This window comes from Pseudomonas putida (assembly GCF_050990305.1).
In the GTDB taxonomy this organism is placed as follows: Bacteria; Pseudomonadota; Gammaproteobacteria; order Pseudomonadales; family Pseudomonadaceae; genus Aquipseudomonas; species Aquipseudomonas putida_AH.
In genome coordinates this window covers 978120-1092134 of the sequence record NZ_CP158817.1, presented here as the reverse complement: position 1 = coordinate 1092134, position 114015 = coordinate 978120, and the positions used below count along the sequence as shown (strand labels likewise).

111 protein-coding genes, 1 tRNA gene and 1 pseudogene (2 of these 113 running past the window's edge) are annotated in these 114015 nt (G+C 59.2%); 45 read left to right on the top strand and 68 right to left on the bottom strand.

From position 1 onward, the window contains the following. The 11 genes from ndk to trmJ all read right to left on the bottom strand — a co-directional run. A protein-coding gene (ndk, locus tag ABTV22_RS04960; protein WP_217833938.1) for a nucleoside-diphosphate kinase crosses the window boundary here: on the bottom strand, positions 1–33 show its 5' end (the start). 393 nt of this gene lie to the left of the window's left edge; only the first 33 of its 426 coding nucleotides appear in the window; its start codon is at positions 31–33; its stop codon lies off the left edge, out of view. A gap of 88 nt (positions 34–121) precedes the next feature. Further along, positions 122–322, bottom strand: coding sequence for a Fe-S cluster assembly protein IscX (iscX, locus tag ABTV22_RS04955; RefSeq protein WP_433738825.1), 201 nt, complete (start codon positions 320–322; stop codon positions 122–124). A gap of 14 nt (positions 323–336) precedes the next feature. Next, positions 337–678 carry an ISC system 2Fe-2S type ferredoxin gene (fdx, locus tag ABTV22_RS04950; protein WP_433738824.1) on the bottom strand — a complete coding sequence of 114 codons (342 nt, stop codon included), beginning with the start codon at positions 676–678 and terminating at the stop codon, positions 337–339. A 2-nt stretch (positions 679–680) separates the two neighbouring features. Continuing rightward, complete coding sequence (hscA, locus tag ABTV22_RS04945; protein WP_433738823.1) at positions 681–2543, bottom strand: Fe-S protein assembly chaperone HscA; 1863 nt, start codon at positions 2541–2543, stop codon at positions 681–683. 51 nt (positions 2544–2594) lie between these two features. After that, positions 2595–3116, bottom strand: coding sequence for a co-chaperone HscB (gene hscB, locus ABTV22_RS04940; protein ID WP_433738822.1), 522 nt, complete (start codon positions 3114–3116; stop codon positions 2595–2597). Positions 3117–3124: 8 nt separating this feature from the next. Next, a complete protein-coding gene (iscA, locus tag ABTV22_RS04935) occupies positions 3125–3448 on the bottom strand; it encodes an iron-sulfur cluster assembly protein IscA (RefSeq protein ID WP_003227904.1) in 324 nt (107 codons plus the stop codon). 34 nt (positions 3449–3482) lie between these two features. Beyond that, a complete protein-coding gene (iscU, locus tag ABTV22_RS04930; RefSeq protein ID WP_007974006.1) occupies positions 3483–3869 on the bottom strand; it encodes a Fe-S cluster assembly scaffold IscU in 387 nt (128 codons plus the stop codon). Between the two features lie 83 nt (positions 3870–3952). Continuing rightward, entirely contained in the window at positions 3953–5167 is a 1215-nt protein-coding gene (locus tag ABTV22_RS04925; protein ID WP_433738821.1) for an IscS subfamily cysteine desulfurase, read from the bottom strand. Positions 5168–5217: 50 nt separating this feature from the next. Beyond that, on the bottom strand, positions 5218–5709 hold the full coding sequence (gene iscR, locus ABTV22_RS04920) for a Fe-S cluster assembly transcriptional regulator IscR (protein ID WP_007903581.1): 492 nt from the start codon (positions 5707–5709) through the stop codon (positions 5218–5220). A 263-nt stretch (positions 5710–5972) separates the two neighbouring features. Continuing rightward, the gene (cysE, locus tag ABTV22_RS04915; protein ID WP_433738820.1) at positions 5973–6749 is read right to left on the bottom strand and encodes a serine O-acetyltransferase; all 777 of its coding nucleotides are present in this window, start codon (positions 6747–6749) and stop codon (positions 5973–5975) included. 2 nt (positions 6750–6751) lie between these two features. Next, entirely contained in the window at positions 6752–7522 is a 771-nt protein-coding gene (gene trmJ / locus ABTV22_RS04910) for a tRNA (cytosine(32)/uridine(32)-2'-O)-methyltransferase TrmJ (protein ID WP_433738819.1), read from the bottom strand. A 146-nt stretch (positions 7523–7668) separates the two neighbouring features. Between trmJ and suhB the strand changes: the two genes are divergently transcribed. Then, on the top strand, positions 7669–8487 hold the full coding sequence (suhB, locus tag ABTV22_RS04905; protein ID WP_085724358.1) for a type III secretion system regulator SuhB: 819 nt from the start codon (positions 7669–7671) through the stop codon (positions 8485–8487). 223 nt (positions 8488–8710) lie between these two features. On the opposite strand, the gene ABTV22_RS04900 is transcribed toward suhB, so the two are convergent. The 6 genes from ABTV22_RS04900 to queA all read right to left on the bottom strand — a co-directional run bounded on the left by ABTV22_RS04900 (position 8711) and on the right by queA (position 14813). Then, positions 8711–9262 (bottom strand): glycine zipper 2TM domain-containing protein, encoded by a 552-nt coding sequence (locus ABTV22_RS04900; RefSeq protein WP_433738818.1) that lies wholly within the window; start codon positions 9260–9262, stop codon positions 8711–8713. A 133-nt stretch (positions 9263–9395) separates the two neighbouring features. Further along, on the bottom strand, positions 9396–10310 hold the full coding sequence (gene secF, locus ABTV22_RS04895; protein ID WP_433738817.1) for a protein translocase subunit SecF: 915 nt from the start codon (positions 10308–10310) through the stop codon (positions 9396–9398). A gap of 9 nt (positions 10311–10319) precedes the next feature. Then, positions 10320–12188 (bottom strand): protein translocase subunit SecD, encoded by a 1869-nt coding sequence (gene secD / locus ABTV22_RS04890; protein WP_433738816.1) that lies wholly within the window; start codon positions 12186–12188, stop codon positions 10320–10322. Between the two features lie 63 nt (positions 12189–12251). Further along, on the bottom strand, positions 12252–12590 hold the full coding sequence (yajC, locus tag ABTV22_RS04885) for a preprotein translocase subunit YajC (protein ID WP_222834343.1): 339 nt from the start codon (positions 12588–12590) through the stop codon (positions 12252–12254). 43 nt (positions 12591–12633) lie between these two features. Beyond that, entirely contained in the window at positions 12634–13749 is a 1116-nt protein-coding gene (tgt, locus tag ABTV22_RS04880) for a tRNA guanosine(34) transglycosylase Tgt (RefSeq protein WP_433741300.1), read from the bottom strand. A 14-nt stretch (positions 13750–13763) separates the two neighbouring features. After that, positions 13764–14813: a tRNA preQ1(34) S-adenosylmethionine ribosyltransferase-isomerase QueA gene (gene queA / locus ABTV22_RS04875; protein ID WP_433738815.1), complete on the bottom strand. Its 1050-nt coding sequence runs from the start codon at positions 14811–14813 to the stop codon at positions 13764–13766. Positions 14814–14918: 105 nt separating this feature from the next. Here queA and ABTV22_RS04870 point away from each other — a divergent pair. The 4 genes from ABTV22_RS04870 to ABTV22_RS04855 all read left to right on the top strand — a co-directional run bounded on the left by ABTV22_RS04870 (position 14919) and on the right by ABTV22_RS04855 (position 17408). Beyond that, positions 14919–15003 (top strand) — tRNA-Leu (locus ABTV22_RS04870). A gap of 157 nt (positions 15004–15160) precedes the next feature. Beyond that, entirely contained in the window at positions 15161–15490 is a 330-nt protein-coding gene (locus tag ABTV22_RS04865) for a hypothetical protein (protein ID WP_433738814.1), read from the top strand. 87 nt (positions 15491–15577) lie between these two features. Next, complete coding sequence (locus ABTV22_RS04860; RefSeq protein ID WP_433738813.1) at positions 15578–16078, top strand: DUF3916 domain-containing protein; 501 nt, start codon at positions 15578–15580, stop codon at positions 16076–16078. 167 nt (positions 16079–16245) lie between these two features. Further along, positions 16246–17408 (top strand): IS3 family transposase gene (locus tag ABTV22_RS04855; protein WP_433738812.1). Its coding sequence is split into 2 segments (ribosomal slippage): positions 16246–16501 and positions 16501–17408, totalling 1164 coding nucleotides; the frame shifts between segments, so codons are not numbered across the junction. 21 nt (positions 17409–17429) lie between these two features. Here ABTV22_RS04855 and ABTV22_RS04850 read toward each other — a convergent pair. After that, positions 17430–18143, bottom strand: a complete 714-nt coding sequence (locus ABTV22_RS04850; protein ID WP_433738811.1) for a hypothetical protein — start codon at positions 18141–18143, stop codon at positions 17430–17432. A gap of 523 nt (positions 18144–18666) precedes the next feature. On the opposite strand from ABTV22_RS04850, the gene ABTV22_RS04845 reads away from it, so the two are divergent. Further along, positions 18667–18975, top strand: a complete 309-nt coding sequence (locus ABTV22_RS04845) for a DUF3077 domain-containing protein (protein ID WP_433738810.1) — start codon at positions 18667–18669, stop codon at positions 18973–18975. Positions 18976–19413: 438 nt separating this feature from the next. Continuing rightward, positions 19414–20151 (top strand): hypothetical protein, encoded by a 738-nt coding sequence (locus ABTV22_RS04840; RefSeq protein ID WP_433738809.1) that lies wholly within the window; start codon positions 19414–19416, stop codon positions 20149–20151. Here the strand turns inward: ABTV22_RS04840 and ABTV22_RS04835 are convergent. Both ABTV22_RS04835 and ABTV22_RS04830 read right to left on the bottom strand, forming a co-directional pair. Next, positions 20108–20584 carry a DUF488 domain-containing protein gene (locus ABTV22_RS04835; RefSeq protein WP_433738808.1) on the bottom strand — a complete coding sequence of 159 codons (477 nt, stop codon included), beginning with the start codon at positions 20582–20584 and terminating at the stop codon, positions 20108–20110. The genes ABTV22_RS04840 and ABTV22_RS04835 overlap by 44 nt on opposite strands. A gap of 320 nt (positions 20585–20904) precedes the next feature. Then, positions 20905–21273: a PH domain-containing protein gene (locus tag ABTV22_RS04830; protein ID WP_433738807.1), complete on the bottom strand. Its 369-nt coding sequence runs from the start codon at positions 21271–21273 to the stop codon at positions 20905–20907. 240 nt (positions 21274–21513) lie between these two features. Between ABTV22_RS04830 and ABTV22_RS04825 the strand changes: the two genes are divergently transcribed. The 5 genes from ABTV22_RS04825 to ABTV22_RS04805 all read left to right on the top strand — a co-directional run bounded on the left by ABTV22_RS04825 (position 21514) and on the right by ABTV22_RS04805 (position 27357). After that, positions 21514–21987 (top strand): sn-glycerol-3-phosphate transporter, encoded by a 474-nt coding sequence (locus tag ABTV22_RS04825; protein WP_433738806.1) that lies wholly within the window; start codon positions 21514–21516, stop codon positions 21985–21987. A gap of 243 nt (positions 21988–22230) precedes the next feature. Further along, positions 22231–22707: a formate dehydrogenase subunit gamma gene (locus ABTV22_RS04820; RefSeq protein ID WP_433738805.1), complete on the top strand. Its 477-nt coding sequence runs from the start codon at positions 22231–22233 to the stop codon at positions 22705–22707. Further along, a complete protein-coding gene (locus ABTV22_RS04815; RefSeq protein ID WP_433738804.1) occupies positions 22704–24263 on the top strand; it encodes a formate dehydrogenase beta subunit in 1560 nt (519 codons plus the stop codon). The genes ABTV22_RS04820 and ABTV22_RS04815 overlap by 4 nt, the downstream gene beginning before the upstream one ends. After that, positions 24263–27139 (top strand): formate dehydrogenase subunit alpha, encoded by a 2877-nt coding sequence (gene fdhF, locus ABTV22_RS04810; protein WP_433738803.1) that lies wholly within the window; start codon positions 24263–24265, stop codon positions 27137–27139. The genes ABTV22_RS04815 and fdhF overlap by 1 nt, the downstream gene beginning before the upstream one ends. After that, the gene (locus ABTV22_RS04805) at positions 27136–27357 is read left to right on the top strand and encodes a formate dehydrogenase subunit delta (protein WP_433738802.1); all 222 of its coding nucleotides are present in this window, start codon (positions 27136–27138) and stop codon (positions 27355–27357) included. Before fdhF ends, ABTV22_RS04805 begins: the two co-directional genes overlap by 4 nt. Before the next feature lie 101 nt (positions 27358–27458). On the opposite strand, the gene ABTV22_RS04800 is transcribed toward ABTV22_RS04805, so the two are convergent. From ABTV22_RS04800 to ABTV22_RS04790, 3 genes are all read right to left on the bottom strand, one after another. Continuing rightward, positions 27459–27800, bottom strand: coding sequence for a potassium channel family protein (locus tag ABTV22_RS04800; protein WP_433738801.1), 342 nt, complete (start codon positions 27798–27800; stop codon positions 27459–27461). Positions 27801–28118: 318 nt separating this feature from the next. Beyond that, positions 28119–28571 carry a hypothetical protein gene (locus tag ABTV22_RS04795; protein ID WP_433738800.1) on the bottom strand — a complete coding sequence of 151 codons (453 nt, stop codon included), beginning with the start codon at positions 28569–28571 and terminating at the stop codon, positions 28119–28121. 234 nt (positions 28572–28805) lie between these two features. After that, the gene (locus ABTV22_RS04790; RefSeq protein ID WP_433738799.1) at positions 28806–29288 is read right to left on the bottom strand and encodes a hypothetical protein; all 483 of its coding nucleotides are present in this window, start codon (positions 29286–29288) and stop codon (positions 28806–28808) included. Between the two features lie 269 nt (positions 29289–29557). Here ABTV22_RS04790 and ABTV22_RS04785 point away from each other — a divergent pair, with 269 nt between their 5' ends. Beyond that, on the top strand, positions 29558–31486 hold the full coding sequence (locus tag ABTV22_RS04785; protein ID WP_433738798.1) for an alkaline phosphatase D family protein: 1929 nt from the start codon (positions 29558–29560) through the stop codon (positions 31484–31486). 112 nt (positions 31487–31598) lie between these two features. Further along, complete coding sequence (locus tag ABTV22_RS04780; RefSeq protein WP_433738797.1) at positions 31599–32081, top strand: adenylate kinase; 483 nt, start codon at positions 31599–31601, stop codon at positions 32079–32081. Positions 32082–32150: 69 nt separating this feature from the next. Here the strand turns inward: ABTV22_RS04780 and ABTV22_RS04775 are convergent, their stop codons facing one another. Further along, positions 32151–33341 (bottom strand): aspartate aminotransferase family protein, encoded by a 1191-nt coding sequence (locus ABTV22_RS04775; RefSeq protein WP_433738796.1) that lies wholly within the window; start codon positions 33339–33341, stop codon positions 32151–32153. 103 nt (positions 33342–33444) lie between these two features. On the opposite strand from ABTV22_RS04775, the gene ABTV22_RS04770 reads away from it, so the two are divergent. Together ABTV22_RS04770 and ABTV22_RS04765 are read left to right on the top strand one after the other, a co-directional pair. Further along, complete coding sequence (locus ABTV22_RS04770) at positions 33445–34350, top strand: LysR family transcriptional regulator (RefSeq protein ID WP_433738795.1); 906 nt, start codon at positions 33445–33447, stop codon at positions 34348–34350. 75 nt (positions 34351–34425) lie between these two features. After that, positions 34426–35439 carry a sensor domain-containing diguanylate cyclase gene (locus ABTV22_RS04765; protein WP_433738794.1) on the top strand — a complete coding sequence of 338 codons (1014 nt, stop codon included), beginning with the start codon at positions 34426–34428 and terminating at the stop codon, positions 35437–35439. Positions 35440–35443: 4 nt separating this feature from the next. Here ABTV22_RS04765 and msrA read toward each other — a convergent pair whose 3' ends face one another. The 3 genes from msrA to msrB are packed head-to-tail and all read right to left on the bottom strand — an operon-like array spanning position 35444 to position 38503. Further along, positions 35444–36151, bottom strand: coding sequence for a peptide-methionine (S)-S-oxide reductase MsrA (gene msrA, locus ABTV22_RS04760; protein ID WP_433738793.1), 708 nt, complete (start codon positions 36149–36151; stop codon positions 35444–35446). A gap of 30 nt (positions 36152–36181) precedes the next feature. Further along, positions 36182–37957 carry a cytochrome c biogenesis protein DipZ gene (locus ABTV22_RS04755; RefSeq protein WP_433738792.1) on the bottom strand — a complete coding sequence of 592 codons (1776 nt, stop codon included), beginning with the start codon at positions 37955–37957 and terminating at the stop codon, positions 36182–36184. Between the two features lie 27 nt (positions 37958–37984). Continuing rightward, positions 37985–38503 (bottom strand): peptide-methionine (R)-S-oxide reductase MsrB, encoded by a 519-nt coding sequence (gene msrB, locus ABTV22_RS04750; protein WP_433738791.1) that lies wholly within the window; start codon positions 38501–38503, stop codon positions 37985–37987. Positions 38504–38779: 276 nt separating this feature from the next. On the opposite strand from msrB, the gene ABTV22_RS04745 reads away from it, so the two are divergent. Then, entirely contained in the window at positions 38780–39499 is a 720-nt protein-coding gene (locus ABTV22_RS04745; RefSeq protein ID WP_433738790.1) for a response regulator transcription factor, read from the top strand. Further along, on the top strand, positions 39496–41016 hold the full coding sequence (locus ABTV22_RS04740) for a HAMP domain-containing sensor histidine kinase (RefSeq protein WP_433738789.1): 1521 nt from the start codon (positions 39496–39498) through the stop codon (positions 41014–41016). The genes ABTV22_RS04745 and ABTV22_RS04740 overlap by 4 nt, the downstream gene beginning before the upstream one ends. Positions 41017–41144: 128 nt before the next feature. On the opposite strand, the gene ABTV22_RS04735 is transcribed toward ABTV22_RS04740, so the two are convergent. From ABTV22_RS04735 to ABTV22_RS04720, 4 genes are all read right to left on the bottom strand, one after another. Further along, entirely contained in the window at positions 41145–41900 is a 756-nt protein-coding gene (locus ABTV22_RS04735; protein ID WP_433738788.1) for a class II aldolase/adducin family protein, read from the bottom strand. Beyond that, the gene (locus tag ABTV22_RS04730; protein ID WP_433738787.1) at positions 41897–42847 is read right to left on the bottom strand and encodes a CobW family GTP-binding protein; all 951 of its coding nucleotides are present in this window, start codon (positions 42845–42847) and stop codon (positions 41897–41899) included. The genes ABTV22_RS04735 and ABTV22_RS04730 overlap by 4 nt, the downstream gene beginning before the upstream one ends. Then, complete coding sequence (locus ABTV22_RS04725; protein ID WP_433738786.1) at positions 42844–44592, bottom strand: amidohydrolase; 1749 nt, start codon at positions 44590–44592, stop codon at positions 42844–42846. The genes ABTV22_RS04730 and ABTV22_RS04725 overlap by 4 nt, the downstream gene beginning before the upstream one ends. 93 nt (positions 44593–44685) lie before the next feature. Beyond that, positions 44686–46290 (bottom strand): 5-guanidino-2-oxopentanoate decarboxylase, encoded by a 1605-nt coding sequence (locus ABTV22_RS04720; protein ID WP_433738785.1) that lies wholly within the window; start codon positions 46288–46290, stop codon positions 44686–44688. Positions 46291–46568: 278 nt separating this feature from the next. On the opposite strand from ABTV22_RS04720, the gene ABTV22_RS04715 reads away from it, so the two are divergent. The 7 genes from ABTV22_RS04715 (at position 46569) to ABTV22_RS04685 (ending at position 54818) form a co-directional block, all read left to right on the top strand. Continuing rightward, a complete protein-coding gene (locus ABTV22_RS04715) occupies positions 46569–47474 on the top strand; it encodes a LysR substrate-binding domain-containing protein (protein ID WP_433738784.1) in 906 nt (301 codons plus the stop codon). 259 nt (positions 47475–47733) lie between these two features. Continuing rightward, positions 47734–48825, top strand: a complete 1092-nt coding sequence (locus ABTV22_RS04710; protein WP_433738783.1) for an ABC transporter ATP-binding protein — start codon at positions 47734–47736, stop codon at positions 48823–48825. Between the two features lie 93 nt (positions 48826–48918). Beyond that, the gene (locus ABTV22_RS04705) at positions 48919–50031 is read left to right on the top strand and encodes an ABC transporter substrate-binding protein (RefSeq protein ID WP_433738782.1); all 1113 of its coding nucleotides are present in this window, start codon (positions 48919–48921) and stop codon (positions 50029–50031) included. A gap of 10 nt (positions 50032–50041) precedes the next feature. Continuing rightward, on the top strand, positions 50042–50914 hold the full coding sequence (locus tag ABTV22_RS04700) for an ABC transporter permease (RefSeq protein ID WP_433738781.1): 873 nt from the start codon (positions 50042–50044) through the stop codon (positions 50912–50914). 7 nt (positions 50915–50921) lie between these two features. Beyond that, on the top strand, positions 50922–51749 hold the full coding sequence (locus ABTV22_RS04695; RefSeq protein WP_433738780.1) for an ABC transporter permease: 828 nt from the start codon (positions 50922–50924) through the stop codon (positions 51747–51749). A gap of 625 nt (positions 51750–52374) precedes the next feature. Beyond that, on the top strand, positions 52375–53079 hold the full coding sequence (locus ABTV22_RS04690) for a hypothetical protein (RefSeq protein WP_433738779.1): 705 nt from the start codon (positions 52375–52377) through the stop codon (positions 53077–53079). Positions 53080–53387: 308 nt separating this feature from the next. After that, positions 53388–54818: a PLP-dependent aminotransferase family protein gene (locus ABTV22_RS04685; RefSeq protein WP_433738778.1), complete on the top strand. Its 1431-nt coding sequence runs from the start codon at positions 53388–53390 to the stop codon at positions 54816–54818. Positions 54819–54912: 94 nt separating this feature from the next. Here the strand turns inward: ABTV22_RS04685 and ABTV22_RS04680 are convergent, their stop codons facing one another. The 10 genes from ABTV22_RS04680 to ABTV22_RS04635 all read right to left on the bottom strand — a co-directional run bounded on the left by ABTV22_RS04680 (position 54913) and on the right by ABTV22_RS04635 (position 64185). Continuing rightward, positions 54913–55713 carry an N-acyl homoserine lactonase family protein gene (locus ABTV22_RS04680; protein ID WP_433738777.1) on the bottom strand — a complete coding sequence of 267 codons (801 nt, stop codon included), beginning with the start codon at positions 55711–55713 and terminating at the stop codon, positions 54913–54915. Between the two features lie 14 nt (positions 55714–55727). Continuing rightward, positions 55728–56687: a diiron oxygenase gene (locus ABTV22_RS04675; protein WP_433738776.1), complete on the bottom strand. Its 960-nt coding sequence runs from the start codon at positions 56685–56687 to the stop codon at positions 55728–55730. A gap of 63 nt (positions 56688–56750) precedes the next feature. Continuing rightward, positions 56751–57509 (bottom strand): TauD/TfdA family dioxygenase, encoded by a 759-nt coding sequence (locus ABTV22_RS04670; protein ID WP_433738775.1) that lies wholly within the window; start codon positions 57507–57509, stop codon positions 56751–56753. Positions 57510–57531: 22 nt separating this feature from the next. Continuing rightward, positions 57532–58404, bottom strand: a complete 873-nt coding sequence (locus tag ABTV22_RS04665) for a branched-chain amino acid aminotransferase (protein WP_433738774.1) — start codon at positions 58402–58404, stop codon at positions 57532–57534. A 24-nt stretch (positions 58405–58428) separates the two neighbouring features. After that, positions 58429–59781 (bottom strand): KamA family radical SAM protein, encoded by a 1353-nt coding sequence (locus tag ABTV22_RS04660; RefSeq protein WP_433738773.1) that lies wholly within the window; start codon positions 59779–59781, stop codon positions 58429–58431. 30 nt (positions 59782–59811) lie between these two features. Beyond that, positions 59812–60456, bottom strand: coding sequence for a glutathione transferase (gene yfcF / locus ABTV22_RS04655; RefSeq protein ID WP_433738772.1), 645 nt, complete (start codon positions 60454–60456; stop codon positions 59812–59814). Positions 60457–60661: 205 nt separating this feature from the next. Then, positions 60662–61126, bottom strand: a complete 465-nt coding sequence (locus ABTV22_RS04650; RefSeq protein WP_433738771.1) for a cupin domain-containing protein — start codon at positions 61124–61126, stop codon at positions 60662–60664. A gap of 82 nt (positions 61127–61208) precedes the next feature. After that, the gene (locus tag ABTV22_RS04645; RefSeq protein ID WP_433738770.1) at positions 61209–61703 is read right to left on the bottom strand and encodes a RidA family protein; all 495 of its coding nucleotides are present in this window, start codon (positions 61701–61703) and stop codon (positions 61209–61211) included. Between the two features lie 61 nt (positions 61704–61764). Then, positions 61765–63045, bottom strand: a complete 1281-nt coding sequence (locus ABTV22_RS04640) for a biotin carboxylase (protein ID WP_433738769.1) — start codon at positions 63043–63045, stop codon at positions 61765–61767. Positions 63046–63084: 39 nt separating this feature from the next. Beyond that, positions 63085–64185, bottom strand: a complete 1101-nt coding sequence (locus ABTV22_RS04635; protein WP_433738768.1) for a hypothetical protein — start codon at positions 64183–64185, stop codon at positions 63085–63087. Between the two features lie 148 nt (positions 64186–64333). Between ABTV22_RS04635 and ABTV22_RS04630 the strand changes: the two genes are divergently transcribed. Then, the gene (locus ABTV22_RS04630; protein WP_433738767.1) at positions 64334–65746 is read left to right on the top strand and encodes a PLP-dependent aminotransferase family protein; all 1413 of its coding nucleotides are present in this window, start codon (positions 64334–64336) and stop codon (positions 65744–65746) included. A gap of 507 nt (positions 65747–66253) precedes the next feature. Here the strand turns inward: ABTV22_RS04630 and cyoE are convergent. The 7 genes from cyoE to hmpA all read right to left on the bottom strand — a co-directional run bounded on the left by cyoE (position 66254) and on the right by hmpA (position 73879). After that, the gene (gene cyoE, locus ABTV22_RS04625; RefSeq protein ID WP_433738766.1) at positions 66254–67141 is read right to left on the bottom strand and encodes a heme o synthase; all 888 of its coding nucleotides are present in this window, start codon (positions 67139–67141) and stop codon (positions 66254–66256) included. Positions 67142–67152: 11 nt separating this feature from the next. After that, a complete protein-coding gene (cyoD, locus tag ABTV22_RS04620; RefSeq protein ID WP_110966435.1) occupies positions 67153–67491 on the bottom strand; it encodes a cytochrome o ubiquinol oxidase subunit IV in 339 nt (112 codons plus the stop codon). Further along, positions 67492–68118, bottom strand: a complete 627-nt coding sequence (locus ABTV22_RS04615) for a cytochrome o ubiquinol oxidase subunit III (protein ID WP_110966434.1) — start codon at positions 68116–68118, stop codon at positions 67492–67494. A 3-nt stretch (positions 68119–68121) separates the two neighbouring features. Beyond that, positions 68122–70152, bottom strand: a complete 2031-nt coding sequence (gene cyoB, locus ABTV22_RS04610; RefSeq protein WP_433738765.1) for a cytochrome o ubiquinol oxidase subunit I — start codon at positions 70150–70152, stop codon at positions 68122–68124. Between the two features lie 3 nt (positions 70153–70155). Next, on the bottom strand, positions 70156–71091 hold the full coding sequence (gene cyoA / locus ABTV22_RS04605) for a ubiquinol oxidase subunit II (protein ID WP_433738764.1): 936 nt from the start codon (positions 71089–71091) through the stop codon (positions 70156–70158). A gap of 827 nt (positions 71092–71918) precedes the next feature. Then, entirely contained in the window at positions 71919–72428 is a 510-nt protein-coding gene (locus ABTV22_RS04600; RefSeq protein ID WP_433738763.1) for a disulfide bond formation protein B, read from the bottom strand. Between the two features lie 269 nt (positions 72429–72697). Continuing rightward, positions 72698–73879: an NO-inducible flavohemoprotein gene (gene hmpA / locus ABTV22_RS04595; RefSeq protein WP_433738762.1), complete on the bottom strand. Its 1182-nt coding sequence runs from the start codon at positions 73877–73879 to the stop codon at positions 72698–72700. 155 nt (positions 73880–74034) lie between these two features. On the opposite strand from hmpA, the gene norR reads away from it, so the two are divergent. The 5 genes from norR to ABTV22_RS04570 all read left to right on the top strand — a co-directional run bounded on the left by norR (position 74035) and on the right by ABTV22_RS04570 (position 78459). Then, positions 74035–75585, top strand: a complete 1551-nt coding sequence (gene norR, locus ABTV22_RS04590; protein ID WP_433738761.1) for a nitric oxide reductase transcriptional regulator NorR — start codon at positions 74035–74037, stop codon at positions 75583–75585. Between the two features lie 178 nt (positions 75586–75763). Then, positions 75764–76666, top strand: a complete 903-nt coding sequence (locus ABTV22_RS04585; protein ID WP_433738760.1) for a chemotaxis protein CheV — start codon at positions 75764–75766, stop codon at positions 76664–76666. Positions 76667–76693: 27 nt separating this feature from the next. Then, positions 76694–77152: a GNAT family N-acetyltransferase gene (locus ABTV22_RS04580; RefSeq protein WP_433738759.1), complete on the top strand. Its 459-nt coding sequence runs from the start codon at positions 76694–76696 to the stop codon at positions 77150–77152. A 147-nt stretch (positions 77153–77299) separates the two neighbouring features. Beyond that, complete coding sequence (locus tag ABTV22_RS04575; protein WP_433738758.1) at positions 77300–77626, top strand: hypothetical protein; 327 nt, start codon at positions 77300–77302, stop codon at positions 77624–77626. A gap of 83 nt (positions 77627–77709) precedes the next feature. Continuing rightward, positions 77710–78459, top strand: a complete 750-nt coding sequence (locus tag ABTV22_RS04570; RefSeq protein ID WP_433738757.1) for a YkgJ family cysteine cluster protein — start codon at positions 77710–77712, stop codon at positions 78457–78459. Between the two features lie 65 nt (positions 78460–78524). On the opposite strand, the gene ABTV22_RS04565 is transcribed toward ABTV22_RS04570, so the two are convergent. Then, positions 78525–78782 (bottom strand): hypothetical protein, encoded by a 258-nt coding sequence (locus ABTV22_RS04565; protein ID WP_433738756.1) that lies wholly within the window; start codon positions 78780–78782, stop codon positions 78525–78527. 165 nt (positions 78783–78947) lie between these two features. Between ABTV22_RS04565 and ABTV22_RS04560 the strand changes: the two genes are divergently transcribed. Both ABTV22_RS04560 and ABTV22_RS04555 read left to right on the top strand, forming a co-directional pair. Further along, positions 78948–79922, top strand: coding sequence for a 2-hydroxyacid dehydrogenase (locus tag ABTV22_RS04560; RefSeq protein ID WP_433738755.1), 975 nt, complete (start codon positions 78948–78950; stop codon positions 79920–79922). A gap of 200 nt (positions 79923–80122) precedes the next feature. Then, positions 80123–80632, top strand: a complete 510-nt coding sequence (locus tag ABTV22_RS04555; RefSeq protein WP_433738754.1) for a DUF2165 family protein — start codon at positions 80123–80125, stop codon at positions 80630–80632. Positions 80633–80644: 12 nt separating this feature from the next. Here ABTV22_RS04555 and ABTV22_RS04550 read toward each other — a convergent pair whose 3' ends face one another. Further along, on the bottom strand, positions 80645–81547 hold the full coding sequence (locus ABTV22_RS04550) for a DMT family transporter (RefSeq protein ID WP_433738753.1): 903 nt from the start codon (positions 81545–81547) through the stop codon (positions 80645–80647). A gap of 137 nt (positions 81548–81684) precedes the next feature. On the opposite strand from ABTV22_RS04550, the gene ABTV22_RS04545 reads away from it, so the two are divergent. Further along, positions 81685–82560 carry a helix-turn-helix domain-containing protein gene (locus tag ABTV22_RS04545; protein ID WP_433738752.1) on the top strand — a complete coding sequence of 292 codons (876 nt, stop codon included), beginning with the start codon at positions 81685–81687 and terminating at the stop codon, positions 82558–82560. Positions 82561–82693: 133 nt separating this feature from the next. Here ABTV22_RS04545 and ABTV22_RS04540 read toward each other — a convergent pair whose 3' ends face one another. From ABTV22_RS04540 to ABTV22_RS04520, 5 genes are all read right to left on the bottom strand, one after another. Next, positions 82694–85135, bottom strand: a complete 2442-nt coding sequence (locus tag ABTV22_RS04540) for a TonB-dependent siderophore receptor (protein ID WP_433738751.1) — start codon at positions 85133–85135, stop codon at positions 82694–82696. A gap of 236 nt (positions 85136–85371) precedes the next feature. Next, entirely contained in the window at positions 85372–86361 is a 990-nt protein-coding gene (locus tag ABTV22_RS04535) for a FecR family protein (RefSeq protein ID WP_433738750.1), read from the bottom strand. Next, on the bottom strand, positions 86358–86930 hold the full coding sequence (locus tag ABTV22_RS04530; protein ID WP_433738749.1) for an RNA polymerase sigma factor: 573 nt from the start codon (positions 86928–86930) through the stop codon (positions 86358–86360). Before ABTV22_RS04530 ends, ABTV22_RS04535 begins: the two co-directional genes overlap by 4 nt. Before the next feature lie 200 nt (positions 86931–87130). Beyond that, a complete protein-coding gene (locus ABTV22_RS04525) occupies positions 87131–87541 on the bottom strand; it encodes an HPF/RaiA family ribosome-associated protein (RefSeq protein WP_137806263.1) in 411 nt (136 codons plus the stop codon). 213 nt (positions 87542–87754) lie between these two features. Continuing rightward, the gene (locus ABTV22_RS04520; RefSeq protein WP_160109106.1) at positions 87755–88702 is read right to left on the bottom strand and encodes a LysR substrate-binding domain-containing protein; all 948 of its coding nucleotides are present in this window, start codon (positions 88700–88702) and stop codon (positions 87755–87757) included. Positions 88703–88837: 135 nt separating this feature from the next. On the opposite strand from ABTV22_RS04520, the gene ABTV22_RS04515 reads away from it, so the two are divergent. The 3 genes from ABTV22_RS04515 (at position 88838) to ABTV22_RS04505 (ending at position 90928) form a co-directional block, all read left to right on the top strand. Beyond that, complete coding sequence (locus ABTV22_RS04515; protein WP_433738748.1) at positions 88838–90214, top strand: L-serine ammonia-lyase; 1377 nt, start codon at positions 88838–88840, stop codon at positions 90212–90214. A gap of 159 nt (positions 90215–90373) precedes the next feature. Beyond that, positions 90374–90604, top strand: a complete 231-nt coding sequence (locus ABTV22_RS04510) for a hypothetical protein (protein WP_433738747.1) — start codon at positions 90374–90376, stop codon at positions 90602–90604. A 6-nt stretch (positions 90605–90610) separates the two neighbouring features. Then, on the top strand, positions 90611–90928 hold the full coding sequence (locus tag ABTV22_RS04505; protein WP_433738746.1) for a DUF3509 domain-containing protein: 318 nt from the start codon (positions 90611–90613) through the stop codon (positions 90926–90928). Here ABTV22_RS04505 and ABTV22_RS04500 read toward each other — a convergent pair. Continuing rightward, positions 90925–91425: a phosphate-starvation-inducible protein PsiE gene (locus ABTV22_RS04500; protein ID WP_433738745.1), complete on the bottom strand. Its 501-nt coding sequence runs from the start codon at positions 91423–91425 to the stop codon at positions 90925–90927. The genes ABTV22_RS04505 and ABTV22_RS04500 overlap by 4 nt on opposite strands. Before the next feature lie 338 nt (positions 91426–91763). On the opposite strand from ABTV22_RS04500, the pseudogene ABTV22_RS04495 reads away from it, so the two are divergent. Further along, positions 91764–92003, top strand: a pseudogene (locus tag ABTV22_RS04495) (YebG family protein); the annotation flags it as partial. Positions 92004–92258: 255 nt separating this feature from the next. On the opposite strand, the gene ABTV22_RS04490 reads toward ABTV22_RS04495, so the two are convergent. Next, on the bottom strand, positions 92259–93278 hold the full coding sequence (locus tag ABTV22_RS04490; RefSeq protein ID WP_433738744.1) for a Glu/Leu/Phe/Val dehydrogenase dimerization domain-containing protein: 1020 nt from the start codon (positions 93276–93278) through the stop codon (positions 92259–92261). Between the two features lie 182 nt (positions 93279–93460). On the opposite strand from ABTV22_RS04490, the gene ABTV22_RS04485 reads away from it, so the two are divergent. After that, positions 93461–94264 carry a SirB1 family protein gene (locus ABTV22_RS04485; RefSeq protein WP_433738743.1) on the top strand — a complete coding sequence of 268 codons (804 nt, stop codon included), beginning with the start codon at positions 93461–93463 and terminating at the stop codon, positions 94262–94264. A gap of 92 nt (positions 94265–94356) precedes the next feature. Here the strand turns inward: ABTV22_RS04485 and maiA are convergent, their stop codons facing one another. Genes maiA through hmgA form a run of 3 tightly spaced genes read right to left on the bottom strand, consistent with a single transcriptional unit; the run spans position 94357 to position 97617 of the window. Next, on the bottom strand, positions 94357–94992 hold the full coding sequence (gene maiA, locus ABTV22_RS04480; protein ID WP_433738742.1) for a maleylacetoacetate isomerase: 636 nt from the start codon (positions 94990–94992) through the stop codon (positions 94357–94359). Between the two features lie 12 nt (positions 94993–95004). Then, the gene (gene fahA, locus ABTV22_RS04475; protein WP_433738741.1) at positions 95005–96309 is read right to left on the bottom strand and encodes a fumarylacetoacetase; all 1305 of its coding nucleotides are present in this window, start codon (positions 96307–96309) and stop codon (positions 95005–95007) included. A gap of 3 nt (positions 96310–96312) precedes the next feature. Further along, positions 96313–97617, bottom strand: coding sequence for a homogentisate 1,2-dioxygenase (hmgA, locus tag ABTV22_RS04470; protein WP_433738740.1), 1305 nt, complete (start codon positions 97615–97617; stop codon positions 96313–96315). Between the two features lie 179 nt (positions 97618–97796). Between hmgA and ABTV22_RS04465 the strand changes: the two genes are divergently transcribed. Next, positions 97797–98597 carry an IclR family transcriptional regulator gene (locus ABTV22_RS04465; protein WP_433738739.1) on the top strand — a complete coding sequence of 267 codons (801 nt, stop codon included), beginning with the start codon at positions 97797–97799 and terminating at the stop codon, positions 98595–98597. Positions 98598–98693: 96 nt separating this feature from the next. Here ABTV22_RS04465 and ABTV22_RS04460 read toward each other — a convergent pair whose 3' ends face one another. From ABTV22_RS04460 to ABTV22_RS04450, 3 genes are all read right to left on the bottom strand, one after another. Continuing rightward, positions 98694–101243, bottom strand: a complete 2550-nt coding sequence (locus ABTV22_RS04460) for a LuxR C-terminal-related transcriptional regulator (protein ID WP_433738738.1) — start codon at positions 101241–101243, stop codon at positions 98694–98696. Between the two features lie 140 nt (positions 101244–101383). Beyond that, positions 101384–102751 carry a DUF1329 domain-containing protein gene (locus tag ABTV22_RS04455; RefSeq protein WP_433738737.1) on the bottom strand — a complete coding sequence of 456 codons (1368 nt, stop codon included), beginning with the start codon at positions 102749–102751 and terminating at the stop codon, positions 101384–101386. Between the two features lie 23 nt (positions 102752–102774). After that, a complete protein-coding gene (locus ABTV22_RS04450; protein WP_433738736.1) occupies positions 102775–104568 on the bottom strand; it encodes a DUF1302 domain-containing protein in 1794 nt (597 codons plus the stop codon). A 1064-nt stretch (positions 104569–105632) separates the two neighbouring features. Here ABTV22_RS04450 and ABTV22_RS04445 point away from each other — a divergent pair. Together ABTV22_RS04445 and ABTV22_RS04440 are read left to right on the top strand one after the other, a co-directional pair. Then, positions 105633–107675 carry an S-type pyocin domain-containing protein gene (locus ABTV22_RS04445; protein ID WP_433738735.1) on the top strand — a complete coding sequence of 681 codons (2043 nt, stop codon included), beginning with the start codon at positions 105633–105635 and terminating at the stop codon, positions 107673–107675. A 2-nt stretch (positions 107676–107677) separates the two neighbouring features. After that, positions 107678–107938 carry a bacteriocin immunity protein gene (locus tag ABTV22_RS04440; RefSeq protein ID WP_433738734.1) on the top strand — a complete coding sequence of 87 codons (261 nt, stop codon included), beginning with the start codon at positions 107678–107680 and terminating at the stop codon, positions 107936–107938. Between the two features lie 59 nt (positions 107939–107997). Here ABTV22_RS04440 and ABTV22_RS04435 read toward each other — a convergent pair whose 3' ends face one another. From ABTV22_RS04435 to ABTV22_RS04420, 4 genes are all read right to left on the bottom strand, one after another. Then, entirely contained in the window at positions 107998–108909 is a 912-nt protein-coding gene (locus ABTV22_RS04435) for an SDR family oxidoreductase (RefSeq protein ID WP_433738733.1), read from the bottom strand. 209 nt (positions 108910–109118) lie between these two features. Continuing rightward, positions 109119–110021, bottom strand: coding sequence for an alpha/beta fold hydrolase (locus ABTV22_RS04430; protein ID WP_433738732.1), 903 nt, complete (start codon positions 110019–110021; stop codon positions 109119–109121). Then, the gene (locus ABTV22_RS04425) at positions 110021–110803 is read right to left on the bottom strand and encodes a class II aldolase/adducin family protein (protein WP_433738731.1); all 783 of its coding nucleotides are present in this window, start codon (positions 110801–110803) and stop codon (positions 110021–110023) included. The genes ABTV22_RS04430 and ABTV22_RS04425 overlap by 1 nt, the downstream gene beginning before the upstream one ends. A 208-nt stretch (positions 110804–111011) precedes the next feature. Further along, entirely contained in the window at positions 111012–111467 is a 456-nt protein-coding gene (locus ABTV22_RS04420; protein WP_433738730.1) for a flavodoxin, read from the bottom strand. Between the two features lie 102 nt (positions 111468–111569). Between ABTV22_RS04420 and ABTV22_RS04415 the strand changes: the two genes are divergently transcribed. Together ABTV22_RS04415 and ABTV22_RS04410 are read left to right on the top strand one after the other, a co-directional pair. Continuing rightward, the gene (locus ABTV22_RS04415; RefSeq protein WP_433738729.1) at positions 111570–112034 is read left to right on the top strand and encodes a PAS domain-containing protein; all 465 of its coding nucleotides are present in this window, start codon (positions 111570–111572) and stop codon (positions 112032–112034) included. A gap of 66 nt (positions 112035–112100) precedes the next feature. After that, complete coding sequence (locus ABTV22_RS04410; RefSeq protein ID WP_433738728.1) at positions 112101–112706, top strand: hypothetical protein; 606 nt, start codon at positions 112101–112103, stop codon at positions 112704–112706. Positions 112707–112708: 2 nt separating this feature from the next. Here the strand turns inward: ABTV22_RS04410 and ABTV22_RS04405 are convergent, their stop codons facing one another. Continuing rightward, a complete protein-coding gene (locus ABTV22_RS04405; RefSeq protein WP_433738727.1) occupies positions 112709–113668 on the bottom strand; it encodes a MerR family transcriptional regulator in 960 nt (319 codons plus the stop codon). Between the two features lie 222 nt (positions 113669–113890). On the opposite strand from ABTV22_RS04405, the gene ABTV22_RS04400 reads away from it, so the two are divergent. After that, positions 113891–114015, top strand: the 5' end (the start) of a protein-coding gene (locus tag ABTV22_RS04400) for an antibiotic biosynthesis monooxygenase (RefSeq protein ID WP_433738726.1). Its footprint extends 445 nt past the window's final position; 125 of the gene's 570 nt are visible here — the first part of the coding sequence; it begins with the start codon at positions 113891–113893; its stop codon lies beyond the right edge, outside the window.

Genomic DNA, 114015 nt, shown 5'->3' with positions numbered 1-114015 from the left:
CTTGATGATGGAGAAAGTACGTTGAACAGCCATGGTGTAACTCCAGAAACGGTAATTTGCGAAAAATTAAACCCGCGAATTATACGCGGGTTCTTGGGTATTGCCTAACCTGCGGCGTGGCTCAGTCGCGTTCTTCGATCCAGTGGGCCTGAATGGCCTCCAGGATCTTTTCGCCACAGTGCTCAGGCTTGTCGTCGAACTCGGGCAATTCCATCACCCATTTGCGCAGATCGACGAAGTTGACCGACATAGGGTCTACATCGGGCTTGCTTTCAGCCAGCTGGATCGCGATTTCCAGCACATCAGTCCACTTGAGTTTCATGACAATTCCTTGAATCAGTGCGGTGCTTCAGCTGCGTGGTTGAGCGAGTATTTCGGAATTTCGACGGTCAGGTCTTCCGTCCCGACCTTGGCCTGACAGCCCAGACGCGACTGCGCTTCCAGCCCCCAAGCCTTGTCAAGATAGTCCTCTTCCAGCTCGTCGGCCTCTTCCAGCGAGTCAAAACCCTCACGGATGATGCAGTGACAGGTGGTGCAGGCACAGACGCCGCCACAGGCACTTTCCATCTCAATATGGTGCTCGTGAGCCAGTTCGAGGATGGACGTACCGGTCTCAGCCTCCACGACCATGCCGTCCGGGCAAAACTTTTCGTGTGGCAGAAAAATGACCTGCGGCATCGTTATTCCTCAATCTCATTCAGGTTGCGCCCCGCCAGCGCGGCTTTCACCGTCGAGTCCAGGCGGCGGGCAGCAAAGGCATCGGTCACTTGCGACAGACGCTTGGTCTGCTGCTCGATGGCGTAACCATCGGTACCTTTCATCAGTTCGGTCAGTTCCTGCACCTGCAGTTCGATAACCATGCGCTCATCGGCATCGAGCAGACGCTCGCCGTCGGCTTCCAAGGCTGCCTGCACTGCTTCGATCAGACGCTGGGCATCGACCTGCTGCTCACGCAGCACACGAGCCACCTTGTCATCATTGGCGTGCTGGAACGAATCCTTGAGCATCTTGGCGATTTCGCCGTCGGTCAGGCCGTAGGATGGCTTGACCTGGATGCTGGCTTCGACGCCCGAGCCCAGCTCACGGGCAGAGACACTCAACAGACCGTCGGCATCGACCTGGAAGGTCACGCGAATCTTCGCCGCACCGGCCACCATCGCCGGAATGCCACGCAATTCGAAGCGCGCCAGGGAACGGCAGTCACTGATCAGTTCGCGCTCCCCCTGCAACACATGGATCGCCATGGCCGACTGACCATCTTTGTAGGTGGTGAAATCCTGGGCACGAGCGACGGGAATGGTGGTGTTGCGCGGAATCACCTTCTCCATCAGGCCGCCCATGGTTTCCAGCCCCAGGGACAACGGAATCACGTCAAGCAACAGCAACTCACTGCCGTCACGCTTGTTGCCAGCCAGGGTATCGGCCTGGATCGCGGCACCAATGGCCACCACTTGATCCGGGTCGATTTCGGTCAACGGTTGACGACCGAAAGCTTCGGCAACGGCTTCGCGAACACGCGGCACGCGAGTCGAACCACCAACCATGACCACAGCGTGCACGTCTTCGAGCTCGATACCGGAATCACGCACTGCACGACGGCAAGCTTTCAGGCTGCGGGCAACCATTGGCTCGATCAGCGCGTTGAAGGCTTCACGGGTCAAATCAGCCTTCCAGTCACCATAAGCAACTTCAACCGACGCAGTGTTGGTCAGCGCCTCTTTCGCCGCGCAAGCGGTTTGCAGCAAGTTGCGCTGCGCACCCGGATCGAGATCGGCGGACAAGCCAGCGCTCTCAATGATCCAGCCTGCAATCGCGTGGTCAAAGTCATCGCCACCCAGGGCGCTGTCGCCGCCGGTAGCCAGGACTTCGAAGACACCGCCGGTCAGGCGCAGAATCGAAATATCGAAGGTGCCGCCGCCCAGATCATAAATCGCCACCAGGCCTTCGGCATGCTGATCCAGACCGTAAGCCACGGCGGCCGCGGTCGGCTCGTTGAGCAAACGCAGCACGTTGAGACCCGCCAGCTTGGCGGCGTCCTTGGTGGCTTGACGCTGAGCGTCGTCGAAATAGGCAGGAACCGTGATCACCGCGCCCACCAATTCTCCACCCAGGGTGGCTTCAGCACGCTGACGCAAGACCTTGAGGATATCGGCGGAGACTTCGACCGGGCTTTTCGGGCCCTGGATCGTGTCGATGAACGGCATGTGCGACTCGCCACCGACGAAGCGATACGGCAGTTGCTCGCCCAATTGCTTGACGTCGGACAGACCACGACCCATCAAGCGCTTGACCGACAGCACGGTGTTCAAAGGGTCGGTAGCGGCAGCCAGTTTGGCGGATTCGCCCACCTCGACGCGATCGGCGTGATAGCGCACGGCAGACGGCAGGATGACCCGCCCTTCTGCGTCGGCCAGAGGCTCGGAAAGACCACTGCGCAATGCAGCGACCAGCGAATTGGTAGTGCCCAAGTCAATCCCCACAGCCAGGCGACGCTGGTGCGGTTGAGGACTTTGGCCGGGTTCGGCGATCTGCAGTAGGGCCATCGTTATCAGGACTTATCTGTATATCAGGCGTGCGACCGGAGCGGCACTGGGTTAATCGTCGAGGCGCTCTTCTAACTGGCGCACTTCGTAGGTGAGCTTGTCGAGGAACTGCATGCGCCGCATCAGGCGTTCAGCCCGCTCACGGTGCGCAGCGTCGTTCCAGCAGGCTGCGAAGCTTTGGTTCAGTTCATCCTGGGCTGCCTTCAGGCGACGCTTGAATGCGGCAACGCCCGATAGGTCGGCGCTGTCCTGCAGATCCTCGAGCTCTTCACGCAATTCCATTTGTTGCAACAGGAATTCCGGGTCATGCACCGTGACCTCCAGCGGCAGCTCGCCACCGCTCAAGGCGAGCAGGTAACGCGCGCGCTTGGGAGGACTCTTGAGCGTCTGGTAGGCCTCGTTGAGGCTAGCGGATTGCTCTAGCGCCAGCCGCTGCTCACGCTCGGAAGCGTCGGCAAAGCGGTCCGGATGAACGCTGCGCGCCAGCTCGCGGTAGCGCGAAGCCAGCTGATCGAGGTCCAGATTGAAGCTCGGTTGCAGCTCGAATAAAGCGAAATGACAAGGAGTACCCACAAGCAGCCTCAGATGTTGAAGCTTTCGCCGCAGCCACATTCACCGCGCACGTTGGGGTTGTTGAACTTGAAGCCTTCGTTCAACCCTTCCTTGACGAAATCGAGCTCGGTGCCGTCCAGGTAGGCCAGGCTTTTCGGGTCGATGATCACTTTTTCGCCGTGACTTTCGAACACTTGGTCCTCTGCAACCACCTCGTCGACAAACTCCAGCACGTAGGCAAGACCGGAACAGCCTGTGGTGCGAACACCCAGACGAATCCCCTCACCTTTGCCGCGCCCGTCGAGGGAGCGTCGCACGTGTCGAGCAGCCGCTTCTGTCATGCTGATAGCCATCGGTGACTCCTTACTCGTCGCCAAATCCTGAAAGTCAGATCAAGCCTTTCTTCTGCTTGTAGTCGCGAACGGCCGCCTTGATGGCGTCTTCAGCGAGCACGGAGCAGTGAATTTTCACTGGCGGCAGGGCCAGTTCTTCAGCCAGCTGGGTATTCTTGATGGTTTCCGCTTCGTCCAGGGTCTTGCCCTTCATCCACTCGGTAGCGAGGGAGCTGGAAGCGATAGCCGAACCGCAGCCGTAGGTCTTGAACTTGGCGTCTTCGATGATGCCAGCGTCATTGACCTTGATCTGCAGGCGCATAACGTCACCGCAAGCCGGCGCGCCGACCATGCCGGTGCCGACATCAGGGTCTTCCGCGTCCATCTTGCCGACGTTGCGCGGGTTTTCGTAGTGGTCGATGACCTTTTCGCTGTAAGCCATGATTCTTAATCCTCACTCATCAGAGAGTCGCTCTTTGGGCCCCGAAAACTGAGTCCTCGGGGCTGGTTCGCGGCGACTTGAAATCAGTGTGCCGCCCACTCGATTTTCGAAATGTCGACACCGTCTTTGTACATGTCCCACAGCGGCGACAGAGCGCGCAGCTTGGTAACGGCCTCGCAGACTTTCTGCGCGGCGTAGTCGATTTCTTCTTCGGTGGTGAAACGGCCGAAGGTGAAGCGGATCGAGCTGTGTGCCAGTTCGTCGTTGCGGCCCAGGGCGCGCAGTACGTACGAAGGCTCCAGCGATGCCGAAGTGCAGGCCGAACCGGACGAAACCGCCAGATCCTTGAGCGCCATGATCAGCGACTCGCCTTCAACGTAGTTGAAGCTCAGGTTCAGGTTGTGCGGAACGCGGGCGGTCAGGCTGCCGTTGACGTACAGCTCTTCCAGGTGCTCGACCTGTTTGTAGAAACGGTCGCTCAGGGCCTTGATGCGAGTGTTTTCGGCTGCCATGTCTTCCTTGGCCACGCGGAAAGCTTCGCCCATGCCGACGATCTGGTGAGTCGCCAGGGTACCGGAACGCATGCCGCGCTCGTGACCGCCGCCGTGCATGGTCGCCTCGATGCGAACACGCGGCTTGCGGCTGACGTACAGGGCGCCAATGCCTTTAGGGCCGTAGGTTTTGTGAGCCGAGAACGACATCAGGTCGACTTTCAGCTTCTGCAGGTCGATGTCGACCTTACCAGTGGACTGAGCAGCGTCGACGTGGAGCAGGATGCCCTTGGAACGCGTCAGCTCGCCGATGGCGGCGATGTCGTTGATGGTGCCGATTTCGTTGTTCACGTGCATGACCGAAACCAGGATGGTGTCGTCGCGCAGGGCGGCTTCGACCATCTCTGGGGTCACCAGACCGTCTTCACGAGGCTCGATGTAAGTCACTTCGAAACCTTCACGCTCCAGTTGGCGCATGGTGTCCAGGACAGCCTTGTGCTCGATCTTGGTGGTGATCAGGTGCTTGCCTTTGGTGGCGTAGAAATGTGCCGCACCCTTGATTGCCAGGTTGTCGGATTCAGTGGCACCGGAGGTCCAGACAATTTCACGCGGATCGGCGTTGACCAGGTCGGCCACCTGACGACGGGCGTTTTCGACGGACTCTTCAGCTTTCCAGCCAAACACGTGGGAACGGGACGCCGGGTTACCGAAGTTTCCGTCAACCAGCAGGCATTCACTCATTTTTTGCGCGACACGCGGATCAACCGGGGTAGTCGCAGAGTAATCAAGGTAAATCGGCAATTTCATGGACTATCTCCTAAATCAGGCTGGCTGGCGCGCCGTTAGCTCTATGGCTGTCATTCGACGGCGGACGCTTCAATCTTGTCCAGGCGTGGCGCCTTGCTGTTGCAACGGCGTTGATCCTGACGCTGGGCTACTTCTTGCACCTCACGGCGAGTCACAAGGTCAGCCAAGCTGATACCGCTCAGAAATTCGTGAATCTGCAGGCTCAGATCACACCACAAGTGGTGAGTCAGACAAGTGTCGCCTTGATGGCAATCACCCTGGCCCTGGCATTTGGTGGCATCGACCGATTCGTTCACCGCATCGATCACCTGGGCAACCTGGATACCCTGCATGTCACGCGACAGCTGGTAACCGCCACCTGGACCGCGAACGCTGGACACCAGATTGCTGCGGCGCAGCTTGGCAAACAGCTGCTCGAGGTAGGACAGGGAGATGCCTTGGCGCTCGGAGATATCGGCCAGGGACACGGGCCCGTGCTGCGCGTGCAACGCCAGATCGAGCATGGCGGTCACGGCGTATCGGCCTTTTGTAGTCAGTCGCATGGACAATTACCACGGAGTTCGGAATGGGGCGAGTATGCAATTCCTGAGTATTTAAGTCAACTATAAGACCTAGTACTTTAGTCAGGTTTACCCGCAAAAGAGCGGGCGCATGATATCAGGGTCTGCGGCTTAATGGCACACCGCTTAGCGCTGCGCCATTGCCTGAAAGCGACCTTGTGTAGGAGCTGCCAAAGGCTGCGATCTTTGGATCTTGTCTTTTAAAAGCAAAAGATCGCAGCCTGCGGCAGCTCCTACGTTAGGCATCAGCTGGCCTTGCTTTCGTCTTTGCCTTTCACACAGGCGAAGTCTTCTTCGCGCAGTTCAGGCAGATCTTTCGCACAGTAATTACTGCCCAGATCCTTCAACGCCCCGCACATACCCTCCAAACGCCCATCGACCGCCTGCAGGTGATCGAGCAATTGCCCGATGGCCCGCGCCACCGGATCCGGCATGTCTTCGCTGACGCCATAGGCATCGAAACCGATCTTCTCGGCCATGGCCTTGCGCTTGGCATCCTGCTCCTCGTCGGACTTGACGATGATCCGCCCAGGAATCCCGACCACCGTCGCACCCGCCGGAACCGCCTTGGTCACCACCGCATTGGAGCCGACCTTGGCCCCGGCACCGACCGTGAACGGGCCGAGCACCTTGGCGCCAGCCCCGACCACGACGCCATCCTCAAGGGTCGGGTGACGCTTACCCTTGTTCCAACTGGTACCACCCAGGGTCACGCCCTGATAAAGGGTGACATCATTGCCGATTTCGGCAGTCTCACCGATGACGATGCCCATGCCATGATCAATAAAGAATCGACGACCCACTTTGGCACCCGGATGAATCTCGATCCCGGTCAGCCAGCGACCGAAGTTCGACACCAGACGCGCCAACCATTTCAGATCCGCCCGCCACAACATCGCTGATAAACGGTGAATCCAGATGGCGTGCATGCCCGGGTAGCACGTCAGGACTTCAAAGGCATTGCGCGCCGCCGGATCACGATGGAAAACGCTCTGGATATCTTCACGCAAACGCTCGAACATCTTTAATCCTTCCGCTTCAGGAGCTCACCACGGGCCGCTTTTTGGGTTTCCGTGAGGATGCCACGCAAAATATTCATTTCCGCCCGGCTGACCGAGCTGCGTCCGTACAACCGGCGCAGGCGCGCCATCAAGTGCCGTGGCTTTTCCGGATCGAGGAACTCAATGGCCACCAGGGTTTGCTCCAGGTGCTCATAGAATCGCTCCAGCTCATCCATGGTCGCCAGCTCCATGCTTTTGACCGACGCCACTTCATCCTTCTCGACCTTGCTCGGCTGACCTTGGGCCGCGAGCCAGGCCATACGCACTTCATAGCTCAACACCTGCACCGCCGCCCCCAGGTTCAGCGAGCTGAACTCAGGGTCGGATGGGATGTGTACGTGATAATGACATCGCTGCAGCTCGTCATTGGTCAGGCCGGAATCTTCACGACCGAACACCAAGGCAATCTCGGCTCCCTGCGCAGCCTCCTCGACCACTTTCGTACCGCATTCACGGGGATCGAGCAGCGGCCAGGGAATCCTGCGATCACGAGCACTGGTGCCGAGCACCAGATTGCAGCCGACCAAGGCATCTTCCAAGGTGGCGACGACTTGCGCTTTTTCAAGGATGTCACCGGCGCCGGACGCACGGGCATCAGCCTCGTGGTGCGGGAACAAGCGTGGCTCGACCAGCACCAACCGCGACAGACCCATGTTTTTCATGGCGCGCGCAGTCCCGCCGATATTGCCCGGATGGCTGGTATTGACCAGGACGACACGAATGTTTTGCAGCAAGGGAGGCGCTCTCGAACATATATAGGGGGAGCAGAATCTTACAGCTCAAACTACCGTTAAGCCATGAAAGCGAACGTCGTCCTTCTCCTGTAGAAACTTTCTGATAGAATGCTCGGCTTTCTTTAACAACCTTAGGTGACACATCCATGCAGCCCATGCTGAATATCGCGCTGCGCGCCGCCCGCGCCGCCAGTGAATTGATCTTCCGCTCCATCGAGCGCCTGGATACCATCAAGGTCGACGAAAAAGACGCCAAGGATTACGTATCCGAGGTGGATCGCGCCGCCGAACAGAAAATCATCGACGCCCTGCGCAAGGCATACCCGAACCACTCGATCATGGGTGAAGAGACTGGCCTGCACGCCGGCACCGGCATCGAAGGCGAAGAGTACCTGTGGATCATCGACCCACTGGACGGCACCACCAACTTCCTGCGCGGCATCCCTCACTTCGCTGTCAGCATCGCCTGCAAATACCGTGGTCGCCTGGAACACGCCGTTGTTCTGGATCCGGTTCGCCAGGAAGAATTCACCGCCAGCCGTGGTCGCGGCGCTCAACTGAACGGTCGCCGCCTGCGCGTCAGCGGTCGCACCAGCCTGGACGGCGCCCTGCTGGGTACCGGTTTCCCGTTCCGTGACGACCAGATGGATAACCTCGACAACTACCTGGGCATGTTCCGCGCCCTGGTTGGCCAGACCGCCGGCATCCGCCGTGCAGGTTCGGCGAGCCTGGACCTGGCCTACGTGGCCGCCGGCCGCTTCGACGCCTTCTGGGAGTCAGGCCTGTCCGAGTGGGACATGGCTGCTGGCGCCCTGCTGATTCAGGAAGCTGGCGGTTTGGTGAGCGACTTCACCGGTGGCCACGACTTCCTCGAAAAAGGCCACGTCGTTGCCGGCAACACCAAATGCTTCAAGGCAGTATTGACGGCAATCCAGCCGCACCTGCCGGCCTCGCTGAAGCGCTAAGCTTCCAGCGACAAAAAAGCACCCCTCAGGGTGCTTTTTTTATGCCTGGAGTTTGATCTCCCAAAACACCACAAATCCAAATGTGGGAGATTCTATGTTGCAGGTAAATCCTGCAGCCTTCGTGAGCAAGCCCGCTCCCACAAGGGATTAGCGACGGCACTTAAATCCCGAACACAAAAAAAGCACCCCGCAGGGTGCTTCTTTTTGAACCAGCTTCAGCGTCTCAATGAGCCTGCTCATTATTCGACAGGATCAACTGACCGTTTTTATCCACCGGAATCTGGTTACCGGGATCGCGATCCATTCGCACTTTCCCCTCTTTACCATCCAGCGAATACCGCACGTCGTAACCCACGACCTTGTCACTGATGTCATTCACCGTATTACAACGGGTTTGCGTCGTGGTGTAGGTGTCACGCTCCTGCATGCCCTCCTGAACCTTGTTACCGGCATAACCGCCGCCGACCGCACCCGCCACCGTGGCAAGCTTCTTGCCGTTGCCGCCGCCGATCTGGTTACCCAGAAGACCACCAGCCAGCGCACCGACCACCGTACCGGCGATCTGATGTTGATCTTTCACCGGCGCTTGCCGGGTGACCGTGACATCCTTGCACACTTCACGTGGAGTCTTGATTTGTGTCTTGACCGGCTCAACGGCGAGCACTTGTGCGTACTCAGGGCCGCTTTTTTTAACCAGGCTGTAGGTGGCCAAAGCGCCTCCGGCAGTCACACCGACAGCACCCAGTACAGCACCAACCAACATCGACTTGTTCACATGAACCTCCTGACCATCTCATGCGGGATAAACCCGCGCTTCTCCCAGCCTTGGAGCATAAAAAAAGGCGCGAGTTCAACTCGCGCCTTTTTGGACTACGTCGGTAGGGGAACTGCTCTGGGTTAGAGACCTCTCAAGGACGGTCGTCGACTTCCTTCTCGGTATTCGCCGGCGGAATCAGGTCTTCCGAACTCAGGTTCAACCAGATCAGCACCACGTTGGCGATGTAGATCGACGAGTAAGTACCCGCCAGAACACCAATGAACAGGGCGATGGAGAAGCCAAACAGGTTATCGCCACCGAAGAACAGCAGCGCCGCGATTGCCAGCAACGTGGAGATCGAGGTCGCCATGGTCCGCAGCAGGGTCTGCGTTGTCGAGATGTTGATGTTCTCGATCAGGCTGGCCTTGCGCAGTACACGGAAGTTCTCGCGAACCCGGTCGAATACCACGATGGTGTCGTTGAGCGAGTAACCGATGATCGCCAGTACCGCCGCCAGCACCGTCAAGTCGAAGGTGATCTGGAAGAACGACAGAATACCGATGGTCACGATCACGTCATGGATCAGGGAAACGATCGCACCGACGGCGAATTTCCACTGAAAGCGGAACGCCAGGTAGATCAGGATGCCGCCCAGCGCCATCAGCATGCCGAGGCCGCCCTGGTCGCGCAGTTCCTCACCCACCTGCGGCCCCACGAACTCGACGCGCTTGACCGACGCCGGGTTCTCGCCACCGATCTTCTGCAATGCTTCAGCGACCTGGTGACCCAGCTGCGGGTCTTCGCCCGGCATACGCACCAGCAGGTCGGTAGTTGCACCGAAGTTCTGCACGATGGCTTCGTGATAACCGGCCGTAACCAGTTGCTCACGCACCTTGGTGACGTCGGCCGGATGTTCGTAGGTCAGCTCGATGAGCGTACCGCCGGTGAAATCCAGGCCCCAGTTCATGCCCTTGTGGAAAACACTGAAGATTGCCAGTGCAGTCAGGAACAATGTGACGCCGAACGCGAAGTTGCGAACGCCCATGAAGTTGATTGTACGTAACATGGCAGCCCCTTAAATCCACAACTTCTTGAAGTCACGACCGCCGAAGATCAGGTTGACCATTGCGCGGGTCACCATGATGGCCGTGAACATCGAGGTAAAGATCCCGAGGGACATGGTTACTGCGAAGCCTTTGACCGGACCTGTGCCCATGGCAAACAGGATCCCGCCCACCAGCAAGGTGGTCAGGTTGGCGTCGAGAATCGCAGTGAACGCCCGGCCGAAGCCTTCGTTGATTGCACGCTGCACGCTCATGCCAGCGGCGATCTCTTCACGAATCCGCGAGAAGATCAGTACGTTGGCGTCGACCGCCATACCCATGGTCAATACGATACCGGCGATACCCGGCAGGGTCAGGGTTGCACCCAGCAGCGACATCAGGGCCAGCAGCATCACCATGTTCACCGCCAGGGCGACGGTGGCGATGACGCCGAAGAAGCGGTAGATGGCGATGATGAACAGCGAGACGAACAACATGCCCCACAGCGATGCATCGATACCCTTGGTGATGTTGTCCGCACCCAGGCTCGGGCCGATGGTGCGCTCTTCAGCGAAGTACATCGGCGCCGCCAGACCACCGGCACGCAGCAGCAGTGCCAGCTCGGACGACTCACCCTGGCCGTTCAGGCCAGTGATACGGAACTGAGCACCCAGCGGCGACTGAATGGTCGCCAGACTGATGATCTTCTTCTCTTCCTTGAACGACTGCACCGCCACGTCTTTCTCGACGCCGTCGACCATTTGCTTGGTGTAAGTGGTGACAGGGCGCTGCTCGATGAAGATCACCGCCATGCTGCGACCGACGTTCGAACGGGTCGCACGACTCATCAGCTCGCCGCCGTGACCATCCAGACGAATGTTCACTTCAGGCGTGCCGTGCTCGCCGAAGCCAGCCTTGGCGTCAGTCACCTGGTCACCGGTGATGATCAGGCCACGCTCGATCAGAGCCGGAGGACGCTTGCCTTCACGGAACTCGAACTCCTCGGAAGTGGCTTTCGAAGCACCAGGCTCGGCGGCCAGACGGAACTCCAGGTTGGCCGTCTTGCCCAGAATACGCTTGGCTTCTGCGGTGTCCTGCACGCCCGGCAGCTCAACCACGATGCGGTTGGCGCCCTGACGCTGGACGATCGGTTCGGCAACACCCAGCTCGTTGACGCGGTTACGTACCGTGGTCAAGTTCTGCTTGATGGAGTATTCGCGGATTTCCGCCAGCTTGGCCGGGGTCATCGCCAGACGCAGCACCGGCTGACCATTGAGGTCGGCCGGAACAATGTCGAAATCATTGAAGTTCTTGCGTACCAGCGCACGAGCCTCTTCGCGGATCGCTTCATCGGTGAAGCCCAGCTGAATGGCACCGCCCAGTTGCGGCAGGCTGCGATAACGCACTTTCTCTTTGCGCAACAAGCTCTTGACGTCGCCTTCGTAGACTTTCAGGCGGGCATCCAGGGCTTTTTCCATGTCCACTTCCAACAGGAAGTGCACACCACCGGACAAGTCCAGACCCAGCTTCATCGGGTGCGCAGCGAGGTTGCGCAGCCATTGCGGGGTGGTTTGTGCCAGGTTCAGCGCGACGACGTAGTCATCACCCAGGGCCTTGCGCACAACGTCCTTGGCAGGCAACTGGTCTTCAGCCTTGACCAGGCGAACCAGACCGCCCTTGCCACCGGCCGTCAGCGAAGTCGCCTTGACGTTGATCCCGGATTCCTTGAGCGCAGCGCTCACGCGATCCAAATCGGCCTGAGTGACCTGCAGCGCAGTACTTGCGCCGCTGACTTGAATAGCCGGGTCATCGGGATAGAGATTGGGAGCGGAATAAATCAGACCGATCGCCAGCACCGCCAGGATCAGAATGTATTTCCACAGAGGATATTTGTTCAGCATCACGCCGCCCGTTTATGACGCGGGGCGCCTTGCGCGCCCCGTCGATTGAGTAGAAGTTGAAACTTAGATCGCTTTCAGCGTGCCTTTAGGCAGGGTGGCGGCGATAGCGCCTTTCTGGAACTTCATTTCGACGGTGTCGGAAACTTCCAGAACGACGAAATCGTCAGCAACCTTGGTGATCTTGCCAGCGATGCCGCCGGTGGTCACAACTTCGTCGCCTTTCTGCAGGCTGCTCAGCAGGTTCTTCTGCTCTTTGGCGCGCTTGGCCTGTGGACGCCAGATCATCAGGTAGAAGATGACCAGGAAGCCGACCAGGAAAATCCACTCAAAGCCGCCGCCCATTGGGGCTGCAGCTGCCGGTGCAGCAGCGTCAGCCATGGCATTAGAGATAAAAAAGCTCATTTAGCACTCCAGTTGCAAATGTTGAATCTTGGGGTCAGAAAACTCAGTCCAAAGGCGGCACGGGAAGCCCGCGTTTGGCGTAGAAGGCATCGACAAAGGCGGCCAATGTACCCTGTTGAATTGCCTCGCGCAAACCGGCCATAAGCACTTGATAATGGCGCAAGTTATGGATGGTATTGAGCATGCTCCCCAGCATTTCGCCGCACTTGTCCAGGTGATGCAGATAAGCGCGGGAGAAGTTCTGGCAGGTATAGCAATCGCAGGTCGGATCCAGCGGCGAATCATCATGGCGATGGAACGCGTTACGGATCTTGATCACGCCTGTATCAATGAACAGATGCCCATTGCGGGCATTACGGGTTGGCATCACGCAATCGAACATGTCCACACCGCGGCGCACACCCTCCACCAGATCTTCCGGTTTGCCAACGCCCATAAGGTAACGAGGTTTGTCAGCGGGCATCTGGGCCGGCAAATAATCCAGCACCTTGATCATTTCATGCTTGGGCTCGCCTACCGACAGGCCACCAATGGCCAGGCCATCGAAACCGATCTTGTCCAGGCCTTCCAGGGAGCGCATGCGCAGGTCCTGGTGCATGCCGCCCTGAACGATGCCAAACAGCGCCGCCGTGTTGTCGGCATGGGCGTTTTTCGAGCGCTGGGCCCAACGCAGGGACAATTCCATGGACACGCGTGCCACGTCTTCGTCGGCCGGATACGGCGTGCATTCGTCGAAAATCATCACGATGTCGGAGCCCAGGTCACGCTGAACCTGCATCGACTCTTCCGGGCCCATGAACACCTTGGCGCCGTCGACCGGGGAGGCGAAGGTCACGCCCTCCTCCTTGATCTTGCGCATGGCGCCCAGACTGAACACCTGGAAACCGCCGGAGTCAGTCAGGATCGGGCCTTTCCACTTCATGAAATCGTGCAGATCGCCGTGCTTCTTGATCACTTCCATGCCCGGGCGCAGCCACAGGTGGAAGGTGTTGCCCAGAATGATTTCAGCGCCAATCGCCTCGATATCCCGTGGCAGCATGCCCTTGACCGTGCCATAGGTGCCCACCGGCATGAAGGCCGGGGTCTCGACGGTGCCACGGGGAAAGGTCAGGCGACCACGACGAGCCTTGCCATCGGTGGCAAGCAGCTCAAACGACATACGACATTGGCGACTCATTCTTTGTCCTCAGGGCCACGTGGTGCGGGGTTACGGGTGATAAACATCGCATCACCGTAGCTGAAAAAGCGGTATTCGTTGTCGACCGCGGCTTTATAGGCGGCCATCGTTTCCGGATAACCGGCGAACGCCGAAACCAGCATCAACAGCGTGGATTCGGGCAAATGGAAGTTGGTGACCAGGGCATCGACCACATGAAACGGCCGGCCGGGGAAGATAAAGATGTCGGTATCGCCACTGAACGGCTTGAGCACGCCATCGCGCGCGGCGCTTTCCAGGGAACGCACGCTGGTGGTCCCCACTGCAATCACTCGACCGCCGCGCGCGCGACAGGCGGCAACGGCATCGACCACGTCCTGGCCGACTTCCAGCCATTCGCTGTGCATGTGGTGGTCTTCGATCTTCTCCACACGCACTGGCTGGAAAGTACCGGCGCCAACGTGCAAGGTCACGAACGCGGTCTCGACGCCCTTGGCGGCAATCGCCTCCATCAACACCTGATCGAAATGCAGCCCCGCCGTCGGCGCCGCCACCGCGCCCAAACGCTGGGCGTAGACGGTCTGGTAACGCTCACGGTCCGCGCCTTCGTCCGGGCGGTCTATATAAGGAGGCAGCGGCATGTGCCCGACGCGGTCGAGCAGCGGCAACACTTCTTCGGCAAACCCCAGCTCGAATAGCGCATCGTGACGCGCCAGCATCTCGGCCTCGCCACCGCCATCGATCAGGATCTTCGACCCAGGCTTAGGCGACTTGCTGGACCGCACATGGGCCAGCACGCGATGACTGTCGAGCACCCGCTCCACCAGGATTTCCAGCTTGCCGCCGGAAGCCTTCTGGCCAAACAGCCGCGCCGGAATCACCCGGGTATTGTTGAACACCATCAAATCGCCCGGGCGCAAATGCTCAAGCAAATCAGTGAATTGACGGTGTGCCAGGGCGCCACTGACCCCATCCAGGGTCAACAGGCGACTACCGCGACGCTCGGCCAAAGGGTGGCGGGCGATCAGCGAATCAGGAAGCTCGAAAGTAAAGTCAGCAACGCGCATGATGGGGTTCGTCTAGCAGGGCCGGGAAGTCTAGCGGAAATATCAAAAATTCTCCATGTACCTGATTGACCGACGGTTATCTCATCTTTATACTCCGCGGCCATTGCCCTGATGGCGGAATTGGTAGACGCGGCGGATTCAAAATCCGTTTTCGAAAGGAGTGGGAGTTCGAGTCTCCCTCGGGGCACCAAATTAAGAAAGGTCTTGCTTAGCAAGGCCTTTTTTTTCGCCTACAGAAAACTGGTCACCACGCCTTCGATCCGTAGGAGCCGGCTTGCTGGCGATGCTCTTGACCTTGCTCCCCCGCTTCTCTTGTTCCGGACTTGACCCTTTCACAAGGACTCCCCATGGAATCGCACCTGGAAACCATCGCCCTCTACTCCCTCAAACTGGCCTACGAAACTGAAGACCAAAGCCCGATCTTGCGTGACGATTTGGTGATGGGTGATTACCAGCGGGATGTGTTTGAGCTGTTGGTGCGCAGAGATGATGTAGCGACTATCAAGGGCAAAGTGGCTGAATGCGTGGAGCTGGCGCTTGAGGCGATAGGTGGGGCTGGTACGCCACTGGGTCGAGAGCTGAATAGATTGTCAGTTGATTTCAGCACTGCGCAGACGCTGGAGCAGCTTGATACCCCGCTCATCGCGCTTAAAGATTACTTGAAAGATATTCAGTGATTTTTTGGGTTGAGAGCAAGATGAGTGCCTCGTTACTCTGACTGATCAGACACGCCGAAAAATTTTCGGTATCACAAGGACGTTTCAATGCGACGCATTGCTGTCAACAACAAGCCACTCAAAGGCATTCACCGTCGCCTTCGCGCTCTGGAACATTGGGCCTCCACTTTTCGCGACGAATTTCACCCGCGATCCGAGCACATGGAGCGCTACACACACTGGAAGATCCCGGTGCACGCGGCTTTAGTCGAGGGCCCTCACGCCAGGATCGAAGATCAGGCCTTTTGCATTCAGCAACTACTCGAAGCTGCCTGCCACCTGTCCAACGCAGCTGACCGCACACAGGGTTACTACCGGGTCGCTTGCCTTCTGACATGGCCATGGGTTCATCAGAGCGAAATCGCCATTTTCTATGATCAGGACTACTACCTACGCTTTCTCGGTGAGAGCAACACGCTCAAGCCAAAGCGGATCAGTCATACGCTTGCATTGCGCACGCCAACGCATTTCATCGAGCATGGGAATGACGTCACTCAAGCTGATGATGAGGTCGCTGTTCAATGGTGGTGCATTGGGGAACCGGCCTGACATAGATTTCTCTACGCTAGGATAAGGCAGTTTGAGTTGCTGGTGCGTCAGCAAAAAAGTAATTCCACCCCCCCTTTTGGTCCGCCCCTGATTGGCCCATGAGTGTAGTGGTCTAATGAAACCGGACACCCATTTAGGCGAGAATGCTCGCCAGATAGAGGTGTCTGATGACCAAGCAACGTCGTTCCTTTTCCGCTGAGTTCAAACGCGAGGCCGCAGGCCTCGTGCTCGATCAAGGCTATAGCCATACCGAAGCCAGCCGCTCGCTTGGGGTGGTCGAGTCCGCGTTGCGCCGCTGGGTTAACCAACTCCAGCAGGAGCGCAACGGCGTGACTCCGCAGAGCAAAGCGCTGACGCCTGAGCAGCAGAAAATCCAAGAACTGGAAGCGCGCATTGCTCGCCTTGAGCGGGAGAAATCCATTTTAAAAAAGGCTACCGCGCTCTTGATGTCGGAAGAGCACGAGCGCACACGCTGATTGATCAGTTAAGCGCCCAGGAGCCAGTCGATTGGCTTTGCGCAGTCTTTGACATCACTCGCTCGTGTTACTACGCCCACCGCCTCAGACGCCGAACTCCGGACGTTGAGCGGCTTCGGTTGCGCAGTCGGGTCAATGAACTGTTTACGCAAAGCCGAAGCGCCGCCGGTAGCCGCAGCATCGTGTCGATGATGCAGGAAGACGGCGAGCAAATCGGGCGATTCAAGGTGCGTGGTCTGATGCGGGAACTGAAGTTAGTCAGCAAACAACCTGGATCACATGCCTACAAACAAGCGACGGTCGAGCGGCCTGACATTCCGAACATTTTGAATCGAGAGTTTGAAGTGCCGGCACCCAATCAGGTCTGGTGTGGCGATATCACCTACGTCTGGGCTCAAGGGAAATGGCATTACCTGGCGGTTGTTCTGGATCTCTACGCGCGCCGAATTGTGGGCTGGGCGCTGTCGAATAAACCAGACGCTGAGTTGGTGATCAAGGCGTTGGACATGGCTTATGAACAGCGTGGCAGGCCTCAAGGGCTGCTGTTTCACTCAGATCAGGGTTCGCAATATGGCAGCCGTCAGTTTCGCCAACGGCTCTGGCGCTACCGCATTCGCCAGAGCATGAGCCGTCGTGGAAACTGTTGGGATAATGCGCCGATGGAGCGTGTATTTCGCAGCTTGAAAACTGAATGGATACCGACCGTGGGCTACATGACAGCTCAAGAAGCGCACCGCGACATCAGTCATTACCTGATGCATCGATACAACTGGATTAGACCGCACCAATTCAACAACGGACTGGCCCCAGCTCAGGCCGAGAAAAAACTTAACGTCGTGTCCGGGATTAGTTGACCACTACAGAGCGTGCCCCTCTCAAAGCTGTGCGTAAGCCTTCTCAAAATTATCGAAAGTTTGGTCAACCTTGTATCGAAGCATCAAAGACGCGGAGAGTTTTACCATCGCCTCGAACAAAATATGCCCCGATGGAATCTCGCATTGTCCAACGCATCGACCGTAAGACTCATTGGGCTCATATGCATAGACGGTGTAAAAAACACCACGAGACTCTCGGTGCAATCCAGCTGTTATGTGCGTAACCGAGTTATCCCTAGCACTTGACTCTGGCAGTGAAAATTCCAGTACATCATCGAACGGAATGAACATAGCAGAAGCTGACATCACAAAGAGACTCGCGACATCCAGCGACTCCTCTACAGCTTGAAGATCAGGAGCTTCATATTCATGCTCAAGAACATTTCGCATCTTAACTACTTTCCGCAGAAGGCTTGGTGCTAATAAGCCTAGCGCCCGTAATTGCTCAATTTTTTTCGGTACATTCCATTCGAAAGACGGATAACCAAAAGAAATCAACAACTGATCAAGCTGACAAACAATCGCCCGCTTTGCATTAGTCGTTGCATTGATAAGTGCAGGCAGGCCGCCTCGCTCAAAATCCTCTTCTGCCAAACTCAAGAAATCGACAGGCGATGTTTTTAGCTCCGTCAACGTGAAGCTGCCACCACCTAAATTTACTGCACATTTACTCATATCGAATTCATGAACGTGGCAAAACTCTTTGATATTCATCTCACGACCGGGCTAATGAGCAGCCCAAGTGGCTGCGGAAAATTCAGTCTATCAGCGACTCAACTAAGATGATCTATTTCACCCAACGTTGATTAACGTTCAATAGAACATACCGAACGACTGTCGATGGAAAACCGCATTATCGTCGAGGTTGCAGGTACAAGGCCTACACGTTAACCTCCCACCCGTCGCTGCCAATTCAGCGACCGGGTGTGGAAACCCGTGTAATTCAAGGCGCAACAGCGCCCCCATCACGTCTGCCGGCGCTTTTTTTATGCCTGCGGCGTGAGTTATGGCGGCTGTGCGTGGGACGCCCTCGGGCGTGCCGGTTTCCTTGATTCCCGGTTTTCCACCCTGCGCACAGCTGTCACCCATTCGTGTGGAAACGAACGTGACAGCTCCTCATATCAAGGAGTTGGATAATGCGCAGTATCAATCCGTTTGAAATTTGGCTTTCCTCTCTACGCAATTCCCAATCGCGCAACACCCTCCCCCATCGCCTCTCCATCCTCGGAGGTGGCCAATGACCAACCAACCCGAACTCAAAACCATCGGCCTGACACCTGCGATCTATTGCACGGATCAACCGCTATTCCACGTCACCCGCGATGTCCCGCTCGGCGATGCGTTGGCCATGGCTTCTGATTTTCTGTTTCTCGCCAAGGCGCTGACCAAGGATGCGGCTTATGCCAGGGACACGGATTACCACGCCTGGGCTGCGCATTATTTGACGGCGATGAGTAAGGCGGTGGTGGATGATGCGGTGAAGGTGCTGACTCGGGATCGGGAGTTTGTGCCAGTGCCTAAGCGGGCGGCGAAGGCTGAGGGGTAGTGGCTGGAGCCTGTGGATAAACGGTTTGCATGTGGGGTGGGTTGCTTGCGGTTGCGGTAGTGCATTTGGCATTGGTGTTGGATGGGCTGGCGCTATCGCGAGCAGGCTCGCTCCCACAGGGGTTATGTTGAGTTGGCAGGCAAAATACTGACCCATTGCAGGGTGGAGACAGTTGCTCCAAAGGGAATAGGGTGGACTGTGTGCTGAAGCACGATTGAAAAACCAAACAATTAAATCGATACATATGGAGCAACAGAAAGACCCGCCTACTCCGGCTGCAAGGTATTGCTGACAACTGTTCATCGCCCCGATGCTAGGCGGTGTTCAAAAAGCCAAATGGACCTGGTCAGAATGCGACGGAAAGCTCGAATACTTGTTCTCTGCAAGACATATCCCTCCCCCAGCGCTACATATGCCGAAACGTCCTGCGTCGCAGGTATGGACGAACAAGGCAATCTCATACGTCTCTATCCCGTTCCATTTCGCCTGGTCACCGAAGATCAGCAGTTCGCGAAGTGGCAATGGATTGAGGCCTTTATTGAAAGAAGCCCGGCAGACAGACGACCAGAAAGCCACAAAATTGGAGTGGACACTATTTCTGTGGGTACAAAGTTACCTGCGGGAGACTGGAAAGAACGACGCACGCTTTTGGATAAGCTGACCATCTACGATAGCTTTGACGAGCTAGAGAAGGCGCGACTGAATGACGGTGTCACCTTGGGCCTGCTCAGGCCTGCTCGCATAGTAGCTCTGCATATCCGTAAAGCAGCATCACAGGAATGGACACCTCAGGAAATCGAAAAGCTGGAGTTTCTACAGCGACAGCCCAACCTGTTCGATGAGCATCAGGAACGAGCGAGCATAAAACGGCTGGAGAAAGTGCCATTCGACTTTCACTACACCTACGAATGCTTAGTCGATGGAGAGATCAAATCCTATACCCACAAGATTGTGGACTGGGAAGCCAGCCAGCTTTACAGGAACGTTCGTCGTCAACATGGCGCAGAAGGCTGGGAAGCTCCGTTTAGAAAAAAGCTCGAAGTCGACCTCCCAAGTAAGGACCTTATGCTGCTGATGGGAACCATCCATCGATTCCCAGGGCAATGGCTGATTGTCAGCCTCGTCTATCCACCTAAGCTACAGCATCAAACAGATCCGCAACTTTCTCTATTTTGATTGGAAGGTGTTTGGCTTGCAGAGAACACTCAAGTTCTTGAGCGGCTTGCGCAATCAGGCTTCGATGACAGAAGCTTGAATCCGCCTCATAGCAGACCATGCAAATGCGCTGTTCTGCGACGCTGGAAACGAGGTTACTTAACACTGCGTCTTGAGTACGGATGTAGGCTCGAAAGTCGCGGGAGTACACTGACCAATCGCCATCTACTTTGTAACGATTTCGTATGGGTTTCGGGCATCCGAGCGGTGGACTGTGCTCATACGAAATGCCTGCTGCGGCCAGGCATTCAGCAAATGCTTTCTTGGAAAAACCCTTTTTTCGAGAGATCGGATACTCCCGGACATCAAGCACCTTGTCGATCTGGGCTTGTTTGAGCCTTGCGATGAACGCGTCGATGGTGAGCCCTTCGTAGCCTGCGGTGTAGATTGTCATGAGTATTCTCCCTTTGCTTCCGTGCTCTTTCGAAGCTTAAAAACGCGGCGGACTATAGCATTCGACGTAGGTAACCGACCGATGCTGTGATGGGCGGGGCAGTCCTACGATGCCAGAACATGGAGGCGAGGAAGCTAGTGCTTCACGTCTAAAATCTACATCTACATGTAACGGCCGACCTCTCTTCGGCAGCAGCCAATGACCGAAACCACGAATACAACCGACCCTGCATTTGTGCTGGATGGACTGGCGCCTTCGCGGGCAAGCCTCGCTCCTACAGGATTGTGGTTGGCTGAGCGGTGATGCGGCAGCCAATCAGGTCAAAGCAGATGCTCAGAAATCAGCTTCGAAATTTCCACCATCGATGTCTTGCCGGTGAATTCGAATTTCACTTTCCCCAATGACGAGAAGTAAATCTCCAGCTCGGAATCAAGGTCGAACGTGCCTGAGGTTTCTACCGAGTACGCCACAATGTTTTTGTACGGCAATGAGGTGAAGTCTTTTTTGCTGCCGGTAATGCCCTGCACGTTCACCGAGATGATGCGTTTGTTGGTAAATACCACGCCGTCGCGCATGGATTTGTAGGAATCGATGACGTGTTCGCCGTCGATCAGCAGGCCGGAAACGCGTTCGGCGTATTCGTCGTTCTGCTTGAGCTTGAAGAAGCCTTTGTTGTTGAAATCAATCATTTGTCTTTCCCTGTGTTTCAAATGAACAGCTTGAGCGTGACTTCATAGCGTATTTCGATCGATATTGCAGAGCCAGCCCCCACGCCGCATTCAGCATTGGTGTTGTCTGGGCTGGCGCTTTCGCGAGCAAGCTTTGCTCCTACAGGGGTTGTGGTGAGTGGTCGGGCAAGTCAGCCCGCACACACTGGCGCTTCTCTATACCTACCTAAGGTCATAAATTTATCTGACGAGGGATCGTAAATGATCAGGGCAGCACTCACCGGCATCACCTGCTTTACCGTCGGTTTTGCTGCGCTCGCGGCGGACGGTGAGGATCAGGACGGTTATTGGTATGTGCAAACCAGCGCCTATACCAAACACTGGACCCATGACCCCGAGCACAACAACCATCAGGAGCTGGTCGGTATCGAGCGCGTCTACGGCGATGGTTTGCTATGGGGGGCGGCCACGTTCAAGAACTCGTTCTACCAGCGCTCGTATTACGCCTATCTGGGCAAGGTCTGGGAGCATGAGCGCTATCCGGTTTACGCCAAGCTCAGCGGCGGCCTGATCGAGGGTTACAAGGGTCAGTACGACGACAAAATCCCCCTGAACCATTTTGGTGTCGCCCCCGTCATCATTCCCTCGTTCGGTGCCCACTGGGGACCGGTGGCGGCTGAATTCGTGGTGCTTGGCGGGGCTGCCGGGATGGTCAACGTCGGGCTACGGTTCTAAAGGCTAGACTTTAAGGACAGTCGTAGACAGAACCAAACACGTCGCTTTGGTACGGTTTAATAAAAGGCTCCGTGGCAATCTGCCTTTTATGCCCTTCAAGAGGCACAACAAGATGCCCACTCAGGGCACCCTGGCCACCGGCCTGAAATTGCCACGATACCGTGACGTGGTGTGAGTGCCGCAGCCGACACTTTCGGACAACCGACGACCTTCTGGATTGTCCGTGACCGTGAGGATTGCTGAATGCCTGATGTTGAGTTGCACCTGCCTGTGGTCAACACGCTGCTGGAGCGCCATAAGGGTACTCCCGGTGCGCTGTTGCCCATTCTTCATGATATTCAGGAGCGCATCGGCTACGTCCCCGATGCCGCCGTCCCCGAGATTGCCCATGCCCTGAACCTGAGTCAGGCCGAGGTGCGCGGGGTGATCAGTTTTTACCATGACTTCCGTACCTCCCCGCCGGCCCGCCATATTTTGCGCCTGTGCCGCGCCGAGTCGTGCCAGAGCCGTGGGGCCGAGCAGTTGGCGGCGCAGTTGCGCGATCGGCTGCAACTGGATGATCACGGTAGCAGCGCCGATGGCAGCATCAGTTTGCGCCCTGTTTATTGCCTCGGTGCCTGCGCCTGCTCGCCGGCGTTGGAGCTGGATGGCCGGGTGCATGCGCGGCTCAGTGCCGAGCGGCTGGATGCGTTGCTCGATGCTTGCAGGGAGGACGCATGATGCCCGCTTTCTATCTGTCTAGTGATTCAGTGGCCCGTGCCGTAGGTGCAGAAGATATTGCAGCAGCCCTTATTATCCACGGCCGGGGCCGATTTGTACCCCTGGTGCTGAATCGCACCAGCTCGCGTGGCCTGTACTGGCTGGAACCGTTGCTGGAAGTGGATACCCCGCAAGGTCGGATCGGCTTCGGCCCGCTGACCGAGGCCGATGTGCCATCCGTGCTCGATGCTTTAGAAAGCGATCCGTCTGCTCATCCGCTGGCCTTGGGCCTGGTGGAAGAATTGCCCTATCTGAAGACGCAACAACGCCTGCTGTTTGCCCGCGCCGGCATCACCCGGCCGTTGTACATCGACGATTACTTGGATCACGGCGGTTTCGAGGGCCTGAAACGGGCCATCGCCATTGGCGGCGAACAAACCGCGACCGCCGTATTCGATTCAGGCCTGCGCGGCCGTGGCGGCGCAGCCTTCCCCGCCGGGATCAAATGGCGGACGGTGCGCGGCACCCAAGCCGCCCAGAAATACATCGTCTGCAACGCCGACGAAGGCGACTCCGGCACCTTCGCCGACCGTATGTTGATGGAAGGCGACCCCTTCCTGCTGATCGAAGGCATGGCCATTGCCGGTCTCTGCACCGGCGCCACCTTCGGCTATATCTATGTTCGCTCTGAATACCCCGACGCCGTGGCCACCCTGCGCGCAGCGCTGAACATCGCCCGCGACGCCGGTTACCTCGGCGCCAATGTCGGCGGCAGCGGCCAGGCTTTCGACATGGAAGTACGCGTCGGTGCCGGCGCCTACATCTGCGGTGAAGAAACCGCGCTACTGGATTCGCTGGAAGGCAAACGCGGCATCGTCCGCGCCAAGCCGCCAATTCCCGCGCTGCAGGGCCTGTTCGGCCAGCCAACGCTGGTGCACAACGTGCTGACCCTGGCCTCGGTACCAATGATTCTGGCCAAGGGCGCGCAGTTCTACCGCGATTACGGCATGGGCCGCTCCCTGGGTACCATGCCGTTCCAACTGGCCGGCAATATTCGCCACGGCGGCCTGGTGGAACGGGCCTTTGGCCTGACCCTACGCGAACTGGTGGAAGACTACGGCGGCGGCACCGCCAGTGGCCGACCATTGAAAGCGGCACAAGTCGGCGGCCCCCTCGGCGCCTGGGTGCCACCCTCTCAATTCGACACGCCACTGGATTACGAGGCCTTCGCCGCCATGGGCGCGATGCTCGGTCACGGCGGTGTGGTGGTGGCGGACGACAGCCTCGACATGGCCCACATGGCCCGCTTTGCGATGCAGTTCTGCGCCGAGGAATCCTGTGGCAAATGCACGCCCTGCCGAATCGGCTCGACCCGTGGCGTGGAAGTGATCGATCGCCTGCTGGCCGCGCCCGACCAGAGTGCTCGCGATGAGCAGGTGATCATCCTCAAGGACCTGTGCGACACCCTGCAATACGGTTCGCTCTGCGCCTTGGGCGGCATGACGTCTTATCCGGTGGCCAGCGCCCTCAAACATTTCCCTGCCGACTTCGGTCTGCAAGCCTCGGAGGCCGAATAATGATCACGCTCTTCGACCCGAAAACCGATATCGATCTGGGCACGCCGGCCCGCGAAAGCGATGTGCAAATCACCCTGAACATCGACGGCCGCAGCATCACCGTGCCCGAAGGCACCTCAGTGATGCGCGCCGCCGCGCTGATGGGCACCACCATCCCCAAACTCTGCGCCACCGACAGCCTGGAAGCCTTCGGCTCGTGCCGCATGTGCCTGGTGGAGATCGACGGCATGCGCGGCTACCCGGCGTCCTGCACCACGCCGGTCACCGAAGGCATGACCGTACACACCCAGACGCCCAAGCTGGCCACGCTGCGTCGAAATGTCATGGAGCTGTACATCTCCGATCACCCTCTGGACTGCCTGACCTGCTCCGCGAACGGCAACTGCGAGCTGCAAACCGTGGCCGGTCAGGTCGGCCTGCGGGAAGTGCGTTATGGCTATGAAGGCGAGAACCATCTGGCGGACGTGAAGGACACCTCCAACCCGTATTTCGATTACGATCCGAGCAAGTGCATCGTCTGCAACCGCTGCGTACGCGCCTGTGAAGAAACCCAGGGCACCTTTGCCCTGACCATTACCGGGCGCGGTTTCGAGTCCCGTGTCACGGCTGCCGGTGGCGATAACTTCCTCGATTCGGAATGCGTGTCCTGCGGCGCCTGTGTACAGGCCTGCCCCACCGCGACCCTTATGGAAAAGAATGTGGTCGAGATGGGCCAGCCCGAACATGCCGTGATTACAACCTGCGCCTATTGCGGTGTGGGCTGTTCGTTCCGCGCCGAGATGAAAGGCGACCAACTGGTGCGCATGGTTCCTGACAAGAACGGCCAGGCCAACCACGGCCACTCCTGCGTCAAGGGGCGCTTTGCCTGGGGCTACGCCACCCATCCGGATCGCATCACCAAACCGATGATCCGCAAGCACATCAACGATCCGTGGCAGGAAGTCAGCTGGGATGAGGCGGTGACCTACGCCGCCAGCGAATTCCGCCGCTTGCAGCAAAAATACGGCCGCGATTCCATCGGCGGCATCACCTCCAGTCGCTGCACCAACGAAGAAACCTATCTGGTGCAGAAACTGGTGCGCGCGGCCTTCGGCAACAACAACGTCGATACCTGTGCGCGGGTCTGTCACTCGCCAACCGGCTATGGCTTGAAGCAGACGTTGGGCGAGTCCGCCGGGACCCAGAGTTTCGATTCGGTGATGCAGGCCGACGTGATCCTGGTGATGGGCGCCAACCCCAGCGACGCTCACCCAGTGTTCGCCTCGCAACTCAAGCGCCGGCTGCGTGAAGGTGCGCGGCTGATCGTCATCGACCCACGGCGCATCGATCTGGTGGATTCGGTACACGCCCGCGCCGAATATCACCTGGCCCTGCGCCCCGGCACTAACGTCGCCATGCTCAACGCCCTGGCCCACACCATCATCACCGAAGGCCTGCAAGACCAGGCCTTTATCGACGCCCGTTGCGAAGGCAACGATTTCGCTCGCTGGAGCGAGTTCGTCAGCCGTACGGACAACTCGCCGGAAGTGATTGGCCCAATCTGCGGCGTACCGGCTGCGGACATCCGCGCCGCCGCGCGCCTGTACGCCACCGGCGGCAACGCGGCGATCTACTACGGCCTGGGTGTCACCGAACACAGTCAGGGCAGCACCTCGGTGATGGGCATCGCCAACCTCGCCATGGCCACCGGCAACATCGGCCGCGAAGGCGTGGGCGTGAACCCGTTGCGCGGGCAGAACAACGTGCAGGGCTCCTGCGACATGGGCTCCTTCCCCCACGAGTTGCCCGGCTACCGGCACATCTCCAACGTGGCGGTCCGGACCGAGTTCGAGCAGGCGTGGAATGTCACCCTGCAACCCGATCCGGGCCTGCGCATTCCCAACATGTTCGAGTCAGCGCTGGCCGGCACCTTCAAGGGGCTGTACTGCCAGGGCGAGGACATCGCCCAGAGCGACCCGAACACCCAGCACGTCACTGCGGCACTGTCGGCCATGGAGTGCGTGGTGGTGCAGGACATCTTCCTCAACGAAACCGCCAAGTTCGCCCACGTGTTCCTGCCGGGCGCCTCGTTCCTGGAAAAAGACGGCACTTTCACCAACGCCGAGCGCCGTATCTCGCGGGTACGCAAGGTCATGGAACCGCTGGGCGGCAAGGCCGATTGGGAAGGCACGGTGGCCCTGGCCAACGCGCTGGGCTATCGGATGGACTACAAGCATCCATCGGAAATCATGGATGAAATCGCCCGCCTGACACCAACCTTCACCAACGTCAGCTACGCGGAACTTGAGCGCCACGGCAGCCTGCAATGGCCGTGCAACGCTGACGCACCGGACGGTACGCCGACCATGCACATCGAGCAGTTCGTGCGCGGCAAGGGGCGCTTCATGCTCACCGGTTATGTGCCCACCGAGGAGAAGGTCAACAGCCGTTATCCGTTGTTGCTGACCACCGGGCGCATCCTCAGCCAGTACAACGTCGGCGCCCAGACCCGGCGCACCGACAACGTCGCCTGGCACGACGAAGACCGCCTGGAAATCCACCCGACCGACGCAGAAAGCCGTGGCATCAACGAAGGCGATTGGGTCGGCATCGGCAGCCGCGCCGGCCAGACCGTGCTGCGCGCACGTGTGACCGAAAGGGTTGCGCCGGGCGTGGTGTACACCACCTTCCACTTCCCGGAATCGGGGGCCAACGTGATCACCACCGACAACTCCGACTGGGCCACCAACTGTCCGGAATACAAGGTCACGGCGGTGGAAGTCAGCCGCGTGTATCACCCGTCCGAGTGGCAAAAACGCTTCCAGGCATTTACCGAAGAACAGCACCGCTTGCTCAAGGAACGCCGTCAAGCTGCCAAGGCGGAGGTACGTCGATGAGCACCGCCAACCTGATCAAGATGGCCAATCAGATCGCCCAATACTTTGCCAGCGAACCGGACCGACAGCAGGCCGTGACGGGTGTGCGCAATCATCTGCAGATGTACTGGACACCGGGCATGCGCAAAGAATTGCTGGCCTGGCAGACCGAGCATCACGGAGCGGATTTGCATCCATTGGCGCAAGAAGCCATCAGCGGCGCGGGCTGGGAGGCCTGACACCGTGCGCCTTGTAGGAGCTGCCGCAGGCTGCGATCTTTTGATCTTGCTTTGAAAAATCAAAAGATCGCAGCCTGCGGCAGCTCCTACAGGGGCGCACCTTATTCTTCCTCGTCCGTCTCCCGCACCGCCGTTTCGATTGCCCGCACGCTGATCGCCGCGAAGATCGCCGTCAGCAGCACACCATTGAACCCGAGCAATATCGCCAGCAACCGTGAAAGCGGCAGTTTCGGCACAAGTTCGCCATAGCCAATGGTCAAGCCGGTCACGAAGCCAAAGTAGATGCCGTCAAACGCGTCCCAGCCTTCCAGGTAGCTGATGATCAACCCCACCGTCACGATGATGATCAGCATCGTGGAAAAGATCGGCCAGGCCAGTCGAAGATAGAAGCCCACCGCCTTGTAAAACTCTCGACGGATGTGCGACGCAGGGGCGTGTTTCATGTCTTGGCTTCCTGAGCGACAGGCGAATAGGCGTCCCATCAGCTTGGCACAAATCCAGGAATATGAAGGCGGACCAACGGCGCGGTGCACGTGCAGAACAGCGATTACGCTGCAAGGGTCCGGCTCTGGAGAATCCCCATGTCCAAGCACTCGATAGCGCCGCTGCTGCTCTTCGTGTTCGTGGCCATCAGCGGGTCGTCATGCCATGACACTCGCCAGGACAACCAGACAACACCGCCCGATCCCCGAGGCAGTGGCCGGATTATCCCCGACATACAACGCATACCTTCGACGCTACCGCGCCCCAGGAGGTAATGGCTACTCGATCTCGATCGGCCCCTTGGTCCCGGCAGCGCTGTCGGTCCAGTAATCCTCGTTCTGCAACCGCCGATCGCCCTGGATCGTGAAGGTGAGCTTGCCCTGGTGGAACTGCAACGTGCCGTCGGTGCGCTTGGCGGCTACCGGTTTGCCGTTGACCCAGACGTTCTCCTTGGCATCGATCCGAATCGTGGCGACGGTCCCGCCGGCATCGGTCTTGGCGACCCATTGTCCGGCATAAGGCGTCTGGGTGTTTGCATCGTTGGCGGCAGGATTGATAAAGCCGGCCTTGGCATTTTCAGCCTTACTCTTGTGGATATCGCAACCCTGGGTTTCGCTGACTTGCGTGCAGCCCGATTGCTCGAGTTGTTGGCGGTACTTGTCGCTGATGGCGTAGGCCGGGGTTTGCGTAGTGATAAGAATGGCCAGTGCCGGCAGGATGATCCTGTTCATTACTCCTCTCCTCTGGTCAGCGCCTTCCCGAGCGTCCGCAAGGTGCATGGATCACTCACTGTAGCCTGAATCCTGTAGTCGAATGCACCGGCAACACAATTACGCTTCCCGGAAAAGGAGATATTCAACTCAATGTTCGGCGAGAGGAAATCTGAAAACCTGGTGACCACGAAAGTGGGCACCAAGCAACCCATATAAACTTATTACTTCCACTTTCTATTTTTTTGCAGCCCCCTACTCCCTTTCAGTATCAGGAGCAAAACTGACGGATCGCCCATTAAACTTGTCGCGGCTTCGTGCACCTACCAAGTCAGCGCCTACTTCACTAATAAAAACATTGTGCGAAGTTGCCAACTCAGTATATTCATCCCATAAAGCCTCTTCTGCATCAGCAAACCCCTCTTTAGAGGCGTAATAAAGATTATTAATTGAAACAGAATTGGACGTCAGATTGGATGGTTTCGGATGGCTGTTATGAGCATGGATTTCCACCAGACATTCAGACATTCGCGAAAACTGTGACGGTATTTTCTCGACAGCCGCCTGCTTTTGCGAGATCGATAGCTTCGGATCGTTAAGTTGCAACCTCAATTTTGATAAACCTTGCTTTACAGTTCCAAGCTTCGATACTAGCTGGAAAACACTTCTTTCATAAGCACCTGCGCTATTAAAGGCTTGCGCCGAAAACGAAGAAATATTACTGCCTGACACGACCATTTATTTACTCACCTTTATAAAAACATCTGACTAACTAAAAAACATCACAAAAAAAACCAATCTCATTCTTGATATCGCCAACAACATTAATCTATCAATTTCCGCTCATTATTTAAGCCATCGACTCTCCGCCCCCGGTATTTCAAATACATTCGAAAAAATCCGAACATACGAATGCCCAATCAATAAGCAGTGCACAACGCTTAACAGGCAACAGCCTGCACCTGCGCTATCATCGCCGCCCTGCACTTCAAGAACCCTGACCCCGGATGTCCGTACCCTTGCCATCTCCCGACGATCATCAATCCCTGCCCCCCGTTCTGGCCGGCCCGCTGTTACGGCGCCTTGAGCCCACGCGACTGGTCTTGTGGCTGGTGGGCTCCCGAGCGCTGGAACTGACGCTGCGCTTGCAGGGCGTGGGCGATAGGCGCCTGGGTGCCGGGCAATGCACGGTCATCGCGGTGGGTGCTCATGCCTTTGTGCACCTGATCGACGTGACGCTGGACACCGCCCTTCCCTGTGACGAGCAGATCGCCTACGACCTGTTGCTGGAGGATGGCACCGGCATCGCCGACTGGGCGCCGCATCTGCTTTACGGCGATGCCCGTACGCCGAATTTCGTCCTGCGCTCGCGTATCGATCAATTGCTCCACGGTTCCTGCCGCAAGCCCCATCACCCGGCGACCGATGGTTTGCTCTGTGTGGATAACCTGCTGGGGCAGGTACATGAAGCTATAGATCGCCCGGCCTTGCTGATGATGAGCGGTGATCAGGTTTACGCCGACGATGTGGCGGGCCCGATGTTGCGGGCCATTCATGCCTTGATCGAACGGCTGGGGCTGTTCGGCGAGCATCTGGAAGGCGCCGTGGTCAGCGACAGCGCCAAGCTCTACGAACACCCGGCAAGCTACTACCACCGCGCGGATCTGCTGCCGGCGCTGGAGAGCAACGAGACCTTGCGCGATCGGTTTTTCGGTGGCGCGCGCAAGCCGATTTTCACCAGCAGCAGTGCCGACAATCATCTGGTGACCTTCGCCGAAGTCATGGCCATGTACCTGTTGGTCTGGTCACCGGTGCCCTGGACGTTGATCAACCCGCAACCACCAGTGCTGACACCGCAACGGCGCGAGCGTTACGGGCTGGAGCAGGAGTGCATCGACGGTTTCAAGGCGGGTTTGGACAAAGTGGCACGAGCGCTGGCGCACCTGCCGACGTTGATGATTTTCGACGACCATGACATCACCGATGACTGGAACCTGTCCGCGCAATGGGAGGAAACGGCCTACGGTCATCCGTTCTCCAAGCGCATCATCGGTAATGCACTGCTGGCGTACATGCTGTGCCAGGGCTGGGGCAACAACCCGGATGCCTTCGATGCCGTGCTGGAAAAAGCCGAGGGTTTCAGCTCGACCGGGGAGGACGGCTACCTCGACAGCGCCGTGCAGGATGCGTTGATCGATGAGCTGCTGAAATTTCAGCACTGGCATTACGTACTCCCCACCACCCCGGCCATGGTCGTGCTCGACACCCGCACCCGGCGCTGGCGCAGCGAGATGAACCTCAAGCAACCGTCCGGCCTGCTGGACTGGGAAGCCTTGAGCGAGCTGCAACAGGAACTGCTGGATCACCCGTCTGCGATCATCGTGTCCCCGGCACCGGTGTTCGGCGTCAAGCTGATTGAAACCGTGCAACGGGTCTTCAGTTGGTTCGGTCACCCCCTGCTGGTGGACGCGGAAAACTGGATGGCCCATCGCGGCGCGGCGCAGGTGATCCTGAACATTTTCCGACACTCGCGTACACCGGGCAGCTACGTGGTGCTATCGGGCGATGTGCATTATTCCTTTGTCTATGAAGTGCTGATCCGACACCGCAAGGCCGGGCCACGCATCTGGCAGATCACCAGCAGCGGCATCAAGAACGAATTTCCGCCCAGACTGCTGGAATGGTTCGACCGTCTCAATCGCTGGCTGTATTCGCCGCGCTCACCGCTCAACTGGCTGACCAAACGCCGGCGCATGCGCATCGTGCCGCACACCCCCGAGCATGCTGAAGCGGGCGAGCGTCTGTGGAATTCGGCGGGGATCGGGCAGGTGTTCTTTAATGAAAAAGGGCAACCACGGGAGATCTTTCAGCTCAATTCCAACGGTGCGCCGAAAACGCGGATGGTTGCCCCGCAAGACGATGATCAGAACCTGTAGGAGCGAGCATGCTCGCGATGGACTTCAACGATGACGCGGGCAACCTGAACAAACGCGGTGACGGGACGTTTTTCGCGAGCATGCTCGCTCCTACAGTAGATCGGTGTCGCCCATGGACCTCACCCGAACCCTGATCATCGGCAATTCCGGCTCCGGCAAAAGCTGGCTGGCCGAGCGCATATCCCTGCACCTGCAGATCCCCTGGACCGACCTCGATCAAATCCACTGGCTATCCGACGAACACAGCATCCCCCGCCCCCGAGGTGACGCGTTGGCCATGGCACGCATTGCGGCCAGTGAAGAGTGCTGGGTGATCGAAGGGGTGTACGGCTGGATCATCACTGAGCTCCTACCCCAAGCCACGGCGTTGATCTGGCTGAGTGTGGAAGATGAGCAATGCGTCGCCAACATTCGCCAGCGCGAGATGAATGACGACGAGCGCTTGATCGCCTTGCTGGACTGGGCCGGCAGCTATCGAACGCGGGATGAATCGACCGGGTTTGCAGCGCATCAGCGCCTGTTCGACGCGTTTGGCGGTTCGAAGCGTCAATTGAACAATCTGGCTGAAATCACAACGTTCACCCGTCACCTGTAGGAGCTGCCGCAGGCTGCGATCTTTTGATCTTTAAAATCAAAATCAAAAGATCGCAGCCTGCGGCAGCTCCTACAAAAGGCGCGTGCAGACCTGATTGATCACTCGGCTCACCCCTCTCACAATCATCGCCACCTCCCCCTCATCAATCGTCAACGGTGGCAACAACCGGATGGTCTGCCCCCGTGTCACGTTGATCAACAAGCCGTGATCCCGGGCGGCGATCAGGGTCAGGTCGCGGATCGGTTGCTTGAGTTCGATGCCGATCATCAGGCCCAGCCCGCGAATGGCCAGGACGTTCGGGTGATCGGCCAATTCCATGCGCAATCTGTCGAGCAGCCGTTCCCCCTGAAGCCGGGTGTTTTCACGCAGGCCTTGTTCTTCGATGATCTCCAGCACAGTGCAGGCGACCCGACACGCCAACGGATTACCGCCGAAGGTGCTGCCGTGGCTGCCTGGCGTGAAGAGTTCGGCGGCTCGGCCGCGCGCCAGGCAAGCACCGATGGGGATACCGTTGCCCAAGCCTTTGGCCAGGGTCATGACGTCCGGCACGATGCCTTCGTGCTGACAGGCGAACCACTGACCGGTGCGACCGATGCCAGTCTGGATTTCATCGAGCATCAACAACCAGCCGCAGCGGTTGCACAGTTCGCGCACAGCTTTGAGGTAGCCCGGTGGCGCCAGTTGCACCCCGCCTTCGCCCTGGATCGGCTCCATCAGGACTGCAACGACGCGTGGCCAGTGAGCCTGTTGCACCCGCTCCAACGCCTTGAGGTCGCCGAACGGCACCTTGATGAAATCCCCCGGCAGTTGGTTGAACGCTAACCTGACCGCCGGGCCGTCGCTGGCAGACAGGGTGCCGAGGGTCCGCCCGTGAAAGCCATTCTCCATGACCACCACCAGCGGCTGCTCGATGCCTTTGCGCCAACCGTGCAGCCGCGCGATCTTCAGCGCGGTTTCATTGGCCTCGGCACCGGAGTTGTTGAAAAACGCCCGATCCATGCCAGCCAGCGCAGTGAGCTTGTGCGCCAGCCGCTGCTGCCAGTCGATGCTGTAGAGGTTGGAGGTGTGCAGCAACAACCCGGCCTGTTCGCTGATGGCGGCGACGATTTTCGGGTGGGAGTGACCGACGTTGGTCACCGCCACCCCGGACACCGCATCCAGGTACTCACGCCCGTCTCGATCCCACAGACGCGTGCCCAGGCCTTTCTCGAAGCTCAAGGCCAGCGGTTGGTAAGTGCTCATCAGGCAGGCGGCGGTCATGACATCAGGCTCCATGAAATTGTCGTTGTTTTTGCAGTATGGTTAGCCACTTGAGCTGGATAAACTGCGAAAAACTTCGATCATTTAAAAGCCGAGCTTGATAATGGACCTGTTCCAGGCAATGACCGTTTACGTAAGAGTTGTGGAAGCCGGCAGCATGACCGCCGCCGCGCAGCAGTGCGAAATGTCCACGACCATGGTCGGCAATCACCTCAAGGCACTGGAGCAGCGCCTGGGTGTGCGACTGCTCAACCGCACCACGCGGCGCCAGCGCCTGACGGAATTCGGTAGCGCCTATTACCAGCGCTGTCTGGAAGTGCTGGGTCTGGTGGCGGACTCCGAACGGCTGGCGGAGCAAACCCTCGACGAACCGAGCGGTACCCTGCGCATCACCGCGCCACTGACCTTCGGCACCGAGCGACTGGCGCCAGCGCTGAGTGAATTCAGCCTGCACAACCCACGGGTGAAACTTGACGTGGTGCTGACCAATCGACGCCCGGACCTGCTGGATCATGGCTTTGACGTGGCCTTTCGCTTGGGCGCGCTCGAACCGTCCAACCTGATTGCCCGCCCGCTGATCGACTACACCCTGACCATGTGCGCCTCAAAGGAATACCTCGCGCGTCGCGGCACCCCGCAAGAACCGGAAGACCTGCAACACCACGATTGCCTGGCGTTCGCCTACCCCGCCGGCGATGACTGGCAATCGGTGGCGCGGCAATGGCGCCTTAACGGTCCTGAAAGCGAGATCGTGGTGGCGGTCAGCGGTCCGATGGTGATCAACAGTTCAGCCGGCCTGCATCAAGCGGCGCGCACCGGGATGGGCATCGTGATGGTGCCTGATGCGCTGGTGGAGCAGGACCTCAAAAACGGCACACTGGTGCCCCTGCTGCTGCGTTATCGATTGCCGAGCCGCCCGATGCATCTGGTCTACGCCCAGGACCGCTACCGTTTGCCGAAACTACGTCGTTTCGTCGACTTTGCCGTGGCGATGTGGGGCAAACACTAGCCGCGCCAATGTGCCATGCACTAATCTCCCTGACGCATAGGTCATTTTGATATCAGAGCCGCAAGGAGAGCAGCAATGGGCGAAGCATCGAACATCGAACCATTGAAGTTCAATGTGTCAGACATGAACGACGGCATGCTGCACACCATCCTGGAGCTGGTCAGCGATGGCATCTGGGATTGGAACGCCAACACCGGTTTCGTGTACCGCAACGCCCGCTGGTACGAAATGCTCGGTTATTCCCCGCACTCACTGGATAACAATGTGCTGACCTGGGAAAACATCATCCACCCCGATGACTATCCACAGGTCATGGCCCGGTTTGACGATCACCTGAGCGAGCGCTTTCCGGTGTATCAAGCCGAATATCGTTGCCGGACACAGGACGGCAGTTACATTTGGATCGAAGACCGCGGCCAAGTGTTGGCGCGCAATGCCGACGGTTCGGTGGCACGCATGGTCGGCGCCCACCGAAGCATCGAAGACAAGCGGCGCCTGGTCGAAGCGCTCGAACGGCGCAACCAGTCTCTGGAAGCCACCATTGAAGAGCGTACCCGGGAACTGTCCCGGGTCAATCAGCAGCTGCAACTGCAGCTCGAAGAAAACCGCAAACTGGCGCAGACCGACGCACTGACGTCCATTGCCAATCGTTATCGCCTGGAACAAGTGCTACCCCAAGCATGCGAGCGCTCCCAGCGTTTTCGCGAACCGCTGTCGCTGATCGTCATGGACATCGACGACTTCAAAAACATCAACGATCACTATGGTCATGCACTGGGTGATGCGGCATTGGTGCATGTGGTCGACAACGTCAAACGCTTCGTGCGCGGCAGCGATCTGCTGGCCCGCTGGGGCGGCGACGAATTCATCATGATCCTGCCCAACACCCCGCTGGCCGAGGCCAGAACCCTCGCCGAGACCATTCGTCATGGCCTGGTGGATTTACTGCCGGTGGGCGACTTCCAGGTGACCATGAGTTTCGGCGTGGTCCAGCGCTTTGACGAAGAGCAGCAGACCGGCCTGATGGCCCGCGCCGATCAGGCTCTGTATCGATCGAAGATCGCCGGCAAGAATTTGATCTCTGGATAAAGCGTTACATCCCAGCCTTCACCAACACCGGTTTGTCCTGATAGCGATCCGGGTACAGCTGTTTGAGTGCCGCCACCTTCGGCAAATCGTTGATCACGATGTAGGGGTGGTTCGGATGCTCGGTCAGAAAGTTCTGATGTTCTTCCTCTGCTGGGTAAAAGCCGTTGTAGCTTTCAAGCTTGGTCACTATCGGTTTGTTGAATGAATTGGCAGTACCGAGCTGAGCGATATAGGCCTGCGCCACCCGCTGCTGCTCGCTGCTTTTGGTGAAAATGGCCGAGCGATACTGGGTGCCGGTGTCCGGTCCCTGGCGATTGAGTTCGGTCGGGTTATGGGCCACCGAAAAGTAGATCTGCAGCAAGGTGCCGTAGCTGATCTGGCTCGGGTCGAAGGTGACCTCCACGGATTCCGCATGACCGGTATCCCCATTGCTGACACGCTCGTATTGCGCGGTATTGGCGGCCCCGCCGGCGTAACCGGACACGGCATTTTTTACGCCTTTGACATGCTGGAACACACCTTGAACGCCCCAGAAGCAGCCGCCGGCGAAGACGGCGGTTTCGCTGTGGGCCTGGGTGATTTCATCGAGGGTCGGTGGTGGGATAATCACCGCGTCTTCAGCGCCGCCGAAAGGGAACGCCGCGCATTGACCGATGACGCTGGCCGCCACAAGTCCCAACCATGTACGGCGCCAAGTGAACAGGGTTTTCATGGAACAGACTCCTGAAAGATTGAAAGAGGATCAGCCGAACGTAAAGGCGTAGGCCGATGCGCCGGGGTCGAGAAATTCGATGCTGAAAGTCCGGTCTTGCACACCGTCGTTCTGACGCACCAGTTGATACAAGCGCTGCTCAGTCACCGTGCCGCTGCCATCGGGTGCCACGTCCATGCCGTGGTCGCCACCGGGGGCCTTGCCATCGATCAGCACTTTGAATCGCACCGGTTTGCCGTCCGCGTCAGGGCCGAGCACCAGATGCAGGTCCCGCGCATGGAAGCGATAGACGATGCGACTGGCCGGCGCACTGGCGGTGGCTCGCTCCGGGCCGACGACCCACTGCCCGTCCAGGCTCCAGTCGTTGAGCGTCAGTTGCGCCGGGGCGCGATAAGCCGACCGTTTGTCCGGCACCAGGCTGGTTTCCGGTACGAAATGCTCTGCACGCTGGTAGCCGACGTAGGTTTCCGGCGATTGCACGGCGTTGTTGTCCGGCGCCATTTGCACGCCCTCGGCCTTGGCCGAGATCAGCCCGTCCGATACCTGGCTCGCACCGGCTTCGCGCAGCAGCTGCTGGATGACCCGCTCTGACTCGGCGTACTCGCCTTCGCCAAAATGGTGGTAACGAATGCGCCCCTGGGCGTCGGCAAAATAGTGCGCCGGCCAGTACTCGTTGTTGAAGGCGCGCCAGATCTTGAACTCGTTGTCGATGGCCACCGGGTAATCGATGCCCAGGTCCTTCATGGCCTTTTTGACGTTGTCGACGTTGCGTTCGAAAGCGAACTCCGGTGCATGCACGCCGACCACCACCAGGCCCTGATCGCGATACTTCTCGGCCCAGGCTTTGACATAGGGCAGCGAACGCAGACAGTTGATGCAGGAGTAGGTCCAGAAATCCACCAGCACCACTTTGCCCTTCAGCGTCTGTGCATCGAGAGGGGGCGAGTTGAGCCACTGCACGGCGCCCTCCAGCGGTGGCAGGTTGCCTTCGACCGGCAAGGTGCTCGGTGCCTGATTGGCGACTTGCATCGCGCCTTCGGACGGCGATTTTTGCGCCATCATTGCCGTGCTGTTACGCGGTGACTTGCCCGCCAGTTGCTCCACCAGCGCTTGTTCGATCCCACCGGTGGATGCTGTAGAAACCCGCGCCAGAATCCCGGTGTCCAGCCCCAAAGCAATGGCCGCCACACCGGCCAGCATCGCCGCGCCGAGGCCGCGACGCAGCCACTCCCCGGCCCCAATCGAACGCTTCATTGCGGCAAACACCTTGCCGCCCAGCAACAGCGCCACGGCCAGTGACGTCGCGGCGCCTGCGGCATATGCCAGCAGCAACAGGGTCGTGGCGACACTTGCGCCCTGCAATGCCGCACCGGTCAACAACAAGCCAAGGATCGGACCGGCACAGGGTGCCCACAGCAGGCCCGTGGCGACCCCGATCAGCAACGAGGCGCCGGGACGTGGCCGGGCATCGACACCCGCCGCCTCGGACAAACGACTGCCTGCAGCCACCAGCGGCCGGGTCAAGCGTTCGGCCAGTTGCGGCAGCAACAGCGTCAGACCGAACAGCGCCACGAACACCAGCGCCAGCCAGCGCCCATATTGATTGAGCTGCACCACCCAGCCACCGCCCACCGCCGCCAACGTGGCGACGACCGCGAAGGTCAGCGCCATCCCCACCAACAGCGGCAAACCACTCTTGATGAATGGCTGCCCAGTGCGAGCGAAGACAAACGGCAACACCGGCAAAATGCAGGGGCTGACAATCGTCAGTACACCGCCCAGATACGCCAGGATCAGAAGCCACATAACCGTTACCCGCTAGAAAGGAAGGAATCAGGCCGACTTGGGCTCGAATTTCATCGCCAGGCCATTCATGCAATAACGCAGGCCGGTCGGTTTGGGGCCGTCATCGAACACGTGGCCCAAATGGCCGCCGCAACGCCGGCAGTGAACTTCTTCGCGGACCATGCCGAAGGTGCGGTCCTGGCGCGTGGCCACGGCCTTGTCCAGAGGCGCCCAGAAACTGGGCCAACCGGTGCGGCTGTCGAACTTGGTTGCCGAGGAAAACAGCGGCAGCTCACAACCGGCACAGACGAACGTGCCCTCACGGTGCTCGTTGTTCAGTGGACTGCTGTAGGCCCGCTCGGTGCCCTCTTTGCGGAGGATTTCGTACTGCTCATCGCTGAGAATCGTGTGCCATTCGCTGTCGGTGTGGGTCACTTCGAATTCCTCCGCTGCTTGCGCCTCGTTGATCAACGCCGTTTGAGTGGAAAACTTCGGCAATACGCCAATTGCGATGGCTGCAACGCCCAACCCGCCGCTGGCTAAAAGAAATTGTCGTCTTGAGAACATGGTCGTCTCCGAAAGTCCTTAAGGCCTGTCATGGAACAAAGCCTAAGCTTGGGGTGATCGCCAAATCCTCACGGGAAGTTAAACAATTCGTGATAACTCAAGCACCGAAAACACCGCACAATGGCCCATACCGATCGATGCACTTGTAGGAGCGAAGCTTGCTCGCGATGGTCGTCAACGATAACGCGTACATACCGGTCAAACGCGTAGCCCTTGAGTCCATCGCGAGCAAGCTTCGCTCCTACAGGTACAGGGGATTAACCGAAGGATGAGTGGATGGAACAGACCAAACGTGTCCTCGTGGTCGAGGATGACCTGCACATCGCCGACCTTATCTGCCTGCATCTGCGCGATGAGCAGTTCGAGGTGGTGCACAGCGCCGACGGCAATGAAGGCATGCGCCTGCTGCAGCAAGGCAATTGGGACGCGCTGATCCTCGATTTGATGCTGCCCGGCGTCGATGGCCTGGAAATCTGCCGGCGTGCGCGCGCCATGGCCCGCTACACCCCGATCATCATCACCAGTGCCCGCTCCAGCGAAGTACACCGGATTCTCGGCCTCGAACTGGGCGCCGACGACTACCTGGCCAAGCCATTTTCCATGCTCGAACTGGTGGCCCGGGTCAAAGCCCTGCTGCGCCGGGTCGATGCCATGGCGCGCAACCTGAAGATGGATGCCGGCAGCCTGAACATCGACGGCCTGGCCATCGACCCGATCACCCGCGAAGTGGCCCTCGACGGCCACCGCCTGGACCTGACGCCACGGGAGTTCGACCTGCTGTATTTCTTCGCCCGCCAGCCCGGCAAAGTGTTTTCGCGCATGGACCTGCTCAATGCCGTCTGGGGCTACAGCCACGAAGGCTACGAACACACGGTCAATACCCACATCAATCGCTTGCGCGCCAAGATCGAGGCCGATCCGGCGCAACCGATGCGCATCCTCACGGTGTGGGGCCGCGGCTACAAATTTGCCTCCAGCCAAGAGCCGCAACCATGAGACTGACCCTGACACAACGCCTGTCACTGGTATTCGCCGTGCTGCTGCTGGTGTGCTGCGGCACTTCGGCATGGCTGCAGGTGCGTTCCAACCAGATGCATGAACAGGAAGTAGTGCAAGGGTTGTCCCGGGATCTGGCGCAACACATCGCCCGCGACACGGTGCTGATGGACGCTCAAGGTCTGATGCCCGATGCCGTGCGCGATCTGTTCAGCAAACTGATGCAGGTCAACCCCAGCGTCGAGGTGTACCTGCTGGACACCGAGGGCAAGATTGTCGGCAACGCCGCGCCGGAGGGCCGGATACGCCGGGAACAGGTCGACCTGGCTCCGATCCAGCGCCTGCTCAAGGGCGATGCCCTGCCGATTCTGGGCGACGATCCGCGCAGCGTCGATGCGCGCAAGGTGTTCAGCGCCGCACCACTTAAAGTCAATGGCAAGCCGGCCGGTTATCTCTACGTGGTCTTGCTGGGTGAAGACCACGACCGCCTCGCCGCACGCGGGGCCACCAGCGCCGCACTCAACACCGCCCTGCTGTCCATCGGTCTGGTGGCGCTGCTGTGCCTGATTGCCGGTCTCACGGCCTTTGGCCTCATCACCCGGCCGCTGCGACGCTTGACCGAGACGGTCAGCCGCTTCGACATAGACGGCGTCCCGGTCACACCGCCGGCCACCGCGCCACAGGAAAAAACCGGCAGCCATGATGAAATCGCCATCCTCGACGCCACGTTCCGACAGATGCAGACGCGCCTCAGCGAACAATGGCGCACGCTAACCCGCCAAGACCAGGAACGTCGCGAACTGGTGGCGAACATCTCACACGACCTGCGCACGCCGCTGGCCTCTTTGCACGGCTATCTGGAGACCTTGTCGCTCAAGGACGCCACGCTGTCCGCCGCCGACCGCCGTCGCTATCTGGGCATCGCGCTGGATCAAAGCCGCAAGGTCGGCGGCCTGGCGCAATCGTTGCTGGAGCTGGTGCGCCTGGAGCACGGTTTCGTGCAACCGGTGCTGGAGCGTTTTTCCCTGACCGATCTGGCCCAGGACATTTTCCAGAAATTCGAACTCACCGCCGAGGCGCGGCAGGTGGAACTCAAGGCCACCTTCGCCCCCAACGTGTCGGCGGCTTGCGCTGACCTGGGGTTGATCGAACGGGTGCTGACCAACCTTTTCGACAATGCACTGCGCCATACACCGCAAGGTGGAGAAATCGAACTGAGCCTGAGGCCCCAAGGGTCTTTTATTGAAGTGACCGTCAGCGACACCGGCCCCGGTATCGCCTCGGAACTGCGCGAAGGCCTGTTCCTGCGGCCCTTCAATATTGGCGGTGCGCGGCGTGATGGCGGGTTGGGGCTGCGAATCGTGCATCGCATCCTGCAATTGCATGGACGAGAAATTCAGCTGATCGATGTACCGGGGCGCGGAGCGACCTTTCGCTTCTCACTGGCGATAGATGAAGCGACAGCTACAGCGCTGGCCGTGCGTTCGATGAACCTCAATACACCGGGGCAAGCCTGACAGACCGCCTTCGCGGGCAAGCCTCGCTCCTACGCATCCGAGTCGTACCTCGCCTACACAAACAACCACAACCCGTAGGAGCGAGGCTTGCCCGCGAAGGCACCAGCCCATTCAACACAGAACCAGGATCAATCCCGGTAGCCCGGCGCCACCCGATCCAGCATCCGCAACAACGCCGCCCAGGCCAGTTGCATCGCATCCGGGTCGGCCAGCTCGCCTTCCTCCAACGGCCGTCCCGGATCATTGAACTGCCGTTCGGTGTGTTCGCACACCTCAGCCGACGGCAATACCAGTTCGCCCGCCGCCTGCGCCGCCAACTGAATCTCGCAGGCTTTTTCCAGGTAATACATGCGCATGAATGCCTGGCCAACCGTCTCACCCACCGTCAGCAGGCCATGGTTACGCAGCATCAGCACTGGCTTGTCGCCCATGTCCGCCACCAGGCGTTGCTGCTCGCTCATGTCCAGCGCCACGCCCTCGTAGTCGTGGTAAGCGACCCGCCCGTAGAACTCCATGGAAATCTGGTTCACCGGCAGCAAACCACACTTCAATGCAGCCACCGCGCAGCCGGATTTGGTGTGGGTGTGCAGCACGCATTGCGCATCGTCACGGGCGGCGTGAATCGCACTGTGAATGACAAAACCGGCCGGATTAACCGGGTACGGCGATGGCTCGACCGCCTGCCCATTCAGGTCGATTTTCACCAGGTTGGACGCGGTAATCTCATCGAACATCAGCCCATACGGGTTGATCAGGAAATGATGCTCCGGCCCCGGCAAGCGCACCGAGATGTGGGTGAAGATCAAATCGGTCATGCGAAAGTGCGCAATCAGGCGATAGCAGGCCGCGAGTTCCTCACGCAGCCGTTGTTCGACAGGACTCATGCCTTCACCCCCGCTTTCACCGAACATGCCTCAAGCCCCTGTCCCAATGCCTCCCAGCCATCGAAGCCACGGCGTGCGATAAACACCAGCCGCGAACCATTGGCGCTGGCCTCATCCCCGGCCGGCAGGAACTGACTGCGAGTCCCGACATGCTGCAACCAATGCGCCTTGTCACCCTGCGCCAGCCGCACCAGGCCCTTGACCCGAAACACATCGCTGGGCAAGGCCTGCAACCAGCCACGCAAGCCCTCGGCATCCAGCGCCGAGTCGCTCTGCCACAGCCAGCTGCTGAACATGTCTGCGTGATCGCCATCGGCCACCCGTGTCAGCGGCTTTATTGCACGCGGTTCAAGCTCCAGTTCGGTTTCCAGCCACAATGCGTCCGGCAACTGCGCCTGCACGCTTTCGTGGATCCGGGTGCGCAGCCCCAATGCCTCGCGTAGCGCCTGCAATTGCGGTTCGTCCACCAGGTCGGTCTTGTTCAGCAGCAACAAGTCGGCGGCGGCCACCTGCGCCCGGGCCAGTCGTGCGTATTCACCCTCAAGCTGCAGATGCCGAGTGGCATCGACCACGGTGATCACCATGTCGAGCTGCATCTGACTGCGCAGTTGCGGGTAAGCCAAAGTCTGCACGATGCGCTGCGGGTCGGACACGCCGCTGCACTCGATGACGATGCGCTCCAGCCGTGGCTGCAACTGTGCCAGGCTGCCCAATTGCGCCAGCAGGTCTTCTTGCACGGTGCAGCAGATGCAGCCGTTTTGCAGGCTGTACACCGCATCGGTTACTTCCGAGACGATGGCCGCGTCGATGTTCAACTCACCGAAATCGTTAACGATCACGGCCAGTCGGCTGCCCTCCGCACGGCGCACCATGCGGTTGAGCAAGGTGGTTTTACCGGCGCCGAGAAACCCCGAGACGACGGTCACGGCAATGCGTGGGTTGCTCATTGATCCTTGCCCTCCAGCACCGGTGGTTCGCCCTGCCACACAGCCTTGAGCCCCGAGGCTTCGAGGGTCGAATGGCGGTCGTAGACCAGTTGCCCTTCGACGAAGGTCAGCAGCACCTTGGTCTGGTGGATGTAGTTACGCGCCGGTTCAGCGAACAGGTCGCGGTCGATGACGATCAGGTCCGCCGACTTGCCGACTTCCAGGCTGCCGGTGGTGTTTTCCAAGCCCATGGCTACGGCACCGTTGCGGGTGATCACATTCAGCGCCTGTTCAAGGCTGATCGGCTCGCCAAAGCACGCCGGGTCGTCGTTCCACGGGTTCTGCCGGGTGACCATGGTTTCCAGCGCCAGCCACGGATCGATGGACGCCACCGGCCAGTCGGTGCCCATCACGGCCGTACCGCCCGCTTCCAGCACGCCTTTGAAGTCGTAGATACGCTTGAGGCGCTCCTGGCCATAGCCCGAACGCGCGCCACTGGCGAACGGCGTCGGGTACCACGCGGCCGGGGAAAACTCGGCGATGACATTGAGTTCCTTGAAGCGCGGCAGGTTGCCCGGATGCAGCAAGGTGCTGTGGGCGCATTGGTGGCGCACACCGCTGAAACCGTTGCGTCGACGGGCCTCGGCCACGGCGTCGAGGAACACGTCGGACGCGCCGTCACCGGTGCAATGGGCGATCACGCGGATACCCTTGCGGTCCATGTCCACCACCATGTCGGTGATGTGTTCCGGGGTCAGGTTGAGCTTGCCGCGCCAGCTCTTCTCTTCCGGCCACGGGGTCAGCAGGTACGAGGATTTCGGCTCGACCGTGCCGTCGAAGTGGAATTTCACCGCGTTGGCGCTCAGGCGCGCGCTGCGGTAGTAGTGACGCTCACCGGCCAGCAGTTCCCAGCGACGACGCACCGGGAAGATATCGTCCTGCCAACTGATCGCCGCTTCGATGCGCACCGTCAGTTCGCCGCTGTCATCCAGCTCCTTCAAGGCTTGCAGGCGTTGCTCGCAGACGTGCACATATTTGCTTGCGGTCACGCCACGGGAGCTTTGGAAATGCACGCCATCGCGATAGGCACGGCGCAACACGCTGACCGGCGTCGGCGGCATGGCGGCGTGGATCATCGCGTAGGCGCCGTCGATCATCAGGCCGGTGGGCTCGCCGGTCAGTTCGTCACGCTCGAAATAGCCGTTGCGCGGGTCGGACGTGTGGCGGTCGATGCCGGCCAGTTCCAGGGCCTTGGAGTTGACCATCATGGTGCCCCACATGCGGTCCAGCAGCGCCACCGGCCGGTCCGGCATGACGCTGTCGAGCCAGGCGCGGCCCGGCGTCAACCCGGCTTCGCGGAAGGTGTAGCGCACCCAGTACTGACCGTAGATCCAGCCATCGCCGGGATGGCTGTCGGCATAGGCGAGGATGCTTTCGCGCAGTTGTTCAGGCGTTGGGTCTTCGATGCCCACGTCCAGGTCATCGGCGTAGCGTGGTGCCAAGGCCAGGTCGGGATGGGTGTGCATGTCGTGCAGGCCCGGCATGCAGAACGCGCCTTGCAGGTCATGCTGCACGGTGTTCGGCCCTTTGAACGCCTGGAGCGCGTCCAGGCTGGCGACACCGATCAACTTGCCGTCACGGATGGCCACGGCCTCGGCCCACGGGTTGGCCGGGTCCTGTGTGTAGATACGACCATTGGCGAGGATCAGATCGGCGTATCGACCTTGTGTGGAATGGGTCGAGGAAAAGTTGTCGGACTCAGCCATGTAAGCCACCTTCGAGTTCAGGGCAGTTGAAAGGTCCCTCGCGCTTTGCGCTGTTCGGAACCTGAAATTTTTTGTTTTTTTAACGCGCAGTGCTCAATCTTTGAGGAAATCCGCAGCATCCAGCTCGATCATTACGGGCTCGCTGCTCCCTCCGAGCTGGCCGAGCAGCTCTCTCAAACCGGCAAGATTGCCCGCCCGGTGATGGGCGACGTGGCAGCTTTTTGCGAGCGCGGCGAAGTCCGGCGCGAGGATGTCCACACCCAGCAATGGCACTGAGCGGGCATTCATGTAGTCGCGGATTTCGGCGTAACTGGTGTTGTTCCACAGCAGCAGAATCACACCGGCGCCCGCCTCTTTGGCGGCGATCAACTCGGCGCTGGAAAACTGCAAGCCACCATCGCCCACCAAGGCCACCACCGGACGCTGCGGCCGGGCCAGCTTGGCGCCGATGGCAGCGGGCAGACCGTAGCCGAGGGTGCCGTAGCCGCTGCCGGCGTTGAACCAGCTATTGGGTGTCGGAGCCCGGTAACCCAGGGCACCCTGGTACACCGGTTGGGTCGAGTCGCCGACGATCAGCGGCTGCGGCAGGGCATCGCGGACCGTATCGAGCAACGCCTGAAGGCAGTTTTGCTTGGTGCTCCAGCCCGCGTGCTCGAGGGCGTTGATGCGGGCTGCCCGCTCACTCGCCCACTCAGGATCAGCCTGGCGTTGCGGCAGTCGCGCCAGCAGTGCACGCAGGCCTTGCTCGGCATCGCCCAACAAACCCACGGTGGCGGCTTGTACGCCCAGCACTTGCAGCGGATCGATGTCCAGGCGAATCAATGGCGCCTTGAAGGCCACGGGCCCAAGGCCGAAAAAGTCGTAGTCGGTTTCACCCAGCTCCGTGCCGACAGCCAGCACCGCATCGGCCTCGTCGAACAGTTCGCGACCGTGGGCCGAGGATTGCACGCCATCAAGCAGCAACGGATGCTCCGGCGCCAGCAAGCCCCGGGCGTTGGTGGTTAGCGCCACCGGTGCCTGCAAGCGCTCGGCAAGCAAGGTCAGGGCTTGGCTGGCGCGACGGGCACCGCCACCGGCCAGGATCAACGGGCGTTTAGCGCGGTTGATCAAGGCGACGGCCGCGTCGATCGACTCAGGCGCCGGGGCCGGTGCGGCCGGCAACGGGCGCGGGCTCAGGTCCAGGCCGTCGGCGGACATGTCCAGCATATCCAGCGGAATCTCGATGTGCACCGGGCGTGGCCGGGTGCAGCCAAACAGAGCAAAAGCCCGCGCCACCAGTTCCGGCAATTGATTCGGGTGTTGCACGGTATGGCTGAAGGCACAGACGCCAGCGACCATGGCGCGCTGATCGGGCAGCTCATGCAGGTGACCATGACCCAGACGCAAATGCTCGCGGCGGTTGCAGGTGGAGATCACCAGCATTGGCACCGAGTCCGCATAGGCCTGGCCCATGGCGGTGAGGATATTGGTCATGCCGGGGCCGGTGATGATGAAGCACACACCGGGCTTGCCACTGGCACGGGCGTAACCGTCGGCCATGAACCCGGCACCTTGCTCGTGGCGCGGACTGATGTGCGTCAGGCGGCTACCGTGCAAACCACGGTAAAGCTCGACGGTGTGCACGCCGGGAATGCCGAAGACATGTTCAACGCCATAGCCTTCCAGCAACTGAACAAGCGCCTGGGCACACGTGGTCATGCAGCACCTCTTTGATGAAGGGCCAGACCGGCCCGATGACAAGTGGGGCTAGTATTGTTGAATCAACCGATACAACAATCGATTTTTTTTGGCCTGACTGTTCGATTTACGTCAACATACAAAAAGACCAACATCGCTCCTGTGGTGAGGGGATTTATCCCCGTTGGACTGCGCAGCAGTCCCCTTCTTTAGGGATAAGCGGGGCCGCTTCGCTGCCCAGCGGGGATAAATCCCCTCGCCACAGGGATGATTTTTTCAACTTTTCAGCGGAATGAGTGATGCGATTTCCTTCGATGACAGCCCTTCGCGCCCTGGACGCGGTTGCCCGCCTGGGCAGCGTGTCGGTCGCCGCCCGTGAACTGAACCTGACCCGCAGCGCCATCAGCCACCAGATCAGCAAGCTTGAGGAGTGCGTCGGCTTCCCCCTGACCGAACGCATTGGCCGGGGGATTGGCCTGACGTATCAGGGCGAGCGTTATGCGCGGGAAGTGCACGGGATTCTGTTGAGCCTGCTCGACGCCGGTCAGCTCATCGACGATCAGGAAATCTCCGGTCGGCTGTGCGTCAGTTGCGCGCCGGGGTTCGCCACCTATTGGCTGTGCCACCACATCGGCGCGTTTTTGCGCCAGTACCCGCAGGTGCAGTTGCAGTTGATTTCGCCGCGCACGCCGGACGACATCAACAACCCCAACGCGGACCTGTTCATCGCCTACGGGATTGGCGATTGGCCGGAAATGCACGTTGAAGAGATCGTGGCCTTGCGCTTCTTCCCGGTGTGCAGCCCACGACTGATCAACGCGCAAAGCGGATTGAAGCACCCGCAGGAACTGAGCCATTTCCCGTTACTGCACATGACCGACTATTCGGACTGGCGCGTCTGGCTGACCGCCGCCGGGGCTTCGGGGGTCAACGCGGTGAGCGGCATTTTGTTCTCCGATGCGCACTGCGCGCAGTCGGCGTGCATTGCCGGCCAGGGCATCGCGATCGGCGACAACCTGATCAGCGGCGATGCCTTGTCCAAGGGCCTGCTGGTGCGCCCGTTCGACATCACCATCGACCTGCATCGCGGCTATTACCTGGCCGCCGACCCGCAAAAGGCCGAACGCGCGGTGGTGCAAGCGTTCAGCAACTGGGTCAAGACCCAACTGCAATCGTCCCACCAGACCTGGCAGGACACCCTCTGAAGATCACATCGAACCCGTAAGAGCCAGGCTTGCCGGCGAAGGCGCCTTCCAGATCACTTTCGCCGGCAAGCCTAGCGCCTACGAAAAGCGATTCAGGGTGCATTTTTTTCCACCAACAATTGAGTAATAAAACTAACCAATAACTGCAAAATAATTCCATTGATGTAGCGATATTTTTAACAATAATAAGCCCAAAGCCCGTTTCGGATTCGCATCCGTCCTCGTACGTCAGATGGGCAATAAAAAGAGGAACCAGATAGTGTCCAGCCGTTCAGCGATTCAGCTCAGCGCACAAGGTATCAGCCAGTATTACGGTCGTTTCGCGGCGCTGGATAACGTCGATCTCGACGTTCGCCAAGGCGAATTTCTCACCCTGCTGGGCCCTTCCGGCTCGGGCAAAACCACCTTGCTGATGATCCTGGCCGGCTTCCTCAGCCCGACGGCGGGCAAGTTGATGGAGCAAGGCGTCGACATCATCAAACGCCCGGCCGAACAACGAAACTTCGGCATGGTGTTCCAGGGTTATGCGCTGTTCCCGCACATGACCGTGGCCGACAACGTGGCTTATCCGTTGCGCATCCGCAAAGTCCCCGTCGAAGAACGCAACCGCCGGGTCAAGCACATCCTGGAAGTGGTCGGTCTCGGCGCGCACATGCACAAGAAGCCCGCCGAAATGTCCGGTGGTCAGCAGCAACGTGTGGCGATTGCCCGGGCGCTGGTGTTCGAGCCGCAACTGCTGTTGCTCGACGAGCCACTGTCGGCGCTGGACAAGAACCTGCGCGAACAGCTGCAAACCGAGTTGCAACGCATCCACCGTCAGGTCGGCACCAGTTTCGTGTTCGTCACCCACGACCAGAACGAAGCCCTGGCGCTGTCCTCGCGCATCGCGATTTTCAACCACGGCAAGCTGACCCAGGTCGACACCCCGGAAAACATCTACAACCGTCCCGAGAGCCGTTTCGTCGCCGAATTCCTCGGCAAGATGAACCTGTTCCCGTTGGACGGCCTGACCCGCAACGGCCCGACCGCCAGCGGCCGTTGCGGCACCAGCGTGCTGCACGCCCTCGCCCCGACAGCCCTGGGCAAAGAGCCGATCGTGCTGGCGGTACGTCCCGAGCACATGGAATTGCACAGCGAGTGCCCGACCCTCGACGGCTACAACGTGATGCCGGCGCAGCTCACCGACAAGGTCTACCAGGGCTCCAGCACCCACCTGGCACTCAAGGTCGGTGGCGATACCTTGCCGATCAACCTGTCCGTACACGGCAATCACCCTGGTGCATCGATGCCCAGCGGCGCGCCGGTATGGCTGAGCTGGCCGGTCCAGCAAAGCTTCCTGCTGCCGGCCTGAAGCCCTGAAAAACTTGCCTCACAAAGCGCTCTTCCAATGACAACAATAAGGCCGGTGCCCCACGAGGCACCCGCCGCTTGAGGACTTGCCCCCATGCGCCAGGATCACCAACAAGACTGCATCGAAGTGCTCATCGAAAAGGCCCGCGACGGTCAGATCAACCGTCGCACCTTCATCCAGGCCATGGGCTTGCTCGCGGCGGTGCCACTGGCGCTGCGCAGCGGCATCAGCTGGTCGGCGGACAAGCCGATGGTCGTGGTCAACTGGGGTGGCGACGCCCTGAATGCGTTCAAGTCGGCCTGGACCGACACCTTCACCAAGAGCACCGGCATTCAGGTGCGCATCGACGGTGCAGGCCCCACCGAGGGCGCGATCCGCTCGCAACTGGCCAGCGGTCAGCCGAGCTGGGACGTGGTTGACGTCGAGAGCTACAGTGCCATCGTCCTGGGTCGGGAAAAGATCCTGCAACCGCTGGACTACAACGTGATCAAGCGCGATCAAGTGGCCCCGGCGCTGGCCTCCGATTTCGGTATCGCCAGTTACCAGTTCAGCTACGTGATGGCCTGGGACAGCGCCAAATTCGGCGACAACGGCCCCAAGACCTGGGCCGATTTCTGGGACGTGAAGAAATTTCCCGGCAAGCGCACCTTGTACAAGTGGATGAACGGGATGCTCGAAGCGGCGCTGCTGGCCGACGGCGTACCGGCCGATCAGCTCTACCCGCTGGACGTGCCACGGGCCATGAAGAAGATCGACGAGATCAAACCCCACGTCCTGTCGTTCTGGAGCTCGGGTGCCGAAAGCCAGCAACTGATGGTCGACGGCGAAGTATCGGTGGGTGCGATCTGGCATACCCGCGCCAAACTGCTCAGCGAAGACACCGACAACCGCGTGCGCTGGAGCTTCGACAACGGCTTCATCAACTCCAGCAGTTGGGCGGTTCTGCAAGGCAACCCGGCCGGTACGCAACCGACCATGCAATTCATCCAGCAGGCGCTGCAACCGGAAGGCCAGCTCAAATTGTTCGAATTGCTCGGCAACGGCCCGTCGAACAGCGCCACCGAAAAACTGATGTCGGCCAAACAGCTGCAAGCCAACTGCGCCTCCGAAGAAAACCTGAAAAAGCAGATCGCCCTCAACGCCCAGTGGTACGCCGACAACTACTCCAAAGCCCTGGAAGAGTATTTGACGCGGCTGTCCAAGTGAGCCATCGATCATGACCATGACAATGACTTCCACCTTGAGCAAACCCCAGCACCGATTCAGTTCGGCGCGCCTGGAGCGGGGTTTGCTGTTGTTTCCGCTGCCGGTGTTGCTGCTGGTGTTCTACGTGCTGCCGTTCCTCGGCGTGGTCGGCTGGAGCTTCACCCTGCCGACGCCCGGTATCGAGCAGTACCAACGCATCGCCACCGATCCTGCAATCATCGAAATGCTCTGGCGCACCCTGCGCCTGTGCCTGACGGTCAGTTTGCTGGCCCTGGTGATCGGTTACCTGCTGGCGTACTGCTGGGTGTTCAGCCCGCCGTTCTGGCAGCGCGTGGTGGAGATCTGCATCTTCATTCCGTTCTGGATCTCGGTGCTGGTGCGGGCCTTTGGCTGGTTGATCGCCCTGCGCAGCAACGGCGTGCTCAATAACGGTTTGATGGGCATGGGCCTGATCGATCAACCGCTGCAACTGAGCCGCAACGAAATCGGCGTGGTCATCGGCATGCTCCACGTGATGATCCCGTACGCGGTGTTCCCGCTGCTGTCGACCATGCGCCAACTGGACGCTCGCGTGCTCATGGCCTCTCGCGGCCTGGGTGCCGGCCCGTTGCGAACCTTCTGGCAAGTACTGCTGCCGCAGACCCTGCCGGGCATGCTCGGTGCCTTCATCATGGTCTTCGTGTTCTGCCTGGGCTTCTTCATCACCCCAGTGCTGTTGGGTGGCGGGCAAACGGTGATGATCGCCGAGTATGTGTTCCTGCAAATGTTCCAGACCAGCAACTGGGGCCTGGGCGCTGCACTGAGCGTGGTGTTGCTGGCACTGGTCAGCGCGCTGATCTGGGTGTTGCTGAAAATGACCCGCGTGAACCGACTGGTAGGCTGAGACAACTATGAATACTCATCGCACAAGTCTGAGCACCCGGCTGCTGGCCGTGGTCGCCATGGCCTTCATGCTGTTCCCGCTGCTGACGGTCATCCCGGTGTCGTTCACCAGCAAGCGTTTTTTGTCGATGCCCGAAGGCAACTGGTCGCTGCGCCACTACGAGGCGCTGGTCAGTAACCCTGACTGGTTCCATGCCATCAGCCAGAGCCTGACCATCGCCTTCGCCACCAGCGTGATCGCCACCTTGCTGGCGGCCAGCTTCAGCCTCGGCATCTGGTACATGCGCTCGAAACTGGCCACGGCGCTGATCGGCCTTGTGCTGCTGCCGATGGCGATTCCGCCGGTGATCTCCGCGCTGGTGCTGTACTTCATGGAAACCAAGCTCGGTCGCCTGGCGCCGGGCATGGGCTACGACACCCTGACCGGGGTGGTGATTGCCCACGTGATCATGGTGGTGCCCTACGGCGTGGTGACCATGCTGGTCGCCCTGAGCCAGATTGACCGGCGCATCGAGTTGGCCTCGCGCAACCTCGGCGCGAGCCTGATGCAGACCACCTTCATGGTGATCCTGCCGAACCTGAAACTGGGCCTGGCCTCCACCGCGCTGCTGAGTTTTGCGCTGTCGTGGGAAGAGGTGGCGGTGACACTGTTCATCACCAGCGTCGACGTCGACACCCTGCCCAAACGCATCTGGAGCGGCCTGCGCGACAACGTCGACCCGAGCGTTGCGGCGATTTCGGTGATCCTGATCAGCTTGACCTTGGCTGTGCTGATTGGCCGGTTGGTGGTTCAGCATCTGGCGGACAAGCGGGCGCAGAAGCTGCTGCACCCCTGATATACCGTCTGGCACACAAAGCCCCGCTTTCGTCATGAACGCGGGGCTTTTTGCTTTTACCGACACCGCCAATCCCCTGTAGGAGCCGGCTTGCTGGCGATGGCGGCGCATCAACCACCATGGATGGCGCCTGACACACTGTTATCGCCAGCAAGCCGGCTCCTACAGGGTTGTGTAAACATCAATATCAACGTGATCCGTCGGTGGATTTTGCCCATCTGCCCCTTGGCCCGTGACATTGCCGCCCCGGTCCAATAAACAACGTCGACCCAAGTGTCGCGGCGATTTCGGTGATCCTGATCAGCCTGACCTTGGCAGTGCTGATTGGCCGGTTACGCGGGGCTTTTTGCTTTTACCGACACCGCCAATCCCCTGTAGGAGCCGGCTTGCTGGCGATGGCGGTGCATCAACCAACATGGATGGCGCCTGACACACTGTTATCGCCAGCAAGCCGGCTCCTACAGGGTTGTGTAAACCTCAATATCAACGTGATCCGTCGGTGGATTTTGCCCTTCCAGCCGTTGGGCCGTGACAATGACTTCCCGGTCCAATAGATTAGTCGGCCCGAAAAAGCCCCCCACGCTTTCTCGCCCCTATTCAAGCTGAAAAAAGTAGTGAAATTTCAATGTCCGATTCCAACACCGCTGAAACCGTAGTCACCCTGTCGTCCAAAGCGGAATACGAAAACTCCATCAATCTTTCACAACACGTCCCCCAGGCCAAAACCATCAGCGAGATGGTGCTGGACGCTTTCCAGTCCACCCGTGAAAGCGACCAGATCCGCGAACTGCGCGCCGCGATCCGCCAGGCGCACGACAGCTTCGACGATGACAAGGCCTATGAACTGATGGGCCAGCTCAAGCAACTCAAGGATGCCGAAGCGGCGGACATTGCCGCCCTGGAAGACCTGAGCAGCAAGTTCCCGATCAGCCGTATCCTGTCCAGCTTCAAGGACGATCCGGCCTTCCAGGAAATCGTTTACGGTCTGGCACTGAAGGTGCTGAACCAGACGCACCAGGCCATCAGCAACCCGAGCGGCGGCAAGAGCAAGGCCGCGCGGGCGAAGAAAGAGGCCGAAGTGTTCACCATCAGCAAGGACGGCATCAGCGTCACCCTGCCCCTGCGCACCCCGCGCTCGCGCCTGAACGTTGACCGCGAGGCCCTGGAGTTCCTGGGCTTCACCTTCGTCGGCGAAGGCGAAGAAGCGGAGCTGGAAAGCGAAACCTTCCTGGACAACAGCGGCGCCGAACAAGCCGTCAACCGCAAGAACATCATCACCGCGCTGCAACAGCAGACGGCGTTCGACGGCTACAGCATCGCCGCGCAGTAAGCTACGCCCCACCCTGTAGGAGCTGCCGCAGGCTGCGATCTTTTGATTTTGATATTTTAAGATCAAAAGATCGCAGCCTTCGGCAGCTCCTACACAGAATCAAGCTGCTGTGCCCCCATGAGCCCCGCCACCGAGCGGGGCTTTTTATTGCCTGCGATCCGGGCAAATCCACGATTAATCTTCCAGTATCGACAGCAGTACTTCCCTTCACCCAACAGCACCACGGGTCAGCCTGCTCTGAATGAAGTTGGGGAGCGTCTACTCACTTTCCAGCCAATGACCTCAGTGGTGCAACTGCTGAGGTCATCATGAACACTCCCCCGCTCTACCGTCAGCTGGCCAACCATTACCTGGACGCCATCCGCAGCGGCACCCTGAAAACCGGTGAGCGCTTTCCCTCCATTCGGCTGATGATGGAAAAACACGCGGTCAGCCTGTCGACCGCCGTGCAGGTCTGCCGGGAACTGGAAGACTACGGTGTTCTGGAGGCTCGCCCCCGCTCGGGCAACTACATCCGCCAGCCTGACACCCCCGCTAAACCCGCGCCGACCATCCTCCCCCCGCCACTCGATAGCGGTGCCTATGTGGGCATACACGAGCAGGTGTCTTCGGTGCTCAAGGCCAGTCAGCGCGCAACGATCAAGGTCAACTTCGCCAGTACCTACTGTGCGCCGCAGTTGTACCCGCTCAAAACCCTGCAAGACAACATGATCAAAGCACTGCGCCAGGATCCGCATCTGCTCGATAAGGCGGGGCCGACCAGCGGCAACCTCGTCTTGCGCAACATCCTTGCCCGCCGGGCGCTGACCAGCAAAACCCAGCTGAACGCCGAGCGCATCGTGATCACCAACGGCGCGACCGAAGCGATCAACCTGGCGTTGCGCGCGGTGACCCGTCCCGGCGATACCGTGGCCGTGGAATCGCCGACCTTCTACGGTTTGCTACAAATTCTCGAAAGCCTGAACCTGCGGGTGCTAGAGGTCCCGGCCACGACCCACGGCGGCATCAATCTGCCGGCCCTCGAACACGTGCTGCAAGGCCCCGAGCGGATCAAGGCGCTGATCGTCATTCCCAACCTGCACAATCCGTTGGGCAGCATCATGCCCGACGCCCACAAGGCGCGGCTGGTGCAGTTATGCACCGACTACGAGACCGTGCTGATCGAAGACGACACCTATGGCGACCTGGTGGACACCGAGCAACCCTTATCCACGCTCAAGCACTGGGACCGCAGCGATAACGTGATCTATTGCGCGTCACTGAACAAAACCCTGGCACCCGGGGTGCGCCTGGGCTGGATCAGCGCCGGCAAATGGCACGACCGCGTGGAAATGCTCAAGCACACCCAGTCCCGAGGTTGCGAAGCCCTGTCACAACTGGCGGTCAGCGCCTATATGGGCACACCGTCCTACGAACGCTATCTGCGCCGCTTGAGGAGAACCCTGACGCAACAACGCTTGCAAATGAGCACGGCGATCCTGCGCCACTTCCCCGAAGGCACACGGGTGAGCAATCCCCGGGGTGGGACGTTGCTATGGGTGGAGTTGCCTGGGAAGCATTCGTCCATGGCGCTTTTCCACGAGGCCCTCAAAGCCGGCATTTTGATTTCTCCTGGGGATATCTTTTCCAATGCCAAGCGCTTCGATCACTGTGTGCGGATCGGGTGTGGAGCACCGTATTCGCCTCGAATCGACGAGGCGCTGCGAACCCTCGGTCAACTCCTCAAAAACCAGAGCTGACGCATTCCCCTGTAGGAGCTGCCGAAGGCTGCGATCTTCTGATCTTAAAAATCAAAATCAAAAGATCGCAGCCTTCGGCAGCTCCTACAGGGATTTACAGAGGGTTTTGGTGCAGGCAGATGATATGCGGGTCATCATTCCAATGCGGGAAGCGTTCGGCGATCAATGGGTCGTGGCCGGGGATGACGTGGTCTTCGCTGTCGGCCAAGCGGTCGATTTCGCTGAAGGCTTCCAGGGTTTGCGCCAAGTCATCGAGGATCGGAAACGGACTGCGCTCACGGATGTTGACCCATAGGTGCGCCGCATCCGAGGCCAGCACAATCCAGCCGCGCGCGGTGTTGACCCGCACCACCTGGCTACCGGGTGTATGCCCCCCCACCCCGTGCACCGTAACGCCAGGCATCACGGTAGCCGTGCCATTGTGCAAACGCATGCGCCCTTCGAACAGCGGCGGCAGCGCCGACATCACGTCCTCGACTTCGTAGGTTTTATTCACCGTGCGATGGCTCATTTTCGGCCCGGTGCAGAAGCGCAGCTCCGCTTCCTGCAAGTGCACCGTGGCCTTGGGAAACAGCCCCAGGTTGCCGGCATGGTCCCAGTGCAGGTGGGTGAGGATCAGGTGCTCGACCTGCGCCGGATCGATGTCCAGCTGGCGCAGGGATTCTTCCGGCAGGCGATACATTTTCCGGTTGCGCCGATCTGCCGTGGCCGGTTGAAAACAGGTGTCGACTACGATCACTTGCTGCTCGTTGCGAATGACCCAGAAGTAATAGTCCAACGGCATCGGCGCATTCGGATCACCGCAGCAGGCGTCGTAGAGAAAATTCTCCTTCGCGGTGCGCTGGGCGTTGGCGCCGACACGGATGGCGAACACTTCGTACACAGGAACGGACATACGTACCTCCAGATTCAGGCGGCCGCGTTGGCTTTGAGGGTCGGACGAAAATCGAAATCGATCAGCTCGCTGATCCCCAGTTCCTGCCCCAACTTATGCAAGCCGCTGTAGTCGCGCATGATCGTCGCGTTCTTGTTGCTCTCGCGGGTGTCGGCAATGATCAATGCGGCGTCCGCCACCCCGAGCTGCGTCAGGATCGCTTCCCACATCGAGTAGTCCTGGGCGACAAAAGCACTCAACGCGACCGACAAGGTGCGTGCGAAGAATTCCCGCTGCGTTGGCTGCATATTGGCGTACATGACCTTGGCCACTTCGGCGAGCACTTTGCTGTGGGCGTATTCGTCGCGGTTGTGCAGTTCGGCGACGCGGCGGTTTTGCGGCTGGATGCTTTGGTCATCCGCCAACAGGTCCAGATAGGCGTTGACGCTGATCTCGGCCACCACCGCAAAGGTGATCGCCGCCAGATCCTTCTGCCATGGTTCGGCCAGGGTTTCACGCAAAGCCTGTAGTCGCAGATAGGTGACGGATGGCGGCAAGTTCAGGTCTTGATCGAGGGCGCGCTCCAGTTTGGTCCGCTCGATGGCGCGCAGGTGCATGAGCGTGTGGTAGTGCTCGTCGATCAAGGTCTGCTGCATGGCTTCGCGAAAGTGCCAGTCGTCCTTGCCCAGGTACTGATTGGCGATGACGCTGAGCGCCGGGTTGACCACGTGTTCCTCGGCGGTCACGGTACGCAGGTTGTAGCCGATCCAGCCCCACGTCACCACGCTGCTCTTGAGCTCTTCGCTCAAGGCTTGGAAACTCGGGTGATGAAAAAACGGCACCATGCACTCCGGGTAATCCGGGCGCGACGGATCGAACACTTCATCGACTGCGGTCTTTTCCGGCGAGCAGACCGTGGCACGTCGGGTCCAGGCCTGATTGAGCCGCACGACCAGTTGATGATCGACCTGGGCGATCTCGATTGCTGTTTGCATGACGCGATACCTGTAGAACGCGTACCCGCTGCCGGGTACGCCAATGGAATAGAAAGGAAAGAATCAGGCCAGCCAGTAGCGGGTCAGGTGGCGCGCCGGGTCAGTGTATCGACTGCGGGCGTGGATCATGCGCCAATTGTCCCAAATCAGCATGCAGCCATCGGGAATCAGCACTGGAATGTTGTGCTCGACGAAATACGTCTCACCGAGCACGGCAAATTTGGCCAGTGGCGAGGTGCTGTGGGTAACCTGGGACTGCTGCAAGGCTTGCTTCGACGGGTTCACATCGCCGTAGTGAAACTGGTTGTAGCTGAAGCGAAAAATGTCACCGTCCTCGGTCGGCGTCAGGATGTATTCCCTGACCCGGGTCTGCTCGGGTTCACCGGGTTTGGCGGTGGCGACGAATTCCACGGGGGTGTCGTCGAGCCATTCGCGCAGCTCCGGCTCACTGCGCTCCAGCGACTTCAGAAACTCATAGCCGTCCACCAATCCCGTATGACCACCACCGCACGTCGCTTGTCGATGGCAATGCAGCGCCAGGTAACGCGGCGGCGGGCCATACACGGGGGCCTCGGTGTGCGGGCCGATACCGTTCATGCTCTGGGAATACGGCAAGTCTTCATATCCCGGCTTGCGGGTGATGGCGAAAGCGGTCTGGCCATTAAATTGCGGAATGATCGGGCCGAACTCATGCAGTGTGCCGACAACGTCGTGGGCGAATTCGCCGGGGGTCAGCACCGTCCAGCCGCGGCTCGACAATTCTTCATGGCGATGGCCCAGTGAAACGTAAGGTGTGGACGCAACAATCCCTTGATTTGGCATGGTGAGATTCCTGGCTGTTTTATCAGGCGTTGACGGTTGAGGTGTAAGCGGCAATCAACTCGCGGCAGGCGTTACCCGGCCGGTAGCGCTGTTCATCGATGCTCTGTACGGGGGTAATTTCGGCGGCAGTGCCCGTCAGGAAACACTCGTCGAAGTCGCCCAGGTGCGCAGGCAAGATCGTGGTTTCGATCACCTGATAATCCAGGGCCCTGGCCAGCTCGATGACGGTCTGGCGGGTAATGCCGTTGAGGAAACAATCCGGCACCGGCGTGTACAAAGTCCGACCCTTGACGAAGAACACATTGGCACTGGTGGCCTCGGCAACATGCCCGCGCCAGTCGAGCATCAACGCGTCGTGGTAGCCGTGGTTTTCCGCGTCGTGCTTGCTCAGCGTGGCGATCTGGTAATGCCCCGACGCCTTGGCTTCGAAGGGGCTGCTGCTCGGTGGCGGACGGCGCCACGTCGCGGTCTTGAGGCGAATGCCGGCCATGCGTGCCGCCGGGTCGAAATAGCTCGGCCATTGCCAGCAGGCAATCGCCACATGCACCTTGTTGAAACGCGCAGAGGTGGAAATCATCTCGCTGCCGCGCCAGGCCACCGGGCGCAGATAACCCTCGACCACATCGTTGCGTTGCAGCAGTTCATGGCTGGCCGCTTCCAGTTCGGCGGGCTCGAACGGGATGGCAAAATCCATCAACTTCGCCGAGCGATACAGCCGCTCGGTATGCTCGCGCAGCTTGAACACCTTGCGGTTGTAGACGCGCTCCCCTTCATACACCGTGCTCGCGTAATGCAAGCCGTGGGTCAGTACGTGCAGGCGCGCTTGGGACCACTCGACGAACTCGCCGTCGAGCCAGATCCATCCTTCGCGTTGATCAAACGGGATACCGCTCATGTCCTTGTCTCCTGATAATTCGTCCTACGCTGTTTGCAGCAGGACCGGTATCAATTCCGGCGCTGGCGCCAGCAAAAGCTCAGGTTCGTTCTGAAAGAAAAATGCGCGCTCGCCGAAGGCCGGGCGCAACTGGTCGAACCAGGTCGCCTGCGGGTCGAATCGCGCATAGAAGGTGCGCAACACCCATTGCGGGTCCCGGGCCTGGAGAAACTGCAGCACGAAGACTTTCTCCCCCGCCACGGTCTCGATGCCATTGATCAACACCTTTCCGTAGAAGGTGCTCATGGACGGACCGCGCACCGTGCGTGCCAGGCCGGACACCGTGCGATACGCCGCCTGGAAGATCTCGAACGCCCGCGCCAACGGCATCGCGAAGTAGTGGCTGGGCCCTGTGTCGCGCTCGACAAACATGTAGTACGGCACCGCCCCCAGCCGTACACCTTCGGTCCACAGATCGGCCCAATCGGCAGGGTTTTCGTTGATGTGGCGGATCACCGGCGCCTGCATGCGCAGGGTTGCGCCGGTGCTGCGAATGCGTTCGACGGCTTGCCGGGCGATGTCCTGGTGGATCTCCACCGGGTGGTTGTAATGCCCCATGATCGACAGGTTTTTCCCCGCCGCGACGATCCGCCGAAATAGCTCCAGCAGCTCTGGCGCGTCCTTGTCGCTGACAAACCGCTGCGGCCAATACGCTACGGACTTGGTGCCGATGCGGATGTTTTTCAGGTGGGGCAGTTCCAGCAACGGCTCGAGGTAACCGGCCAGGGAGCGAGTGTTCATGATCAACGGGTCGCCGCCGGTGATCAGCACATCGGTGACCTCCGTGTGCACCCGCAAGTAGCTCACCAGCTCCTGGGATTCCCGTGCGTTGAACTTGAGCTCTTCCTCGCCGATGAACTGCGCCCAGCGAAAGCAAAAAGTGCAGTACGCATGACAGGTCTGACCGGCACCGGGGAAAAACAACACGGTCTCGCGGTACTTGTGCTGAAGGCCCGGCAGGACTTTTCCGTCGAGCATGGCGTTGTTGTGCGTCAGCTGTCCGGCCGGATGAGGGTTCATGCGCAGCCAGATCGCTTCGATCCGACGCTTGATGGCTGGGGTGTCGTCCAGTTCGATCAGTTGCTTGAGCGACGCGTATTCATCCGGCAACAACATGTCCTTGTGGGGAAAGGTCATGCGGAAAATCGGATCGTCCGGGATGTTGTTCCAGTCGATCAGCGTCCCCAGTACATATTCATTGGTGCGAAACGGCATGACCCGGGCCACGACCGTCATGGCTTCTTGCAAGGCCGGCGTCAGCTTGTGCCAGTACGGTGTGTCTCGGATAGTGCGTGAGTTGTAGGGCTTGTATCGTTCCTGCTCCGACATTCCTTGCATGGCAGCGCTCCTGGTGTTGGCGAGTGGCGTTTACTGGATGGCTGGCGCGACGCGCTCTATGTCCATCCATGCCCGGACGCTGTCACGGTCCCACTGACGGCGAACGTACGCCGCCAGTCGCGCAGGCACCGGATCGCCATTGGCGACCAGTCGGTTGAGCATGATTGCCAGGTCGGTGTCCGCGATGCTCCAGTCACCGAACAGATGCTCGGCGCCCTCCTCCAGCAAGCGATCCGCGACGAAGAACAAGCGATCGACCGCCGCTTTGGCGTCGTCGGACAGCGGGTTGTCTTTCTTGCCGAAGTACACCAGGTCAAACGGGCGCTCCTTGCGCACCACCAGCAGATCGCTGCGCAACCAGGCTTGCAGCTGTCGGGCACGGGCGCGTTGCTGGATGCCTTGGGGGAAGAGTTTTTTATGCCCTGGGGAGAGTTCTTCCAGGTATTCGGCGATGGCGGAGGACTCCGACAACGCGAAACCGTTATGAACCAGGGTTGGAATTTTGTTGGTCAGCGAAAGATCACGGTAAGTACCCTGATAGTTTTGCCGAGCCTTAAGATCCACCGTGACAAACTCGAATGAAAGTTGCTTTTCTTTCAACGCCACGAATGCAGACATTGCAAATGCGCTGACAAAATCCGCACCCACATACAATTGCAATTTCGTACTTTCCATAGAACGCTCCCTTGCATTAATCACACTAATCCGTTGCATTGGGAGTGATCGTAGTTAGGCGCTTAAACGCTGAACAGATACAGAAATTATCTGTTTATACGGATACAGACATTCAGCTATCGCACAGGCCGGAAAATAAAAAAGGGAGTCCGTGAACACGGACTCCCTTGGGCGGAGCGAGAGGCTGATGAGGCTTGAATGGTGATCAGCCGATGGCGTCTTCAGCGCTCAGCTGGGCCATTTGCGGCATGTTGCTCATGTTCAGCATGGCCAGCGGCTCGGTGGCGCTGGTGTTGACGAAGCCGTGCCGGGTCCAGGCCGGAACCAGCAAGACATCGCCAGGGCTCACGCTGACCGCGTCGTCATCGCCCAGGGTCAGCTCACCGTTGCCCGACTGAATGATGAACAGGTGCCACCAGGAATGGGTATGGCCATTGAGCACCGCGCCGGGGATCAACCATTGCATGGACACCGCCATCCCCGGGCTCAAACTGCAACCTTCAAGGCTGTTTTCGTGGGCCAGCGCGACAATATCCACGTCGGTGGATGACAGTTGTTGACGCATATCCGTTAGTTCACTGTCTTTCCATACCCGCGCACTGGCCGTCGGCTGCTGCAAACTCTGACGAAAATGCTGATAGGAAAAAAAACCACCTTGAATATTATTCATCCGCAAATTCCAACCGTCTGGCGACTTAAGTCACCAGACACTAGGCGAACAACTAAAAACTGTAAAGCCAAGTCATTCATGACTAAACAGCCGAAGGGCGAAGCGCGGCGATCATATCAACTTCCACAGCGGCATTTTTAGGCAACTGATAAACACCCACCGTGGTGCGAGTGTGTTTACCGGCATCGCCCAATACATGACTGAAGACATCCGAGGCACCGTTGGCCACTTCACTGAGATCAACAAAGTCTGCCGTGGATTTCACATACACCGAGACCCGAATCAGCGCTTTGATTTTATCCAGTGAACCGATGGCATCGACGATCAGCGCCAGGCCGCGCAGCGCACTGATGCTGGCTGCCGCTTGCGCATCCGCCAGGCTGAGATCGAGCCCGACCCGACCAGGGTAAAGAATCTTGCCGTCCACGCGCGGCACCAGGCCGCTGATGTACAGCTCATCGTGGTGACGAATCAGTGGCGCGTAATGGCCGCCGACGGTGTTCTCACCGTAGATGTCGAAACCGAATTCTTTCGCCAGGGCGATGAAGCGCTCATCACACGTCATAGGTTCAATCATTGTCCGAATCCTCTTGATCAATACTGCAAAAAACATCGATCGCTGCAACACGACCCTTCACTCAAACAGCGGCCCTGACGGGCGGTGCCAAACGGGTGATCCCCACCCGTGACTCGACGGCCTCGGCCAGGCGCAACAGGTCATTGCTGAGCTGCCCGTAGTGCTCGTTGAACAACACGATGTGGCCGATAAACGAGAAGTTGTCCTTCACCAGCGCGCTGACCGAATCACCGACACGCTTGGCAAAAGTGGCTTCCACCACCTCGATATCCAGCGTGCGGGCCAATGCTTCGACATCGGGGGTGGAACGCAGGATTCCGCCCGCTGGCGCCCTGAGCAGGCGAATGCCGCAATAACCGCGCGCCACCGGTTCGTGGTGCTCGATCCGGCCCTCCACGGCCCAGCGCACCCAGCGCTCCCAAGGGTTGAAATCGACGAAGGCGCGCTTGGCCAAGTCCCAGATGTGCATGCCACCGGGACGCATATTGGTTTCCACCGCCGACGTCAGTTGGTCAGCCCTGTGGAAGATTTCGTTGTGCCACGCACCGTTGTTCTCGGAGACCAGATCGGCCATGTGTTGGCCGGCGGCCATCAGTCGCTGCTGCACGTCGTCCGCCAAGGGGGCTGGCACCACTTGCTGGATCTCTGCGCGGTAAGCGCCTTCGGTCGTGGTTTTTTCGGTGACCCAAGTGCTGCCGGCGACACAATCCCAGCTGTATTCCCGGGCGCCCTGGATCAACTCTTCGAGGACGATGCCGCCCTCGCGGTAAGGCTTGAGTGCTTGCCAGACTTCATCGCACTCGGATGGATGCTGGATCACGCGACAGCCACGACTGGCCCCTTCGCACGCCGGCTTGATGAAGGCCTTGCCCCCGAGCTCGATCACCCGCTCACGCAATTGCGCCAGGCTCTCGACCCGCTCGGAATACACCCGACGGTAATCCTCCGGCGAGGTTTCAGCCGTCGCTTCAAGATGGCGGAAAATCTGTTTGTCCAACCCTGCCCGCGCCTCGGCTCGGGTGATGCCGGGCAAGCCGAAATGACTGGCCAGTGCCGCGCCGAGTAATACACCGCGATCGGAGAACGGCAGCACGCCGATCAGCTTCCAGCGGTCGGCGTTCAGGCAACCCACCACCAATTCAAGGGAGGCCGCCACGTCCTTCTCGGCGAATGAGGTGCTGCACACGTGATCGGCCACTTGATCATCATGGGGCTGAATCTGCTCGACCAGCAGGATCAGCCGGGCGTTGTAGAGCGACTTGCACAAGTCGCGCAATTTCTGGATGTCGTGAACCCGACTGCCGTTGTAACCGACCACTACTACACAAGAAGTCGTATTCATCATGCCCCCGAACTGCAAAGTGAAAACCGAAGCCGCGAATCAGTCCTGCAACGACGCGATGGATTTACGGTTGAACCAGTACCAGGCCAGGATCCCGGCGGCACCAATGGCGGCCAGTACCAGAGCGTTGTAGGGTGGCGGCACGACCCGCATGAGCAGCACGGTCAGCCCGGCACCGACGCCCAGGGACACTTCCTTGACGAACATGTTGTTCTGCTTGACCGAGAAGTAATCGAGGTAGCTGAAGGCGCACTCAGCGAGGGACAGCAGCGCCACCCAGATCAACGCGCCCACCAGGGTTTGGACATGGAACGCGGCCGGTGACGACAGCACCGCAAAACCGCCGGCGATGATCCCGATCACCGCCAGCACCTTGAAGCGCCCGGTGCGCTCAATCAGCTTCATCATCGGCACCTGGGCGAACACCACCACGGCGCTGTTGAGGATCAGCATCAAGCCGTACCAGGTTGGCAGCTCACCGGTTTCGAGCAGGATCGCTTGCGGCAGGATCGAGAACACCCCGAACAGTTTGATGCCCATGATCACTCCCGCGATCACCCACGGCAGTTTGTTGCGCCAGCCACTGCCGTCGTGGCTGATCGGGCTGGCCGTCACCGGTTCTGACGTGAAGGTCGCCCCCATGGCGATCGGCAGGCACAACAGGACGAAGCACGCGGCACCGAGAAAGAACATCGTTGGCGTCAACAGCGGCGATAGCAAAATCAGGCCGGCCAGCAGGCTGCCCATGTTCATGGCGACGCGGTTGTAGGCCGCGCCTTCCTTGGTCTGCGCCGCTTCGCTCTTGATCAGGTAACCGGCAATCGCAATGCCGTAGGCGAACAACGCTGCGGCAAACATCACCACGCCCTGATTGCGGGTGACCGCCAGCAGCACCAGCCCGAGGGCAGCGCAGAACAACGTCACGCTCAGGGAACGACGACCCAGTACCAGCAAGGTCAGCGGCAGCAGCAAGAGCAAGGCCCGATAACCGAGGGCGAGGATGCTGTTGGTCGCGGTGTCGAGCCAGACGTTGGCCTTGCCCAACACAGCGAACAACGACACGGCAGTGATGATCCGGATCATGAACAGGCGGATGTTGATCACCGGCTTGGCCACGGCGGCCGTTGTTTGAACACTCATGCAGCACCTCTGGAACCAGCAATTGTCCGGGCGTTACGCACGAACAATCAGGAAAGTCTGTAAGGTGATGGTAGAGAGGGACGCTTGATTTCATCAGAGCAAGTTCGTATAGAATCAAACGAACTTTACTGCCGGAGAGACCAGTAAAATGCAGGTTCAGCGCGCAGTGATCGCTGCCATCGAGTTCCAGCCAGGAGTGCCGCTGGTCCAGCAAATCGTTGATCAGTTGTCGGTGGCGATCAGTCAGGGCGGCCTGCCCCACGGCTCGCGACTGCCACCGATCCGTGAACTTTCCGAGTTGATGAACGTGGGCAAGTCCACGGTGGTGGATGCACTGGACCGCTTGCGAGCCAAGGGTCTGGTGGTGTCGCGCCAGGGTTCTGGGCACTTTGTGCATCGTTCCAACGTCACGTTCAAGATCGATGCAGGGCCGGATCTGCAGCCCCAGGACACGCTGAGCGTGGTCCGCCGCGCGGTCCTGCAAGACACGGGCGCACTGCGTCCCGGCGCCGGCTTCCTGCCTTCCTCCTGGCTGCCGGCCGAAGAACTGCTCAAAGCCGTGCGCAGCACCCTACGTGCGTCCTCTCTGCAAATGGGCGAGTACGGCGTTGCCGCCGGTTACCTGCCATTGCGCGAAGCATTGCGAGTCAAGTTGTCCGCTATCGGCATCGAAGTACCGGTGGACCAGATCGTCACCACGGCCAACACCGTGCAGGCCATCGACATGCTGATGCGCCTGCTGGTCAAACCCGGTGATACGGTGCTGCTCGACGACCCCTGCTACTTCACCATGCACACCAACCTGGCGTTGCATGGCGCCAAGGTCATCACCATTGCCCGCGGCGCCGAAGGCATGGACATGGAGGCCTTCGAGCAATTGGTGAGTGCTCATCGCCCTGTGCTGTACATGACCAACAACGTCCTGCACAACCCGACCGGACACTCGTTCTCTCCGGCGCAGGTCTATCGTCTGCTGGAGCTGAGCCATCGCTATGGCTTCCACATCGTTGAAGACGATCTGTACTGCGACCTGCAACAACGCATGACACCGCGCCTGGCGGCGGGCGGGCTGGACAATGTCAGCTACGTTTCCGGATTCTCCAAGACCCTGACGGCCAATAGCCGAGTCAGCTTCGCGGTGCTTTCGCCGCAACTGGCGGCACGCATGGTCACCTTGAAAATGGCCTGTGGTGGCATGACCTCGGAACTGGCGGAGCAAATCGTCTGCGCCATGCTCAGCGATGGCAGCTATGCCAAACACACCCGACGCACCGTGGACAGGCTCTACGAGTCGAGCAGTCGAGTGACGAATTGGCTGTTGGAAGCTGGTTGCTCGGTGTCATCGCGTCCCCATGAAGGGTTGTTCATCTGGACGCGCTTGCCTGAAGGGTTTCACGCCGAAACCCTGGCCAGAAAAGGCCTGGATATCGACCTGGTCCTGGCCCCCGGCACCCTGCTCAGCAAAGCACCGGATGCCAGTCAGTTCCTGCGTTTCAACGTCGGCCACAGCGATAGCACCCTGGTGCGCGAGCGGTTTTTCCGATTGCTCGACACCCAATAATCACCTAACCACCACCTGCTCTGTAGGAGCGAGCGATGCGGCGACCCGACTTGCCCGCGAAGAACGATAACGCGATCTGTCTGATACACCGCGTTATCGTTCTTCGCGGGCAAGCCTCGCTCCTACAGGGAGGCCCGATTCATTGTGGGAACAAAGCGCCGGATGCCAGTCAGTTCCTGCGTTTCAACGTCGGCCACAGCGATAGCACCCTGGTGCGCGAGCGTTTTTTCCGATTGCTCGACACCCAATGAACACCTGACCGCCACCTGCTCTGTAGGAGCGAGCGATGCGGCGACCCGACTTGCCCGCGAAGAACGATAACGCGATCTGCCTGAGACACCGCGTTATCGTTTTTCGCGGGCAAGCCTCGCTCCTACAAGAGTGCCCGATTCATTGTGGGAGCGAGCCTGCTCGCGAAGGCGGAGACTCGGGCCACCAAAAAATCCCCAATAAAAAACCCCGCACCTTCTCTCGAAGGGCGGGGTTTTCTTTTCAGCAATCCGACGCTTAAGGCGCGTACGTCAGCAGCAACTCGGTCGGCACTTTGAAGTCCAGGGACATCGCCACGCTCAACGCGGTAATGGTGAAGATCGAGAACACGAACAACTTGCGTGCCCAGACCGTGTCATCCACTGCCTTGTAGCCGGTCCAGGCCATGTACAACCAGTACATGCCCATGGCCGCGGCGACGGCGAGGTAGCTCATGCCGGCGTAGCCGCTGAAGGTCAGCATCAAGGTCGCCACGAGGAAGGCCAGGATGTAGATCAGGATGTGCTTCTTGGCCACCTGGATTCCGCGCTTCACTGGCAACACCGGGATCGATGCGGCCAGGTAATCGTTGAAGCGGAAGATCGCGATGGCGTAGGAATGCGGCATCTGCCACAGGCTGAACATCACCAGCAACGTCAGTGCAGCCATGTCGAAGGTGTTGCTCACCGCGACGTAGCCGATCACTGGCGGCATGGCGCCCGACAGACTGCCCACCAGCGTGCCGTGAACCGACTTGCGCTTGAGGTACAGGCTGTAGAAACCGACGTAGATAACGAAGCCGATTACCGCAAACAACGCGGCCAACGGGTTGGCCACCTTGTACAACAGCGCAACGCCGGCGACACCCAGGACGGTCGCATAGATCAGGGCCAGTTTCAGGGAGATCAAGCCCTGGACCAGCACCCGGTTCTTGGTGCGTTCCATCTTCAGGTCGATGTCGCGGTCGATGCAGTTGTTGAACACGCAACCGGAGGCGACCACCAGGGACGTGCCGATCATCGCGGCCAGGAAGATGGCCAGATCGACATGCCCTTGGGAGGCCAGGAAAAATCCGCCTGCCACAGAAAGCACGTTACCGAAAATGATCCCCGGTTTGGTGATTTGGATAAAGTGCTTGAGGGACATGCGGATTTACCTCACTTCGCCATCATGAACGTGTGGATGCTGAACATGATCCAGATCGACAGACCAACCAGCAGTGCAATCACGATCGCGGCAAAGACAAATGCGATGACGTTGTTACGCTGAGCCGACGAACGATCCAGGTGCAGGAAGTACACCAGGTGCACCAGCACCTGGATCACGGCGAACGCCACGACGATCAACAAAGTGATCGACTTTGGCAACGTCGGGTACATCACCAGACCGAATGGAATCAGGGTCAGGATGACCGACAGGATGAAGCCAATGCCGTAGGACTTGACGCTGCCGTGGCTGCCGTCGTCGTGGCCATTGTGGGAATGAGCGTTAGCCATTTACATAGTCCCCATCAGATAAACAACGGTGAATACGCAGATCCACACGACGTCCAGGAAGTGCCAGAACAGGCTCAGGCAGCTCAGACGGGTCTTGTTGGTCGCCGTCAGGCCGTTTTTCTGCACCTGATACATCATGATCGCCATCCAGATCAGACCGCTGGTCACGTGCAGACCGTGGGTACCCACCAGGGTGAAGAACGCGGACAGGAAGCCGGAACGGTTAGGGCCGTAGCCTTCGGAGATCAACATGTGGAACTCGTTGATCTCCATGCCGATGAAGCCGGCACCGAACAGGAAGGTCAGGGCCAACCAGCCCAGGACCTGCTTCTTGTTGCCACGGAAGAACGCCAGCATGGCGAAGCCGTAGGTGATCGAACTGAACAACAGCAGAGCGGTTTCGCCCAGCACGTATGGCAGTTCGAAGATGTCGTGGCCCGACGGGCCACCCGCTACGTTGTTAACCAGTACCGCGTACGCTGCGAAGATCGACGCAAACAGAATGCAGTCGGTCATCAGGTAGAGCCAGAAACCGAATACGGTCATCTCGCCCGAGTCGTGGTGGTGGTCATCGTGCCCATGGTCATGACCATGGGCGTGTCCAACATTGGTCACTAAGTTCGACATGGTTTAAGCCTGTTCCAACGAGGTTTCAACACGGGTGGTGGTGGCACGGACTTTACCGGCCGCTACCAGACGCTTGTGCTGCTCGGCTTCGATGCGCTCGATCACGTCGACCGGCACGTAGTAGCCTTGATCATCACGGGCCGCGTGGATCGCGAAGTAGATCACGGTGCCAGCCAGGCTCGCGATTGCCAGCCACCAGATGTGCCAGATCATCGCGAAACCGAACACGGTCAACAGCGCGCCCATGACCACACCGGTAGCGGTGTTGTTTGGCATGTGGATCGGCTCGTACTTGGCCGGGGCCTTGTACGCGGTGCCGTTTTCCTTGGCTTCGGTGAACGGATCGACAACGTCGGCTTTTGGCAGCACGGCGAAGTTGTAGAACGGAGGTGGCGACGAGGTCGACCATTCCAGGGTATGGGCATTCCACGGGTCACCGTGTTCGCACATGTTTTCTGGCTTGTTGCGGTCACGCACACTCACGTAGAGCTGGATCAGCTGGCAAGCGATACCCACGGCAATCATCACCGCACCGAACAGAGCCACGTACAGGTAAGGCACCCACTCAGGGTTGGTGGTGGCGTTCAGACGACGGGTCATGCCCATGAAGCCCAGTACATAGAGCGGCATGAACGCGACGAAGAAGCCGGTGATCCAGAACCAGAATGCAGCCTTGCCCCAACCTTCGTGCAGCTTGAAGCCGAACGCTTTAGGGAAGTAGAAACCGAAACCTGCGATGTAACCGAATACCGCGCCGCCGATGATCACGTTGTGGAAGTGCGCGATCACGAACAGGCTGTTGTGCAGAACGAAGTCAGCACCCGGAATGGCCAGCAGTACACCGGTCATGCCGCCGATGGCGAAGGTCACCATGAAGCCCAGGGTCCACATCACCTGGCTGGTGAAACGCAGACGGCCTTGGTAAATGGTGAACAGCCAGTTGAATAGCTTCACACCCGTCGGGATGGAAATCAGCATCGTCGCCAGACCGAAGAAGGCGTTGACGCTGGCGCCCGAACCCATGGTGAAGAAGTGGTGCAGCCAAACCATGAAGCCCAGGATCGAGATCGCGCCCGATGCGTAGATCATCGAGTGGTGGCCAAACAGTTTCTTGCCCGAGAAGGTCGAAACGACTTCCGAGAAGATACCGAAGGCCGGCAGAATCAGGATGTAAACCTCAGGGTGACCCCAAGCCCAGAACAGGTTGACGTACATCATCGGATTGCCACCAAGTTCATTGGTGAAAATGTGGAAATCCATGTAACGGTCAAGCGTCAGCAGTGCCAGGGTAGCGGTCAGGATCGGGAACGAAGCCACGATCAGAACGTTTGCCCAGGTGCAGGTCCAGGTGAAGATCGGCATGTCCATCAGCTTCATGCCAGGGGTACGCATTTTCAGCACAGTGGCCAGGAAGTTGACCCCCGTTAGCGTCGTACCTAACCCGGATAGCTGTAGCGCCCAGATGTAGTAATCCATCCCCACGCCCGGGCTGTATTGCAGGCCCGACAGCGGCGGATAGGCAACCCAACCGGTCTTGGCGAATTCGCCGACGCCCAGGGACAGGTTGATCAGCACCACGCCGGAAACCAGCAGCCAGAAGCTCAGGGAGTTCAGGAACGGGAAGGCAACGTCACGCGCGCCGATCTGCAGCGGCACTGCAAGGTTCATCAGGCCGGTGAAGAATGGCATCGCCATGAAGATGATCATGATCACACCGTGAGCGGTGAAGATCTGGTCATAGTGTTCAGGTGGCAGGTAGCCAGGCGAACCCTCGGTGGCCATGGCCAACTGGGTACGCATCATGATGGCGTCGGCAAAGCCGCGCAGCAGCATAACCATGGCGACGATGATGTACATCACGCCGATTTTCTTGTGGTCGACCGACGTCAGCCACTCGGTCCACAGGTAGGTCCACTTCTTGAAGTAGGTGATTGCAGCGAACAGTGCCACGCCACCCAGCGCGATCATGGCGATGGTCACCATCACGATCGGCTCGTGGAACGGGACCGCTTCCCAACTTAATTTACCAAACATCGTTTACTCCTCTGCCCCGGCAGCTGAATGCGAGTTCATGTCCGTAGCGGCCACTTCTTTCTCTTTCTTCTCGTGGTGCACCTTTGGACCCGGTTTCATGCCTTCGTACTTGTCGACGATGATCTGGAACAGGTTCGGTGTAACCGAGGAGTAGAGCTCGACTGGGTTGTTCTGGCTCTGCTTGGCAAGAGCTGCGTATTCAGCCTGTTCAAGCTTTTTAGGTGCCTTTTTGACTTCATTGACCCAAGCGTCGAATTCTTCCTGGGTCGTTGCGGTCGCTTTGAATTTCATGCCGGTGAAGCCAGCGCCGCTGTAGTTGGCGGAGATACCGTCCATTTCAGCGTTCTCGTTGGCGATCAGGTGCAGCTTGGTCTGCATGCCCGCCATCGCGTAGATCTGGCCGCCCAGCGCAGGGATGAAGAACGAGTTCATCACAGCGTCGGAAGTGATCTTGAAGTTGATTGGCGTGTGCGCCGGGAACACGATCTTGTTGACCGTGGCAATGCCTTGTTCCGGGTAGATGAACAGCCACTTCCAGTCCAGCGCGACCACTTCGATGGTCACAGGCTTGACGTCGGATTCCAGCGGCTTGTACGGATCCAGGGCGTGAGTCGACTTGTAGGTGACGTAACCCAGGGCAATGATGATCATGATTGGCACAGCCCACACCGCGATCTCGATCTTGGTGGAGTGGTTCCACTTCGGCGTGTAGGTGGCGCTGGTGTTGGAGGCGCGATATTTCCAGGCGAACAGGAACGTCATCACGATCACCGGAACCACGACCAGCAGCATCAGCAGCGTTGCGGTGATGATCAGGTTTCGCTCATCCAGACCCACCTGGCCCTTGGGGTTGAGCAAGGTCATGTTGCAGCCTGACAGCAACAACGCGCCGATCAGGGGCAATAAGCCTAGTAGTCTGGGGTACCTGTTTTTAATCATCTCACGACCTCTAAAGCAGCTTGCGCCATGCAGTTGGGTTTTGATCGCCAACACTTCACCCTGCCAAGGGTTGGCATTTTTCTTGGATTGAATAAGGGCTTTCCCGTCGTGCGTCAGACGCGTTTCGACAAATCCTGGGCTAGCGTTGAGTTCTTATTCGAATTCGTGGTCAAAGGCCTTGTTACAGACCAATTCCATTTGGTGCGGATAGTTGGAGGCACCGACACCTGGAGTCGCATGAAGCCATCTTGGCCTCCCGACACCCTGCATCTGCTCATGCTCCTCAGTGAGGGTGAGCAGCGTCGGGATTTCAGTGCGGGCGATTGTAGATATGTAACGTTTTATAAACCATGTCTTATCCCGAAATAATTTATATCCACAGTCGCAACAATTCGTCGCAGAACGTGCAAAAGTGGCGCATCTTAACGAAATTGATTCTCAACAAAAACACCAAAAATAGTAGGGCTACCATCCACAATTCAGACAGCATCGAAGACTGCCCTACTGTGCTTTACCCGGCCGAAGCCCCCATATGGCAAGGGCTCTGGCAAATTGCCAGAGGCTGTTAAAACTGCCTGCTCCAGCCTGACGACGGCAAGACGGCCAATCGGAACAGCAGGCCAATTTCATTGCGTGAAGACGTACCAATTGGCGACCTTGAAACACACTGCGACACTCATGATGTGACAACATGTCGCACACCTGTCGCACCCTCCGTTGCCGCACATCACAGACTTTTTACCTGCCCTCTGAGAATGCAAAACGCCCCGGTCCTCTGTGCAAGGACCGGGGCGTTTTTTGCTGCCGTTATGGGTTTGCCGATGATCTCAGCGCAGTGCCTTGCGGTTACGCACAGTGAGCAGTGGCACCAGAATCACCACCAAGACGAAGGCCACCAGCGCCCATTGCGCCAGGGACAAACCGAGGATCGGCGGGTATGGCGTGGAGCAGAAACCATCGACCTGGAAGCCCAGCGGGAAGATCTTCGCCAGCGGCAAATCATCGACAATCGGCTGCAGCACATCGATGCCACAACTCACGGCCGGATAGAACTGCGTATAAACGTGATGCCCCGCCACACCGACGCCTGCCAGCGCGCAGATCACCACCAGGGTTTCAAACACCGTGATGCTGCGACGGCCGCGCATGGCCGCACCGATAAAGGCAAAGATCGCGATCAACAGCAGGGCATAACGTTGCAGGATACACAGCGGGCAAGGTGCCTCGCCCAGTACGATTTGCATGTACAGCGCGCCGCCGATCAACGCCAGACAGATAATGCCCAGCAACACCAGATAGCGCCGTTCACGCCCCAACCGCATTGTTTCCTCGCTCATCGCGTTTCCCTTCAAGATATCGATTGCCCGCCAGTCTACACGCTGAGTTTGCTCTTGGAGAGAGCCGGGGGATATCGGGGAAATAGACGATAGGCGGGTTAAGAAGGGATTAACTTTCGGGTGGATTTTTTAGTTTGAGACCGGGGTGAAGCAATCGCGGGCAAGCCTCGCTCCTACGGGATTTATGTCGTTTGAATAAAATCCCGTAGGAGCGAGGCTTGCCCGCGAAGAAGGCGACGCGGTGAGCCTGACTCACCGCGCCCAACCGTTTACTCCAACACCGCAGCCGGCCCGAAGAACTCGTAACGGCTTTGCTTCTCAGGCACGCCCAGTGCCTTGAGGTGACGCTTGACCGCGGCCATGAAGCCTTTCGGCCCCAGGAAATAAGCATCCACGTCACGCTCGGCAGGCAGCCATTGGCCCAACTGCTCCTGACTCAGCAACCCGACCTTGTCCGCCGCCGGGCTCACGCCGTCGTCTTCGTCATAGCAGTAGAAGCGCTTGAGTTGCGGATGACGCTCGGCCAGTCCGTCGATCCAGTCACGGAAGGCGTGAGCTTTGCCGTTGCGAGCACAGTGGATGAAATGCACCGGCCGCTTGGTTTCCAGCGCTGCTTCGAGCATCGCCAGGGTCGGGGTGATGCCAACGCCGCCACTGATCAACACCAGCGGTTTGTCGCTGGCGGTCAGGGTGAACTCGCCCGATGGCGGGAACAGCTCAATGCTGGAACCGACATGCAAGTGGTCGTGCAGGTGGTTGGAAGCGCGACCGCCCTCTTCACGCTTGACGCTGATGCGGTACTGACCTTTGTTGGCCAGGGCAGACAGCGAATAGTTGCGACGGATTTCTTCACCGTCGAGGAACAGTTTCATGCCGATGTACTGGCCAGGCTCTGCCTCGAGAATCGGGCCTTTGTCCACCGGTTCGAAGTAGAACGAGGTGATTTCCGCACTTTCCTCGACCTTGGCCGCGACGATGAAATCCCGCGAGCCGCGCCAGCCGCCCGGTGCCTGTTCTTTCTGGTCGTAGATGCTGGCTTCAGCACCGATCAGGATGTCTGCCAGTTGCCCATAAGCCGCCCCCCACGCCGCGATCACTTCCGGGGTGGCGATTTCTTCGCCCAACACTTCGGCGATGGCGCGCAGCAGGCAGCTGCCGACAATCGGGTAGTGTTCCGGCAGGATCTGCAAGGCCACGTGCTTGTTGATGATCTTGGCCACCAGGTCGCCCAACTGGTCGAGTTGGTCGATGTGGCGTGCATACATCAGTACGCCATTGGCCAGCGCACGGGGTTGGTCACCGCTGGTCTGGTGGGCCTGGTTGAACAGTGGGCGAACTTCCGGGTACTCGGACAGCATCATGCGGTAGAAGTGAGTGATCAACGCTTCACCACCGCTCTCCAGCAGCGGCACAGTGGATTTGACGATGGCACGGTCTTGGACGCTAAGCATAAAGTGACTCCAGAGCTACAAGGGTTTCTAACTATTGCCCTATGCTTATCAGGTTCCGTGCCAACATAAAATTCCTTGAAAATCAGCACCTTAACAACATGATAGTCATATCGACACAGCTTGCTTTATAGTCACACCGACTACATGGAGTCACTATGACTGCAAAATCCCTGCTTACTGCCCTGTTGCCACTGGTCTCGGACCTGTCCCGCGAACTCCCCGAAGGCGAGCGTTATCGGCGCTTGCTCGAAGCCATGCGCGCCCTCCTGCCTTGCGACGCCGCCGCCCTGCTGCGCCTTGATGGCGAATGGCTGGTGCCACTGGCTGTCGACGGCTTGAGTACAGACACCCTTGGCCGACGATTCAAAGTCAGTGAACACCCACGCTTCAAGGTGTTGCTCAGCAGTCCCGGTCCAACCCGGTTCGCCGCCGACAGCGACATGCCCGACCCTTACGACGGCCTAGTCGATGGCCTCGAAGACCACCTGGAAGTCCACGATTGCATGGGCTGCCCACTATTCATCGACGAGCGTCCATGGGGGTTGCTGACCCTGGACGCCCTCGACCCCGAGCGATTCGAACCGATCGAACTGGACGCCCTGGAAGCTTTTGCCAGCCTCGCGGCCGCCACGGTCAATGCCGCCGAACGCATCCAGCGCCTGAACAACCGCGTCGAAGACGAACACCATCGCGCCGAGGTTTACCGCCAGGCCAGTGGTCAGCAGAACCGTGAAATGATCGGTCAAAGCAAGGCGCACAAGCGTCTTGTGGAGGAAATCAATCTGGTGGGCGGCAGCGATCTGACCGTGCTGATCACCGGGGAAACCGGGGTTGGCAAGGAGTTGGTGGCCCAGGCCATCCACGCCGCCTCGCCCCGGGCCGACAAGCCAATCATCAGCCTCAACTGCGCCGCGCTGCCCGATACGCTGGTGGAAAGCGAACTGTTTGGTCACGTGCGCGGCGCCTTCACCGGGGCGCTGAGCGATCGGCGCGGCAAGTTTGAACTGGCCAATGGCGGTACGCTGTTTCTCGATGAAGTCGGCGAGTTGTCGCTGACGGTACAGGCCAAGTTGCTGCGTGTGCTGCAAAGCGGCCAGTTACAACGCCTGGGTTCAGATAGGGAGCATCGGGTCGACGTGCGACTGATCGCGGCGACCAACCGTGACCTGGCTGAAGAAGTGCGCAGCGGTCGTTACCGCGCCGACTTCTATCACCGCCTCAGCGTTTATCCGTTATTAGTCCCGGCCCTGCGTGATCGTGGCCGCGATGTGCTGCTGCTCAGCGGCTACTTCCTGGAACAGAATCGCTCACGCATGGGCCTCAACAGCCTGCGCCTGAGCAGCGACGCCCAGGTGGCGCTGCTGGCGTACGACTGGCCGGGTAACGTGCGGGAACTGGAACACTTGATCGGCCGCAGCGCCTTGAAGGCCTTGGGCAACTGCAAGGAACGGCCAAAAATCCTCAGTTTGAGCGCTGCCGACCTCGACCTGCCCGATGGCAACATTGAAGTGAGCGCCGAACAACCGCCCGTGGCTGCGGTGGCGCTGGTGACGGGGGATTTGCGCCAGGCCACCGAAAACTATCAACGGCAGTTGATCGGCGCGTGTCTGGAGCGGCACCAAAACAATTGGGCGAGCGCGGCGCGGGAGTTGGGGCTGGATCGGGCGAACCTTGGGCGAATGGCCAAGCGATTGGGCATGAAGTAAAGCCAAAGATCGCAGCCTTCGGCAGCTCCTACAGGGAAGCGCACCCTTTGTAGGAGCTGCCGCAGGCTGCGATCTTTTGAATCAGTTAAAGCCTGCCCCCAACAAGTCGATAACCCGGCATCGATAGCTGTTGGCGAACGTCGTAATCGCCCTTCACCTTTTTTCAAAGAAGGTTTTTATGTCCACCACCAAAGCCCGCGCGGATTCACTTTCGCTTCTGCTGTTTACCTTGCGCAGTGGCAAGCTGATGGCGATCAACCTGCTCAAAGTCAGTGAAATCATCCCCTGCCCGCCGCTGACCAAGTTGCCGGAATCGCACCCGCACGTAAAAGGCATCGCCACGCTGCGCGGTGCGTCGTTGTCGGTGATCGACCTGAGCCGCGCCATCGGCGAGCGCCCGCTGGAAGATCCGAACGGTGGTTGCCTGATCGTCACGGATGTCAGTCGCTCCAAGCAAGGCTTGCATGTCCAGGCGGTCAGCAAGATCGTCCACTGCCTGACCACCGACATCCGTCCGCCGCCCTTCGGCTCCGGCGGCTCACGCGCGTACATCACCGGCGTGACCTCGGTCGATGGCACCTTGGTGCAGGTGCTGGATATCGAAAAAGTCATCCACGGCATCGCCCCGGCTCAGATTGAAATGGCGCCGACCGAACTCAGCATGGAAGACGCCGAAGTGCTGGGCAACGCGCGGATTCTGGTGGTCGATGACAGCCAGGTCGCGCTGCAGCAATCGGTGCACACTCTGCGCAACCTCGGCCTGCAATGCCACACGGCGCGCAGTGCCAAGGAAGCCATTGATTGCCTGCTGGACCTGCAGGGCACCGCCCAGCAAATCAACCTGATCGTCTCCGACATCGAAATGTCCGAGATGGACGGCTACGCCTTCACCCGCACCCTGCGCGAAACCCCTGACTTTGCGCACCTCTACGTGCTGCTGCACACCTCGCTGGACAGCGCAATGAACAGCGAAAAGGCTCGTCTGTCGGGTGCGAACGCGGTACTGACCAAGTTCTCTTCGCCGGAACTGACCCAATGCCTGATCACTGCGGCCAAGGCCGTGGCCGCACAAGGTCATTGAACCTTGGCCGGGGATTATTGCTGGCTGATGCGGCGCGACCTGGTTGAGGTGGTGCCCGCCGTCCGCTGGCCAACCGGTATTCAATTGACCCACTACCGGCCCGAACTTGCTGCTGCCGTGCATCACCTGATGGAGCAGGGTTACCGTGATGGCGGCGGTCGCGTGCCGACGCTGGAAAGTTGGCAACAGTTATATGAAACCGATCCTGAACACGATCCCGACCTGTGCTTTGTACTCGTCGATGCCGAAGGCGTGGTTGCCGTGTGCCAGTGCTGGACCAGTGCCTACATCAAGGATCTGGTGGTGCATCCGCGTGCTCGGCGACAAGGCCTGGGTCGCGCGTTGCTGTTGAATGCATTCAAGGTGTTTCAACAGCGTCGGGAAGGATTTGTGGACCTGAAGGTGCTGGAAGACAACCTTCGGGCGCGGCGGTTGTATGAGAGTGTTGGTATGCGTGAGGTCCGCCGGGAATTGGTACCTGCCTGATATGAGGTCTTCGCGGGCAAGCCTCGCTCCTACAAGTACGATGCAATCTGTAGGAGCGAGGCCTGCCCGCGAAGAGGCCCTTACAAACGCGACCAAACCATCAGGCATACTCCAACCTTTACCATTACCGCCATGGATGCCTGCCTCATGAAAGCCGTAACCCTTATCCTCCTCTGTCTCACCGCCCTCGCCACCCAGGCCCATGCCTCCAGCCCCGACGCCTGGGCTGCCTACGACAAAACCGTGCTCGCCAGTTGCACCAAGGCCAGCGGCTTGAAGAACGCCAAACCGGTCGGCACCCCCGCACAGTTCGATGATCGTGTCGGCTACACCGCCGTCCTGCTGCAAGGCCAGTACCCGCAAAAACACATGAAAGGCGCCCAAGGCACGGAGCTGTGTCTTTACAACAAGCAAAGCAAAACCGCGTATGTCACCGAGTGGGATTCCATCCGCACGACCGCCAAGGCGCAATGAGTGGCGCATAACTTGCACCGGTAGCGGCCTTTGCGGCGGCATTCTGGCGCCGTTTCATGCCCTCGGATGCGACTGACCGTTCAATGAATACGACGTTTTCCTGCGTAGGCTGCGGCAAATGCTGCAATGACCACCATGTGGCCCTGACCTTGTCCGAAGCCCGTCTGTGGGCCGCCGACGGCGGTCAGGTGATCGTGCTGGTGGAAGCCTTTTTGAGCAACGGCCTGGGCTTACCGGCAGAGCAACGGGAACATGCCCAACGCCGTTCGGCACTCGTGCGCAGCGCCGACGTCGACGCCTACGTCGCCATCACCTTTGCCGCCTATAACGTTGGTGCCTGCCGGAACCTTGACGAGAACAACCTGTGTCGCATCTACGAACGCAGGCCGCTGGTGTGCCGCATCTACCCGATGGAAATCAATCCACACATCCCCCTGAACACCGCCGTGAAGGAATGCCCGCCCGAGTCGTGGGAAAAAGGTCCGGATCTGATTGTCGGCGGGGAATTGGTCGACCGGGAGCTTTCGGAGCTGATCCAGCGCTCCCGACAGGCGGATCGCGATGACATCCTGGTGAAAGATGCGATGTGCGCGTTGCTGGGGATTCGGACGACAGCACTGAAGGGTGATGGATTTACCGCGTACCTGCCGGACATGAACGAGTTCGTCACGATCTTCGACGATTTGGACGGGCAGACATTGCCGCAATGGAACAGCGAATGGCAGTTCCATGTCTCGGGTGAGGATATTGCCAGGCAGGTTGTGGCGGCGGGCGCGCAGGTCGTGACAGAGGCGCAGGTGAACTATGGGTTTATTTCATTGAGGGCTGCTTGATCAGATAGGGCCTCATCGCGGGCAAGCCCGCGATGACGGCAGGCCTGTCACCGCAAAATCGGATCTTAACGCTTACCCATCGACCGCCGAGTCCCCGGCGGGGCCATGCCCGGTGTCTTGGTGTGGCCATTCTTGGCGCCATTCTTGTACCAAGGCTGGTTGGAACCTTTGGCGGCCGCCAGCTCGCCCGGCTTGAACGGGAACTTGAACGCCAGGATCGCGGCTTTGGTTTCGCCATCGGCGCTGGACTCGACGCCTTCTGGCAGCACGGTTTGCTCGTCGCTCAAGGTCTCGTCAACCGGCGGTTGTTTCGGGGAAGTCATGAATGCTCCGGGTGATGCATAAAGTGTCGGGCCCGGTCAGCGAGCCACGAAAGGCGCCAGTATAACTGGATGACGCGCCGTAATCTGCTGCCAAGCGACTCGCACAAATCCCGGGAAGAATGTTAGCGTGCTCAGTATTCTCCTCCGCCCGACGAGCCTGCATCCATGAAAAAAACCGTCCTCGCCTTCAGCCGCGTCACGCCTCAAATGGTTGAACGCCTGCAACAGGATTTCGACGTCATTGTGCCGAATCCGAAAAACGGCGACATCAATGCCCAATTCAACGAAGCCCTGCCCCATGCCCACGGTTTGATCGGTGTCGGCCGTAAACTCGGTCGTGCGCAACTGGAAAACGCCGCGAATTTGGAAGTGGTTTCCAGCGTTTCGGTGGGCTACGACAACTATGACGTCGCGTACTTCAACGAACGCGGGATCATGCTGACCAATACACCCGACGTGCTCACCGAAAGTACCGCCGACCTGGCTTTCGCCCTGTTGATGAGCAGTGCCCGCCGTGTGGCCGAACTGGATGCCTGGACCAAGGCCGGTCAATGGCAAGCCACGGTTGGCGCCCCGCTGTTCGGTTGCGATGTCCATGGCAAGACCCTGGGGATCGTCGGCATGGGCAACATCGGCGCAGCCATCGCCCGCCGTGGCCGCCTGGGCTTCAACATGCCGGTCATCTACAGCGGCAACAGTCGTAAAGTCGAGTTGGAACAAGAGCTCGGCGCGCAATTCCGCAGCTTGGATCAATTGCTGGCCGAAGCCGACTTCGTGTGCCTGGTCGTGCCGCTCAGCGAGAAAACCAAACACCTGATCAGCCATCGCGAACTGGCGCTGATGAAGCCAAGTGCGATCCTGATCAACATCGCCCGCGGCCCTGTGGTGGATGAACCGGCGCTGATCGAAGCGTTGCAAAACAACCGGATTCGCGGCGCCGGGCTGGATGTGTACGAAAAGGAACCGCTGGCCGAGTCGCCGCTGTTCCAACTGAAAAATGCCGTGACCTTGCCCCACATCGGCTCGGCCACCCAGGAAACCCGCGACGCGATGGCCAACCGTGCCCTGGACAACTTGCGCGCCGCACTCTTGGGCGAGCGACCTCAGGACCTGGTCAACCCGCAGGTCTGGAAAGGCTGACCCCTGTATGACTTTGTAGGCGCTGCTGCAGGCTGCGATCTTTTGATCTTGTTTTAAAGATTAAAAAATCGCAGCCTGCGGCAGCGCCTACAGATTTAGTGTGACGACATAACTTGCAATTCAGTACCCGGCTACTCTGCTGGAAACGGCTATAAACTCCGACGAAATAACGGCACTTACCGTACATTCGGAGTATTTCCATGAGTCACTTCACTACTGCCGGCATCATTAGGCGGAGCAAAATATTGGTCGTCCTGATGGCGGCTCTTTTCGGACTGATAACCCTCACCAACAACTTCACCGACTATGCGGCCTACTCCGACTACATCGGGCGAATCATCAGCATGAGCGATACCGTGGGCAATGATTCCCGGCGTTACCGGTCCAACACCTCTGCAATTTTCCATCACCGCTTTTACTGGGCCATCATCACTCTCGAGATCATCTATACCTTCAGTTTCCTGGCTGGCACTTATCAGCTCTGTCGGAAACTCACAGGAACTCGCAGTGAATTTCATGAAGCCAAGAAGTTCGCCATCATCGGTTTCAGCACCGCACTTTTCGTTTATCAGACTTTATACGTGATCATTCTCAACGAATGGTTCGACATGGAATATTCCGCTCAGCGAAATGCCTTTGACTGGGCCACCACCAATATTGAATACATGTTCTTCGGCCTGATCTATCTATTGGTGGCGAAAGACAATTAAACCCATTGTTGTTCAAGCCAGCTTGCCCGACACGGGGCTCACACTTGCCCTGGGCTTGCGGAACACCAATACGTTACCCAGCATCACCATCACCAGCCCGGCCAGCGCCGGAGCGGTCCACTGGTAGCCTTCTGCAACGGCCGAGACATTGAGCGCCACCACCGGAAACAGCACGGTGCAATAGGCCGCACGCTCCGGCCCCATGCGACCGACCAGTGTCAGGTAAGCGGTGAAACCGATCACCGAACCCGGAATCACCAGATACAGTAGCGAACCGATGTAGCGGGCATTCCACTCCATGTCGAACGGAATGCCTTTGACCAGGCACCACACCGACAGCATGGCCGCTCCGTAAGCCATGCCCCAGGCATTGGTCGTCAAGGGTTTGAGCCCGGCCTTTTGTTGCAGGCTCGACAATATGTTCCCCGCCGAAAAACACAAGGTGCCGCACAAGGCCAGGCCCAGGCCGAGCAGCGTCTGCGGGCTGGCGGTGTGGCCGGCCAGTTCAGGCCAGAACAACAGCCCCAGCCCGAGCAGGCCCAACGCGCCGCCCATCAACACATTTCGGGCGATTTTCTGGCCGAAGAACACCCGCGCATTCAGGGCGTTCCACAGCGTTGCCGTGGAAAACACCACCGCCACCAGACCACTGGGAATCCATTGACTGGCGGTGAGGAAGCACATGAAGTTGACGCAGAACAGGCAGAGTCCCTGAGCCAGGCAGATCAGATGCCCGCGCCGATTCATCACTTGCAGCTTTCGGCTGAGCAGCAACAGCACAAACAGCACGAGCGCGGCGAGGCCGAAGCGGTAAACAATCGATACGGGAATCGCCACCACACCCAGTTGCCATTTCAGGGCAATCCAGGTGGTGCCCCAGATCAGCACGGTCAGCAGGTACAAAGAAAGGTTCATGGCTAAGGCTCCTCGATAGGAGCCCAGTGTCCCGCGCCGCCCCCTGGCGCACTTGCATAAACTTGCGGTTTTGTCGCGGGGCGGGCTGGCAGGGCAACGCCTACGGAGTAGGATGCAGGCATTAGAGAGCACTGAACATGTCCGCACTGGAAACCCTGCAAGTCTTTCAAGCCCTCAACCGCTCGCCCAATGCTCGTCTGGAGCACAGCGCCGAGCTCGGTGACGGCCTCTCTGCAGCCTTGTGGAGCAACCATCACGACGCCCAGGACTACGAAGCGCCGAGCCATCACACGTTGTCGTGCTACATCGCCGGCGGCACCGGCACCTTTCGCCGCGACCAGCCCGGTACCAAGGGCGGCCCGGACAAGCTGTGCGTCCTGCCCGCCGATCATCAGTCCGGTTGGGTGATCAACGGCGATATTCGCCTCGCCCACCTCTATTTCAGTCCCGAACAATTCGCCTTGGGGTGCGTCACGCTGCTGGATCGTGAACCCCGGGAATTGCAGCTGCGCGAGCAAACCTTTCTCGAAGATCCGCGGCAGGCGCAGCGCTTTCGGCAGTTGATTACCCTCAACTGGGACGAGCCCGGCGAACGCCTGCTCACCAGCAGCCTGGCCCACGAAATCCTCAGCCATGCCTTGCTCAGCCAGGTCAGCAATCGACCGGGGTTGCGCCTCAAGGGAGGTCTGGCGGCGCACCAGCGGCGGCTGTTGGTGGAGTACATCGATAGCCATCTGGACGCGGCGATCAGCCTGGGGCAACTGGCGGCGTTGTGCACGTTGTCCGAGTACCACTTTGCCCGGATGTTCCGCGAAAGCTTCGGCCTGCCGCCGCATCAGTATGTATTGGCGCGGCGCTTGAACCGGGCGCGAGAGCTGCTGCGGTCGACATCGCAGCCGCTGGGCGAGATTGCACTGGCTTGCGGATTTGCCAGTGCCAGTCACTTCACCAATCGGTTTCGCCAAGCGTTGGGTGGGACGCCGGGAGAGTATCGGCAGGCGTTCTTGCGTTAGCCTCGATATTATTTTCTGTCTGTTCGGGCCTCTTCGCGGGCAAGCCTCGCTCCTACAGGGATGTGCCATTGCGCATCGACGCAACCCTGTAGGAGCGAGGCTTGCCCGCGAAAAACGATGATGCGGTATCCCGTCAGAACTCCAGGGTGCTCGACAAAACCACCTGCCGCGAATCGCCCATCGATACGAAGAACCGACTCGCCGCCGAGGTGTAGTACGTGCGGTCGAACAGGTTTTTCACGTTGAGCTGCAACTTGACCTTCTGCCCGTCGAGTTGGGTGTCGTAAGTGGCGAATGCGTCGGCAACGGTGTAGCTCGGCAGATCGAAATCGTTCACGGCGTTGCCCGACCGCTCCCCGACGTAACGCGCGCCCGCGCCGACCCGAAATTGATCACCGCCCATGATGCGGCCGAAATCATAGACCGCCGACAGCGAGCCGCTGTTCTTCGCCACGTTCTGCAGCTGCTTGCCTTTGTAATCCGGGTCTTCGGTCACCTCGGCGTCGGTGTAGGCGTAGTTGCCGATCATGCTCCAGTGGTCGCTGAGCTGCCCGCTCACATCCACTTCCAGACCACGGGAGCGTACTTCACCGGCGGCGCTGTAGATCGTCACCGGGCCTTCGGAGTTGGCGATCAGTACATTGCGCTTCTTGATGTCGAACAACGCGACGTTGCCCGTTACTCGTCCTGGCAGATCGAGCTTGGCGCCGATTTCCAAGGACTTGGCCTCCTCCGGCGCGACACTGCCGTCGAGTACGACGGTACTGCCGCTCAATGGCGCGATGGTCGAGTTGGGTTTGAACGATTCGGTGTAGCTGCCGTAGAACGACAGCGCATCGGTATAGCGATACACCAGACCCGCGCGCGGCACCCACTTCTGGCCGTTGCTGTCGGTGTTGGCGTGGAACGGAACGCCTTTACCGGCGTATTGGTCGTACGCCTGGAAACGCCCGCCCGCCACCAGAATCCACTGATCCGTCAGGTGAATGGAGTCTTGCAGAAAGACCGAATCGCTGCGCAACTGATCGGTCTGGGCACTGTCTGCCGGGCTGACCGTAGTGCCTTCAACCTCTCGACCATACACCGGGTTGAGGTAGCTGAAGGTGGTCAGGCTTTTCTGGCGGATCAAGTCTTCACGGTAGATCTTGCGGTACTCGTCATCGATGCCAAACACCAGGTCATGGCGCATGCCGAGGACGTCGACATTGCCCTCCAGGCTCAACGTGGTGAAGCGATCGGTACTGATCGCATTTTGCGTGCCGTCCATGCTGCGGGTCAGCGTGCCTTTGTTGGTGTCGATGGCGGTCACGCGCACCTGGCTGGCATCGTAGGTTTCGCGGTTCCAGCTATAGCCCAAGTGGGCTTTCCAGTCGTCGTTGAGCTCGTGATCGGCTTGGAAGTGATACAGGTCCGAGCGCCCTTGCATGTTGTTGAAGGGTTCGTCGAGCCGGCGATCCCGGGGGATGTCCAGCGGGTGGTTGTCACGTGGGTCGATCACCGTGCCACGGTCGAACGGTGTGAGGAATTCACGATGCTCGTAGGCGAACAACAGCTTGGTACTTTCACCAAACCAGGCCAACGACGGTGCAACCAGAGTCTCGCGATGCACGCCGAAGTTACGCCAGTAATCTTCGTCCTCGTGGTCCAACACCATGCGATAGGCGAACCCGGAAGTCCCCAATGCGCCCGTACTGTCGAAGGTGCCACCGCCGCCATTCTTGCCTTCGCCATAGGTGGAGCCGCGCAGGGTCAAGGCGTTGTACTGTTCAAGCTCGGGCTGCTTGCTGACCATGTTCACCACCCCGCCCGGGTCCTGAATGCCATAAAGCAACGAAGCTGGCTCCTTGAGCACTTCAACCCGGTCCACCGTGGCGTTCATGCCGCGGCCCTGCACAATCGGCATGCCGTCGCGCATGATCGAGCCGTTGCGGTTGTCGCCGAAGCCGCGGGTCATCACCGAGTCCTGGGTACTGCCCAGCGTGTTGCCCTGAGTGATGCCGCTGACGTTGGCCAGCGCGTCATCCAGATTACGCGGAGCCTGATCGCGAATGACTTGGGCCGCGACCACGTTGACGGTCTGCGGGATTTCCTGAATCGGCGCCGAGCTGCGCATCACCGAACTGATCGGCGGTGGCTGGTAGCTGGTGGACTGCTCCATTGTCGAGGTGATGGTGGTCGCGCCCAGATTCAAGGCGCCTTCGGTGGGCAGCGGTTCCAGCACCAGGGTGTGACCATCGGTCCGGCGGAAGGTGAAGCCGGAACCGGCGAGCAACTGCTGCAATGCCTGCTCGGCACTCATCTGGCCGCTGACGGTGGGGGCGGTGATGCCATACGGCGCTTCATCGGTGTAGACCACGCTGATGCCGGTGATTCGGCTGAAGTCGCTCAATGCCTGGGGCAATGGTTTGGCGGCCAGCGAAAAGCTGAATTGCGCCGGTTGCTGCGCACCGGTTTGCGCGGCCATCGCCGCGCTCAGCGGCAGCATGGCCATCGCCGAGAAACTCAACGCAGAAACCTTCAATGTAGAAGCAATCAACCACTGATTGACCGAACCCGATTTTGCCCTGGACTTCATGACTCATGACCTGTGTAGAACCGCAACGGATGCGAATGAATCGCAGTTTCAGTCACTACACGGATGGCGTTCGGTTTTACCTCAGCAGAATGTTGAAAATATTTTTTGAGAAATTTGGTGTTTGAGCGGACGCCATCGCGGGCAAGCCTTGCTCCTACCGGATTGGGGTGATCCACAATGATGTGCTCGACGCAATCCTGTAGGAGCAAGGCTTGCCCGCGATGAGGCCGGTTTCCTCACCGCAAAATGATCAGATGCCCCAACACCTCATGCTGTTCAAACCCCAACGCCCCTTGCAACGAACTCAACACCGCCTGTGGATCCTTGCTCGGAAAGCTGCCACTGACCCGTCTCTGGGCCAGTTCATCATTGAGCAGCACAATCCGCCCCGGGTAATACCGTCGCAGGTCCTCCACCACATCGGCCAATGTCGCCTTGTAGTAATTGAGCCAGCCCTGGCGCCACGCCAACTGCGCTTCACTGTCCACGGCGTGTAGCGGTTGTATCGCGCCTTCGCCATAGGCCACTTGCTGGCCGTCGGTGAGGATTTGCTGCGTGGCCGCTTTATCTGCCGTCACCCCGACCCGGCCGGACAACACCGTGACCTGCGCGCCATGGGGTTGCAGGCGCACTTCGAACTGCGTGCCCAGCACTCGCGCCTGGCCCTTTTCGGCATCGACCACAAACGGTTCGCCGGTGTGGGTCACGTGGAAGAATCCGGCACCACGGCGCACCTGCACACGCCGCTCACCACGGCTGAAATTCACGGCAATGGCACTGTCGGCGTCGAGGGTGACTTGCGATTGATCGGCCAGGGTGAAGGTCCGGACTTCCCCCGGTGCCGAGACATAATCGGCGCCCATGTCATCGATCCAACGCGACGGTTGCCAGCCGGTGCCGAGACTGATCATCAACAGCAAACAAGCCGCCATCGCCAGCGCACCGGACCAATGCCGGACACGGTAGCCGCGCGAGCGATTCATGACATTGAGGTAATGCTGCAAGGCCAACGCGTCTTCATCGGCCAAGGTGCGCGCCGGCACTTCGCTCAACTCCCACAACACTTGCGCACGGGCATAGGCCTCGGCATGGGCCGGGTCAGCCTGAAGCCACTGGCTGAACGTGGCCTGGTCACCGCTACTCGGCTGATCATGCAACAGGCTCAGCCAGGCCAACGCGGCCTGTTCCTGGGCGGGCGTCGGGGTGACGCTTTGAAGGTTGTTCACGGTGCTTTCCCTGGCGTACGTGGCGGCGACTCCCGCAGGCTGGCCTTGCAGGCCTCGAGCGCGCGCATCATATGTTTTTCCACGGCACTTTGGGACAGACCCATGGCCTTGGCTATTTCGGCGTATTTGCTGCCGTGGATGCGGTTGAGCAAAAAGATCTGCCGCGTGCGCTCGGGCAACGCGCGCAACGCCGCTTCGACATGCCGCAAGTCGTTGCCCGCCTCCAGTACGGCTTGCGGTTCACTGCTGACGCTGTCCGAAGATTCCACCCTCAAGCCTTCGCTGGCCCGCACCCTCGTACCTTCGCTGCGCAAATGGTCGATGGCGATGTTGCCGGCGCAACGCAACAAGTAGGTGCTGAGCTCCTCGACCTGTACCAGCGGCCTCCGCCAGAAACGCAGGAACAGGTCCTGTACCAGGTCGGCGGCAGTCGCCCGGCAACCGACGCGGCGGCTGACCAGCGCTTCCATTTGCGAGCGCTGCGAGAGGAACACTCGGAGAAAATACGCGCGGTCGCCGCGCAGCTTGTCATGCGCAAGATCGTGGGGTTCGGGGGGACGGGTGATCATCGGTTCGGTACTGCGCAAAGGGCAATCGGGCGGGCCAGCGGGGCGCAATACTAATGATAAATATTATCATACGCAAAGCTGTCGGATGAGCAAGATCACTTTTGTGGCGAGGGAGCCCTCCCCCAACCCAATAACTGAACGCTGAAAACAAAACGGGCCTGCATGGCAGGCCCGTTTTCATGGGGAGGTTAAATCAGGCTTCAAGCGTTTTGTGCAGCCTGTTCGTTTTCCAGAAACTCTTCTTCCAGCAGCTTATCGGCATGAGGCCTGCGCTCGAATGGCACCACGGCGGCGCGGGGTTTGCCGCGCAGTTTGCCGAACAGGTGTTCGAGCGCGTGCTCGAGTTTCTCGGCGGCCCCGTCGATCGCCAATTCCAGGTTGGCGGCTTTATGGGTGACAGAAATCGGTTGATGGCCTTTTGGCCGCGCTTCCAGCTGACAGCGCAAATCGTGGGGACCGGGCTTGTCGCCGTTCTCGTCCCGCAGGTGAACCTCGACTCGGGTCAAGTCCTCCTCATAACGTTCGAGCGTGCTCTCAATGGTGGTTCGTACCCACTCCTCCAGTCGTTTACTGCTTTGAATATGGTTATCGCTATTGACTTGGATTTGCATAGTTCATCCCTTATTTCAGCTAGCTCGCGAGAGGCCGGTCAGCTAAGCCCTTGGGCGTCGTCACCGTGACCTCTTAGTTACACAATCGGTCTGTACGCTGAACAATTCAACCCCTGAAAAAAGATAAATTTTTATCGTAAAAAAAGCCGGACAACCGCTAAAAGCGCTGGTAAGGTCGGGAGTTGATTCGCTCCGCCCCCTTGTCACAAATTCTCACATTTGCCGCTCTCCAAGCGGATGCAAGCCGCGAAAAATCCCCGCCTCCTCCACCAGCCAGTCATGCACCGCACGCACGCCAGGGTGGCTCAGCGCACCCGGCGCATAGAGCACCATGTAGCGCTTGTGATTGGGCACCGCTAAGCCAAAGGGCACGATCAGCGCCCCGCGCTCCAACTCGTCGTTCAATAGCGTGCGCCGGGCAATCGCGACGCCCATCCCGGCGATGGCCGCTTCGATGGTCAGGTGATTGCGATTGAACGTGTGCCCACGCCGCACATCTGCGCCTTCGAAGCCGATGGCATTGAGGTAGAACTCCCATTCCGCGTACTCGTAACTGCCGCGCCAGGCGGTGATGTCGTGCAGCAACGGAAAATGCATCAGGTCTGCGGGGCCATGCAGCGGCGGGCGACCGCGCAACAGGCCCGGTGCGCAAACCGGAAAGATCTGTTCATCGAGCAAGGCTGTGGATAACAACCCCGGATAACTGCCGTCATTGAGGTCAATGGCCAAATCGAAGTCGCCCTCATGCAACGGCACGCTGCTGTCTTCGGCCACCAGGCGCAATTGGATGTCCGGGAAACGTTGTTGCAGGCGCGGCAAACGCGGGGTCAGCCATTTACTCAGAAACGACGGGATCGAACGCACCCGCAAGGTGCCGCTGATCATCCCCGCATCCAGCCTGCGCAATTCCGCATCGATGCTGCCGTAGGCCTCGTTGACGGTGATGGCCAGTCGCTGGCCTTCGGCGCTCAGTTCCACGCCACGGGCACGTCGATGAAACAGTCGAAAACCCAGGCGCTCTTCCAACTGCCGGATCTGCTGACTGACCGCTCCCGGCGTGATGTGCAGTTCTTCGGCGCAGCGGGTGAACGACAAGTGCCGGGCGGCACAGGAAAACACCTGCAGCCACACATAAGTCTGGGCATGCAATTGACGACTCATCGTTTAGTCCTGCTAAAGGCTTTCTTAGGAAGTTTCGTTGGTCACGTAGGACCGAGGTTGGCAGTATCGCTGAAAGTGCGCTTGTCCTACAAAAATGGCAGCGATTCATCTTCCATTGCAGGCATAGGCTTTAGCATGGCTATCAGTGTTTTCGATCTTTTCAAAGTGGGCATCGGTCCGTCCAGTTCCCATACCGTCGGCCCCATGCGTGCAGCAGCGACTTTCGCCCAGGCACTGGTCGACAAGGGACATTTACCCGACGTGCGGCGGGTAGAAATCCGACTCTATGGCTCCCTGTCGGCGACCGGCGTCGGCCATGCCACCGACCGCGCCTGTGTCATGGGGCTGATGGGCGAATGGCCTGACCGTATCGACCCCACCACCATTGATAGTCGAATCCACACCCTGCGCGAAACCGGCGAATTGCCCCTCGCCGGGCAGATAACGATTCCCTTCGTCTGGTCCCGCGACCTCCTGCTACTCGATGAGAGCCTGCCCTACCACCCCAACGCCATGTCTCTGACAGCTTTCGGCGAAACCGGCGAGCTGTTCGAGCAAACCTATTACTCCATCGGCGGCGGTTTCATTATCGAAGCGGCCGAAGCCGAGTCGGGCATCGCGCCCGCCAGCGACGTGGTGTTGCCGTACGATTTCTCCAGCGCTGTGGAATTGCTGCAACTGTGCAATCAACACGGTTTGCGGGTTTCGGAGCTGATGATGGCCAACGAACGGGCCTGGCGCAGTGACGAAGATATACGTCAGGGCCTGCTGCACATCTGGTCGGTGATGCGCGAGTGCGTCGAGCAGGGTCTACACCACGAAGGCATCCTGCCCGGCGGTCTGAATGTTCCGCGTCGCGCGGCGAAATTGCACCGCAACCTGTTGGAAATCGGCAAGCCGAACGTCATCACCTCGACCCTGTCGGCCATGGAGTGGGTCAACCTGTACGCCCTGGCAGTGAACGAAGAAAACGCCGCCGGCGGTCGCATGGTCACCGCCCCGACCAACGGTGCGGCCGGGATCATTCCGGCAGTGCTGCACTACTACATGAAATTCAATTCCGAGGCGTCGGACGATGATGTGGTCGCGTTCTTTTTGGGGGCGGCGGCTGTTGGCATTCTCTGCAAGAAAAACGCTTCGATTTCCGGTGCCGAAGTCGGTTGCCAGGGCGAAGTCGGCTCGGCCTGTGCCATGGCCGCTGCCGGCCTGGCCGAGGTATTGGGCGCAACGCCAGAGCAACTGGAAAACGCTGCGGAAATCGGCCTGGAACACAATCTCGGACTGACCTGCGATCCGGTAGGAGGACTGGTGCAAGTACCGTGTATCGAGCGCAACGCCATTGCCGCGGTGAAGGCGATCAACGCCACGCAAATGGCCCTGCGCGGTGATGGCAAGCACTTCATTTCCCTGGATCGGGTGATCCGCACCATGCGCGATACCGGTGCCGACATGCACGACAAGTACAAGGAAACGTCACGCGGTGGCTTGGCGGTGAGTTGGGTGGAATGTTGATCGCTTTAGTGGCACGTGGAGACTTCTTGCCCTGAAACGGGCACTCCTGTAGGAGCGAGCTCGCTCGCGAAAAACTCAAGAGCGCCTCGGGGCATCTGGTTTCAAGCGTCATCGTTCACGTCCATCGCGAGCAGAGCTCGCTCCTACAAGGGGGGCGGATTGTCTGACAATCTTTCCGGCATGCCCCTTGCTATGTCCTGTGTAGGAGCTGCCGCAGGCTGCGATCTTTTGACTCCTGGCGTTTCTGAAGACGCCGAAGATCAAAAGATCGCAGCCTGCGGCAGCTCCTACAAAAAGCGGATTGTCTTGGCCAGGGAGGCCGATGGTCTGGTGTTGCGAACTTATCCCGATCACGACTGGTCAACAACTGCACGTTCAATCAGGCGGTGACGCATCATGGACAACCCTTTTCAGCTCATTACCGACGCTTTCGCAGCGGATTATCAAATCAACCTGAGCATTCAGGGGCTCGATGGCAGCATCATGCTGACCCTGTCCAACAGCGGTCGGGTCGTCGCCAAGCGCATGATCAGCGCCGAACAACGTAATGACCCCGCGCGTCTCAAACGCCTGGTGCAAAGCATTCAGTTCGGCATTGCCATCGAACAGGGCCACAGCGCGGTGGCCATCCTTGAATCCATGACCGACGGCGGCACGCGCAACCTGCCGCCGCCGACGGCCAAGGGCCGTCACCGCCCCGCCATGCGGTTTTAAATTTCGCCTTTCTCTACTTCTGGATGTTCGCTGGAACCCGCACCGGTCTTGCGTTGCGGGTTTTCAATTTTCACCGAAGGAAATTGCGACGAAGCGTAACGCACCACCAGGATCGCGAACGCCAGCAGCAGAATCCCGCCACACAGATAAATGATCCCCAAGTCCGGTGGATTGTGGTGCGACACGTTGGAAATCAATAGGCGGGTCAGCGCGGTGATCGCCACGTAGATCAGGAAACGCACCGGCATGTGATTGGTCTTGAAGTAAATCCCGACCATTGCGCCCAGTTCCAGGTAGATGAACAGCAGCAAGATGTCATCGATCTTGATGTGACCCTGTTCGATCATCCCGAGAAACTCCATCACCGCCGCCCATGCGGTCACGGCACCGATGGCGAACAGTGCCATGTAGTGAAAGGTCTCGACGAACAGATTGCCCAGGGACTCCGCCAGCTGGTGCACGTTCTGCCGCAGATTTTCGGCCCAGTTGATTTTCACGATGATGCTTCCTTAGGTCGGTTCGACCGGATAATGCAGGTTGGACGTGACGGTTGTTCTGCATGCAGAAACAAGGCCAGTGGTTTACAGGTGAGATGATGGCCACGTGAGATTAGGCACTTCGGTAGTGGCCACAAAGACGCCTTCGCGGGCAAGCCTCGCGCCTACAGGGGCATGCGGTCCGTAGGAGCGAGGCTTGCCCGCGAATGACAATCCTCAAAATCGGACTACATTAAAAAGCCACTACCCAAACTCCAGCGATTCGCTTATCCTTTTCGCTGTATATAAATACAGTAGTCGAATCAGACAACCCAATGTGAAGGCATGTGAGGTGGTGAATGGCCGTCGAAGTGGTATACCGCAGCAGCCGAGATCTGGAGCGCTTGTTCATGGATAAAGCCGAAGCTGACCGTCATGACAAAATGCTCGAGCTGGCCGAGTTGCTGGCTGAGGTGTTGCAAAAAGCCGTTCCGTCCCTGACTGAACAGCAAGTGGAAGAAGCCGGGATCTACATGGCGAAAAATCGCGATGTGTTCGCCAAGGCGTTCAAGAGTCAACCGGACGCCCTGTCCGAATTGCTTGCAGCGCCTGTGGAAGCCCCGCAATCGGTGCCAGCACCTGTTGAAGAAGTGGCCGCCGAGCCTGCTCCTGCGGCCAAGCCAGCCAAGGCCGCCAAAGCAGCAAAATAAGTAACAGCCGAATTGAATAGGCCCTGAGTCGAATGGCTCAGGGCCTTTTTCATGGCAAAAATCAAAAGATCGCAGCCTTCGGCAGCTCCTACAGAAAACGCAATCTCATGTAGGAGCTGCCGAAGGCTGCGATCTTTTAATCTTCTACCGATACAGAACCTTTTCCGCGAGCTCATCTGCCACCCGCGCCGGCGAACGTTTTTCCGCCTGGGCGTGGGCAAACACCTCAGTCAATCGCGAGCTGATTTTCGACAGGTGCGCAGTGATGGTCGTCAACTGTTCACCACGGTGCTTGAGGGAAACGTAGATCAGCCCGCCAGCATTGATCACATAATCCGGTGCATACAGAATGCCGCGCCGCTCCAACTGATCGGCGACGTCCAGGTGAGTCAGCTGGTTGTTCGCCGAACCCGCCACCGCCGAACAGCGCAATTGCGTCACGCTGTGACTGTTGAGCACGCCTCCCAGGCCACACGGGGCCAGAATATCGCACGGTGTGCTGAGCAGTGCGTCATTGGCAATCGGGTGAGCACCGAGTTGCTCCATCGCCAGTTGCACCTTGCCGTGATCGATGTCGCTGACCAGCAGTTCGGCGCCGGCGGCATGCAACTGTTCCGCCAGGGCATAGCCCACATTTCCCAGGCCTTGAATGGCCACGCGCAGGCCTTCGAGATTGTCGCTGCCCAACCGCGCCATGGCGGTGGCACGAATGCCGGTGAATACGCCCATCGCCGCATGGGGAGCAGGGTCGCCCGCTGAGGTAGTGCTGGTGACGTGTTGAGTCTGTTGAGCGATGCAATCCATGTCCGCCACGGAAGTGCCGCTGTCGATGGCGGTGATGTAGCGCCCGTCGAGTTGCTCTATGCAGCGCCCGAAGGCTTCGAACAGCGCACCGCGATTGGCCACATGAGCCGGGCGGACAATGACCGCCACGCCACCGCCCTGGGCCAGGCCGGCCAGTGCAGCCTTGTAACTCATGCCTTGGGCAAGGCGCACGGCATCCTCGACCGCGGACTCGTCGCTGGGGTAGGCGAGGTAACGACAACCGCCCAGGGCTGGCCCCAGGCGACTGTTATGAATGGCAATGACCGCCTTCAACCCGGTGGCCGGGTCGACGCTCAGATGCAGCGATTCAAGGCGAGTGCTTTGCATGAGAGCGAACATCGTAAGGCTCCCGAATCACTTCTTGTAGTCGCCAGTATAGGCTTGCGCCCAAAAATTGCTGAAGCGCACCGGAATAAGCGCAGCGGCCATTCAGGTATTCGGAAATAACCCGTCCTACCCCCGTGCAGCACTGGACGAATGACAGAGACGGGGCTAAAACGAGGCATTGACCGGAGATTTTGATGACCCCGCGCCAATTGTTTTTCACCTGCCTGCAACGTTCGCCGCCCGCCCTGTTCGAGGCGGGGCTGTGGATTGCCGCCGAACATGACCGCGAGGTGAACCCCGAGGCGTCGCTGGAAAACTTCAAGGCGCTGCAACAGCGAATCAGCGGCAGCCTGCCGATGTTGCCGGTGAGTGAACTGGCGCAACCCTTGCTGCGGCGCATGAATGATCTGGGGTTCGCCCAGGACGACTTCACCCCGTTGCGCCCACAGGTGGCGCTGCTCAATCGAGTGCTCGAGCGTCGACGCGGACAACCCCTGGCCTTGGCCCTGATTGCACTGGAGTTGGCCGCAGGCCTGGAAATCCCCTTGGTCGGGGTCAACTTCCCCGGCCATTTTCTATTACGCGTCCCGGGTGCCGACCACCTGCTCGATCCGTGCGGCGGTCGTCGCCTCTACCCCAACGATTGCCGGGAACTGCTGCAACGCCAGTACGGCCCGAACATGAAGCTCAGTGCTGAACACCTGGTGACCGCCGAGCCTGTGCAAATGCTGCAACGCCTGTCGCGTAACCTGCGCCAGTTGCACCTGTCCAACGATGACTACATCGGCGCCCTGGTCGACGCCGAGCGCGTCCTGGAGCTGGGCAACGGTACCGCCGCCGACTACCTGGCCCGCGCCAGCCTCTACCAACGGCTCGATTGCCCCAACGCCGAACGCTTCGACCTGGAGCATGCTCTGCTGCTCAGCGATGACCCGATCCAGCGGATTCGCCTGACAGAACGGCTGGGGCATTTGCCGCCCAATGCCATTGTTCATTAATAGAAAAAGATCGCAGCCTTCGGCAGCTCCTACATTGGAATGACGTACATCCAGTAGGAGCTGCCGAAGGCTGCGATCTTTTGATCTCGCTTTTATGGAGTGTCCGGCTGGTTAGCCGGATGCGCCTTGATGAACGCCGGATGCGTAGCCGCCAACGCCGCGACTCGACGAATCCGAGGGTAGGCCTCAAGGGATATGTTGAAACGTTCAGCCGCGTACAGCTGTGGAATCAGGTACACATCCGCCAAGCCTGGCTGCGGCCCGAAGCAGTAGCCGTCATCACCGATCAGTTGCTCCACCGTCGCCAGCCCCTGACCGATCCAGTGGCCGATCCATTCGACTACCTGCGTTTCATCGTGACCCAACTGACGCAGTCGGTTGAGCACGCTGACGTTGTGCAACGGATGCACATCGCAACCGATGACCGCCGCCACACCACGCTCATGGGCACGGGCAGCGAGGTCCTTGGACAGCAGCGGCACCTGTGGATAACGTTCTTCCAGGTACTCGATGATCGCCGGTGACTGAATCAGCAGTTCGCCTTCATCGGTACGCAAGGCCGGCACTCGACCTTGCGGGTTGATGCTCAGGTACGTCGGCTGGCGATGCTCGCCACCTTGCGGTGCGATCAGGTTGATCGGCTGCGCCTGGTAATCCAGCCCCTTCAACGCCAGCGCGATGCGCACTCGATAGGACGAGGTCGAACGGTAGTAGGTATAGAGTTCCATGACCCATTCCCCTTAGCGCGCCGGCAACACTTTGCCGCGGCACTCGCCGAAACCGATGGAGGCAAAACCCTCGCGACTGCAACGGCCACGCAGGATGATTTCATCGCCGTCTTCAAGGAACTTGCGCACTTCACCCGAGGCCAGTTCGATCGGCTTCTTACCGCCCTCGGTGATTTCCAGCAGGCTGCCGAACTGACCGTTTTCCGGCCCCGACAGCGTGCCCGAACCGAACAGGTCACCGGCCTGCAACTGGCAGCCATTGACGCTGTGGTGCGCGACCATTTGCGCCACGGTCCAGTACATGTGTTTCGAATTGCTCAGCGTCAGGCGATGAGCCGGCAGGTTCTGCTCGCGCATGGCTTCGGTCAGCAGCAACACTTCCAGTTCGATGTCGAAGGCACCGGCGGCCTGATCGCGTTTGTCGAACAGGTACGGCAACGGCTGCGGGTCACCTTCCGGGCGCGCAGGCTGGGCTCGGCGGAACGGCTCCAGCGCTTCGGCGGTCACCACCCACGGGGAAATGCTGGTGATGAAGCTCTTCGACAGGAACGGCCCCAGCGGTTGGTATTCCCAGGCCTGGATGTCTCGCGCCGACCAGTCGTTGAGCAGACAGAAACCGGCGATGTGGTCGGCGGCATCAGCAATGGCAATCGAGTCGCCCATGTCATTGCCCCGGCCAATCCAGATACCCAGTTCCAATTCGTAGTCCAGGCGCGCGCAGGGACCGAAGGTCGGCTCGGTCTGGCCGGCCGGCAAGGTCTGGCCTTTCGGGCGGCGTACGTCGGTACCGGACGGACGAATCGTCGAGGCGCGGCCGTGGTAGCCGATGGGCACGTATTTGTAGTTCGGCAGCAATGGGTTGTCTGGACGGAACAGTTTGCCGACGTTCTGCGCATGCTCGATGCCGACGTAGAAATCGGTGTAGTCGTTGATTTTCGCTGGCAGGTGCATTTGGCAATCCGCCGCCAGTGGCAGCAGTTTTGCGCCTTGGGCTTCGATCTTGCCGTGCAGGGTGCTGCCTTCGCTCAACAACTCCAGCAGGCGTTCGCGCAAGGCAACACGCGCTTGGCGGCCCAATTCGAAGAAGGCATTGAGCTGACCGCCACGGGTGGCTTCAACGGCGGTTTTCGCCGCACCGTCGAACAGGCCGGCGTCGAGGGCGGCCTCCAGGTCGAAGATATGTTCACCGATGGCCACGCCGCTGCGTGGTGCCGAGCCCTTCACGCTGAACACGCCCAGCGGCAGGTTTTGCAGCGGGAAATCAGCATGGCCGTTGGCGGATGCAACCCAGCTGCGAGTGATGGATGTCTGCGTCATGGGTTATCTCCGGGTCGGGTCGAAAGTGGCGGGCAGCGTGGCCCAGCAAGCGTCGTAGTTGGTTTGCAATTGCGGGCAATCGAGGGCGAAACGGCTCGGGCGCAGCACCTGGCTGGTCTCGAACATGAAGGCCATGGTGTTGTCGATTTTCGCAGGCTTGAGATCGGCGTTGATCGCCTTGGTGCAAGTTTCGCCGTCGGGTCCGTGGGCACTCATGCAGCTGTGCAACGAGGCGCCACCTGGGACGAAGCCTTCGGCCTTGGCGTCGTACTCGCCCTGGATCAGGCCCATGAATTCGTTCATCAGGTTGCGGTGGAACCACGGTGGACGGAAGGTGTTCTCGGCAACCATCCAGCGTGGCGGGAAGATCACGAAGTCGAGGTTGGCCAGGCCGTGGACGCTGGTTGGCGACGTCAACACCGTGAAAATCGACGGGTCCGGGTGATCGAAGCTGACGGTGCCGATGGTGTTGAAACGGCGCAGATCATATTTGTACGGCACGTTATTGCCATGCCAGGCCACCACGTTGAGCGGCGAATGATCAAGCTCGGTGGCCCACAACTGGCCGAGGAATTTCTGCACCAGGGTCGTCGGTTGCGCGAGGTGTTCGTAATGGGCAACCGGGGTCAGGAAATCCCGAGGGTTGGCCAGGCCGTTACTGCCAATCGGCCCCAGATCCGGCAGGCGCAGGGGCGCGCCATGGTTCTCGGCGATGTAACCGCGGGCTTGAGGGTCGAGCAGTTCGACACGGAATTTCAGGCCCCGTGGCAGTACCACGATTTCAAGCGGCTCCACTTCCAGCACGCCCAGTTCGGTGGCAATACGCAGACGACCCAGTTGCGGCACCAACAGCATTTCGCCGTCGGCATTGAAGAACACCCGTTCCATGGAACGGTTCGCACGGTATTGATGGATGCTGATCCCGGAAGGTTTTTCCGCACCGGCGTTGGCGGCCATGCTCACCAGGCCGTCGATGAAATCCGTCGGCTCGCAGGGAATGTCCAGCGCATTCCAGCGCAGGCGGTTGGGGGTCACTTCACCCAAGGGACCGCCGGCCAGTTGCCGATCAAGCTTGACGAAGGCCGGGTGATTGGCCGACGGCTGGATGCGATACATCCAGGTCCGCCGCGCTTCGCTGCGAGCCATGGTGAACGCGGTGCCGGAAAACAGTTCGGTGTAGAGACCGTAAGGGGCTTTTTGCGGGGAGTTCTGACCGACCGGCAATGCGCCGGGCAATGCCTCACTGCTGAATTCATTACCGAAGCCTGACTGATAAGCCAGTGCCGGTGCCGTTGAATCGAGGTTCATGGAGCCTCCTGAACAGGGCGTTGGCCGTGGCCTGTCGCTCTATAGACGAGGTCCTGGCACGCCGGAATTGTTTTTATCGTAATTCAATTACGAATAACGTAATTTGATTGGCATTGACCGTCAAGCTATAAAGACGCCCATTCATCCCCGGAACTCATCCCTTGAAAGACGGCGCCACCATGGAAAAGCCCGCTAGCGACAGCAATGGCAAACAGAAAGTCCGCTCCGCCGAGGTGGGTACCGACATCCTCAAGGCGTTGGCCGAGTTGTCGCCATCGACCTCACTCTCGCGCCTGGCCGAACACGTGCAGATGCCGGCCAGCAAGGTTCACCGCTATTTGCAGGCGCTGATCGCCAGCGGCTTTGCCGAACAGAATCCGGCGACCAACCATTACGGGCTGGGCCGCGAAGCCTTGCGCGTGGGATTGGCGGCACTCAACAGTATGGACGTGCTGAAAGTCGCCGCCCTGCCCTTGGCCGAGTTACGCGACGACCTGAACGAAACCTGCTTTTTGGCGGTGTGGGGCAATCAGGGGGCGACCGTGGTCCACATCGAACCGGCAGTGCGAGCGGTCACGGTGGTGACTCAGTTGGGTTCGGTGTTGCCATTGCTCAGCTCTTCGACCGGACTGGTGTTTGGTGCGTATCTACCCAAGCGCGAAACCGTCGATCTACGAGAGCAGGAACTGCAGGCTCAAACCGGCCACGCGCTGACGGACGATCAAGCTTATGCCGACCTGTGCGAACAGATCCGTACACGAGGCCTGCACCATGTGCATGGCTTGCTGATGCCCGGCGTGGATGCCTTGTCGGCACCGGTCTTCAACGCGATGGGCAATGTCGTGGCGGTATTGACGGTGGTTGGCCCAACCTCGCTGTTTCATGCCGATGAAAACGGCCCCGCCGCCCAACGCTTGCTGGCCGCCACTCGCGCGGTCAGTTGGCGGATGGGGTATGAGCCTGACGCCTGCCCCCTGTAGGAGCAGAGCTTGCTCGCGATGGCGGTGAATCAGATGACGCATTGTTGGCTGTAACGACGCCATCGCGAGCAAGCTCTGCTCCTACAGGGACAGCCCCTACCCCTGTGCAATCAAGCCCAGCTTCTTCGCCGTGGCCACGGCTTGGGTGCGACGCTCGACACCTAACTTGCTATGAATGCGCCGCGCATGGGTTTTCACCGTATGCAGTGAGATAAACAACTGCTCGGCGATCTGTTGATTGGAATTACCCTGAGCGATCAACCCCAGCACCTCCAACTCTCGTCCACTCAACGGATTGGCGTCCAGAGTCGCCGCAGGCTCGTCGTCCACACCCAGCCGAGCGAGCAAGGTCGGCTGACGCAACCGCAACTCATGTATAGCCTGCTGCAGATGGCAACGCCTCGCTAAAGCCAGCCCCGCCTGTAACGTCAAGCGTGCCAGATCTGTATCGCCGATGAGGTCAGCCACTTCGCAGATGGCCAGCTGCAATTCGGTTTCCAGCGCCAGCAACCCATGCTGCTGCGCGTGATCGAGCAAAGCCTTGAGCCGCTCCAGCGGAGCCTGAGCCAAATTCAGTTGGGTCTCGGCGATGATCAGCAAGTACTCGACCCGTGCAATCAGCTCCACAGTAGCCGGAGGTGCCTGCCTGGCATGAGGCCCGCGGTAATGGCGCAGCACGCGAGTCAGCGCTTCCTGGACCAGCTCCGGTCGACCTTGCTGCAACCAGAAGTGGCTGCTGATTTGCAGCAGCGCACTGCGATAAACCGTGTCAGGAATCTGCCGTTGTTGCATCAACCGCTCGGCCTCGCGCAAGCGATCAAACGCGTGGGCGTAATCCCGTTGATTGGCCGCCACCTGGGCCTGCCCGAGAAGGCCGTACAACGCACGCTTGTCCTGACTGTGTAGGCAATCCTGAAGGCCACTATGGAAGAACTCGGCGGCCAATTCATCCTGCCCCTGCCACAACGCCAGACGCCCGCGCCGCAATGCAATACGCCCCAGCAAGGGTGTCGGGCGATCAGCCTGGCGGCTCAACAGCTCATGAATATCGGCCAACAGACTCTCGGCGCGCCGGGGGGCGCCACGGTGTTCAAGCAACTGCGCGTGATCGAGTTCGAGCAAGCCTTCGAACAGCAACGAGCCTTGTGCCCGCGCCAGACACAGCGCCTCACGGTTGAGTGCCTGCGCGGCATCCAGCTCGGCGTTGAGCAGCGCCTGTTGAGTCAACCCGGACAGACACAGCAAACGTGCCGGCCAGGCCTCTGCAGTTAGTGCTGCCAATGCCTCGACGAAATGCCCGCGCGCGGCTGGCATGCGCCCCTGCAAATGCAGCAACCACCCCTGTTGCGCCTGCCAGCGCGCGAGCAGTTGCCGCTGTGTTGCCGCCGTCGGTTGCGGAACAAACCGCGCCATTTGTTCGATGCACACCGCCGCCTGCTCGAACCGTCCGGCAAACAGCAGCGCCGCCGTGATCAGACTGACCAGTTGCGGCGAACCAAGGGTCAAGTCTTGACCATGACGCTCATGCAGGTTCAGCAACAGGCGCACGTTCTCGCGCCGGAACAAATGTTCGAAGTTGAAGTGCTGCAATAGACTGACCGCCACCTCGAACTCTTCAGCCAGCAACGCCTGCTCGAATGCACCCTGCCAGTCCTCCTCGGCGCAGAACCACTGGCACGCACGCCGGTGCCAGGAACGCCCCACTGCACACTGTTCATCACGCATGGCCTGGGCCAGTGGTACGAACACACGAAACCATTGCGTAGAATCTTCCCAGGGTTCGATAAAGCACCCCATTTCCTGCAAGGTCTGCAACCACTGCGCACCCTCTCCAGCACCGAACAGATGTTCGCAGAGGCCAGCATTGAAACGCGGCAAATGAGCCAGCACCTGCCAGGCCTCGACCAGTTCCGGTGGCAAAGTGTTGAACAGTTCATGCTGCAGATAGTCGAGCAATGTCGTCGAGCGCCCCTGCCTGTCCTGCCCGGCAGACCACGGGCAACCTTCGAGCAATGCAATGCGCACAGCGGCCCCCCATCCACCGCTACGCTGTACGACACGTTTGGCCAAACCGACCGCCTGGGAGGGCTCTACATGGCCGAGCAATTGCCCGACTTCCGCCTCGGTAAACGCAAGCGCCGGACCGCTGCACTCATATAACTCGTCATCGAGCAGTAAACGCGGCCAGTTGCAGGACGGGCGTCGCCGCGAGCCCAGCCACCAACTCAACGCAGGGCTTCTGACGGCCAGTAAACGGTCCAGCAGACGATCGAGTTCGGGATGGGGTGCGCGGCAATAATCGTCGATAAACAGCCAGGTTGGCGCCTGCAAACGGGCCAGGTGCTCCAGCAATGCAGCCTCCTCCGTTGAAGCCAGCTCCAGCACTTGCGCCAAGCGCTGCCGGAAATCAGCAACACTCAACGAATCGCCCGCCAATGGCAGCCAATACACTCGACAAGGCGCCGGCGCGCGTAACAGGCATTCGGTCAGCAGCGCACTCTTGCCACTGCCGGCCGGTGCGCAGAGTAATTTCACCCGCGCCGTGGACGACAGCAACGGCTCGACCAATCGTTCGCGGGACAGGTGATGAGCAGACAAACGAGGCAGAAATCCAGGACGGTCCAGACACGTCGTCATGGCAGTCATAGTGGGGCGCCTTTTTATAGTTGTGGCACCACCCTAGCCCCCTCCGGAGCGCTTGTTGAAGAAGTATTCAGCAGGCTTATCTGTAGCCATAAAAAAGGTGACCAGGAGGTCACCTTTTTGTGTAGGAGCCTGTAGGAGGATTACCTCACTCCCGTGCTCCGCAGGGCTGCTGGCGTGTAGTCCCCGGCTTTTGCGGCGATGTTGAATTCGAAGCTGCGTTTCTCTTCATTCTTCATCCCCAGGGCGATGTAGCGACCGGCGATCAGGTCATACAGGGCTTCGACCGTATAGGCTGGCACCTGATGATCGTAATAGAACTGGGCATGCCCTTCGGCCACACGCCAGAGCTGGCCGCGACCGTCATAGTGATCGGCCAATGCCACCTGCCAGGTGTCTTCGTCGATGTACATGTGGCGCTTGGCGTACACGTGCCGCTCGTTGGGCTTGACCGTGGCGACCACCTCCCAGACCCGATGCAACTCATAACGAGTCAGGTCCTGGTTGATGTGGCCGGCCTTGATCACATCGGTGTATTTCAGGTCAGGCGAGTCGAGCTTGTAACTGTTGTACGGAATGTACATTTCCTTCTTGCCGATCAGCTTCCAGTCGTAGCGATCCGGCGCACCGGAAAACATGTCGAAGTTGTCGGTGGTCCGCAGACCGTCGGACGAAGTACCCACACCGTCATAGGCCACTTGCGGTGCCCGCCGCACACGCCGCTGACCAGCGTTATAGATCCAGGCCTTGCGCGGCTCCTGGACCTGATCGAGGGTCTCGTGAACCAGCAGTACGTTACCCGCCAACCGCGCCGGCGCCGTCACTTCCTGCTTGAAATAGTTGAGCACGTTGTCATCGCTGCCAGGTTTCAAGTCCCCCAACAGCGAGGGGACGGCCACTTCGTCCTTGAAGCGGATGACGGTGAAGTCGCCGTTGGACTGCGGCGTAGCCTGGGTGATGGTGCGCCGCAAATTGCCGCCGTGATATCGGGTGATGTGGTTCCAGATCACCTCGACCCCGTTCTTCGGAATCGGGAAGGCGTAGTAGCGATTGCCGGTGAAATTGGCCAGGCCGTTGCCGTCATTGATCGGGGTCACGTTCAGTGCACTGCGCTTGGCCGACTCGTAGATTTCCGGTGGCAGCGCGGCGGTGCGGTGCGTTGGATATACCGGGATTTTATAAGTCTCGGGGTAGCGCTTGAACATTGCGACCTGCCCGTCGGAGAGCTTGTCCTTGTACTTGTCGACCGTCGCCGCCGTGATGATGAACAGCGGTTTTTCATTGGCGAACGGATCGGCCAGGAACCCCTTGCTGTCCACCGCACCAGCGTTTTTCGGGATACCACCGGTCCACGGCGGAATCGAACCGTCGGCGTTACCGGCCTTCTCGGCACCCAGCGGGGTGAGGCTGGTGCCAAGCTTGTTCGCTTCCTCCGGTGACACCGCCGCCATCACGTTGGCGGCCAGCAGACCGAGGGCCAGGACGCCGCACTGCAGAATCATCTTGCGCATGGAAATCATCCTTTTGAGACAGATCAGAAGTTCACGCCAAAGCTCAACGCCACGAAGTCACGGTCTTCGAGCGTGTTGTAGTCACCACCGAAGAAATCGGTGTAACTGAGGCTTGCGGTGTAGGTGTTGCGATAGTCGGCATCGACACCGAGGCTGACGGCCTTGGCGCCTTCGTTGAACAATCCGTTGGGGCCGTAACCGGAGACGTCGTGAGACCACGACAGGTTGGGCCTGAAGTTGATCCCGGCGATCACGTTGTTGTAATCGAGGATCGCCCGGGCGCGATAACCCCAGGAGGTCGAGGTCACGAAACCGTCGGTATCACCGCCGAATCCATACTGGCCGTACACCGAGTCGCGGCCATAACGCAGTTTGCTGCGAGGCTCCAGACCGCCCACATGCACCACCGCCGCCTCGCCCACCAGCGTCAAGCGATCCGCGCCCGCGACCTGGTCGATGAAGTGAGTCAGGGTGCTCTGGACCTGCGTCACTTCCTTGCGCCGATAGCCTTTGTTGTCAGCGCCCGGCGTGGTCGCGATAGGCGATGCCGCGCCGCCAGCGATCGGATTGAGCATCGCCAGGGTCAGGTCGTTGGTGTTGACCTGCACCGGTGCGTTGGGGCGATAGCTGATCTCCCCGGTCCATGCCGTACCGGTGGGCAATGTGGTGGAAAAACTGGCGCCGTAGAGGCGAATGTCTTCCGGGTACTCAAGGAAGTACTGGCCACGACCGAGCATCACGCTTTGCGCCAGGCCCGAACCACTGCCGGGCGCGATACGGTTGGCCGCGGTGACAATCCCCGGAATGCTCGCCAACGTGGAGAGCCCGGCCGTCGTCGTTCCGACGTTAGGTGTGCGGCTGTGGTAATTCATGAAGTACAGACCGTACTCGGTGTCATCCCCCAGCCAGCGCAGCGCGGTGCCCCACTGCCCCGAATCCCGGGCATCACGGTCCTGACCGCGCGGTACGACCACGCCTTCGCGAGTGACCTCGAAGCCCTGGCCAAAGGCCGCGGCTACCGGTTGCAGCGGCGCAATGGCCGGGCTGGCGACGGTGTAGTTCTTGTTGCAACCGTCGGCCACCACATCGTTGCCGAAGAAGGTGCCGCAGTTGTCGACAACGGTCTGGTCCCACTCCAGTTGATAGAAACCTTCGACCGTCAATTTGTCCGTCAGGCCCTGGGACGCAAACAGCATATTGACCGGAATCAGGCCTTCCTTGATCTCGGCACCGGGACGGCGGAACGCGGAGACGTCGACCGGGTTGATGCTGTTGATCGAGTTACCGATGAAGGTACTTTCACCCCAACTGACTACCTGCTTGCCCGCACGCACCGTGCCTGGCAGTTCACCAAGGGAGTAGTTGTGGTAGACAAACGCATCGAGGATTTCTCCACCGGAGGACTTCGCGCCCTCCTTGCGATTGTGATCGCTGATCGGCTTGAACTCTCGATCTTCGTCCTTCAATTCGAAGTCGTACCAGTACTTGCCACGGACAAACACACCGGTGTCGCCATACTTCAGTTCAAGGTCGTGAATACCCTTGAAGATTTTTGAGAAGGTTTCGCCTTTCTTGAAGTTCAAGCGCCCGTCGTCACCGGTCGACGCCTGACCACTGCCGCCATTGGGGATACCCACCAGCGACTTATCCGCATCACGCATGCCCCAGCTTGCGCCCACCGACAGCGACGAATCGAACGTGCCCTCGATTTCCCCAATGTTGAATGAAACCGCCTGCGCCTGGGCACAGCAGCCCAAGGCAACCGCAGCCGCCAGCGCCTGCGGTGTGAAGATGGCGCGCATTGTTGTTTTTGTCATGCGTCTTCCCCGGTGAGTGACAGAAGGCCTCACCCTACTGCCGCCGGTGGGGGTCGATAAGCGCACCAAGGAGGTATTCGCGGTGTACCTCTAAAGGATGACTGGGCCCCTGAACAGGGCTTTTGCGCGAGGCATGGATGACCTCGATGGCGAGCCATCAGCAGAACGCATGGGGGCGATAAACACCTGATCTGCTCGGGCGCTGTGTAGGAGCTGTGTAGGAGCTGACGAGTGCAACGAGTCTGCGATCTTTTAAGGGCAAGATCAAAAGATCGCAGCCTGCGGCAGCTCCTACACAGCATTTCCTTGTAGGAGCTGACGAGTGCAACGAGACTGCGATCTTTTAAAGGCAAGATCAAAAGATCGCAGCCTACGGCAGCTCCTACACAGCATTTCCTTGTAGGAGCTGACGAGTGCAACGAGGCTGCGATCTTTTAAGGGCAAGATCAAAAGATCGCAGCCTGCGGCAGCTCCTACAGTCAGCTGCTACAGTGAAAGAGCCTACAGCGCATTCGACTGTTGCGCACCCCGTAACAGTGCATGTCTGGAATCGCTGTTTTTCCTTTGCCGGCAAAGACTTATTCTTGCCGGGCTTTCACGGGAACCAACTTGGAAGCACGAAGCGACAGCGCAGGTTTGCCCCGCGCCGCTCGCGACAGATTTCAGATGATTCGAATCTTTCGAGTCATCGCCCTGTGTACACCGACGTTGATTTGTAGCTCCTGGATCCAACGTCTTGCTTTGGCCGCTGCGTTTGCAGCGGCCTTTTTTATGGGCGACTGGTTTGTAGCAGCTGTCGGTTTCAACTTGGCGTTTAACACAAGCCCTACAAGTAGTTTCCTGTAATCACATAAGAAATATCTTCTTACGCAGAAGATTATCTCGCCTTTATTTCAGCCTCATCGAAACATCTCTCAACATCCTACGTAAATTCCCGCATCTCTCTCAGACCCATTACTTTCCATATCGCTGTAACTTTAATTGGCACGACGGAACGACTATCTGTTCACGCATGACAACAAAAACTCGCCTCCAACGACGTGCCAACTCAAAAGGATATGAAAATGCAAAAACCTCCAACAGGTATAAAGCTAAAAGAGAAGAGACCTGGCTTTATTGAATTTGAAACAGGTGTCGAAATAACCGGTGGTGCACCTGACCATCTTATTTCACCCCAGCGAGGATCAAATGGTATCCCCGGAGGACCATCTGGATGGCAAGGAGGGACTTACAATGAAAATAGAACATTCATCCAGCGCACAAGCAGGGAGCTTGAGCAGGAATATCAGATAAGACTCGGTCAACTACCTCAAACCATTGAGACGGATTTGACTGCAGTTAGATTGGAAAGCCCCAACAACGCAATAACACCGGCGCAGTCAATCGTCCGCGAGCTGGGTGCATTACATACACTATGGCAACGAAAATCCGCCCAACACCATCATCAAGCATCGATTGCCAACTCGTTTTATGGAGGGGATCCATTTAACCGGCATGTTAACGAGTTCATGTTAAAGGCCACAAAGATGGAAAAGTGGCCGGGGCCGAATGGCATTGCCATGCAGGCATTGAATCAATCACTCAGGGCTGCCATCGAAAGCCGATTACTGCTGCAAACCTTACAGTCGCTTAATCAGCGAGCTGCCAATCTGGAGCAGACCCTGAATGTCTTGCAGGCGGCTGAACAAGCGCGACTGGCAGTGGAACAGGAAGCACAACGCGTCGCCGCTGAACAGGCGCGCATCAGGGCGGAAGCTGAAGCACTCGCCCATGTTCAAGAGCAGGCACGATTAGCAGCGTTGGCAGAAGCCGAACGAGCAGCTGCCGAGCAGGCCCGGCTTGCCGCTGAAGCAGCGGCACAATACATCGCCGCCGAACGGGCACGCCTCGAAGCCGAGGCCGAGGTTCAACGGCAAGCCGAGCAGTTGCGCCTTGAGATGCAACGGCAAGCGGAGGAACAAGCGCTCCGTGAGGCGATGGACCCGCTGAACACCGGCATTGGTGTTCGTCCGTTTTCTGTATCGGAAGCGGCGGCGGCAAATGGTCCAGTGTTTGCCGTTGGAGCGGGAACGCTGGCCCTTGAGACCGCAACCACCCTGGCGATCAGAACCGCCCTGCGAACAGCCGCAGCCTCGGCAATCACAGCGCTGGCCGCCGCCGTTGGGACAGCGTCTGGCGCAGCCATCGTTGTCGGTGTCGCCGCGCTGGTGTACCACGCCTTACGGGATAACAAGGAACCGTACGCCTTGAGCGTCCCGCTCTCGGACCTCACGACCTATGACGGCGACCAGCTGCGCACCATTGCCCAGACCAACGGGGAGATCGATCTGCCGGTCGCTATCGGCTCCCGGACTGTGGATAACAAAACAGAATTTTCCGTCGTTGCGACAAACGGCACTACAGTGTCCGGCAAAGTCCCGGTGCTTCTTGCCACTTACGATCCAGTTCTGAACGTCTACAGGACCGAGAGACCGAACGCCCAGTCCCCCGGCATGACATGGACGCCCATTGTCAGCCCGGGCAACGCGTCAACAGCGCTTCCTGTGGCACAACCTGACGTTGCCCCCTACACCGGCGCTACCGCAACCCCACTTGAAGGCAGGCTAGATCCAAACCCGGAGCTGGATCTGTACAGCTTCGGAGGTGAGATCTACGTATTCCCGATCGAGTCGGGGATTCCGCCTCAGTATGTGATGTTCAGGGATCGGCGGAACGAGCCCGGCGTTGCCAGCGGTGCAGGACAGTCAGCATCTGGAAATTGGAAGAGGTCTGCCTCAACACCGGAAGGCGCACCGATTCCTGCGCAGATTGCGGATAAACTCAGCGGAAGAGAGTTTTCGAGTTTCAAAGCGTTCCGTAGAGCATTTTGGAGGGCAGTAGCAACTGAGCAAGGCCTTATTGAGCAGTTCACCCAGCTGAATAAAATTGACATAAGAGATGGATGGTCGCCAAGCGCTCCTCTTTCAGAGCAAGTAGGCAGTCGGAAAAAGTATGAAATTCACCACGTCATGCCAATAAGTGAAGGCGGCTCAGTTTACGACCTTGACAATCTTCGGATACTGACACCTAAGAAACACATCGAAACTCACTCCATTAAGGGAGAGTAAACATGGACCTTAAAAACAAGCTTGAAGAATATACAGAGTCCGAGTATGCAGCTCTTATCAATAGGTTATTCCAAGGCGGTATTTCTTCAGAGGAAGAACACGACGCGATAGTCGACAATATTGTCTCCACTTCGGAACACCCAAACGGAACAGATATTTTGTACTACCCAGAGGAAGGAGTTGAAGATAGCCCAGAAGGGGTATTAAAAGTGATTAAGTCCTGGCGAGCCGCTAACGGCAAACCAGGTTTCAAAGCCGAATAATAGAAGCACTAAAAAGGGGAGCAAGCATTCACGCTTGCTCCCCTTCTTTTTGATTCTCTTTACAACGAATACTTCTGCAAATTCCCCATCATTTCCTTCAGCGCTTCAATGTTGTCCTTCGGATGCGCCGCCCCTTCGAAATCACAAATCTGCGACCAATTCGCCGCCACGTCTTCCGGTGAGAACCCGGCCCTTGGGTCGAAGCCGACACCAAGGCTGCGCTCCCAGCGCACCTTGCCCATCCATCCGCCGCCGACTTCGAACAGGCCAGAGGTGTCCTGGCAGTTTTCACTGGCCAGGTACACCACCAGTGGGCTGACCAGTTCCGGTTTGAGTTGTTCGAACACTTGTGGCGGGATCAGCCCTTCGGTCATGCGGGTGCCGCCGGTGGGGGCGATGGCGTTGACCAGGATGTTGTTCTTGCGACCTTCCAGGGCCAGGGTGCGGGTCAGGCCGTAGAGACCGAGCTTGGCCATGCCGTAGTTGGACTGGCCGAAGTTGCCGTAGATGCCCGAGGTGGATGCGGTGAAGATCACCCGACCGTAGTTTTGCTCGCGCATGTGCGGCCAGGCGGCGCGGGTTACTTTGTAGGCGCCTTCGACGTGGACGCGGTAGACCAGGTCCCAATCGGCATCTTCCATTTTGTGGAAGGTCTTGTCCCGCAGGATGCCGGCGTTGTTGACCACTACATCGACGCGACCGAAGGCGTCCATGGCATGTTGAACAAGCTTGTCGCCGTCGGTGACCGAGTCGTGGTTGGCCACGGCGGTGCCGCCGGCCTCGCGAATTTCCGCCACCACACGATCCGCCGCCGACGCGTTGGCGCCTTCGCCCTGGGTCGAACCACCGAGGTCGTTGACCAGCACTTTCGCACCCTGCTTGGCGAACAGCAGTGCGTGCGCCCGTCCCAGGCCGCCACCTGCACCGGTGATGATCACGACTTTATCTTCGAAACGCACAGACTCATTCATGGGGAACTCCAGCAGGCCAGGGACATTGCCTTGGAGTTTCAGGTACGGCGCGGCGGGTCACAATGAACAACGGGGAGGCTGAATAGCGTGTGATAAGGCAGGGGGATGATGATTTTGTGATTGGGAGGTATTTAAAAGATCGCAGCCTTCGGCAGCTCCTACAGTAGAAATGCAAATCCATGTAGGAGTTGCCGAAGGCTGCGATCTTTTCAGGAACACGCCACCTTCAACGGCGGCAACATCAGCCGCTCGCGAAAGGCCAGATAATGCTTGAGCACCTGGCACGGTGCCTCGATCTGCGGGTAGTGGCCGATGTCGTTCAGCAACACTACATCGGGATCGGGAACCAGCTCCCGATAACGTGCCACCATGTGCGCCCCCGAGATCGGATCAACCTCGCCATCGATCACCCGCAGCGGCACCTGGCCGCGCTGCATCGCGCCGACCCAACGCTCGCGTTGCGCTCGCCGCTCGGGAATGTAGGTGATCAATTTGTGCATGATCCGCGGGCCGTGATTGCTTTCGATCAGGCTCCAGAAATCATCCATCTCGCTTTCAGTGGGGCGCGTTTTTGGGCCAAATATTTGGCGAAAACTTTTCACCAACCCGTCACGGCTGAACGCACGGCCGATCATCCAGCCCAAAGGGCTGAGCAGCAGTTTTTGCATCAGGACAGGGCGATGGGTTTCCGGAAACAACCCGCCATTGAGAAACACACAGCTAGCGACGTTGATGTGTGCTTCGTAGTGCCGGGCCAGCAGTTCCTGGGCCACACTGTCGCCATAGTCGTGGGCCAGCACGTGCACCGGTTGCTCGACCTTCAAGTGCTCTAACAGCGCCTGTTGCAGATCGGCCTGTTCCAGCAGGCTGTACTCATGGTTCACAGGTTTGGCCGAGTCGCCGAAGCCGAGCATGTCGCAGGCGATGACCCGATAGCGCTGGCTCAGTGGCTGCCACAGGTAGTGCCAATCCCAACTGGCGCTTGGGAAGCCATGAATCAGCAGCAGAGGCTCACCCTGCCCCGCCGCCCAATAACGGATGGTCTGGTCACGAAACACGAATGTCTGGCCGCGCTTGCGCCAGACCGACAGGGGAATCTCGGCAAGTGCCATTAGAGTTTGTATCCCGGGTCCAGTTTATCGAGTTTGCGCAGCAACGCTGGCCAGGCCAACGCCCCACCCATGCCTTGAGCACTTTTGGTCACGCCGGCGATCATGGCTTTGGCGCCCGCCAGTATCTGCGGCTCAATGGCGATCAGCTCCGCGCCACCGTTCTGCGCCATGACCTGGATATCGCAGGCACGCTGGAAGATGAACATCATCAGGAAGGTGTCGGCGATGGTGCCGCCGCAAGTCAGCAGACCGTGGTTGTGCAGCATCAGGAAATTGTTTTCCCCCAGGTCGGCTTGCAGCCGTACCTTTTCCTCGTGGTTGAGCGCAACCCCTTCATAAGCGTGGTACGAGAGGCTCGACAGGACGAACAGCGACTGCTGGCTGATCGGCAAAACGCCCTGTTTCTGCGCCGACACCGCTACGCCGGACGCGGTGTGGGTGTGCAGTACGCAGACGACATCGTGTCGAACTTCATGCACTGCGCTGTGGATGGTGTACCCGGCCGGGTTGATCTCGTAGGGGCTGTCCATCAGCTTGTTGCCAGCCTGATCGACCTTGACCAGGCTCGACGCGGTGATCTCATGAAACATCAACCCAAAAGGGTTGATCAGGAAGTCTTCGGTGCCCGGCACCTTGGCGGAAATGTGGGTGAAAATCAGATCATCCCAACCATGTTGGGCGACAAGGCGATAACACGCGGCGAGGTCGACACGGGTTTGCCATTCGGCGGCGCTGACAAGGTCTTTGACACTGTGTGGCGATTGAACGGGGGCTACGCTCACGACTCGGAACCTCTGGTTTTTATTATGGAGTGTTTCCAATGACTATCGAGTCTAGTCAGCCCTGTCGGATCGCGTAGTTGCATTGGCAGCCAGCTTGATGGCCGAACGAGTCAGCGGCCGAGGAATATTGGATTCCTGTCAAATGACCGCCGCCAGAGAGGTGCGGGGCATGCATTGTGCTGCCCCGCCGGAACCATCACGGGCCGGTTCAGCCGCGCAGAGCGTCGACCAGTTGCGCCAGCCAGGGCTCGGCGTCCGCCTCTGGTGTCACGCTTTCACTGGCATCCAGGCGCAGCATCGGCAGGACTTCGCGAATGCCCAGTTCACCGAACAACTCTCGCATCAGCTCGCCACCGCCGCAGAAAGTATCGCCATAGCTTGCATCGCCCAGGCCGATCACGGCACCCGGCAAGCCACGCCAGGCGGCGGGCAACTGGTCGCGAATCGCGAAATACAGTGGCTGCAGATTGTCCGGCAACTCGCCCATGCCAGTGGTCGAAGTCACGGCCAGAAAAGCCTCGGGGCCAAACGCCTGAATCTCGGCCAGACTTGCGCGTGGGTTGTAAAAGGTTTCGAAGCCGGCGGTTTTCAATAGGCTTGCGGCGTGACGGGCGACTTCTTCAGCCGTGCCGTACACCGAGCCGGAAATGATGGCGACTTTCATCAATCTGATCCTGTACCTGAGTAAAAGACCGGGATATTAACAGCACGGTCTACATTGTTCTTTTAGAATGCCTCAGACAACCAACAAGGATGGGTTTCACCGATGATCAACGCAAAATTGCTGCAACTGGCCATCAACGCCTCCAACGACGGTATCGTGATTGCCGAAAAGGAAGGCGATCAAGACAAGATTCTGATTTACGTCAACCCTGCATTCGAGCGCCTGACCGGTTACAGCAGCGAAGAAATCCTCTATCAGGATTGCCGTTTCCTGCAGTCCGGGGACCGAGACCAGGACGCGTTGCCGAAAATTCGTGATGCATTGAACAGCGAAGGATCGTGCCGGGAAATCCTGCGTAACTACCGCAAGGACGGCACACCGTTCTGGAATGAGCTGTCTATTTCGACAGTGAACAATCCGAATGACGGCCAGGTTTATTTCATCGGTGTGCAGAAAGACGTGACCATTCAAGTCAAGGCGCAGCAGCGGGTTGCGCAGCTTGAAGCGCAATTGGCTGAAGTCCAGGCGGAACTGGCCGCCCTGAAGGCGACGAACGGCACAAACTAAACAGCGAATTAATGGTCATTAACTACAATCACCAATGACTTTGTAACTATTTCTTTCGAGCTAGCCATGCAACGCGACGCACTCCTGACCCAGGATGAGCTGGACTTCATCCAGACCATGCAACACAACCCGCAACTCAATGTGCGGGATGCGACGTCGAGTCTGCTCGTTAACGGTGGTTCGCAAATTCGTGACTTGCTCACGCGCCTTGCCGCGCATGAGCAAGTCACCATTCACGCCAGCTTCGAAAACCAGCAAATGACCTTCCCCCTGCACTTGGTGGAAGACGAGTTCCACGCGTTGCACCTGCGCCTGGGCGTTCCCAGCATCTATGAAGACGGGCCACTGGTGCGGCCATGGCGACTGGTGCTCGACGAACCGGTGGCACTTGAAAACGCCAACGGCCAACCTGGCACGATGTGGGTGCACGAAGTGTCATGCAAGGGCGTATTGCTGGAAGTTCGCAACAAGACCAAGGCACCAAAACATTTTGCGTTGTGGTTCAGCCCGTCAGGCTACGAACGGATCGCCTTGCGCGGCACGCTTGAGAAAGAAACCGAAAACGGCTTCTACGCCTACCAGTTGAACCAGAGCGACAAGGATGAAACCGAACGCCTGCGTCAGTTCATTCTGCAACAGCACCGCTTGACCCATCCCGCCCTGCATCTCTGACTTCAAGTATCCAGATTGCCCGCCAGAAACTGTTTCAGTCGCTGGCGCATCACCGTGCCTTCGTTACCCAGGCAGCCAATCGATGACCCAGCGAGGCTTTCCTGGGCCAGATCGGACGCATCGCCAGCCAACAACACCGGACAATCCAGACTCATCGCCAGGCGATTCAATCGGCGTGGCAATTCGGGGGTGGGCACGTGATTGGAGAACAGCACCAGCGCCTGGGGCTTGATCCTTTCGCAGACCAGCGTCAATTCGTCGAATGGCTGGCCGATGGTCAACACGCGCACGCCGGTTTGCCCGCTGCTCAGAAACAGGGCTGCGATCAGCAACTCGAGCTCCCGGCACTGCCCTGCCAGGGCGCTGACGATGACTCGCCTTGGCTGCTTGTCACGGATCAATAGCAAACGCTGCAATACCCTTGAACGCAGAAAGCCATCCAGGAACAGCCACTCACTGGTCCGGCCGAATGAGTCCTGGCGCTGCAGTAGCTGCTTCCAGAGCGGGATCAGGATGTCCTGGAACACGACGGGCTGGGAGTATGTGGAAAAGATCTGTCCGTAGACCTGCTCCAACTGGACATCGTCAAAGGCACTGACGGCGGCCTGGACCTGATGCTGCCATTGCGCATAGTCGGCTTGTACAAGGTCATTGGGGATGAAGTGCGACAGCGCCTCGAGCGGTGCTGACTTGGCCAGGATCCTGCCGATCTTGCTGACGGCCACGCCGCGCTCGATCCAGTCGAGAATACTGCGCACACGCTCGATATCAGTCATGGAGTACAAGCGATGCCCACTGTCGGTGCGTGTGGGCACGATCAGACCGTAACGTCGCTCCCAGGCACGAAGCGTGACCGGATTGACGCCGGTCAGTCGTGACACCTCTCGAATGGGAAAGAGTTCTTCCCGATCAAGAGAAAGCTTGGATGACACATCAGGAACAGCATCGGACAGTATGGGCATCTGCTCTCAACATCCCTGTAAGTTCGAGTCTCATTCTAACGCCCCTAGCCCGTAAAGATTCCGTAAAAATTATTTGTCGTGGATAAACGATAAATTTCACAGATGCAAGGGAACAGATTCAGGAATAATCCTTGCTTGTCACGAGACGCAGCCCACTACCCCGGTGTTGCGCCTGGCGAAACTCCTACCCGGAGCGACGCGTTTGTTTTACGGAGATACAGAATGTCTACCTCACCCGTCACACTGATGGTCGCGCGCCGCGTCGCCAATGGCCGCTATCAGGACCTGATTGCCTGGTTACGCGAAGGCGAACAACTGGCCACCGACTTCCCCGGTTATCTCGGCTC

Coding starts and splice junctions, on each gene's coding strand:
- iscX (WP_433738825.1), bottom strand. CDS start 322: ATGAAACTCAAGTGGACTGATGTGCTGGAAATCGCGATCCAGCTGGCT.
- fdx (WP_433738824.1), bottom strand. CDS start 678: ATGCCGCAGGTCATTTTTCTGCCACACGAAAAGTTTTGCCCGGACGGC.
- hscA (WP_433738823.1), bottom strand. CDS start 2,543: ATGGCCCTACTGCAGATCGCCGAACCCGGCCAAAGTCCTCAACCGCAC.
- iscA (WP_003227904.1), bottom strand. CDS start 3,448: ATGGCTATCAGCATGACAGAAGCGGCTGCTCGACACGTGCGACGCTCC.
- iscU (WP_007974006.1), bottom strand. CDS start 3,869: ATGGCTTACAGCGAAAAGGTCATCGACCACTACGAAAACCCGCGCAAC.
- ABTV22_RS04925 (WP_433738821.1), bottom strand. CDS start 5,167: ATGAAATTGCCGATTTACCTTGATTACTCTGCGACTACCCCGGTTGAT.
- iscR (WP_007903581.1), bottom strand. CDS start 5,709: ATGCGACTGACTACAAAAGGCCGATACGCCGTGACCGCCATGCTCGAT.
- cysE (WP_433738820.1), bottom strand. CDS start 6,749: ATGTTCGAGCGTTTGCGTGAAGATATCCAGAGCGTTTTCCATCGTGAT.
- suhB (WP_085724358.1), top strand. CDS start 7,669: ATGCAGCCCATGCTGAATATCGCGCTGCGCGCCGCCCGCGCCGCCAGT.
- secF (WP_433738817.1), bottom strand. CDS start 10,310: ATGTTACGTACAATCAACTTCATGGGCGTTCGCAACTTCGCGTTCGGC.
- secD (WP_433738816.1), bottom strand. CDS start 12,188: ATGCTGAACAAATATCCTCTGTGGAAATACATTCTGATCCTGGCGGTG.
- yajC (WP_222834343.1), bottom strand. CDS start 12,590: ATGAGCTTTTTTATCTCTAATGCCATGGCTGACGCTGCTGCACCGGCA.
- tgt (WP_433741300.1), bottom strand. CDS start 13,749: ATGTCGTTTGAGCTGCTTGCCACCGATGGCAAGGCTCGTCGTGGTCGC.
- queA (WP_433738815.1), bottom strand. CDS start 14,813: ATGCGCGTTGCTGACTTTACTTTCGAGCTTCCTGATTCGCTGATCGCC.
- ABTV22_RS04865 (WP_433738814.1), top strand. CDS start 15,161: ATGGAATCGCACCTGGAAACCATCGCCCTCTACTCCCTCAAACTGGCC.
- ABTV22_RS04860 (WP_433738813.1), top strand. CDS start 15,578: ATGCGACGCATTGCTGTCAACAACAAGCCACTCAAAGGCATTCACCGT.
- ABTV22_RS04850 (WP_433738811.1), bottom strand. CDS start 18,143: ATGAATATCAAAGAGTTTTGCCACGTTCATGAATTCGATATGAGTAAA.
- ABTV22_RS04845 (WP_433738810.1), top strand. CDS start 18,667: ATGACCAACCAACCCGAACTCAAAACCATCGGCCTGACACCTGCGATC.
- ABTV22_RS04840 (WP_433738809.1), top strand. CDS start 19,414: ATGGACGAACAAGGCAATCTCATACGTCTCTATCCCGTTCCATTTCGC.
- ABTV22_RS04835 (WP_433738808.1), bottom strand. CDS start 20,584: ATGACAATCTACACCGCAGGCTACGAAGGGCTCACCATCGACGCGTTC.
- ABTV22_RS04830 (WP_433738807.1), bottom strand. CDS start 21,273: ATGATTGATTTCAACAACAAAGGCTTCTTCAAGCTCAAGCAGAACGAC.
- ABTV22_RS04825 (WP_433738806.1), top strand. CDS start 21,514: ATGATCAGGGCAGCACTCACCGGCATCACCTGCTTTACCGTCGGTTTT.
- ABTV22_RS04820 (WP_433738805.1), top strand. CDS start 22,231: ATGCCTGATGTTGAGTTGCACCTGCCTGTGGTCAACACGCTGCTGGAG.
- ABTV22_RS04815 (WP_433738804.1), top strand. CDS start 22,704: ATGATGCCCGCTTTCTATCTGTCTAGTGATTCAGTGGCCCGTGCCGTA.
- fdhF (WP_433738803.1), top strand. CDS start 24,263: ATGATCACGCTCTTCGACCCGAAAACCGATATCGATCTGGGCACGCCG.
- ABTV22_RS04805 (WP_433738802.1), top strand. CDS start 27,136: ATGAGCACCGCCAACCTGATCAAGATGGCCAATCAGATCGCCCAATAC.
- ABTV22_RS04800 (WP_433738801.1), bottom strand. CDS start 27,800: ATGAAACACGCCCCTGCGTCGCACATCCGTCGAGAGTTTTACAAGGCG.
- ABTV22_RS04795 (WP_433738800.1), bottom strand. CDS start 28,571: ATGAACAGGATCATCCTGCCGGCACTGGCCATTCTTATCACTACGCAA.
- ABTV22_RS04790 (WP_433738799.1), bottom strand. CDS start 29,288: ATGGTCGTGTCAGGCAGTAATATTTCTTCGTTTTCGGCGCAAGCCTTT.
- ABTV22_RS04785 (WP_433738798.1), top strand. CDS start 29,558: ATGTCCGTACCCTTGCCATCTCCCGACGATCATCAATCCCTGCCCCCC.
- ABTV22_RS04780 (WP_433738797.1), top strand. CDS start 31,599: ATGGACCTCACCCGAACCCTGATCATCGGCAATTCCGGCTCCGGCAAA.
- ABTV22_RS04775 (WP_433738796.1), bottom strand. CDS start 33,341: ATGACCGCCGCCTGCCTGATGAGCACTTACCAACCGCTGGCCTTGAGC.
- ABTV22_RS04770 (WP_433738795.1), top strand. CDS start 33,445: ATGGACCTGTTCCAGGCAATGACCGTTTACGTAAGAGTTGTGGAAGCC.
- ABTV22_RS04765 (WP_433738794.1), top strand. CDS start 34,426: ATGGGCGAAGCATCGAACATCGAACCATTGAAGTTCAATGTGTCAGAC.
- msrA (WP_433738793.1), bottom strand. CDS start 36,151: ATGAAAACCCTGTTCACTTGGCGCCGTACATGGTTGGGACTTGTGGCG.
- ABTV22_RS04755 (WP_433738792.1), bottom strand. CDS start 37,957: ATGTGGCTTCTGATCCTGGCGTATCTGGGCGGTGTACTGACGATTGTC.
- msrB (WP_433738791.1), bottom strand. CDS start 38,503: ATGTTCTCAAGACGACAATTTCTTTTAGCCAGCGGCGGGTTGGGCGTT.
- ABTV22_RS04745 (WP_433738790.1), top strand. CDS start 38,780: ATGGAACAGACCAAACGTGTCCTCGTGGTCGAGGATGACCTGCACATC.
- ABTV22_RS04740 (WP_433738789.1), top strand. CDS start 39,496: ATGAGACTGACCCTGACACAACGCCTGTCACTGGTATTCGCCGTGCTG.
- ABTV22_RS04735 (WP_433738788.1), bottom strand. CDS start 41,900: ATGAGTCCTGTCGAACAACGGCTGCGTGAGGAACTCGCGGCCTGCTAT.
- ABTV22_RS04730 (WP_433738787.1), bottom strand. CDS start 42,847: ATGAGCAACCCACGCATTGCCGTGACCGTCGTCTCGGGGTTTCTCGGC.
- ABTV22_RS04725 (WP_433738786.1), bottom strand. CDS start 44,592: ATGGCTGAGTCCGACAACTTTTCCTCGACCCATTCCACACAAGGTCGA.
- ABTV22_RS04720 (WP_433738785.1), bottom strand. CDS start 46,290: ATGACCACGTGTGCCCAGGCGCTTGTTCAGTTGCTGGAAGGCTATGGC.
- ABTV22_RS04715 (WP_433738784.1), top strand. CDS start 46,569: ATGCGATTTCCTTCGATGACAGCCCTTCGCGCCCTGGACGCGGTTGCC.
- ABTV22_RS04705 (WP_433738782.1), top strand. CDS start 48,919: ATGCGCCAGGATCACCAACAAGACTGCATCGAAGTGCTCATCGAAAAG.
- ABTV22_RS04700 (WP_433738781.1), top strand. CDS start 50,042: ATGACCATGACAATGACTTCCACCTTGAGCAAACCCCAGCACCGATTC.
- ABTV22_RS04695 (WP_433738780.1), top strand. CDS start 50,922: ATGAATACTCATCGCACAAGTCTGAGCACCCGGCTGCTGGCCGTGGTC.
- ABTV22_RS04690 (WP_433738779.1), top strand. CDS start 52,375: ATGTCCGATTCCAACACCGCTGAAACCGTAGTCACCCTGTCGTCCAAA.
- ABTV22_RS04685 (WP_433738778.1), top strand. CDS start 53,388: ATGAACACTCCCCCGCTCTACCGTCAGCTGGCCAACCATTACCTGGAC.
- ABTV22_RS04680 (WP_433738777.1), bottom strand. CDS start 55,713: ATGTCCGTTCCTGTGTACGAAGTGTTCGCCATCCGTGTCGGCGCCAAC.
- ABTV22_RS04675 (WP_433738776.1), bottom strand. CDS start 56,687: ATGCAAACAGCAATCGAGATCGCCCAGGTCGATCATCAACTGGTCGTG.
- ABTV22_RS04670 (WP_433738775.1), bottom strand. CDS start 57,509: ATGCCAAATCAAGGGATTGTTGCGTCCACACCTTACGTTTCACTGGGC.
- ABTV22_RS04665 (WP_433738774.1), bottom strand. CDS start 58,404: ATGAGCGGTATCCCGTTTGATCAACGCGAAGGATGGATCTGGCTCGAC.
- ABTV22_RS04660 (WP_433738773.1), bottom strand. CDS start 59,781: ATGCAAGGAATGTCGGAGCAGGAACGATACAAGCCCTACAACTCACGC.
- yfcF (WP_433738772.1), bottom strand. CDS start 60,456: ATGGAAAGTACGAAATTGCAATTGTATGTGGGTGCGGATTTTGTCAGC.
- ABTV22_RS04650 (WP_433738771.1), bottom strand. CDS start 61,126: ATGAATAATATTCAAGGTGGTTTTTTTTCCTATCAGCATTTTCGTCAG.
- ABTV22_RS04645 (WP_433738770.1), bottom strand. CDS start 61,703: ATGATTGAACCTATGACGTGTGATGAGCGCTTCATCGCCCTGGCGAAA.
- ABTV22_RS04640 (WP_433738769.1), bottom strand. CDS start 63,045: ATGAATACGACTTCTTGTGTAGTAGTGGTCGGTTACAACGGCAGTCGG.
- ABTV22_RS04635 (WP_433738768.1), bottom strand. CDS start 64,185: ATGAGTGTTCAAACAACGGCCGCCGTGGCCAAGCCGGTGATCAACATC.
- ABTV22_RS04630 (WP_433738767.1), top strand. CDS start 64,334: ATGCAGGTTCAGCGCGCAGTGATCGCTGCCATCGAGTTCCAGCCAGGA.
- cyoE (WP_433738766.1), bottom strand. CDS start 67,141: ATGTCCCTCAAGCACTTTATCCAAATCACCAAACCGGGGATCATTTTC.
- cyoD (WP_110966435.1), bottom strand. CDS start 67,491: ATGGCTAACGCTCATTCCCACAATGGCCACGACGACGGCAGCCACGGC.
- ABTV22_RS04615 (WP_110966434.1), bottom strand. CDS start 68,118: ATGTCGAACTTAGTGACCAATGTTGGACACGCCCATGGTCATGACCAT.
- cyoB (WP_433738765.1), bottom strand. CDS start 70,152: ATGTTTGGTAAATTAAGTTGGGAAGCGGTCCCGTTCCACGAGCCGATC.
- cyoA (WP_433738764.1), bottom strand. CDS start 71,091: ATGATTAAAAACAGGTACCCCAGACTACTAGGCTTATTGCCCCTGATC.
- ABTV22_RS04600 (WP_433738763.1), bottom strand. CDS start 72,428: ATGAGCGAGGAAACAATGCGGTTGGGGCGTGAACGGCGCTATCTGGTG.
- hmpA (WP_433738762.1), bottom strand. CDS start 73,879: ATGCTTAGCGTCCAAGACCGTGCCATCGTCAAATCCACTGTGCCGCTG.
- norR (WP_433738761.1), top strand. CDS start 74,035: ATGACTGCAAAATCCCTGCTTACTGCCCTGTTGCCACTGGTCTCGGAC.
- ABTV22_RS04585 (WP_433738760.1), top strand. CDS start 75,764: ATGTCCACCACCAAAGCCCGCGCGGATTCACTTTCGCTTCTGCTGTTT.
- ABTV22_RS04580 (WP_433738759.1), top strand. CDS start 76,694: ATGCGGCGCGACCTGGTTGAGGTGGTGCCCGCCGTCCGCTGGCCAACC.
- ABTV22_RS04575 (WP_433738758.1), top strand. CDS start 77,300: ATGAAAGCCGTAACCCTTATCCTCCTCTGTCTCACCGCCCTCGCCACC.
- ABTV22_RS04570 (WP_433738757.1), top strand. CDS start 77,710: ATGAATACGACGTTTTCCTGCGTAGGCTGCGGCAAATGCTGCAATGAC.
- ABTV22_RS04565 (WP_433738756.1), bottom strand. CDS start 78,782: ATGACTTCCCCGAAACAACCGCCGGTTGACGAGACCTTGAGCGACGAG.
- ABTV22_RS04560 (WP_433738755.1), top strand. CDS start 78,948: ATGAAAAAAACCGTCCTCGCCTTCAGCCGCGTCACGCCTCAAATGGTT.
- ABTV22_RS04555 (WP_433738754.1), top strand. CDS start 80,123: ATGAGTCACTTCACTACTGCCGGCATCATTAGGCGGAGCAAAATATTG.
- ABTV22_RS04550 (WP_433738753.1), bottom strand. CDS start 81,547: ATGAACCTTTCTTTGTACCTGCTGACCGTGCTGATCTGGGGCACCACC.
- ABTV22_RS04545 (WP_433738752.1), top strand. CDS start 81,685: ATGTCCGCACTGGAAACCCTGCAAGTCTTTCAAGCCCTCAACCGCTCG.
- ABTV22_RS04540 (WP_433738751.1), bottom strand. CDS start 85,135: ATGAAGTCCAGGGCAAAATCGGGTTCGGTCAATCAGTGGTTGATTGCT.
- ABTV22_RS04530 (WP_433738749.1), bottom strand. CDS start 86,930: ATGATCACCCGTCCCCCCGAACCCCACGATCTTGCGCATGACAAGCTG.
- ABTV22_RS04525 (WP_137806263.1), bottom strand. CDS start 87,541: ATGCAAATCCAAGTCAATAGCGATAACCATATTCAAAGCAGTAAACGA.
- ABTV22_RS04520 (WP_160109106.1), bottom strand. CDS start 88,702: ATGAGTCGTCAATTGCATGCCCAGACTTATGTGTGGCTGCAGGTGTTT.
- ABTV22_RS04515 (WP_433738748.1), top strand. CDS start 88,838: ATGGCTATCAGTGTTTTCGATCTTTTCAAAGTGGGCATCGGTCCGTCC.
- ABTV22_RS04505 (WP_433738746.1), top strand. CDS start 90,611: ATGGACAACCCTTTTCAGCTCATTACCGACGCTTTCGCAGCGGATTAT.
- ABTV22_RS04490 (WP_433738744.1), bottom strand. CDS start 93,278: ATGTTCGCTCTCATGCAAAGCACTCGCCTTGAATCGCTGCATCTGAGC.
- ABTV22_RS04485 (WP_433738743.1), top strand. CDS start 93,461: ATGACCCCGCGCCAATTGTTTTTCACCTGCCTGCAACGTTCGCCGCCC.
- maiA (WP_433738742.1), bottom strand. CDS start 94,992: ATGGAACTCTATACCTACTACCGTTCGACCTCGTCCTATCGAGTGCGC.
- fahA (WP_433738741.1), bottom strand. CDS start 96,309: ATGACGCAGACATCCATCACTCGCAGCTGGGTTGCATCCGCCAACGGC.
- hmgA (WP_433738740.1), bottom strand. CDS start 97,617: ATGAACCTCGATTCAACGGCACCGGCACTGGCTTATCAGTCAGGCTTC.
- ABTV22_RS04465 (WP_433738739.1), top strand. CDS start 97,797: ATGGAAAAGCCCGCTAGCGACAGCAATGGCAAACAGAAAGTCCGCTCC.
- ABTV22_RS04460 (WP_433738738.1), bottom strand. CDS start 101,243: ATGACTGCCATGACGACGTGTCTGGACCGTCCTGGATTTCTGCCTCGT.
- ABTV22_RS04455 (WP_433738737.1), bottom strand. CDS start 102,751: ATGCGCAAGATGATTCTGCAGTGCGGCGTCCTGGCCCTCGGTCTGCTG.
- ABTV22_RS04450 (WP_433738736.1), bottom strand. CDS start 104,568: ATGACAAAAACAACAATGCGCGCCATCTTCACACCGCAGGCGCTGGCG.
- ABTV22_RS04445 (WP_433738735.1), top strand. CDS start 105,633: ATGCAAAAACCTCCAACAGGTATAAAGCTAAAAGAGAAGAGACCTGGC.
- ABTV22_RS04440 (WP_433738734.1), top strand. CDS start 107,678: ATGGACCTTAAAAACAAGCTTGAAGAATATACAGAGTCCGAGTATGCA.
- ABTV22_RS04435 (WP_433738733.1), bottom strand. CDS start 108,909: ATGAATGAGTCTGTGCGTTTCGAAGATAAAGTCGTGATCATCACCGGT.
- ABTV22_RS04430 (WP_433738732.1), bottom strand. CDS start 110,021: ATGGCACTTGCCGAGATTCCCCTGTCGGTCTGGCGCAAGCGCGGCCAG.
- ABTV22_RS04420 (WP_433738730.1), bottom strand. CDS start 111,467: ATGAAAGTCGCCATCATTTCCGGCTCGGTGTACGGCACGGCTGAAGAA.
- ABTV22_RS04415 (WP_433738729.1), top strand. CDS start 111,570: ATGATCAACGCAAAATTGCTGCAACTGGCCATCAACGCCTCCAACGAC.
- ABTV22_RS04410 (WP_433738728.1), top strand. CDS start 112,101: ATGCAACGCGACGCACTCCTGACCCAGGATGAGCTGGACTTCATCCAG.
- ABTV22_RS04405 (WP_433738727.1), bottom strand. CDS start 113,668: ATGCCCATACTGTCCGATGCTGTTCCTGATGTGTCATCCAAGCTTTCT.